Below are 115,343 nucleotides of genomic sequence, written 5' to 3' on the forward strand. Positions count from 1 at the left end.
GCCAAGACCGGTGGCCAGCAACGCCTCGGCAATACCCGGGGCCACAACGGCGAGGTTTGTGTTCTGCTGCTCGGCAATCTCGATAAAGGCATTCATGATGCCCCAAACGGTGCCGAACAGGCCGATAAACGGCGCAGTCGATCCGACAGTGGCCAGTATCGGCAACCCTTTCTGCAGCCCCTCAGCCTCTTTCGCGATCGCCACATCCATCGAGCGATCGATCCGCGCCGTTGCCCCCGCGATCAAGCCGCCATCGGTGCGGTGCGAGCGTCGCCACTCGATCATCCCCGCCGCGAAAATCTTCTCGGAACTGCCATCGGGTTGGGTTCCGATCTGCTCGAACAGCTCATCTAGCGGATTGCCAGACCAGAAGCTTTCATCGAATACCTGCGCCTCGCGCCGCGCGGCTCGGTAGTTGATCAGTTTCTGAATGATAATGCCCCAGGACCAGATGGATGCACCGATCAGCATCAACATCACCAGTTTGACGATAAAGGTCGCGCGGGCATACAGCCCCCACATGGAGAAATCGATCTCCTGCGCCAGCGCCAGCGTTTCAGCTTCCATGAACCTGCTCTTTGTTTTGCCTGATGGCCATTTGGCCTTGTTTTGCCAAACGCTAACGCAGATGGAGATGAAAAGCCAACAGAACCACCCCGGAGGCTGAAAATGTTACATCAATGCGCGAATCTCTGCCGGAAGACGAACGGGCTTACCCTGCGCATTCATGCAGACAGCCGTTACCTCGGCGCGGAAAATCTCGGTCTCGCCACGCTTGACCAATTGCGACATTGTCAACCGAGCGCCCGATAGCGAAACCATCTCGGTCTCGACCATCAGCTCGTCTTCAAACCTAGCGGCGGCGAGATAATCCGCCTCGATCCGCCGCACGACCCAGACAATGCCTGCGTCTCGCATCGCGTTCTGATCATTACCCAGTTTACGCACCCAGTCCGACCGGGCGCGTTCGATGAATCTCAGATAATTTGCGTGATAGACCACGCCTCCCATGTCGGTGTCTTCGTAATAAACACGGACCGGGTAGTGATGCTTCATTGCGACGGCTCCAATCTGGCGAACAAGCGCAACGCATGAGAGGGGTCCTGCGCGGCACCGGGCAGAACAGGATCGTAGGCGGCGCGGATCAAGGCCGCAATATCAGGCCGCAAGATCGTCGCGTCACCAGCAATCGCCAGAGGTGAGGCGCTGCGAAAAGCTGTGTCGGACCAAAGCAGGATCGTTTGTACAACCTGGCTTAACGCCAGCGTTTCTGCCGGCACTTTCGACAGCTCTTTGTCCATGCGCAAAAACACAAATGCCGCGCGGATAGCGCCGTCATCCTCGAACCGAAATATGCGATACTGATTGGCATCGGCAGCCACCAGCCGGTCAACCAGTGGGGCCAGATCCGGGATCAGGCGATCCAGATCGGGCACGTCCAACAATTCCTGCCACTCACGGAAGAAGAACACCATGCAATTGGCACCCAGTTCGGGATCCGTCTCGGCCATCTTGTGATTTGCCAGAGTGACAACCGCCTCGAACGCACCTTTTACGGTCGACAGCGTTTCATCCTCGACACCAAACACGATGGGCACGATGGGTCTGCCCCAGCGCGCAAACAGAAACTCACCGCTATCGCGTGTGAACAGCGCCTCAATCTCATCGGGTGTCACGCCCCAGTCCTTCTTCTCGATTTAGATACGACTGCCTGAGGCTTAAAATCTAATGCGCCCCACTTCAACCAAACAGATCGCTCTGTCCTTTGGGTGCAGCCATCCCCAGATGCGTCCATGCCTTTTGCGCCAGCATCCGTCCGCGCGGAGTGCGCTGGATCAGGCCTTGCTGCAGGAGATAAGGCTCGATCACCTCTTCCAGCGAATCCCGGCTTTCGGACAACGCCGCCGAGAGTGTTTCAATCCCCACTGGCCCGCCCGCATAGTTCTCGGCAATCAGCTTCAAATACCGGCGGTCGGCCCCGTCCAGACCAAGGTTATCGACCCCCAGCCGGGTCAGTGACCCATCCGCCAAGTCGCGCGTAATCCGCCCATCGCCTTCGACGATGGCAAAATCCACCACGCGTCTTAGCAGACGACCGGCGATCCGTGGTGTTCCACGAGACCTGCGCGCGATCTCACGCGCGCCTTCGTCATCCGCAGGTGCGCCCAGTTTGCGGGCATTGCGGGTGACGATCTCGTGCAACTCGTCGACCGTATAGAACTGCAGCCGGGTCGGGATGCCAAACCGATCGCGCAACGGCGTGGTCAGCAACCCCATCCGCGTTGTCGCCCCGACCAGCGTAAATGGCTGCAGCTCGATCCGTACAGTCCGCGCCGCCGGACCTTCACCAATGACAAGATCCAGCTCGAAATCCTCCATCGCGGGGTACAACACCTCTTCGACCGCCGGGTTCAGACGGTGAATCTCGTCGATGAACAAGACATCCCGCGATTCCAGATTGGTTAGAATTGCCGCCAAATCCCCCGCCTTGGCCAGAACCGGCCCCGAGGTCATGCGGAAGTTCACTCCCAACTCGCGCGCCATGATCTGCGCCAGCGTGGTCTTACCCAATCCAGGTGGACCATGGAACAGCGTGTGATCCATCGCCTCACCGCGTTGGCGGGCCGACTGGATGAAGATGCGCAGGTTGGCCCGCGCCTCGGCCTGACCAATGAATTCATCCAGCCCCTGCGGGCGCAGGGCGCGGTCATTGTCCTCGGGCATCGGCTCGGGTCGCAGGGCGGGATCAGCGTCTACCATTCATTTACCCTTTCGCTCAGCCTTTGGGGGCCAGTAGCTTCAGCGCGGCGCGTATCAGATCGGCCTCGCCCGCATCTGGCATATTAGCCGCTGCCTCGGCCACGGCCGATGCCGCCTCGGACGGTCCATAGCCCAGATTGCCCAACGCCGACAGCGCATCCGCAGAAGCAGCGGCAGCGCCCGAGGCCGGTTTGGCCACCCGTTTCGGAACAGGCGCAGGCTCGGTCGTCTCAACCACTTCAAGTGCCGGGCCATCCATCGCTTCGGTCACCGTGCCGCCCATCGCCATCACACCCGGGGCCTTGTCCTTGAGGTCAAGAACGATCCGTTGCGCGGTCTTGGGGCCGACACCCTTTGCGGCCTTCACGGCCCCCCAATCACCCAAGGCAATCGCGCGGCTGACACCATCAGGCCCCAGCGCACTAAGAATGGCCAGCGATACCTTCGCACCCACACCCTGAACCGAGCACAGCAGACGGTGCCATTCCTTCTCGACCAAGGACAGAAAACCATAAAGCTGCATCAGGTCTTCGCGCACGACCATATCGGTGTAGATCGACATTGCCTCACCCACCCCCGGCAGGGCCGCCATGGTCCGGTCCGAGCAATAGACGATATAGCCGACCCCCCGCACGTCGATCAGAACGTGATCCGCCGCGCGGTAATCCAGCCGTCCAGTGAGCTTGCCGATCATGCGCGTACCTCTTTCATCCGTGCCTGCGGTGCGGCGCCATAGTAGGAATGGCAGATGGCAATCGCCAATGCATCCGCAGCATCCGCCCCTTTGGGGGAACAACCGGGCAGTTGGAGTTTGACCATATGCAGAACCTGCTCTTTTTCGGCGTGCCCGACGCCCACCACCGTTTTCTTGACGCGGTTGGGGGCGTACTCGCCAACCGGCAAACCCGCCTGCGCAAGCGTCAGAAGCGCAACACCACGCGCCTGACCCAGTTTCAGTGTTCCGGCCCCATCTTTGTTGACGAAGGTCTGTTCAATTGCCGCCTGATCTGGATTGTGCTCGGCGATGACTTCGACGATTTGATTGTGTAGCGACAGCAGCCTTTCCCCCAGATCATCACCATCGGATTTACACAATCCATTCGCAACGTGGCTCAGGCGGCTGCCATGCGATTCGATGACGCCCCATCCCAAGGTTCTAAGCCCTGGATCAATGCCCAGAATTCGCATGTTTTGTCTCGGCCTGCTCGGGTTTGTGTGATCTTTTTTTATCGACTAGCACGAAGCGTGAACATTTTCCAAGGAAATCAACTCAGGGTCCAAAACCGACATCCATGTCGCCTCTGGTTCCTCGCGGCCTGTTTGCGACCGGGTTAGGTTCGTTTTCGACGCTTTTCCGATCGAACTTTAACCAATGATTTAAGGGGTTTTCATCAATTTCGAGCGTTGCAAAAAATGCATAGGACACATGCAATTTCTGAGCTTGCGCACGGCGAAACTCATCACTAGATGCCGCTCAGATCGCAAGATCAGAGTTTAACACAAACCAGAAGGAAACAGGATATGGCTGCACTGGATACCACCCGCACCACCACTGGCTCATTCGGCCTCGTCGGCCGTATCGGCGCACTTTTTGCATCGGTTGTAAACGCCGTTGTTGAATGGAATGACGCCCGCGCAACCCGTAACGCGCTGAACGGTCTTTCTGACCGCGAACTGGACGATATCGGACTATGCCGCGGCGACATCGACGTTGTCGCCGAAGGCCGCCGTTACTGAGATAACGGACTACCGCATACGCCCCTTCCTCCTCCCTGTGGGGCAAACAGAAACACCGCACGCCGTGAGGCATGCGGTGTTTTTGTTAGGAGGGTGCAAGATATCCGGTTAGAACCATACCTTGTTCAGTTGGCTCGAGAAAAACGCGGTCACCTGATCGGCCTGCATGATCCAGGCGCCAGCTTTCTCAACCGGCGTGCCCTGATTCAGGCTTTCAACACGCGTTTCGTACGCAGTCGGGCCAAGATGAGACAGTAAAAAGGCCTTGAAGGCAAAGAAGCCAACCAAACACAGCAACAAAACCCTCGCTGGAACTGCTGAACGCATACGCTGTGGTTTCATCACCACCAGCCCGTCTGAGCGCAACGTGGCGCGATAGCCGCGGCTGAGTTTCTGGTGCTTTTTGTTCAAACGCGAGATGCGTTGATCGAATTCGAGTTGTTTTCCTGTCATGGCAGCCTCCGAAAACCGCCCCCCGAGTGCATTGAAAGACGGTAATTAGAGAATGCGACAAAAACGTGGCAAAAATCCACAAAACTCCCGTAAATGGCCTAAATTCAGCCCTGTTTGCTTAAGATTAGCGTCGTCCACTCACCAATCCGATCCTGGCGAACCAGATTGAAGCCGTTTTGGAGATAAACCGAGATCACGTCATCGGCCTGTTCATTGAGGATTCCCGATAGAATCGCTTGTCCACCCCCCCGCAGGTTCGCCGAAATTTCAGGCGAAAGGGCCACGAGCGGACCTTTTAGGATATTGGCGAATATCAGATCGTAAGGCGCACGCGCCTTCAGATCCGGGTGATCGAAACCTGCCGCTTCAACGCATTTAACCGCACCCGCCATACCGTTCGCCCGAAGGTTGGCCTCGGCCACGTCGACGGCAACCTCATCAATGTCGCTGGCGACAATATCGCCCTCCCAGACCCGCGCTGCGGCCATCGCCAATACGGCGGTGCCACAGCCGATGTCGGCAACCTTGCTGGCCGTAAACCCATCATCCAGAAGATGGTCCAAAGCCTTGAGGCAACCAAGCGTTGTCCCATGGTGCCCTGTGCCAAAGGCCATCGCAGCTTCGATCAGCAGCGGAATGCGGCCTTCGGGCAGTTTGTCGGCATCATGGCTTCCATAGACAAAAAACCGACCGGCCTCGACTGGGGCTAGTTCGCGGCGGACATGGGCGACCCAATCCGTTTCGGGCAGTTCCGAGACCACAAAGGGCTTGGCCTCGAACGCGGCGGCCAGAACCGCCAGCGCGGTTTCATCCGGGGTTTCGGTAAAATAGCCGCCGACTTCCCACAGGCCCGAGCCATCCTCGACCTCGAACACGCCGACGCCGGTTGGTTCCGGGTCCAGCCGTTCCATCGCCTCGCCCAATCCTTCGGCGGCTTTCTTGCCGTTCAAAGTGGTCAGAGCAGTGAATGTTGGCATGGGGGCCTCCTGTTTCGATCGAAACAGCGCCTAGGGGCACCGACCGCCAAGGTCAAGCGGAGTCGCTTATTCGGCGGGCGCGGGGGCGTATTTCGACAGGATGGTTTCGTTGCCCGGTTCCGGATGACGCGGGATCAGTAGTGACAGCAGAAGCGAGATGATCGCCATTGCAGCGGCCAAACCAAACACTGCGCCGGGCGAAACGACCCATAGCAGACCTAAAAGTGCTGGCAGGAAAACAGCGGCGATATGGTTTATGGTAAATGCCACCGCCGCAGTGGGCGCAATATCCGCCGGGTCGGCGATCTTCTGGAAATAAGTTTTCAAAGCCAACGCCAGAGCAAACAGCACATGGTCGATCACATAGAGAATCGCCGCCAGCAGCACGCCCCAGCTAAACCAGTAGATGCCGCCATAGGCTGCGAAAACGATCGCGAGCCCGGCATATTCAAAGATCAGCGTGCGGCGTTCGCCAAACCGCGCGACTGCCTTGCCCAGCAGCGGAGCCGCCATCATGTTGATCATCAGATTGATCAAGTACAGGCTGGTCAGTTCGTGCACTTCAAAGCCGAATTTCTCGACCATCATGAAACCGGCGAACACGACAAAAATCTGCCGCCGCGCGCCCGCCATGAACTGTAATGCATAATACAGCCAGTAGCGGCGGCGTAGGATCAGCTTCTTGGTCTGCGGCGTCGGCGCGTCGAATTGCGGGTAAGCGATCAGGCAAAACAATGCCAGCAAGGCCGTCACGCCGCCCGCCGCCATGAACACGAAGTTATAGGACAGGTCGAAGCGGTCCCATGTCAGAACGATCAACCCATAGACCACAGCCGTCGCAGCCGAGCCCATAGCCACCAGCCAGCCAAGCACCTGCGGCGCACGGTCTTTTGGCAGCCATTGCAGCTGCAGTGACTGGTTCACCGTCTCATAGTAGTGAAACCCGATCGAGCTGAACAGCGTCACAAACAGCAGCCCGCCAAGGCTGGGAAACCAGGCCGTCACCGCCGTCGCCACGCCCAACATCATCAATGAGATCATGGCCAGTACCTGTTCGCGGATGAAAATGATCACCGCAATCACGCCAACGGCCAGAAAGCCCGGAATCTCGCGTACCGTGTGCAAAAGCCCGATATCCGCCCCGTCGAAGTTCGCCGCCTCGATGACGAAATTGTTCAGCAATGCACTCCACGCGTTAAACGCGATCGGCATGGTCAACGCCATCACGAACAAGAGCGTCATAGGGCGGCGCCAGAGCGGAAGACTCTGCGCCTCAGACAAGGGCATAGGTTTCAGCATGAGGATGCTCTACGCCCATTTGTACTTTTTGGCGAGGGGAAAGCGGCCGGCGCACAGCTGCTCTGCACTGATGCAGGGGTCAGTAGAAGCTTTGTGGATCGATATCCACGGTCAGGCGGATATCGCCTTTCAACTTCAACGGGGCGATCCAGCGGGCGATGGCGTCCTGAATAGGCGCGCCTTTCGGGGCTTTGACCAACAGCCGGACGCGGTGACGCCCGCGTATGCGCGCGATCGGGGCTGGAGCCGGGCCAAATACCTGAGCACCAACATCGCGCAACGGCGCATCGTTTCGCGCCATGGCGTTGCCGATGTCGAAGACCGGCCCGACCTCGGGGCCAGACAGGACAATCCCGGCCATTCGACCATAAGGCGGCACCCCGGCGGCCTGACGCCCGGCGGCTTCAGCCTTCCAGAACCCTTCTTCATCGCCCGATAGAATCGCCCGGATCACCGGATGTTCCGGCTGGAATGTCTGCAACAACGCCTGCCCCGGTTTTTCCGCACGACCTGCCCGGCCCGCTACCTGCCGCATCAATTGAAAAGTTCGTTCCGCCGCGCGCAGGTCAGCCCCATGCAGGCTAAGGTCCGCATCGATCACCCCTACAAGTGTCAGCTTTGGAAAGTTATGTCCTTTGGCCACCAGCTGCGTCCCGATAACGATATCCGCATCGCCTTCGGCAATCTCTTCGATCTTGGCCTTCAGGGCACGAGCCGAACCAAACAGATCAGAGCTGAGCATAGCGATCTTGGCTTCGGGGAACGCCGCCTCGGCTTCTTCTGCCAGCCGTTCAATCCCGGGTCCGACCGGTGCCAGTTTACCCTCGACCCCGCAGGATGGGCAGGCCTCTGGCATTGGCTTGGTCTCACCACATTGATGGCACATCAGACGCTTGAGGAACCGGTGTTCAACCATTCGCGCGTCGCAATGATCGCAGGCAATCTGCTCCCCGCACGCCCGGCATAGTGTCACGGGCGCATAGCCACGGCGGTTGATGAACAGCAGTGACTGCTCTTCGCGTTCGATACGCTGTTGCACCGCCTGCCGCAGCGAGGGGGAAATCCAAGTCCCGGCCTGCATCTGCTCGGCGCGCATGTCGATCGGCTTCATTTCGGGCAGGACTGCTGCACCAAAACGCGAGTTCAGGTCCAGCCGCTCGTATTTACCCGCCTCGGCATTGGCCCAGCTTTCCAGTGAAGGCGTCGCGCTGGCCAGAATCACCCGCGCTCCGCAGATGGCCGAACGCAGAACGGCCATATCCCGCGCACTATAATGCACCCCATCTTCTTGTTTGTACGAGGTGTCGTGTTCTTCATCGACAACTACGAGACCAAGATCGCGAAATGGAAGAAACAGTGCTGACCGGGCCCCAACGACCAGTTGCGCATCACCCTGACCGACCATCCGCCAAACCCGGCGACGTTCGGTCATGGTCGCGCCCGAATGCCACTCAGCCGGACGCGCACCAAATCGCGCCTCGACACGGGTCAGAAATTCAGCCGTCAGCGCGATCTCGGGCAGCAAGACCAGTGCTTGCCGCCCCACGCGCAGGGCCTCGGCGACCGCCTCAAGATAAACCTCGGTCTTGCCCGAACCCGTCACTCCCTTCAGAAGAGTCGTTCCATAATCTCCCGTCCGTTGCCCGGTCTGAAGCCGCATCACGGCCTCCGCCTGATCCTCGGTCAGGTCCTTTCCCGGCAATTCAGGATCAAGATGAGGATAGGGAAGATCACGCGGGCTGTCCTCTTCACGCACAGCGTTCTGTTTGACCAACCCCTTGATGACCGAAGATGTGACCCCCGCTTGCTCGGCCAGTTCCTTCAGCGTAAAGGCCAAGCCGCCATAGTCTCGCAAAACTTCAAGTACCCGCATTCGTGCGTCGGTCATTCGGTCCGGTTGACCACCGCCCAAACGATAAACCTTGCGCATCGAGGGCGGATCGCCCAACCCCGGCGCGCGCGTTGCTAGCCGCAGCATCGCAGGCATCGGCGTCAGGGTGTAGTCAGCCACTTTCCCCAGAAACACCCGCATTTCTTCACGCATCGGCGCGACCTCAAGCACCCGGTTCACCGATCGCGCCTTGGCCAGATCAAAACCACCCTGCCCCGGCCCCCAAACCACACCCAAGACTTTGCGCGGGCCCAAGGGCACCTCGACAAACGCCCCAAGAAAGCACCCGCCCTCGGGCGCTTTGTAATCCAACGTCCGGTCCAGCGGCTGTGTGGTCAGCACCGCAACCAGCTCTCCTTCGTCGAAAAATCCGTTAGCGCTCACGGTATATCCTTCGCAGGGGGTTCCAGCATGGGTCTCTTTGAGGTAAAGCCATCCGCGACCAAGGCCAACCCATCAAAGGACTGCCCTCATGAAATTCTTCGTAGACACCGCCGAAATCGACGCCATCGCCGAACTGAACGATCTGGGCATGGTGGACGGCGTAACCACTAACCCCTCGCTGATCCTAAAATCGGGCCGCGACATTCTGGAGGTCACCAAAGAGATCTGTGATCTGGTCGACGGCCCCGTCTCGGCCGAAGTTGTCGCCACCGAGGCCGACGACATGATCGCCGAAGGCCGTAAGCTGGCCAAGATCGCGCCCAACATCGCAGTCAAAGTACCGCTGACATGGGCTGGTTTGAAAACCTGTAAAACACTGACCGACGAAGGCCAGATGGTCAACGTGACCCTGTGCTTCTCGACCAATCAGGCCATTCTGGCCGCCAAGGCGGGCGCGACCTTCATCTCGCCCTTCATCGGACGTCTGGATGATATCAACCTCGATGGCATGGACCTGATCGCAGATATTCGCCAAGTTTATGACAATTACGGGTTCGAGACCGAAATCCTCGCCGCCTCGATCCGCACCGTAAACCACGTGACCGACAGTGCCCGCATCGGGGCTGACGTGATTACAGCACCTCCGGGCGTGATCAAAAAACTGGCCGACCACCCGCTGACCGACAAAGGCCTTGAAACTTTCCTGGCCGACTGGGCCAAGACAGGTCAGAAAATCCTCTGATCCCAAGCATTGCCGCGCGGTGCCATCAGGCACCGCGCCCGGCCCAACGGCAAAAGCTGATCTTTGATCAGCGCCGGGCAGGCGGGAGCGCCCGCCACAGCAACGACGAAATTCGCCTTTCGCGTGCATTTTTCCCAAGGCAAATCCAGCAACCCATGTTATAAGCCCGCCAAACAAAAAAACGACCGGACGGGACATGAGCAGCGATCCTAAACTCAAGGACAATCTCCGCGCCGCAATTCTGGCTGAGCCTGACGCCGTGCTGGATGACAAAGACCTGATGCAGGCCTTGGTGGCTGCAAATGAGCAGGCGCGTGGTGACAACGTTATCGACCTGCGCGGTATCGCCATGCAGCGGCTTGAGGCGCGTCTTGACCGCCTTGAGGACACTCATCGCTCAGTCATCGCGGCGGCGTATGAGAACTTGGCGGGCACAAATCAGGTGCATCGCGCCATTCTTCGCCTGTTGGAGCCAACCGTGTTCGAGGATTTCCTGCGCGCGCTAGGCAATGACGTGGCCGAAATCCTGCGAGTCGATCACATCACTCTGGTCCTCGAAACAACCGTCGTACGCGATGATCCGGTAGTGAACCAGCTCGGCGGCGTGCTGACTGTGGCTGAGCCCGGCTTTATCGATAGCTATCTAACCGCTGACCGCAACGGTCAGCCGCGCGAGGTTACCTTGCGCGAAATCCGCCATCCCAATCCGCAAGTTTACGGTAAACAAGCCGATCAGCTACGATCCGAGGCCTGCCTGAAACTCGATCTTGGCACTGGCCGCCTACCCGGCATGATTGTCATGGGCGCGCGCGACCCGAGGCATTTCTCACCTCAGCTTGGCACTGATCTTCTTGCCTTCTTTGCCGGCGTGTTCGAACGCTCTATGCGCCACTGGCTGTCGTGAGCCTGATTTCCCCAGCCTGCCGCGATGCTCTGCAGCATTGGCTGGACAGTCTGGGGGCGCTGGCGGGGCGGTCTGAAAATACGCTCAACGCCTATCGCGGCGACGTGACAGAATTCCTGTCCTTCATGACCTTGCATCACAGCGAGCGCCAAGGGCTGGCCGCGCTGGAACGCATCGGCGTTTCTGACATGCGGGCCTGGATGGCAGAGCAGCGCAATTCTGATGTCGGCGCGCGATCTCTGGCGCGCAAGCTTTCTGCCGTCAAAACCTTCTATCGCTGGTTGGCCGAACGCGAGGGGTTCGAACCTACTGCGGTGCTGTCCACCCGAGCGCCCAAATTTACCAAGAAACTGCCCCGACCTCTGGCCGAAGATGCCGCGCGCGCAATGATCGACACGGTCGAGCTACAATCCTCATCGGACTGGGTCGCTGCACGGGATGTTGCAGTTGTGACGCTCCTCTACGGGTGCGGGTTGCGGATTTCCGAGGCGTTGTCTTTGACCGGTGTGGACGCTCCTCTGCCAGAAACGCTGCGCATATCGGGTAAGGGCGATAAGGAAAGAATCGTACCGGTCTTGCCTGCCGCTCGGGCTTCGGTGGATCGCTATCTTCACCTCTGCCCACATCCGCAATCCCCTGATAAGGCGTTGTTCCGAGGTGTCAGGGGCGGCCCGCTCAACCCCGGAATCATTCAGGCTGTGGTCGCCAAGGCACGGATGCAACTTGGCCTTCCCGCAACAGCCACCCCGCACGCGATGCGCCACAGCTTTGCCACCCATCTGCTGTCTGCGGGCGGCGACCTGCGCGCGATCCAAGAGCTTTTGGGTCACGCCTCGCTTTCAACCACGCAGACCTATACCGCAGTCGATACGGCCCGGTTGATGGAAGTCTATAACCGCACGCACCCAAAAGCCTGAAGCAAAGACCCTTTTTGCTTTGCATCTGCGCCTTGCTTCCGTCATGACACCACCATGACACTCAGATTCAAAGCGCTTTCCGTTCATCTCTTCACCGCCACAGGTGCCGTTTTCGCAATGCTCGCCATGTTGGCAGCAGTCGAAGAGAAATGGAGCCTGATGTATCTCTGGCTCGTTGTTTCGTTCATCGTCGATGGCATCGATGGCCCGCTGGCGCGGCACTATCACGTTAAGAAGAACGCACCCGAGTTTGACGGAGTCTTGCTGGACCTGATCATCGACTATTTGACCTATGTTTTCATCCCTGCCTTTGCCCTGTTCAAATCGGGTCTGATGGACGGTTGGACCGGCTGGTTCGCAATCATCGTCATCACCTTTGCAAGTGCGATGTACTTTGCGGATACACGTATGAAAACCAAGGATAATTCCTTCTCTGGCTTTCCAGGTTGCTGGAACATGTTCGTCATTGTGATCTTCGCCCTGGAGCCCAACTTCTGGGTCATCCTGCTGCTGGTCACCTTGCTGTCTGTCGCAATGTTCCTGCCGCTGAAATTCATTCACCCAGTCCGGACCGAGCGTTGGCGCACCCTGTCATTGCCTATGGCTTTTGCGTGGACATTCTTTGCAGGCTGGGCCGCCTGGGTCGACTTTCACCCCGAAAGCTGGGCCCATTGGGGGCTGGTGATCACCAGCTTGTATTTGGTCTCGGCCGGTATTGCGCAGCAGATCATTCCGCCGCGCAAGGCCCGGGATTACAAGACTTCCTGAACCTCGAACTCAGTCCCGTTATGGGTGAACACGTCACCCTCTTGCAGGCCAACCATAGCCAGATAGATCGGGCTTTGGGTCGAAATTCCCATGTAGGTTTTGCCGTCCACTTCAAATCGAGTCGTTGAGACACATACGACGAAGCGGCGATTGTTGAACTTGATTACGGCGCCGGGCTGCACCGTATCCGTGAGGCCAAAATCGGTGTTCTCGATCACGTCAATCTTGGCGTGATGCGCATGAACAGGCGCATCAAAGGCGGCCGCCAGATCTGCATTCTCGCGCGAGGCAGCGATGTCGTCCTTGTCATGCCCTTCTCGGTCATCCAACTGCGAGTCCTTAAGGAAGGCATCATAATGTGCCTGTGCGGTTGCCAGTTCCTGTTCTTCCAAAGACATCAGATGATCGATGATGGCTTTCTTGCGTGCGGCGGGGTCTGTCTGGCCGGTCATTCAATTCGGTCCTTCAAATTCACTATTCGATATAGGTTGGGGCCGTGCCGCTCCGATTGCAACAGATAAGTACCGATCAGATCAACAGGCTGGCAGCACCTTCGTGACGCAGCAGAGCCACTTTGGTCTCAACACCGCCGTGGCCTGAAAACCCAACCATCTTCCCATCTGCACCCAGAACCCGGTGACAGGGAATAATGATGGGGATGGGATTTCCCCCGCATCCGCGCCCAACCGCCTGCGCCGAGTAGCCAAGGTCGTTAGCCAACTCGCCATAGGTGCGCGTATCACCAAATGGGATAGCATACATTGCATCGCACACCTGACGCTGAAATTCCGATCCCTTGATCCGGTAGGGCAGTTCGAACTGCTGCAAACGCCCTTCGTCATAGGCACGCAACTGCGCCGCCGCTTCTCGCAGAACCGGGGTGGCTAGACCTTCGTCACGGCCATTCCAGACAAGACGCGTGATGGCGCCGCTGGTCTCTTCGACACCAAGGCAACCAAACTGAGTTTCTACGGCGATCATCGGCATAAGAGAACGGTTGCAGATGTTTCACCTCACCTGCAACCCGAATCCTGACGATCCGCCTCTTCATCTGGCCAAAAATACCTCGGAGCGCGAGGCAGAGCCTCGCATCAGCGATCTCTCTCTCGCGCTCCGTTCGAATGTCAGCTCAGCGCCTCGTTACAGCGCCCGCATACGCCCGGATGGGCGTGCAGCCCAACATCAGGAAGGATTTTCCAGCAGCGCTGGCATTTGTCACCTTGGGCTTTTTCGAACACTACAGCTACGCCCTCGATTTCCGGCACTCGGAACGCCTCGGCCGGGGCCGGATCGCCTGTGACGGCCAGACCAGAAGTGATGCACATGTCATCCACGTCGAAGGTCGCAAGCAGATCGCGGGTTTCCTGATCTTCGACATGCACGATCGGTGCGGCCTCAAGGCTGGATCCGATCACCTTGTCCTGACGTTGAATTTCCAGCGCAGCGGTCACGGCGCGGCGCACGCGGCGGACTTTGGCCATGCTGGCTTCCAGTTCTTCATGGCGCCAATCAGCGGGCGTTTCAGGGAAATCCATTAAATGGATCGAACTATCATCGGCCGGGAACCGTTCCAGCCAGACCTCTTCCATAGTGAAGACCAGAACTGGGGCCAGCCATGTGGTCAGACGGTGGAATAGGATATCCAGCACAGTCCGCGCGGCACGGCGGCGTAGGCTGTCACCGTCGCAATAAAGCGCGTCTTTGCGGACATCGAAATAGAACGATGACAGGTCAACCGTGGCGAATGTGAATACGGCGCTGAATACACCCTGGAAGTCAAATGCTGCATAACCTTTGCGCACTTGCTCATCCAAATCGGCCATTCGGCTTAACACCCAGCGTTCCAGGCGCGGCATATCTTCAGGCGCAACCCGATCCGCTTTGGTGAAGTCCGCCAGCGAGCCCAGCATGAACCGCATGGTATTGCGCAGGCGGCGATAGCTGTCGGCTGTCCCTTTCAGGATCTCCGGTCCGATCCGCTGGTCGGCGGTGTAATCGGTCTGAGCCACCCACAAGCGCAGGATATCGGCGCCGTATTGTTTAACGACCTCTTCCGGCACGATGGTGTTGCCCAGCGATTTGGACATCTTGTTGCCCTTGGAATCCAGCGTAAATCCGTGGGTCACTACGTTGCGGTATGGTGCACGCCCCTTGGTGCCGCAAGCCTGCAGCATCGACGAATGGAACCACCCGCGGTGCTGGTCGGTGCCTTCCATATAGACGTCAGCGATGCCGTCCGCGGTCCCGTCCTCACGATCACGCAGCACAAAGGCATGGGTCGAGCCAGAGTCGAACCACACATCCAGCACGTCAAAAACCTGATCGTAGTCGTCGGGGTTCGCGATACCGTCGAGGATCTTCTCCTTGAACCCGTCCGTGTACCAGACGTCTGCGCCATCCTTCTCAAACGCGGCTTTGATGCGGGCATTGAGTTCGTCATTGCGCAGCAGGTAGTCCGCGTCGGTCGGCAATGCCCCCTTCTTGGTGAAGCAGGTCAGCGGCACGCCCCAGGCGCGTTGGCGCGACAGGACCCAGTCCGGGCGTGCTTCGATCATGGAATACAGACGGTTGCGGCCGGTCTGCGGCGTCCATTTCACCAGTTCATCAATCGAGCGCAGAGCACGTTCACGGATGGAGTCGCCCATCTCGCCCATGCCGTCCTCCAGCTTGCGATCGACCGAGGCAAACCACTGCGGCGTGTTGCGGTAGATGATCGGCGCCTTCGAGCGCCACGAATGCGGATAGCTGTGCTTGATCTTGCCGCGCGCCAGCAGCCCGCCGACCTCGGCCAGCTTGTCGATCACGGCCTTGTTGGCATCACCCTCACCGCCCTTTCGAGACAGGATGTATTTGCCACCAAAGAACGGCAGATCAGCGCGGAAGCTGCCATCATCCATCACGTTATAGGTGATGACCTGCTCCAGCATGCCCAGATCGCGATAAAGCTCGAATTCCTCCATCCCGTGCGAAGGTGCACAGTGGACGAAACCGGTCCCTTCGGTGTCGGTCACGAACTCAGCGGCGCGGAAATCGCGAATGTCGTCCCATTCGCCGTTGCCACCTTCGGCCCCGGCCAGCGGGTGGGTCAGCTGGATCTTGGCCAGATCTTCCTGCGTTACATCGCACAGACGGCGATACATCGTGTCATCCAGACGCGCGCGCGCAAACACATCTGCGGCGCGGTCATCGGCCAGCAAGTAACGCTCACCGATCCGCGCCCAGCACTCCTCGGGGCGTCCAGTGACTTCGTAGAGGCCATAGGAAATACCCTCGCCATAGACCACGGCCTTATTCGAGGGCATCGTCCATGGGGTCGTCGTCCAGATCACCACATAAGCGTTGTCCAGCGTCACATCGCCGGTGTTCACAACCTTGAACTTCACCCAGATGGTGAAGCTTTCCTTGTCGTGATACTCGACCTCGGCCTCGGCCAGAGCCGTCTTTTCGATGGGCGACCACATCACGGGTTTCGAGCCCTGATAAAGCGTACCGTTCATCAGGAACTTCATGAACTCGTCGGCGATCACGGCTTCGGCGTGATAGTCCATGGTGATGTAAGGATCGGGCCAGTTGCCGGTGATACCCAGACGCTTGAACTCTTCGCGTTGGATGTCGATCCAGCCTTCGGCGAACTTGCGGCACTCCTGACGGAAGTCGACGATGTTCACCTCGTCTTTGTTCTTGCCCTTCTTGCGGTACTGTTCCTCGATCTTCCATTCGATGGGCAGGCCATGGCAGTCCCAGCCGGGTACATAGCGTGAATCGTAGCCCATCATCTGATGGGACCGAACAATCATGTCCTTGATGGTCTTGTTCAGTGCGTGGCCGATATGCAGATGGCCGTTCGCGTAAGGAGGGCCGTCATGCAGGGTAAAAGGTTTGCGACCCTCTTTCTCGCGAAGGCGGTCATAGACGCCGATCTTTTCCCAGCGGTCCAGCCATGCTGGCTCGCGCTTGGGCAGGCCTGCACGCATGGGGAATTCGGTTTTCGGCAGGTTCAGCGTGTCTTTGTAGTCAGGTGTTTCGGCGCACATTTGCGGCGTCCTCAGGATGTTCTGGTCGTGTATGGATCGAAGCGGTCAGTGCGATAACTCAAGCACCTTTGCCCGGCGTCTCGCGATATCAGAGCGCCGGGGATATAATTCGAATAATGATGGCCAGCCGGTCAAACATGGCCGCGCTTATAGGACGCCTGCTCTCAATGGTCCAGAGGTTCCGGGTCTTGCGACGAATGGCGCAGCTTGGCCCAGCGATTGAGCCATGCAAGACCCGCCAGCGCGAGACCGAGCGCCAACAGCGAAAACACCCGGATCAGCCCGCCCAATCCGGCAATATCGATCAGAAACACCTTGGCCACCGCGAGGCCAATCACGGCCAAACCGGCCTTGCGCATCAAATCGGACCGGCGGGCCAGCGACTGGTAGAACAACCCTGCGCCGACCACCAACAAGGTGATGGTGTATGAATAAAGCTCGGGCTGGGTGACGCCGTTGCCTTCATACATGCCACCCGCCCCCTGCCAGACATGACGGATTGTAAGCCCCAGCCAAAAAGCGATCAGGGCACCGGCGACCCCATAACTGATCTGCTTCAGTAGCACGGGCTGCGTCACGACGCGCCAAGCCGAAAAGCCGATGGCCAGCGCAGGCAACAGATAGGCCACCGCCAACGTGTTCAGCACCGGCGGGCCGAACACGGGATCGGCAAATGGGTCGAGCAACGGGTTAGCCTCAGACAAAGCCTGAACCAGACGCATCATGCCGTGTGCCGCAAAGAACGCCGCGAGCGCGTAACGCGCGTAGTTCAGCTTACCGCCAAGCTCGAACCGCTGTATTTGTGCAAAAGCCAGCAGCAGCCAGATCACCGCCAGCAGCCCCAGCCCCCAATGGCTGTCTGTCGCGCCGCCTTCTCCGAAGCTTTCCAGCCAGCGCAGCAACAAGAGCGATAGCAGTATTCCCGCCGTTGCCCAGGCCGCGCTTTCAAGCAGCAATGAGGCAATCGGGCGGTCCAAGGACCTTAGCAACGCCCACCCCATGATGAACCCGGCAACCGCCACCGCATAGACCAAGGTCATTTCGATCAACGGCGCGGTTTCGGCCCAATCTAGCCCCGGGTCGAGCACCAGCCGTACGGTCACCGTGAACACACCCGCCCAAATGAACCAACTCATCGGAGCCAGAACAAATCGCCGGTCCAGCGCCGCGGCCACAACGATCATGGCGACAAGTGCTACGGTCAAAGCGGCAGAGCTGAGTACGATGATGCAGGCAAAGCTAAGGCACGATAGCGCAGACAGAGTTGCCAGGGCAGGCCGCATCCGTTTCTCACCATCGGCCCGCGCAAACCGTTCGGCCAAAACCACCATCATCGCGCCTAATGCGATTGCGTGTAAGGCCCACGCATAAGCTCCGATCACGTTTGCAGGCTGCCAACCGACTTCAAGCGCGATCGCCAGCGTCGGAGCATATAGGGCTGCACCCCCGGCCCAGACCACAGCGTAGCGCCCGGCGTGGAAGGACCGCCACGCAGCGAGCACGCTGATCAAGGCCCCGAGGGCAACCAATAGCGTGACTACCCAAGGATAATCGGCCTCGGCCGTTTCCACGTATGTGTCGGCAAAGCCGCGCCACGCGGAGCCACCGTCCAACCCGTGCAGCAGAACAAACCAGATCAGACCCAACGCAGGCAGCACCGTCACATCCTGCAACGCACGCGCAGCTTTTGTCCAAAGGATCAGCGCCAGTATCAAAGCGGTAAACAGTGCAACGCCCAGCCAAAACTCACCGCTTGAATCCGACCAATGCAGCGACAGGATGATGGAACTGGTGAGAACCGCACCAAAGGCAATTCGGGTTGGAAACACGGGCCATGGAATCCCTTTCCGTCGCCGGATGACTTCAGCAATCATCGGGCCGGTGTGGTCGGGCCAGATACTGCGTACGGGTATCGCCATCGCAATCAGCGCCAGTGCTGTCACACAGGTCAGATACCCCGGTTCCGTAGAGGGGGAAGACAGCACCAGCAAAAACGCCGCCCCGTATGCACCCACTAGCGTCAGAATAGAAATCCATGCCCAACGCCTGACGGTATCGATACCCAAGCCCAAAATGGCGATGATAAAGAAATAACCATAAAGCCAACTGGGATCGTCCGATGCGCCTCCAACCATAAAGGGCGCGGCAAAGGCTCCGATTAGGCCTACGGCGGCGAGCAGCGGCCCGTGGAACCATCCCAAGACCAACGCAAACAGAGCGATGATAACGAGACCGGCCAGAGCGGCCTCGGGGCCGATCAGATCATAAAGCTGGCGCGCGGCCAGAACCCCACCGAACAGGGTCACCAGACCTGCGCCCGAGAAGACCGATGGTAGATAAGCGGTCGACGCGTCCTCGTCATCGCCGAAACGGCGGCGGATCACTTCACCTGACCCAATCAGCAGAAGGCCAAAGATCAGGGCTGCGGCGACCCGCGCGGTGGGTGGCAACAGCCCGTTCTCAACCCCGTACTGAACCAGAAAAATCCCTGCCAACGCCAGTGACAACGCCGAAACCGCATAGAACCAGTTCTCACGCAACCACGCGCCCAGCGCGGCGATCTTTTCCTCACGAAAAACGATGGTGGCAGGAGGATCGGCGGCCTCAACGGCCTGCGGCGCATCCGATGGGCTTTCGTAATTGGTAGATGAGGTTTTCGCCGCGGCCCAGGGATCATGCTTGGTTTGCGTCGTCGTCGGCTCCGGCCTTGATGTCTTGGAGGCTTCGGCGCCGCTTTCCGGTATTTGCCTGGCCAATTGCCGCTCAAGCTGTTCGACGCGCTTACGCAACCGCGATTGACCAATCAGCAAAGCGATGATCGAAACAGGAATGGCCAGAACGATCAGACCAACGAGGACAAGCAAGGATTCCAACCGAGACCTCCGGGATGCGATGCGCCAAACGTACCGTGCAGACAGGCTGGTTTATAGTCTGGAAATCCACATGGATACCGCCTGCTGCACAGGTAATCGGCCTAGAAAAGCAGAATGTGAGGGCGTGCCAACATCAGCCAAGGGATCGCCAGCACTGCGGCAAAGGCCGGAATACCGCAAACGAACCATGTGCGGAACAGTTTGTAGTACTTGCTTGGCAAGGTCGCACCAGCCAGATCAGCCTTCCTTGCATAATCCCTCAGCCGAATCTGAATCCAAACCACCGGTAGCCAGAACAGGCCAGTCAGTACGTAAAGCAGCAGTGATATCGCGATCCACCCCTCCGACAGCGACCAGCCCAGTCGCCGGGCCAGCAACACGATTCCCGCCGTATGAGCAATCACCCGTGCATCTGCCGTGCGGTGCGCCATCAGCATGAAAAAGGCGATCCCCGCGCAAGTGCCCAATAGAACGCATGCTCCGATCACGTGAAGCCAACGCAGGATCAGGTCCGGGTTCATCAGCGGCTCTCCAACATGGGTCGCGCGATCAGTGATAGCATCAAAGCCGGCGCTATCTTGACCAACGGCCCCAAAGGGTCGAGCCACAGTTCAGGCACCGTCAACGTGGCGGCGATCAGATAGAAAGCGGCGATTGCAGCCTGCGCGAGGCAAGCGCGTGCGGCCCACGGAAGCCACAAGATTGCCAGCCCCAGCGCGATATTGATCATCGACCAAAACACCACGCTCGCGTTGGCAATCCCAACGGGCCAACCATTGCGCGAGAGTATCTCGGCTGCCCGCGATAGCCCCGTCAATCCGCCGCCGACTTGAAATCACGTAGATCCCCCGAGATCAGCGCAATATCCGGAAGGACCCTCTCAGCCGTCTTCTGGCTGCGCACAAGCCCCTTCACACAGGCGCCATCCGCATGCAGCGACCGAACGACCGCAGCACCGATGAAGCCATAAGCGCCCAGCACCAAAACAGTTTTTTCAGGACGATCCGTTGCCACGAGTTGCCTCGCATTGGTTTACAACACCCTAGCGGATCAGATTCTGAGGATCAGCCTGATCACCCCGTCCGCGACAACAGCACCATTCAGGGGTGAAACAACGAGCCAACCCAGAAGGCGATAGCTGCCGCCGCACCCCCGATCAGCAGGGTTTCTCCGCCTGATCGCCACCAGGGGGCAAGCGACCACCGGCTTTTCATCGCGCCAATGGCAAAGAATACGCCCGCAGTCATCCAGGCTGATACCGTGAACGCATTTGCAACGGATAAGAGGAACGGCAACAACGGAATCATCCCCGCGATCAGAAAGGCAAAGAACGTCGCCATCGCGGCTTTGAGGGGATGCGGGTCGACGCTGCCCAGCCCGTATTCGCCCTCGATCATAAGGTCGACCCAATTGTCGTGGTTCGAAGTGATTTCAGCCGTCGCGTCATCCAGAACGCTGCCTGAAAGGCCTTTTTGTGCGAGGATTTCGCGCACCTCCTTTCGCTCGCCATCCGGGTACAACTTGATATGCCGTTCCTCGATGGCTCGAATACGGTGGATGTTATCGAGCTCGGCCTTGGTTCCCGAGTAGTTGCCCGCCGCCATCGAAAAACCATCCGCCAGCACGTTGGCCAACCCAAGTGCCACGATGACAAAAGGCGATAAACCTGCCCCGGCAACCCCGGCAACGATCGCGAATGTCGTGACTGAGCCATCGATGCCGCCATAAACCACATCGCGCAGAACCCCACGCCCCGGAGGCGCATTGATCCGTTCGAAAATCTCTTGCTGGCTGTGGCCGTGTTCGGTCATGGCTGGCTCCGTCCTGTTTATGCAGGACAGGTTCAGGCACGGCCTTGCGCCAGATCAAGTCCTGGAGAACAACCCGCTGAGCGCGCGTTTGATCATGCCACGGGTCGAGGGCTGGTGGCGTTTCGAGAAAGGCAAAGGTCGACAGACCTCCATCGCAGCGACACCCACGCGGGCGGTGAGCGCGCCGTTGACCAGCCCCTCACCGAACCGGCGCGACAATTTGCTGAGAACCGAGCCGCCCAAAATCGGCTCCAGAAGATCATCCCCCACTGCCACCGCGCCAGTTGCAATCAGATGCACGAATACGGCGCGGGTTAGGCGCCAACTGCCCAAGAAACCTGCGCGACCGCCATAGATTTCCGCAATCCGCCGGATCATGCGCAATGAACTTGCCAGCGCCGTCGCTACATCCGCCAGAGCAAGCGGGACCAGAGCGGTCACGGTCGCGACCTGCCGCGCTGCGGCCTCGACCTCGCGGCTGGCGGCAGCATCCAGCGGGGCCAGAATCTCGTCTTCGGCCAAGGTCAGCAGGGTTGCCGCATCGAATTGTTCGCCCATCCGCTCCTTTAGGCGATCTCGACCCCAGCGCGTTTCGTCGCGTCCGTTGTAAAATGTGATCAGGCGATTGGTGACGGCGCGAGCTTGCGACAGGTCTTCATCCGCCAATGCGGCATCAGCGGCGCGACGCAACCCGTCTACGCGGGATAGGCGGCTGATTGCAGCCAGTTCACGCAACGCAATGATCAGCACGACCAGCAGCAGAGCGGCGATCAGGCCGGTAACAATCCAACCCAGAATTGGTGCGCGTTCCAGCAGAGAGATGGCAAAATCCCATGCGGCGACCGAGACCACCGCCCCCACAACGGCTAATGCCAGCCCCCAGAACCAACGCGCCAAAACCGAAGGTTTCCGCGCTACAAACCGTACCGCTGCCTGCATCGCCTGTCCCTGCGGAGGCGCGATGTCTGGAACAGGAGGCGCGGTCGAGACATCAACTGCCGAGGCATCGTCTTCCAGATCAATCAAAACGGGGCCTTTAGCCATCGACCAACTCCTCGCGCGTCCAAACATATCTGATGTCGGGCAGGTTTTCGTCGTTCTCGGACCCATCGCCGCGTGCGACCTCGACAAAGCCGTTACGCTCATAGAACCGGCATGCGGAAGGATTGGCCTGAAACGCATACAAGTTGAGCGTGGGACGCTGCGCTTTGGCGCGATCCAGCAATTGCTGCCCGATCCCCTGCCCGCGCGCCGAGGCCGCCAGATAGAGCGACTGCACTTCGTCCCCATTCAACGCCAGAAATCCGGCCACCTGCCCCTGCATTTCGGCCACCGTGACCCAGCCGAGATCAATCATCTTGCCGCAAAACGCAATGGTCTCGGCCTCAGAATGCAGTTCAGGCATCCAGTCGTTTTCGCGGGCGAACCCATGCAGAATAGCGCCTGTGGTTCCGGCATCGGTACTGCGAGCGGGGCGAAGGATCAGGTTCACAGCCGGTCTCCGATCAGAAACTGCGCAGCCCGGTCCAGCCGAATATGTGGCGGACCGTCACCGGGATTCAGGGTCAAATGTGCGGGTGCAAAGGCCATATTGCCATAGTCCTCGCCCAGCCATCCCTCGGCCCCATTGCGCGCGGGGCCCAGCAGATGTGCAGGGTCCTCGGGCAAATCACCGGGGTAAAAGGCCGCCTGCTTACCGCTATCTAGTAGAGTACCGCGCACGCAAGGCAATTCCACGCCGTTATGGCTGCGCATCTCTTCCGTCGTTGTCCGAAGTGAAGCCAACGATAAGGCCGCGGTTTCAGCCCCGGCAAAGCTGGCGCGGTCGCGGGCCTCACGGGTCAGGGCCTCAATGATCGCGGTCAGGCGCGGGTGCTGCAGATGGTGCAGATGGTCCGCTTTGGTAGCCGCAAACAGGATACGCTCGACCCGTTTGCCAAGCAGCAGCCTGTTGAGCCATGCGTTGCGACCGGGGCGGAAGGCCGACAGGATATCGGCCATCGCGCGGCGCATATCCTCGACCGCTTGCGGGCCTTTATGGATTGCCCCCAACGCATCTACCAGAACGATCTGCCGGTCGATCCGGGCAAAGTGATCGCGAAAGAAAGGTTTGACCACACGCGATTTGTACGCCTCGTACCGCCGCTCCATCTCGCGGTGTAGTGAACGCCGAATTGACGCCCCCGACACCGGGAGCGGCGCGAATGTCAGCACAGGAGACCCGGCCAGATCGCCCGGCAGAAGAAACCGTCCGGGAGTGCAGTCATAGAAACCGGCATCACGCGCGGCATTCAGGTAATCGGTGAAGCTGCGGGCGAGGTCCTGCGCCTGCGGCTCATCATGTGGCGCGGTTGGGTCGGTCGCCTGAACCTTTGCCAGAAATGCCCCTGCTTGTGGGCGACTGGATATGTGTTCGAGCGTGTCCCGCGACCAATCTTCATAGGATTTGTCCAGTAGGGCCAGATCCAGCAGCCACTCACCCGGATAGTCCACAATGTCCAGATGCAATGTTCGAGGGCCCTGCAATCCCGAAAGCAGACCTGCGGGCTGGACTTTGAAGGACAGGCGTAACTCGGAAACAGCACGCGTGCTGTCCGGCCAGTGCGGCGCTGGTCCGGTCAGCGCGGACAGATGGGATTCGAAATCGAACCGGGGCACGGTGTCGTCGGGTTGCGGCTGCAGATAGCTGGCGGTGACACGCCCCTCTTGCTGCGCCACAAGACCGGTCATGCGGCCCCGATCCAGCAGGTTGGCGACCAGTGATGTGATGAACACTGTCTTACCCGACCGCGCCAATCCCGTGACGCCCAGCCGGATGACCGGTTCGAAGAATGTCTCGGACACACGGTCACCCACGGATTCGACGCCGCGCACCAGACTGTCTGCCAATGATGAGATGACCAAGCTGTCGCCCCGCAATTATCGTTTTGCCCAAGATAGGTAGCGGTTGCGGCACTTGCCAGAGCTTTCGCCCCCTTGCCCGTCCGACCAAGGCGCGATACCAGCGCGCCATGCCCAGATACGCGCTGCAAGTCGAATACCAAGGGGAACCGTTTGCCGGATGGCAGCGGCAGAAAGAGCTGCCATCGGTTCAGGGCGCGATCGAACTGGCGCTGTCGCGGATCGAACCCGGAGACCATACTATCGCCGCCGCCGGTCGTACGGATGCGGGGGTGCACGCGCTGGGGCAAGTGGCGCATTGCGATTTGGTCAAGGACTGGGACCCGTTCCGCCTATCTGAGGCGTTGAATTATCATCTCAAGCCGCAGCCTGTCGCCATCGTGAAAGCCGCACGGGTAGATGATGACTGGCACGCGCGGTTTTCGGCGCTTGAGCGGCAATATCTGTTCCGCATCCTGATGCGCCGCGCGCCCGCTACCCATGACAAGGGGCAGGTCTGGCAGATCAATCGTTCCCTTGACGTCGCGGCGATGCAGGCCGGGGCGGATATGCTGATCGGGCGGCATGACTTCACCACCTTCCGCTCCTCCATCTGTCAGGCCGCCAGCCCGGTCAAAACACTAGATGAGTTGCGGGTGGAACAGGTCCAAGGCTTCTCTGGCCCCGAAATCCATTTCCACGTCCGCGCCCGATCGTTCCTGCACAATCAGGTACGTAGCTTTGTTGGCACGTTGGAGCGTGTGGGGGCTGGGGCATGGACGCCTGAGGACGTTCGCGATGCGCTTGAGGCGGTTGACCGTGCGGCCTGTGGGCCGGTATGCCCGCCGCAAGGATTGTATCTGGCACGGGTAGGATATCCCGAACCGGTGTTTGGCTAAGTCTACAAGGCCCGCAGTAGCAGCCCGCTTGCAATCACGGCGATGATAAGACCCGCAACCAGTTCGATGGTCGGGGCCAGTACCGATGCAAAGCGCGTAGCCGAGGCTGAGGCCAGCAACCCGCCGCGCAACCCAAAGGATGTCCAACCGACCAAAGTGGTGACGGTTGCGGTGCCTAAAGCCATGGCGAATGCGCCTGCGATGCCGACCATTGCGATACCCATCTGCCATGTCAGGATCAGCACAAACAACGCGCCCGTACAGGGGCGTGCGGCTATACCAGCGATCAGGATCAACGCCTCGCGAAAGCTGCCGACCTGAGCGACTTCTTCGGCCGTCGGGCCGTGGCGGTGGCCGCAGTCAGCGCAAACCTCGTGGTCGTGATGATGGTGGTCGTGATCATGCGCATGGTGATGGTGGTCGTGCATTTGAGAGGCTTGGTTTTTGTGACGCCGCGCAAAACTGCGGATGGCACGGAAAACCAGCCACAGGCCTATAGCGGCAATTGCGCCGTAGCTGATCGGTGCCATGACCTGTTCGGTCGTGCCTACAAGCGACTCGCGTGACATCTGGAATACCAATACCCCGGCATAAACCAGCACAACCGCCGTCACTGCTTGCCCTAGGCCCGACAGGACACTGATTGCAGAAAGTCGCCAAAACGCAACACGACGGCCAAGCCCATATCCTCCGATCAGAACCTTGCCATGGCCCGGTCCGATGGCATGGAAAAACCCATATGCAAAACAGACCGTCAGTAGCGTTGCCACAGCTTCGGGCTGCTCGGCGCGTGCTGCGCGAAGGGCGCGGGCGATCTGGTTCTGGAATTCGCGTTGCTCTCCGGCAGCCCAAGCGGCCAGATGGTCAAAACCACCGCTGCCCCAGAACCACAGCAGCACCCCGCAGGCGATGGCAACGGGAACGATCAGGTATTTGGACATGAAAGCCGAATCTCGGTTGCGAATTTCTCACCGACCAGAGGGATATCGTTTTCTTCAAGGTCATACTCGGCATCCAGCGTCAGCAAAAAAGCCTGCATCTGGGCCAGTTCGTTGTCGATATCCGGATCGCTGCGTTCGATATTACAGGTCGTGGGGCCTGAAACCAGAACCGGGCGGGTCACTTCGTATGCGGTATAAAAGCTCTCATCAAACGCTTTGATCGACAGCGCATCCGCGGGAACGGGGTCTCCTTCAATCGCGCGCAGATGTGTGGTCACGATGCGGGCATCCTCGGTCGTGGCCTGCGGTTCAAGCGGGCCGGATAGCGAGATCACGGTTTCGCCCAGGCGAATGACCAGATCGCCATTGTAACCTTCGACCCACTGCGCGTCGAAGCCGCTTAAAAACTGCTCTTCGGCCTCGGTCAGCACGCCATCAGCATCCTGATCCAGTCGCATGTCTTCGAGAACCAGCAATGAATAGAACTCATCATAGGCCCAGGTCACACGCACATGGGTCAGGTTGCCTGCGTCATCGACCATGAACTCTAGCCCCGTGTCGATAAAAACATGGGGATGGGCCAGTGCCGGTATCGGCAAAAGGCAGGTCAAGGAGAAGGCAAGCCAGCGCATGTTGCAAAGATAGAATGCGCAGCGGGTATCGGCAATCCGACTAAACACTAGGCTGCAGAATCCCGCCATTTACTCCGGCGGGAACAAGACCAATGTCTGCAAAGCCGTCCCAACTGGCCCCTGTGTATCAAAAAGAACTGACTGCGACATACCGATCCCCGAGGGTTGCCAGTGCGAGATCGAGTCAGAGGCCAGCCAGTCCGAGACAGGCTCGCGGTGGACTTGCACAGTCAGGTCGGTATTCATGAAACCCATCTCAGATGTGGGCGCGTTCCACGATATGCCATTGCCGCAATCTGCAAGCGGGCAGAGCGCTTGGATCGGCGATGGGTCCTCTCCTTCCAGCAAGGCAGGTGTGCGCATCCAGACGGTTTTCGGACCTGCCCCTTGGTTGCCATCAGCGGGATAGCCGATCTGGGAGTGATGGGCAAAACCGGGCAACTGATGGCGCATCTCACCGATCGGGAACGGGCCATCGACCATATCTTCGACCCTGGGCGCGGGCAGTTTGACATTAGGCACGGCCCCAAGGTCTTTGCGCACCATATGCATGGTTGTGGCGGTGGCGCAAAGCGTGTCGTCCAGATCATGTACGGTGACCCGTGTGGTCGCCAGCGTCTTGGTATGGCGTGTCGTCTCTGCCGCGACTCGCAAACCAGCCAGAGGCAATGGACGCAGCAGATCGACGGTCAACCGGGTCAACATCTTCTCAGGGCCGACTTCGGTTTCTGCCGCCCGCACGATCAATCCGCTGACTGGCCCAGCATGGCAATGATCGGCCGACCAAGGCCCGCGCGCGGGGTCATTTCCGACAAACACACCCTGCGCATTTTGGTGGAAATACGCCTGCCCCAACACATCCGATGTCATTGTGGTTCTGTCGCCTCAGACTTTTTCTTGCGTGTATTTCTTCAACTCGGCACGCGCGACCTGACGGCGATGCACTGCGTCCGGCCCATCCGCCAGACGCAGGGTGCGCACATGGGTCCATGCATTTGCCAAGGGCGTATCCTGACTGATCCCCTGTGCGCCGAACATTTGCACGGCCTCATCGATCACCTTCAGCGCGACCTTGGGGGCAACGACCTTGATCTGGCTGATCCATGGGGCCGCCGCCCTTGCATCGCCCTGATCCATGTACCAGGCGGCCTTGAGGCACAGCAAACGGGCCATTTCGATCTCCATCCGACATTCGGCGATGATGTCGTAGTTTGCCCCCAGCTGCGCCAGTTTCTTCCCAAACGCCTGGCGCTGTAGTGAACGCTTGCACATCTGCTCCAGCGCAGACTCGGCCTGACCAATCGCGCGCATGCAATGGTGAATACGGCCCGGCCCCAAGCGACCTTGCGCAATCTCGAACCCGCGCCCTTCACCCAGTAGAATGTTTTCGGCTGGGACCCGAACTTCTGTGAAACGGATGTGCATGTGTCCATGGGGCGCATCGTCGTGGCCATAGACCTCCATCGGGCGCAGCACTTCGATCCCGGGCGCGTCTGCTGGGACCACGATCATCGACTGGCGCTGGTGCTTTGGCAGATCGTCCCCGCCGGTTTTGACCATCACGATATAGACCTTGCAACGCGGATCGCCCGCCCCAGACGACCACCATTTCTCGCCGTTCAGAACATATTCGGCCCCGTCCCTCACGCAGGACATCGAAATGTTGGTGGCATCCGATGAGGCCACATCGGGTTCGGTCATCAGATAAGCCGAGCGAATCTGCCCCTCAAGCAACGGCTTCAACCATTGTTCTTTCATTGCGCCTGACCCGTAGCGTTCAAACACCTCCATATTCCCTGTATCGGGCGCGGAGCAGTTGAAAACTTCGGCCCCCAAGGGCGTCTTGCCCATCTCCTCGGCGAAATAGGCGTATTCAACTGTACTGAGGCCAAAACCTTTGTCGCTGTCTGTCAGCCAGAAGTTCCAAAGCCCCGCCGCCTTGGCCTTGGCTTTCAGCCCCTCGAGAATCTCGGCCTGTCGCTCGGTATATTTCCAACGATCGCCTTTATTGATTTCTGCCTGATACTCATCTTCAAGCGGCATGACCTCGTCGTGAATCATATCCCTCACCCGCTGTAACAGGGCGCGGTTTTCCTCACGCAATCCGAAAGTCATGGTCATGTCTATTCCTTCCCTGTGGCGCAATGCGGGTCTTTGGCTTTGGTCCGAGGATGGCTTAGTGGCCATGAGCGTGTCCAGCTAAGTGACGGAACGTCATTCACGCAAATTGAGCCCGGTCCAGCATCAATGCGATGCCCAGCAGGGGGCCTGCGGTAAAATTAGCTGGAGCAAATCACAAGGTTGCAGCTGTGCTAGTTCGGGTGCTGGCCAGTGCAACGGCCTTTAAGGTGTCAGGATCCAGTTCCCATCAGCGGTCTTGCAGCGGCGCGTTCTGATATCGCGGGCCTGTGCAGCACCTTCAGGCTGCACAAAGTGCTGAAGTATCACACAATTGCCCTGAACGCTTTGCACGCGGATTGTCCCCTTCGAGCCGGTGTCCTGATTGAGCCAAGCCCTCTCCTGCCCCACGGATGGAGTGCCCGTCGACAGCAACGCGTTTGAGGTGTCGTTCAACACCTCAAAGTCAGCGGGGCTCAACCCCATTTCCGCGATGATTCGGGAAAGTGGTTTAGCCTGTGCTATTCCACCCACCCCCAGAAAAAGTGCAGCAACCAGCGCTGTGTAAACAAAGGCTTTCATCAAAGGGCCTCGCCGATTTGAATGACTTTCACGTCCATAGATATACCTCTATGCGTGTGCGGCCAAGCCCCACTTGGCCACCTTCAAATTATCCCGAACAAACCTTTCGCAAGGCAGGCGCTAGGTCCGCCCGTGAGATCGCCTCATATTGTCCCCAGACGAAGCAGAGGCATTTGATGACACATCCTAAATATTATGCACCGACAGGCGGACATCCGGGGCAAGAGCAACTGTTGACCGACCGTGCCATGTTCACCGATGCCTATGCGGTAATCCCCAAAGGCACGATGCGCGACATCGTCACCAGCTTTCTGCCTTTCTGGGAGAATACACGTCTTTGGGTCTTATCCCGGCCTCTGAGTGGTTTTGCCGAGACATTCTCGCAATACATAATGGAGGTGCAGCCCGGCGGTGGCAGCGATACGCCCGAAACCGACCCAAATGCGCAAGGGGTGATCTTCGTGGTCGAGGGCAGCGTCACGCTGACCCTGAACGAAGCGGATCATGTTCTTGAGATCGGTGGATATGCTTATATCCCCCCGGGCAGCGACTGGACGCTGCACAACCATGGCGATTCAGCTGCCCGGTTCCATTGGGTGCGCAAGGCTTATGATGCAGTGCCCGGCCTGCCCGCCCCTGACCCGATCATCACCAATGAACGCGACGTGGTACCCAACGAAATGCCCGGCACCGAAGGCCGCTGGTCTACCACCCGCTTCACCGATCCGCAGGACCTGCGTCACGACATGCATGTCAACATCGTCAATTTCGAACCTGGTGGCGTGATTCCCTTTGCCGAAACCCATGTGATGGAACACGGCCTTTATGTGCTTGAGGGCAAGGCCGTTTATCGTCTCAATCAGGACTGGGTCGAGGTTGAGGCCGGCGACTACATGTGGCTGCGCGCTTTCTGCCCGCAGGCCTGTTACGCAGGCGGACCGGGACGGTTTCGCTATCTGTTGTACAAGGATGTGAATAGGCACATGCCGTTGTCTGTACCGTCTAGGTAGCTGACGATCGGGGCTTTACCGGGTCAAGTTCTGGTAAAGGGGTTCACAGAATCGCTGGAATCTGATGAAATCAAATGAGTTTTCAGCACTGGAGATTGTTCGATGTTACTGCGCGGTACGATGATTGCACTGGTTGCCACCCTTGGCCTTTCGGCGTTCAACGCCGCCCCGGTCGCAGCCAAGGAAGAAACCAAATCCGTTTTCGTCATGAGCCGCACATGGGCGGTGACGCAGGTCTCGGACGCGCCTGTGGTTTATCGGGCGACGCGGGATAATAACAATCTGAACCCCTTTGGCCCGCCGCCACGTCTTCGCACCATCCAGGCAATGGCCGCGATACAGAAGGCGACTGGCTGCAAGGCGATCTATTCCAGCATGTATCAGAACATTTCGGGCCAGTTCTTTTCGCAGGTCAGCTGCAACTGAAATTGGTACAATACTTTGATTGAGATCGCCTGATCTGCCTGCCATAGCTTGCGCATGAAACTCGCGATCAACGGATTCGGCCGTATCGGCCGCACCATTCTGCGTCAGGTCTTAAGCCTGCCGCAGCATTCGGATGTAGAACTGGTGCTGATCAACGATATCGCACCGCTGGAAACATGCGCATACCTGTTCAAATATGACAGCACGTTTGGCCCCTATCAGGGTTCGGTCACGACCGGAGGTGAAGCACTGAATATCGATGGCCGCGTTATTCTGATGTCTCACAGCGCCGATTTGGCACAGGTCGATCTGTCCGGCGTCGATGTCATGCTCGATTGCACCGGCATCGCGCGGACATCCGACGTGGCCAGCCGGGGCTTGACTGCTGGGGCGGATAAAGTGTTGATTTCCGGCCCTTCACCCGCTGCCGAAGTCACACTGGTGCTGGGGGCAAACGAAGATCAATTGGGCAGCGCACGGATCGTTTCAAATGCATCCTGCACCACCAATGGTCTGGCACCGCTCGTCAAGCTGATTGATGAAATCGGCGGGCTTGTGTCCGGGCACATGACCACCATCCACTGCTATACAAACAGCCAGCCGATGGTCGATGCGCCACGCGGGGATTTGGCCCGATCGCGCGCCGGGGCATTGTCGATGGTGCCCACGACCTCGAGCGCGACGCATTTGATTGATATCGTCTTGCCAGACCTGGCCGGTCGTATGTCGGGGGCCGCGGTGCGTGTTCCGACGGCCAGCGTATCTGCCGTTGATCTTGTCGCCTCGCTTGAACGTGGCATGAGCGCAGATCAATTCGAACAAGCGTTTCGCGACGCGGTCGCAGCTTCTGCCGTGCTGGGATGGACCGATCTGCCCTTGGTGTCATCTGATTTGCGGTCCCGCCCTGAGTCACTGGTAGTGGCGGGGCCCGAGACGCGCATGATTGGAGAGAGGCAGATCAGGGTCTTTGGCTGGTACGACAATGAATGGGGGTTTTCAGCCCGCATGCTGGATGTCGCACGCCTGATGGCGAAAGCAGGGTGATCCGCAGCGCTGAAGCACGCTGCGGATTACTTCAAGACTTCAATCGTGAGGTAGGCTACCCGCCCCGTGACCGGCCATACCCCTGAAACCTCTTCAGTCGATTCTTCGGCCAATTCTTCTGGCAGGACCAAATTCAGTACAATGGCGATCAGCGCTGCGGGCAGCAGGCCGCTGGTCATCAGGATACGAAGTGTATCAGGTAGGTGCTGAACCGCGCCGGGTTCCAGTTGCAACCCAAGACCGATCGACAGCGAAATCGCAAAGATCACCATGTTGCGACGGTTCCAATCCACGTCTGACAGCATCGAGATACCTGCCGCGACCACCATGCCGAACATGACGATCACACCACCGCCCAGCACTTCGATAGGCACGGTGCGGATAATTGCCCCGACTTTTGGCACAAGGCCACACAGGATCAGGAAGATAGCTCCACAGGTCACGACATGGCGGCTCATGACGCCCGTCATCGCAATCAAACCGACATTCTGGCTGAAGGACGTATTGGGAAACCCGCCAAACATACCGGCAATCGCTGTTCCGAAACCATCGGCATAGGTCGCGCCAGCGATTTCCTTGTCGGTTGCTTCGCGACCTGCACCACCTTTGGTGATACCCGATACGTCTCCGACGGTCTCGATGGCCGAGACAAAAGACATCAGACAAAAGCCGATCACGGCGGCCAGAGAGAACTCAAACCCATATTTGAACGGTACGGGCAGAGCAAAAGCTGAGGCGCGTGACCAACTTGTGCCAATGGCCTCGAACGTCACCATCCCGACCATCAGGGCATAGACGTAGCCGATGGCCAAACCAACCAGTACGGCAGACACCGACAGCATACCGCGTGCAAAGAACTTGAGGCCAAGCGTCACAACAACCACAACCAGTGCAGCCGACCAGTTGAGCAGCGATCCATACTCAGGAGTTCCAATCGCAGGCACACCACCAGCGGCGTATTGTATGCCGACCTTGACCAGCGCCAAACCGATCATTGTTACGACAAGTCCAGTGACCAGCGGCGGAAGCGCAAACCGTATCTTGCCTATGAAGAGGCCAAGAAAGGCATGAAACAAGCCGCCAACCAGGACACCGCAAAACAGCGCCCCTAAGGCATCCACGCCTTTTCCGGCGACCAGAGGGATCATGATGGGCAAAAACGCAAAGCTCGTTCCCTGTACAATCGGCAGAGCCGCTCCAACCGGGCCAATCGTGATAGTCTGCAGCAGTGTCGCCAGCCCTGCAAACAGCATCGACATCTGGATCAGGTACAGCAGTTCGGGAAAATCCGGGGAGTTCGACCCAAATCCAAACCCGGCAGCACCCGCCACGATTATGGCCGGTGTCACGTTCGAGACGAACATCGCCAAAACGTGCTGAATGCCCAGCGGTATCGCCTTGTGCAAGGCGGGTGTGAAGTTTGGGTCCCGAAGCTGTTCGGGCGTCCCTATCGAAGTTACAGCCATGATCTCATTGTCCTCCCTAAGATCCAATGGGGTTCTTACCGCTTCTCCGGCGGCTTCGGTTCTGGTTTCAGCGGTTGACCACCTCGTACGGTGTGCTGAACCAGTATTCCTCCAAGTTCGGGCCTTCCCCGATCCGATCAACGACTGCGAACAGACCGGGCCCATGCAAAGGTGTCAGAACTCCGTGCCATGTTCCCCGGTGATAGTTCACCGCCTGTCCTGGCTGTGTAATGAACGCGCGAGGACGACCCGGTTGCCCCTCCTCATCCGGGGCGACGATCACGAGAAAGGGCTGGTGAGTCATCGGAATGAACGCCTGGCTGCCGTCGGGATGGCGCTCGACCATGTCCAGCTGATAAGGCAGTTCGCGCGGGTTGGCGTTGAACAGGCTGATGCCCGCTTGGGCATCACCGAAATCCAGCCTTGCCCGATCATGATACCGCCCACACTGGCCCTGGTTGATGATCTTGTCGGCCTCACCTGACACATCAATCAGATCACCAAACGGTGCGAAAGCTTCGGCCGAGATCGGTTCAGCGACAATCCGTGTCATGAGGGCAGCACATCGCGAAGACGGAACTCGGCAATCCGCTCGACCTGTCGGCAGGCCTCGGCGAACTCGGTTTCGCGATCCTGTTCGATGCGCCGTTCGAACGCGTTTAGGATCGACGCTTTGTTGTGGTCCCGTACGGCAATGATGAACGGAAAGCCGAATTTTTCCGTATAGCACTGGTTCAGTTCGGTGAAGGTGGCGCGTTCCTCATCCGTCAGCGCATCAAGCCCTGCCGAGGCTTGCTCGGACGTGCTTTGCTGTGTCAGCCGCTTAGCCTGCGCCAGTTTGCCTGCCAGATCAGGGTGGGCCGTCAAAACGCCCAACCGTTCCTCGGTTGAGGCGGACCGGAACATGCGGGTCAAAGCATTGTGTAATCCGCCTGCCGTGTCATGCGCCGCGCCCAATTCCAGATCATAGGCGCGCTCAGCGATCCAAGCGGAATGCTCGAAGATACCTCCATACGCAGAGGCGAATTCTTCGCGGCCCATTTGCGAGGGTTGTGGACGCTCAGCCGCCGGGTGCTTTTCGGCCCAATGCTCGGCAATCTGCAATCGCGTCGCGAACCACACGTCCGAGAACCCGCGCGCGTAATCCAGAAACCGTTTCAGCGCCATGACGCGTCCCGGTCGCCCGATCAGGCGACAGTGCAAACCGATCGACAGCATCTTGGGTGCACCGGCCTCGCCTTCCGCATAAAGCGCGTCGAAACTGTCTTTCAGATACGAATAGAACTGATCCCCGGCGTTGAACCCCTGTGGCGTCGCAAAGCGCATGTCATTGCAATCCAGCGTGTAGGGAACAATCAACTGATCCCGACCACCGGTTTGCATCCAGTAGGGTAGATCGTCTGCATAGGTATCGGCAACATAAGCAAAGCCACCTTCCTCGGCGACCAGACGCACGGTGTTGTCCGAACAGCGCCCAGTGTACCAGCCGCGCGGGCGATCCCCTACAACTTCGGCATGCAGACGGATCGCTTCGGCGATCTGGGCCCGTTCTTCCGCCTCGGGCATATCCTTGTGCTCGACCCATTTCAGGCCATGGCTGGCAATCTCCCACCCGGCCGACTTCATCGCCGCAACCTGATCAGGCGAACGCGCTAACGCGGTAGCCACACCATAAACGGTAATCGGTAGGTCTTTCATCAAGCGATGCAGGCGCCAGAACCCCGACCGCGAGCCATATTCATAGATCGATTCCATGTTCCAATGACGCTGGTCCGGCCACTGCGCCGCCCCAACGATCTCGGACAAGAACGCCTCGGACGCAGCGTCCCCGTGCAGGACACAGTTCTCGCCGCCTTCTTCGTAGTTCAACACAATCTGCACAGCCAGTTTTGCACCGCCGGGCCATGCGGCGTCAGGTGGGTTGGCTCCGTATCCGATCATATCGCGGGGGTAACGAGGCGGCTGCATAGGGTCTTCCAGTCCGATTAGGTGTTTTGACAGCTTTACCGCAGAAACGGTCTATTGATTATCAAATCAATCCGAACACTGTTTCCAGTTCTTTCGGCATTTCAACCATTTTGCGGTTTGGCCCAGACTGTGGCACACCAAAAGAAACACATAGGAGAGACCCTTGGCTGGCTATCTGACAACCCACGTTCTCGACACGGCGCGCGGCTGCCCCGCTGAGGGATTGAAAATCGCGCTCTACAAAGTGTCAGGGAACTCGCACCGTAAACTGGTCGAGATGGAAACCAACGCGGATGGCCGAACCAATAGCCCGATCTTACCGCAGAACGACTTTAAAACCGGCACTTATGAGCTGATATTCTTCGCCGGAGATTACCTGCGCGCGACGGGTCAGGATGGCGATGATCCTCTGTTTCTGGATCAGGTGCCGATCCGCTTTGGCATGTCCGATGCGGACGCGCACTACCACGTTCCGCTGCTGTTGTCCCCCTACGGCTATTCGACTTACCGGGGCAGCTAGCCCTAGACTTCGGCGCTTCGAACCACTTTGCCGATCCGGTCAATCATGAAATCCATAAACAGCCGCGCCTTCGGGTCCTGATGGCGGCGATGCGTATACAGGCAGGCCATTTGCACGGGAACCGGAGGCGTCTTCATCGCCACCGGGATCAGCCTCCCCGCCTTCAAGTGCTCTGACACCTCAAAAACGGGTTTCATGGCAATACCTTGCCCGGACAACGCCCAATCGGTCAAAACATCACCATCGTCACATTCATACCTGCCCGAGACAGCAAATCGTTTCGGGCCATCGGGTGTTTCCAGCATCCACTGAAACTCTGCCGCGCCGGGGAAGCGCAGGTTCAAGCATTCATGCTTGCCTGAAATCAGATCGGATCCAGCTTCTGGCATCCCACATCGGCTCACGTAATCAGGGGCTGCACATAGCACACGCTGGCAATCCGCAATCTTGCGAATACGCAATGTGCTATCTTCGGGCTGACCGATGAAAAAAGCCAGATCCAAGCCTTCGGTGGTCAGATCAACCGAGCGGTCTGTCAGTCTTAGACGCACATCAATCTCAGGGTATTCTGACAGAAAATCAGGTACATGAGGCGCCAATAACCGGCGCCCGACACCTAAAGGCGCGGCAACAAACAGAGACCCGCGGGGGGCTTCGGTCAGATGCGTGACTTGGGCTTCTGCCTCATCAACTGCATCCAGAACCGCAACCGCGCCGGGGTAGAACGCCCGCCCCTGTTCCGTTGGTGTCAGGTTCCGGGTTGTGCGCTGAAACAGGCGCACTCCCAGATGATCCTCCAACTGCGATATTCGCGCCGACGTCACCGCAGGTGAAATTCTCATATCCCGCCCGGCGGCTGACATGCTGCCCAAGTCATAGACCCGGACAAAGGTTCGAATGTTGTCGAGATAGGACATCTTATCGTTTTTTTTGATACAGTTTGACAATATACGGGAATACCGAAGAAAAGCCCGTTTGCCTAGTGTGGCGCAACGCAATCGGAGACATAAGCATGTACGACTTCGCCGTGTTCTGGGATTGGATTGGTTTTGGCGTGCGTTGGTTGCACGTTATCACCGCGATTGCCTGGATCGGATCATCCTTCTACTTCATCGCGCTGGATCTTGGTTTGAACCGCGATATCCCCGGACCGGCGGACGGCGAGGAATGGCAAGTCCATGGCGGAGGATTCTATCACATCCAGAAATATCTCGTCGCTCCGGAGCGTATGCCCGACCACCTGACCTGGTTTAAATGGGAAAGCTACGCCACATGGCTCAGCGGTGCCGCGCTACTGATGATCGTCTACTGGGTAGGCGGAGAGCTCTATCTGATCGATGCCCAAAAGGCGGATCTGGCGCTATGGCAAGGCATATTGATCTCGGCTGCCTCGCTGACTGTCGGTTGGCTGGTCTACGATTTTCTTTGCAAGTCGGGATTGGGCGAGCGTCCGACATTGCTGATGGTTCTTCTGTTCGTGCTGCTGGTGATTATGGGCTGGGGTTATAACCAGATATTCACCGGTCGCGCGATGATGCTGCATCTGGGGGCCTTCACGGCCACAATCATGACCGCAAATGTGTTTTTCATCATCATGCCAAACCAGCGCATTGTGGTGGACGATCTAAAGAACGGGCGCACACCTGATCCGAAATACGGCAAGATCGCCAAGCTGCGTTCGACCCACAACAACTATCTGACATTGCCGGTCGTGTTTCTGATGTTGTCGAACCACTATCCGCTGGCATTTGCGACCGAGTACAATTGGATCATCGCCGCGCTGGTCTTCCTGATGGGTGTCACGATCCGGCACTATTTCAACACCCGCCATGCGCGCGCTGGAAACCCAACCTGGACCTGGTTGGTAACGGCTTTGCTGTTCATGACAATCATGTGGTTGTCGACCGCTTCGATGAACGACCCGTTGGAAGAGGCCGAAGCACGGCAACTAACGCCCTACGAACAGAAATTCGCATCAGCGGATGGCTTTGAAGAAGCACAGGACATAGTTCTGGGTCGCTGTTCTATGTGCCACGCGCGCGAGCCTGTCTGGGAAGGCATCCTGTGGGCCCCCAAAGGTGTCCTGCTGGAAACAAAAGCTGACATTGCTCAGAACGCGCAACAGATTTATCTGCAATCCGGCGTCACACATGCCATGCCTCCCGCGAACGTGACTTATATGGAACCTGAAGACCGGGATGCGATTGTTCGCTGGTTCCGAAATGCCGGTCTGTAGCGGATTGGCACACGAGTTTGCCAATAAAAACACCTGAACTTTGTTTAGTTCTTCCCCTAAGCGCCGTCAGATGCTCTAAATGAATTCAACACGCCGCATTCGTTTTGTTTCGCGGCCATAGCGATTTCGACTTGGGGCAGTTGGAGCCAGACAATGACAGGGAGCAGACCGCGCAGCGATCTGAGAGGCTGGCTTTTTGGTGCGTTTGTGGCCTTGTCCCCCAATCTTGCTACCGCGCTAGAAACGACCCTATCCGCCCCTGGTGCATCTGAAGATCTGGTCGACCGCTTGGAAGAGACTTCATCCATCTTCACCTCGGAATCGCGTGGTCTTGATACGTCACTGGAAATACTGTCGGCAGCTTTGTCCGACTACCGCACCATCGTTCAGATCATGTACGACGAAGGCTATTTCAGCCCCGTCGTCAGCATCAAGCTTGACGGGCAGGAAGCCGCCAAAATCAATTCGCTGAACGTTCCAGCCCAATTCAAACGGGCGACTATCCTTGTCACACCAGGGCGAAAGTTCAAGTTCGGAACGGCTGTCGTGCAACCGCTGGCACCGGGCTCGGAATTGCCCGAAGAGTTCGCCACGGGCAAGACCGCGACCACCGGAGCGATCCAACAGGCGGCCTCGGCGGGGGTGCAGGGCTGGCGCGATACAGGCCATGCCAAGGCGGAAGTGGAAGATCAAAAAGTGATAGCGCGCCATGCGCAGGCACGGCTGGACGCGACAATTGATCTGGCTCCGGGGCCAAGGCTGCGGTTCGGTAAAATGATCATTCAGGGCGATACAAATGTCCGCCATCGATCGATCGAGAAAGTCGCAGGCTTCCCGTCGGGTGAGGTTTATTCGCCTGAACAGGTCCAAAAGGTTGGCACCCGCCTGCGGCGCACCGGCACATTCGCTACGGTTTCGCTCAAGGAACATGAAGAACCCAACCCGGATGGCACGCTTGATTTCGACGCGACGTTTGAAGACCTGCCACCGCGCCGCCTGACCTTTGGAGCCGAGATTGCCTCGCGCGACGGGGTTGATCTTACCGCTACGTGGACCCATCGAAACGTTTTCCGGCGAGCCGAAAGGCTGCGGTTCGAGGCGGCAATCCGCAATATCGGCGGTGCCGAGGATATCGATGGACGCATTGGTCTGCGGCTGGATCAACCTGATCGTCTGGGCCCTGACGACAATACATTCTGGAGCGCACTGTTGGAGCGGCGCAATACCGAAAACTACAACGTCACCGTCGCCTCGCTTGCATATGGTGCACGCCGCACATTCTCTGACCGCCTCTACGCCGAAGCCTCGGCAGGTTTCCAATGGTCGGACGCAGATGACGCCTATGGCGATGGGCGCAAGTTTCGATACTTCATTCTTCCGTTCCGGTCAGAATGGGATGAACGCGACAGCAAGGTCAGCGCGACGCGCGGCTATTATCTGGACTCGCAAGTCATGCCCTTTGTCGGGTTCTCCGGATCGGATACCGGCCTGAGAATGTTCTTTGACGGTCGCGCCTATAACGATCTGGGCACCGCCGGTCGGCTGGTGTTGGCAGGCCGGGTGCAGTTGGGATCGGTCCTCGGACCTCCGGCAGATGGTGTGACTCCAGATTTCCTGTTCTTCTCGGGTGGTGCCGGTACAGTACGGGGTCAGCCATTTGAAAGCCTAGGTATCCCCGTCGGGGATGGTGTCGCCGGTGGCAAATCTTTTCTGGGGCTCTCAGCCGAGGTCCGAGGCAAAGTCACTGACGCAATCTCGTTGGTTGGGTTTTATGACTACGGTGTGGTCGACACGTCCTCATTCATCGGCAGCGGCGCGGAAGAGCATTCTGGCGCGGGCCTTGGGATCCGTTATGATCTGGGCGGCTTCGGGCCCTTGCGCTTTGACCTTGCGGTGCCGGTTCAGGGCGATACGGGTGACGGGCTGCAATTCTACCTCGGGATCGGGCAGGCCTTTTGATGCGTCGCGTTGTATATCCCCTGTTGCTAAGTTCAGCAGCGATCACCGTTCCCATCGCGGCGACCGCTCAGGACGAGGGCGGCAGCATGATCGAGCAGTTTCTGCAAGATACCCTGTCCGGTGATGATCAGAATGTGCGGGTGATCGGCCTTGAAGGTGCTCTGAGTTCGCGTGCGACTATTCAGGAAATCACAGTCGCCGATGACGACGGCGTCTGGCTCACCATTAAAAACGCTGAATTGGACTGGAACCGATTGGCACTGCTGCGCGGTCGGTTCTCGGTCAACACACTATCGGCGCAGGAAATCGATATCGCCCGCGCACCTGGTCCAACAACTAAGGACGCACCGCCCCCTTCAGCCGAAACCCAACCCTTCCAACTGCCTGAACTTCCGGTCTCGATCGAAATCGGAGAGCTGCGTGTCGATGACCTGTCTCTGGGTGAGCCGCTGATCGGCGTCGCTGCCGAACTTGCCGTGAACGGCAACCTATCGCTGGCTGATGGAACACTGGATACTACGCTGGATATCGACCGACTGGACCGCGCCGGGGACACGATTGATCTGAAAGCAGGCTTTCAGAACGACAGCCGCCAGATCGATCTGGACTTGACCGTAGCCGAAGCATCAGGCGGTCTGATCGCAACGGCCCTGTCCATCCCCGATGCCCCGCCGCTTGAGCTGACTGCAAAAGGCTCGGGGCCGATAACGGATTTTAATGCTGATATCGGTCTAAGCAGCGATCAGCAGCTTCGCGTGTCCGGTCAGGTACGACTGCGCACGGCCGAAGAGAGTGGCAACGCCTCCGATGGAATCGCGTTTACTGCCGATGTCGGAGGCGACCTGACGCCGTTTCTGGCCGAAGAGATGGACACGTTCTTCGGTACCGACACACGGCTGTTTGTAGATGGGCGCACCCATTCTGACGGGGCGCTGGATATATCGGATATCGAGATTACCTCGGAAGCGCTGGACCTCAAAAGCGAACTCAGCCTTGCTTCGGGTGGTGTTCTGAAACTGGTCGCCCTGCAAGGTCGTATTACACCGCCGGAAGGTGACAAGGTCGTTCTGCCCGTCAGCGGCGGCGATACGTCAATCGGCGCGGCTCAGATTTCGGCCTTGTACAATACCGAGAATGGCAATCTCTGGGACCTGAGCCTGACGACCAACAAGATTGAAACCCCCAACCTGAACCTCGATCATGCACGGATCAGCGGGCAAGGCACGCTAGATCAATCCAGCGGGCTGTCGGTCGATGGCGATCTGCAGGCTGTGCTCGATGGCATTGATCTGACAGATGTCGCACTGAATGCCGCCGTCGGAAATCAGATCACACTGGATGGACAGTTCGAGTACGGCAGCGACCAGACATTGCAATTGTCCGGGGTCGAACTGGTCGGCAGCGACTATACCCTAGACGCTGATGCGTTGATCAGCGGGCTTGCGACCGGGTTGCAGGTTGATGGCACGGCACTGCTGCAGGCGACCGACCTGTCGCGGTTCTCGGACCTGGCACAGCTTCAGCTTGGTGGCGAGGCTTCGGTCCAGGTGGCTGGAAAGGGCTCGCCACTGGAACGCAGCTTTGACGGCAAGGTCACGGTGAATGGGCGTGATCTGGTGACCGGGCGTGACGATATTGATCCAATGATCACGGGTGAAACCGAAATCGTTCTGGATGCCAAACGCGACACCGATGGGGTAACAATTCGCGATTTCACCGTGAATGGCGACGCTCTGACAGCGCAGGCCAGCGGCACGGTCACGACGCCAAATGGCAATCTGACGATTGACGGTCAGGCCAGCGTGAACGCCCCAAATCTGGCGGTGTTCTCAGGCATCGCACAGCGTGATCTGGCGGGCGCATTACAGGCCCGGCTGGATGGCAAAGGCACCGTACAGACGTTGGAATTCGACGGCCAAGCCAGCGTGATCGGAACAAATATCGAAACCGGGATGAGCGAGTTCGACCCGCTGTTGAAAGGCCGGACATCAATCAATCTGGACGGTGCGCATTCGGGCAACCAAATCGTTATTCGAAACGCCACGGTCAAAAGTGCTGCGATTACTGCTGAGGTAGGCGCAACCATCGATGACCCCACCGGAAACATCGCGGTGGATGGAAGCGCCAAGCTGAACGCCCCCGACCTGTCTTTGTTCTCCGGCCTCGCCGGGCTTGATCTGGCCGGGTCGATTGATGCCGACGTCACCGGTCGGGCCGCGCAAAGCAGCAAGGCCTTTGATATCAAAGGCAACCTGAGCGCAGACGACCTTGCCACGGGTATCCAAGCCGTAGATGCGTTGGTACAGGGACGAACCACGCTGAACGTGGATGCCGCCAACGATGATCAGGGGCTGAACATCCGCACTTTCAGTCTGAACGGAACCGCGCTGACCGCAGATGCATCGGGCCGATTGGATCGGGAGGCCGGTGGCCTCGATTTCTCGGCCATGCTGGACGACATCGGCCGTCTATCTTCGACATTGTCCGGGCCGCTCACGCTGGATGGCAACGTCGCCCCGACAGGGTCCGGTTTGGAAGGCAATGCGCGCCTGCAGGGACCTGATAGCTCGTACGCCAATTTAACCGGAACCGTAGAAACCGGTGGCACCGCGGATCTAAATTTTGACGCCCGCCTGAATCGGGTCGAACGTTTTGTGCCCGATTTCCCCGGAACCGTCGCCGCCAGTGGTACCGCCCGCCGCGACGCCGGGATGTGGACCATCGACGCAAAGGCTAATGGCCCCGCCGATATCAATACAACGGTTGCCGGGACCTTTAACGAAACCAGCGGCGAAGCGGACCTGAAGATGCAGGGCGGTGTCAACATCGGTATCGCCAATGCATTTATCTCTCCCAACAATCTGGCCGGTACTGCCCGGTTCGATCTGGCCTTGAAAGGGGCACCTGCGCTGGATGCGCTTAGCGGAACGATTTCAACATCCGGCGCGTCGATGGCCTTGCCCGATGTGGGACAGACAATCACTGGCATCGGGGGTTCCGTAAACATCGCGCAAAGCCGCGCCACGATTGCACTGCAGGGTGGGTTACGCGCGGGCGGAGGGTTTACCGTCAACGGCCCGATTGATCTGACGCCACCCTTCAACGCCCAGATAACCACAGCGCTCAACAATCTCGTGCTGACAGACAAGCTGCTCTATGAAACCACATTGAACGGTCAGATCGCCCTGACCGGGGCATTGGCCGGGAACAGTTCGCTGGCCGGGCAGATCAACTTTGGCGAAACCAACATCAATCTTGCAGCCGCCGCAGGAGCAGTCGGCGCAGCACCAATTCCGACGATCCAACACCTGAACGAAAGCCGTGCCGGTTTCGTAACGCGGGAACGCGCCAATCTGGTGGAAACCGAGGATGAGACTAAAAGCAACTCGCGCATGTCGCTCGACATCGGATTGCTTGCACCCAAGGCAGTCTTTGTCCGAGGACGCGGCGTGAACGCGGAACTGGGCGGTCGCATACAGATTGGTGGAACTACAACTTCTGTTGTGCCGTCAGGCCAGATTGAGCTTATCCGCGGTAATATCGATATCCTTGGTCGCCGCCTTGCGCTGACTAAGGGTGTGGTCACCCTGCAGGGTGACCTGACGCCATATATCGAGTTTGAATCGTCCTCCAGCACCTCGGACGGCACCGCAACGATCGAGATCGCCGGGCCGCTGGACTCACCCGAGGTCGACGTATTCTCAGATCCTGAACGCCCGACCGAGGAAGCGCTAGCAATGCTCTTGTTCGGCAACCGGTTCTCAGAACTGTCACCGTTTGTCATTGCGCAGATGGCGGCCTCATTGGCCCAACTCAGCGGCGCCGGCGGGGATACTACCAAAGGGGTGCGCGAGGCCACGGGCCTGGACACTATCGACCTTGGCGCGACTGAGGGCGGTGGGGGCAGCCTTGGTGCGGGCGCATATCTAAGCGACAATCTCTACACCGATTTCACCGTCAATACCGAAGGTGACACCGAGGTGAATTTGAACCTCGACGTCACCGACAGCTTCACGGTTCGCGGCACCGTGGATGGCCGAGGCGAGACGGGTTTGGGTATCTTTTTCGAACGCGACTACTGAAAATAAAGGCGACCCCAAAGGGCCGCCTTTTTTCAGTTGATTGAAGACTATTCCGCCGCGACGGCGTCTGCGATCTTTTCGACGCGAATTGCCGAGAACTTGAACTCGGGGATCTTGCCATAAGGATCGATGGCCGAGTTGGTCAGGATATTCGCCGCCGCCTCGACATAAGCGAACGGGATGAACACCATATCTTCGGCAATCGCCCGGTCGGCCCGCACCATGATTTCAATCGAACCGCGGCGAGTAGTCAGACGAATCATATCGCCCGGCTCAATCCCCATCAGTTTCAATGTACGCGGGTTCATCGAGCAGTTCGCTTCAGGTTCCACGGCATCCAGAACGTTGGACCGGCGCGTCATCGACCCGGTATGCCAATGCTCCAGCTGGCGGCCTGTAGTGGCGATCATCGGGTATTCATCATCCGGGGCCTCATCCGGTGGGATGACACTGGCTGGCGTGAACCGGGCGCGACCATCCGCACGTGGGAAACCATCGCCGAACACAATCGCCTGACCTGGGTCTGTCTCGGACAGTGACGGGTAAGTGATCGTCTCCGTCTCAAGCCGTTCCCACGTGATGTTGTCGAGCGAATTCATCGTCAGCTTCATCTCAGCAAAGACCTGAGAAACATCGGAATAATCCCAGTTCAAACCGATCCGCTGCGCCAGCTCAACGGTGATCTTCCAATCCTCGCGCGCCTCACCCGGAGGGGTCACGGCGGGCCGCACACGCTGTACCTGACGGTTGGTGTTCGACACGGTGCCGTTCTTCTCATAGAGCGCTGAGGCGGGCAGAATGATGTCGGCATAGTTCGCCGTTTCGGTCAGGAAGATATCCTGCACGATCATCAGTTCCAGCTTGGCCAGTGCGTCGCGCGCGTGATTCACATCGGGGTCGGACATAGCAGGGTTTTCCCCCTGGATGTACATACCCTTGATGTTGCCCGCATAAGCCTGATCGATGATCTCGGTGACGGTCAGCCCCTTCTCGTTCGAGAAGTCGCGGTCGTCATTCCAGACGTTGGTGAACTTGGCCCGAATGCCGTCGTCGGTAACGGACTGATAGTCCGGCAGGAACATCGGGATCAGGCCCGCGTCTGAGGCACCTTGCACGTTGTTCTGCCCGCGCAGAGGGTGAAGACCTGCACCGGGTTTACCAACATTGCCGGTCATCAGAGCCAACGAGATCAAGCAGCGCGAGTTGTCGGTGCCATGGATGTGCTGGCTGACACCCATACCCCAGAAAATCAGACCGGCCTTGGCTTGCGCAAAGGTGCGCGCCACTCGGCGCAGTTGATCCGGTTCGATGCCACAGATCGGCGACATAGCCTCAGGCGTGAACTGGCGCAGGTGTTCTTTTTCGGCTTCCCAGTTTTCGGTCCAGCGGTGGATGTACTGGCTGTCATAGAGCTCTTCTTCGACGATCACGTTCATGATCGCGTTCAGCATCGAAACATCCGCACCGGGACGGAATTGAAGCATCTCATCAGCAAACTTACGCATCCCAACGCCGCGCGGGTCCATAACTATCAGCTTGCCACCACGTTTGGTGAACTGCTTGAAGTAGGTCGCAGCGACAGGGTGGTTTTCAATCGGGTTGGCCCCGATGATGATCGCCACATCCGCGTTTTCGATCTCGTTGAAGGTCGCGGTCACAGCGCCCGAGCCCACATTCTCAATCAGGGCCGCAACAGATGACGCGTGGCACAGACGGGTGCAGTGGTCGACGTTGTTGTGGCGGAAGCCCTGACGGATGAACTTCTGGAACAGATAGGCTTCTTCGTTGGTGCACTTGGCCGAGCCGAAGCCTGCAACGCTGCGTGGGTCTTCGTCGCGCAAGTCCATCAGCTTGGTGGCGGCCAGATCCATCGCCTCTTCCCACGTTGCTTCACGGAAATGGGTATCCAGGTTGCCGGGATCGACGTTCAATCCCTTGGCTGGAGCATCCTCGCGACGGATCAGCGGCTTGGTCAGGCGATGCGGATGGTGAATGTAGTCAAAGCCAAAGCGGCCTTTGACGCACAGACGACCTTCGTTTGCAGGGCCGTTGATGCCCTCGACATACTTCACCTTACCGTCTTTGACCTTGAGCGAAACCTTACAGCCCACGCCGCAGAACGGGCAGACGCTTTCCGTTTCCGAGTCGTAGTCCTTGCTGTCGCCTCGCTGCTGGTCATCCAGTACGGTTGCTGGCATCAAAGCACCGGTCGGGCAGGCCTGCACGCATTCACCACAAGCCACACAGGTCGAAGCACCCATCGGGTCGTTCTGGTCGAACACCACCTGCGCTGTGTGGCCACGACCGGCCATACCAATCACGTCGTTGACCTGCACGTCGCGGCAGGCCCGGACGCAGAGGTTGCAGTTGATGCAGGCGTCCAGATTGACGCGCATCGCAACGTGGCTGTCATCCAACAGCGGGATTTTCTCGGCCTCTTTCGCCGGGAAACGGCTGTCGCTGACATCGTTCAGCTTGGCCATATCCCAGAAGTGGCTGGAGGTGTCGTGCGCTTCCTCAGGCTGATCCGCGACCAACAGCTCCATGACCATCGCGCGCGATTTCTCGGCCCGGTCGCTGTCGGTCTTAACCACCATGCCGTCGGCTGCCGGACGGATGCACGAGGCGACCAGCGTGCGCTCGCCTTCTACCTCGACCATGCAGGCACGGCAATTGCCGTCGGGTTTGTAACCGGGTTGCGGCTTGTGACACAGGTGAGGGATAGTGAACCCCTGCCCCTTTGCGGCTTCCCAGATGGTCCAGCCCTCGGGCACGGTGACATCTTCGCCATTCAGGTTGAAGGTGACGGTCTTGTTTGGGCTTGCATCAAGCATGGCTGTCTCCCTCAGATTTCGTCAGCGAAATGTTTCATGACCAGGCGGATCGGGTTCGGGGCCGCCTGCCCCAGACCGCAGATCGAGGCATCGCCCATGACCTGACACAGGTCTTCCAGCAGGTCCTGATCCCATTTGTCGGCTTGCATCAGCTTGACCGCCTTTTCGCAGCCTGCGCGGCAGGGCGTGCACTGGCCGCAGCTTTCGTCTTCGAAAAAGCGCAGCATGTTCAGTGCCGCATCGCGGGCGGTGTCCTGATCGGACAGAACCACAACCGCAGCGGACCCGATGAAGGTGCCATGTGGTTGCAACGTGTCGAAATCCAGCGGGATGTCATCCATCGATGCAGGCAACAGACCCGAGGATGGACCACCCGGCTGATAAGCCTTGAAGGTCTGGCCCCCGGCCATGCCTCCGGCAGCCTCGATCACGTCCAGAATGGTCGAGCCAGCGGGCAGAAGGTAAACGCCCGGCTTTGCGACACGACCCGAGACCGAATAGCTACGCAAACCCTTGCGACCGTTCTTTTCGGTGCTGTTAAGGCATTCAGGCCCTTCACGGCAAACTTTGGTCACCCAATAGAGCGTCTCGACATTGTGCACCAAGGTCGGACGGTTAAAGACCCCAACCTGCGCCACGAACGGAGGGCGGTGACGCGGCAGGCCTTTCTTACCTTCGATCGACTCGATCATCGCGGATTCTTCACCGCAGATGTAAGCGCCAGCACCACGGCGCAGGTCGATATAGCCTTCTTCGACGATCCCGGCTTGTTCGAGCGCGGCAATCTCACGACGCAGGATTTCCAGAACTGCCGGGTATTCGTCGCGCATATAGATAAAGCAGGTCTCTGCCTCGACGGCCCAAGCGGCGATCAGCATCCCTTCGAGGAAGACATGCGGCGTGCGCTCAAGATAGTAGCGGTCCTTGAATGTCCCAGGCTCGCCCTCATCGCCGTTGACAGCCAGATAACGCTGGCCTTCATTCATGCGAACAAAGCCCCATTTCTTGCCCGACGGGAAGCCAGCGCCGCCCAGACCACGCAGGCCCGAGGACAGAACGTCTTCCTGCACCTTCTCCCAATCGCCGCCCTCGCGCAGCTCTTTCAGTTTGGCGTAGCCGCCATTGGCTTCATAAACCGCAAAGGCTTCGTAATCGGGCAGATGGGCGTGGGTGTCATTCGCCGCAATCGCGGCCTGCACCTTTTCGGGGGTCGCGTGGTCGATGTGGTTGTGACCGATCTCCAGCACTGGAGCGGTGTCGCAGCGTCCCATGCAGGGCGCACGGACAACGCGGACCTGCGAGGCATCCAAACCCTCTTCCAGCGCTTTTTGCAGCTGCTGGGCACCGGCCATTTCGCAGGACAGCGAATCACACACGCGGATCGTCAACACCGGAGGGGGCGTCTCGCCTTCTTTCACCACATCGAAATGGGCGTAGAAGGTGGCGGTCTCGTAAATCTCGGCCTGCCCGATCCGCATCTCAACCGCTAGGGCGGCGATGTGGTCGGCGCTGATATGGCCGTGTGCGTCCTGAATCAAATGCAGAAATTCAATCAGCAGATCGCGACGTCGCGGACGGTCGCCCAGCAGACCTGCAATTTCTGCTTGTGCCTCGTCCGAGAATTGACGGCCTTTGGGCGTGTGCCGCCCCTTGCCTTTACCTGACTTCCAGACGCCCTTTGGCGCGCCTGATGGCTTGGTGTCTAATGGTGCCATGATGCCCTCCGATTGAGGCCCCGTGTCTCATCAGACTAGCATATCGTCAAATCGCATATTTCAATCGCACGATAACGACAATTTATCACCGCAAAGACGCCATCACTGTGCGCAAGGCCGCGACCGTGGGCAATTCCGGGTCACGAGTGAGTGTGGCCAGACAAATCGGCTTGCTCACCACGGGTTCGATCAGGGACAGCACCCTTGTGTCCTTCAGGTCGCCCAGCGCCCGCACCAGCACGCGTGGAATCACGGTGGCCGCTAGCCCCTCGCGTGCCATGACCATCGAGGCTGTGAATCCGCTTGTCTCGGCTACAATATCCGGGTGCAAGCCCTGTTCGGCGAATATCCGATCCAAAATCCGCCGGTTCTGCATCTGTGGTTCCAGCAGGCTCAGGGGAAACTCGGCCACGCGGGCCCATGGGATCGGGCCTGTCTCATCGGTCATATGCGACGGGACCAATAGGACATAAGTTTCTTCGTACAAGCGCTGCACTTGCCGTAGATCGGTACCGATACTGTCGCCATAAGTGATGCCAGCATCCAGACTTCCTTCGTCCAACCGGTGCTGAATGGCCGTTGCAGACATTGTTTCAATCCGGGTCACGATACGTGGATGCGCATCGCGCAACCGCTTCGTAAGACGCCCGGTGAAGGCAATCGCTGTAGGGATCACACCCAAAATAAGCGTGCCGGTGATCTCACCCTTTGCAGCGAGCACCTGTTGTTCCAAAGCCTTGGTGTCGTCGAGAATGCGCCGCGCGCGCTGAACAATCATCTCGCCCTCTTCGGTCAGCCCCTGAAATCGGTTTGCACGGCGAACGATGGAGACACCCAGCCGATCCTCCAGGTTTCGGATTCGCATCGAGAACGCAGGCTGTGAAATCCCGCATTCCTCAGCTGCCTTAGCGAAATGACGATGCCGCGCCAATGCGCTGAGCAATTGCAGGTCGCGGATTTCGATCATCTAGAGCTGTCTCAAGTATCAGGTCAAAATCCAAACTAACCACATTTCTGCACAAGAGAAATGTGCGAGTTGCGAGCATCGTCAATTTGTTGGCTGCCACAGGATCGGCGCTTCAGATACATGCAATACTCGGGTGGTTGAGCCTGCCGAACTGCTGTTCCAGCCCAAATGAAACTAACAGGATCGCATCTTGCCACCTGAGCGGTTTTGACACTTCGCCTTAACGCGCGATATGCCGGTTCAACAACAACATAGAACCGAATTATTCCATGAACCCTGCGAGAAACCAAATTGAGGACTTCTTGGTGCGTGAATGCGTCGATTTTGATCCTCTCAATTCCAAAGAAGGTGGTGAGGTTGTTCAATGCTGGCATCAGACATTCGCCGGGAACGTAAAGAAATCAACCGGTTCCTGGATTCACAATCGCTTCCGCTGGCATGGTTTCAGTTACGGGTTTCAAATCGCGCGGGCGGGCGATGACGCTTTAAATGCCTATAAGAACCAGTGGCCTGCCGCGTATGTTATCTTTGATGAAGATATCAAATGGTCGTATCGCTGCGTCTCAGAAACATATCCAGATTTCACATCTTTTGGCGCGGATATCTACGTAGCCCACCACAACATGAAGTGGACAATGGCATTCACGCACGAGCAACCCGATATCGGCCCGTTCTTCGCAGAAAATCCGAGGTTATAAGCTGAGCAGTGACTGCTTTGGTGGCTTCTCAGGTGTTGAACAAAAAGTGCATCACATCGCCATCCTTGACGATGTAGCCCTTCCCTTCGGCCCGCATCTTACCCGCCTCTTTGGCACCTTGTTCGCCATTGGCAGCGATGTAGTCGTTATAGGCGATAGTCTCGGCGCGGATGAAGCCCTTCTCAAAGTCTCCGTGGATGACACCTGCGGCCTGTGGTGCGGCGGTGCCGGTGCGGATGGTCCAGGCCCGGGCCTCTTTCGGGCCGACGGTGAAATAGGTTTCCAGCTTAAGCAAGTCGTAGCCCGCGCGGATCAGACGGTCGAGGCCGGGCTCTTCCAGACCCATTTCCTCTAAGAACATCTGTGCCTCGCCGTCTTCCAGAAGGCTGATCTCTTCCTCGATCTTGGCACTGATAATGACATGAGCATTACCTTGCGCGGCAGCCATCTCAGCGACTTTGGCAGAGTACTCGTTGCCTTCGGCGGCCTCTTCTTCGGACACGTTGCAGACATAAAGCACCGGCTTGGTGGTCAGAAGTTGCAGCATTTTCCATGCCTTGGCGTCTTCATCAGACACTTCAACCAGACGCGCTGGCTTGCCGTTTTCCAGCATCTCCTGCGCCTCGGCCAGCAGGCGGTCCTGCTGTTGCGCTTCTTTGTCATTGCCCTTCAGCTTGCGCACCAGATTGGCGCGACGCTTTTCGATGCTTTCCAGATCGGCCAGCATCAGCTCGGTTTCGATCGTATCGGCATCGGCCACCGGATCAACGCGGCCATCCACATGGGTCACGTCACCATCTTCGAAACAACGCAGCACATGGGCGATTGCGTCGGTCTCGCGGATGTTTGCCAGGAACTGGTTGCCCAGCCCCTCGCCTTTCGAGGCCCCTTTCACCAACCCCGCGATATCCACAAAGGTCATGCGGGTTGGAATAATCTGTTTCGAGGACGCAATCGCCGCCAGTTTATCCAGCCGGTCATCAGGAACGGCGACATCCCCCACATTGGGTTCGATGGTGCAGAACGGGAAATTCGCCGCCTGAGCTGCCGCAGTTTTGGTCAGTGCGTTGAAGAGAGTCGACTTGCCAACATTCGGCAAACCCACGATTCCCATTTTAAAGCCCATGACGGCCTCCTGATACCATTCGAGCGCCGCTTCTAGGCAGGTCCAGTGCAATGCGCAAGGCAAAGTGCCTGAACACAGCCGCGAGTCTATTCTGCCACATCAAAAAATCGACATCGATTTGTGTTCTTGCGTCCATTGAAAACATGCACCTACATTCCTCAATAAAACCAATACCAACGAACGACGGACATAGTAGGTAAAAATGAAATCCCTTGTTATTCTGGCTTTTGCGCTGACAGCCGCTACTGCAGCACAGGCCCAATCCATCATTTTCGGAGCAGGCTACGCAGATTATTCCAGCGCTGAGAGCGAAGATCAGGCGATTGTTTCGCTGGAATACCAGCATCGCTCTTTCTACGAAGCGACCCGTTTCAGCGCCACCTGGGGTGCGTCCCTGTCTGTTGATACCGACGGTGACACGCATGTTGGCGCGGGCCTGATCGGGCTTTACACTTTTGCGGACCGTTGGTTCATCGAGGGCAGTGTCATGCCGGGATACTATAGTGAATCCAACGAACTGAATGATCTGGGCGGCAGTTTTCAGATACGCAGCTTACTGGGCCTTGGCTATACGCTGGAAAGCGGCAACAAACTGTCTGCCGCTATCACTCATATATCCAACGCCAGCACGCAGGAAGACAACCCAGGTGTAAACGCACTTTTGCTGAGATACCATTACGCCTTCTGATCGCAAGCCCACCAAGCGGGATTGATTTTCAGCGAAAGTTTCTGCACATCAGATCCAAACCCGAGTGCAAGGATTTCCGATGACCCGTATCGACGCCAAATTCGCCGCCCTGAAGGAACAGGGTAAAAAGGCATTTGTAGCTTATGTCATGGCCGGGGATCCCGACTACGACACATCGCTGGAGGTCGTGAAGGGTTTGCCCGGCGCAGGTGTCGACGTCATCGAGTTGGGCCTGCCCTTTACCGATCCGATGGCCGATGGCCCGACCATTCAGGCTGCTGGCCAACGGGCGTTGGATGGTGGAATGACATTGCAACGCACTCTGGATTTGGCCCGCGCCTTTCGTGAATCCGATGACACCACACCGATCGTGCTGATGGGATATTACAATCCGATCTACAGCCGAGGTGTCGAGAAATTCCTGGCAGATGCAAAATCAGCGGGGATCGACGGGCTGATCGTCGTCGACCTGCCCCCCGAAGAGGACGAAGAGCTTTGTCTGCCCGCGCAAGCTGCCGGGCTGAACTTCATCCGCTTGGCGACGCCGACGACCGATGACCAACGCCTGCCTCGCGTACTGCAAAACACATCCGGCTTTGTGTATTATGTATCGATTACCGGCATAACCGGTGCCGCCGAAGCGCAGGCAACCGATGTTGGGCCCGAGGTCGCTCGGATCAAAGCTGCAACTGATTTGCCCGTGATCGTCGGTTTCGGCATCAATACGCCAGAAAAGTCTCGCAACATCGCGAGTGTATCCGATGGCGCGGTAGTTGGATCTGCCATTGTCAGCCAGATCGGTTCCGGAAAACCGGTGACCGAGGTTCTGGATTTTGTCAAAACACTGTCAGATGGCGCGCACTCCGCCTAACAATTTCTTTCCATTTTCAGATGGTTCTTCACCGCAGCAGGCGCGCCGCCTACTGCGGTGTTTTTTGTTTTGACCACGCGGCAACCAACCGCAGCAAGCGGGCATTGCAGTGTTTCAAAATAATTGGTAAAGAAACTTAACCAATCCTGCGAGAGCCTGATCAATGCCAGTCATTACCAATATCGAAGACCTCAAACGGATCTATGAGCGTCGCGTTCCGCGCATGTTTTTTGACTATGCAGAAAGCGGCAGCTGGACCGAACAAACCTTCCGCGAGAATACGTCGGATTTCGAAGATATCCGCCTGCGCCAACGGGTCGCCGTAGACATGACAGGGCGCTCGACCGCATCGCAGATGATCGGGCAAGATGTATCCATGCCCGTTGCATTGGCTCCGGTAGGTCTGACAGGAATGCAACACGCGGATGGTGAGATCAAAGCGGCCAAAGCCGCCGAAGCCTTTGGTGTACCCTTCACACTGTCGACCATGTCGATCAATTCGATCGAAGATGTTGCTGAAAACACTTCGGCCCCTTTCTGGTTTCAGCTCTACACTATGAAAGATCAGGACTATGTCGGGCGACTTATCCAGCGCGCGAAGGATGCGAAGTGCTCGGCCCTTGTCATTACGCTTGATCTGCAAATCCTTGGCCAACGACACAAGGACCTGAAGAATGGCCTATCTGCGCCGCCAAAGCTGACCCCCAAGACCATCGCCAACCTGATGACGAAATGGGCCTGGGGCATCGAGATGCTAGGTGCCAAGCGCCGAGAATTCGGGAATATCGTCGGTCATGTCGATAGCATCACAGATACGCGCTCGCTGGGCACATGGACCGCCGAGCAATTCGATCCCAGCCTCGACTGGGGCAAAGTCGAGAAACTGATGGAACAATGGGGCGGCAAGGTGATCCTCAAGGGCATACTCGATGCCGAGGATGCCAAAATGGCTGCCAAGCTGGGCGCAGATGCAATTGTTGTCTCAAACCATGGTGGACGGCAGCTGGATGGTGCGCTCAGTTCGATCCGGGTTCTGCCCGAGATCATGGATGCCGTCGGCAGTGATGTCGAAGTGCATCTGGATAGCGGCATCCGTTCAGGGCAAGACGTGCTGAAAGCTCTGGCGCTTGGGGCCAAGGGCACCTTTATTGGTCGCGCCTTTGTCTATGGGCTGGGTGCAATGGGTCAGAAAGGCGTGACAACAGCATTGGAAGTGATCCAGAAAGAGCTCGATACAACGATGGCACTTTGCGGTGAACGCAACGTAGCCGATCTTGGGCGCCACAATCTTCTAGTCCCCGAAGACTTTGGCGGTCGCTGGCAGGCTTGATCCTACGCCTCCCACGTAGATGGAGACGCCGCATGGCCGCCCATTGAGCCTCTCGTTCAAGGTACTTGCAGACAGATGAAGCAGAGGATCCGTCCTTCATCTGGCCGTAAATACCTCGGAGCGCGAGGCAGAGCCTCGCAAAATTCCTCGGGCTACAAAAAGCCCTTTCCAAACCAACTGAATCAAGCTAAGGACGCGGCTTCACGCGGGCATACAGCCTTGGAGGATGCCCGCCCTAACATTGGAGAATTATCATGGCTGGAGAGATTCCTGATCTCGTAGCTCTGGAACGGACGGGGACAGGCAAGGGCGCCGCTCGTCAAGCACGCCGCGATGGCATGGTTCCGGGCATTGTTTTTGGTGGCGACAAAGAGCCGCTGCCGATCCAGATCCCGTTCAACGTACTGTTCAAGCGCCTGAAAGCAGGCCGGTTCAAGTCGACCCTGTGGAACCTGAAAGTCGAAGGTCACGAAGACGTGCGCGTCATCTGCCGCGATGTCCAGCGTGACGTTGTCAAAGACCTGCCGACCCACCTGGACCTGATGCGCCTGCGTCGGACCACCAAGATCGCGCTGTTCATCCCCGTTGAATTCATCAACGAAGAAGAAGCCCCCGGTATCAAAAAAGGTGGCGTTCTGACCGTTGTCCGCCCCGAGGTTGAACTGCTCTGCACAGCCGGTGACATTCCTGAGAAGATCACTGTTGATCTTACTGGCATGGAAATCAACGACGTTGTCACCATCTCTTCGGTTGTGCTGCCCGAAGGCACCAAGCCCACCATCGATCGTGACTTCGTGATCGCCAACGTCTCGGCACCCACCGGTCTGTCGACCAGCGACGACGAAGAGGGTGATGAGGAAGAAGTGGCTGCAGATGAAGTTGAAGTCATCGGCCAGGAAGAAGAATAAATCCGGATCAAATCCAGATTTGAAACGGGGCGCCTTCTGGGGCCCCGTTTTCTTTTGCGTGTACGGGGCTGGAAAACATCCCCTGATCCATGCAATGAGATAACGACGCGAGACTGTAAGGGACAAAGCGATGAAACTGTTTGTCGGTTTGGGAAATCCGGGATCAAAATACGCTCGGAACCGGCACAATATCGGCTTCATGGCGTTAGAGCGAATTGCCCAAGATCACGGGTTTGGTCCATGGAAGTCCAAGTTCCAGGCGGAAATTGCCGAAGGTCGTTTAGGCGGTCAGAAAGTGCTGCTGGTCAAGCCGCAAACCTTCATGAACCGCTCAGGCCAATCGGTGGGGGAAGCCATGCGCTTCTACAAGCTCGACTCGACTGACGTGACTATCTTCCATGATGAGCTGGACCTGGCCCCGGGAAAAGTGCGCGTTAAGGCAGGTGGCGGCCACGCCGGCCACAACGGGTTGCGGTCAATCCACGAACATATCAGCCCGGCCTATGATCGCGTACGGCTGGGCATCGGTCATCCGGGCCGCAAGGAAATGGTCTCGCCTTATGTTCTAAGCGACTTTGCAAAGGCGGATGCGGATTGGTTGGATGACGTGCTGCGCGGCGTCTCGGACGGGGCCCCCTATCTTGCCGAAGACGAAGGCGGGAAATTCATGAATGCCGTTGCCCTGCGCACTGCCCCACCCAGATCATCGAAGCAGGCCGTTAAACCTGAAACGCCCCCCAAAGCCGCTGCCGAGGCCGTTTCTGCACCCGATCAGCGTTCGGCCATGCAAAAGCTGCTGGATAAATTCAAGTAGTCATTCCGTAACGTCGCGCTTGTACAAAAGCGTCAGGTTCATTTCCAATGTCAGGGGCAAAGGGAGGTGTCGAATGAAAACAGCGCTCAGATGGCTGCTGCGGATCGTGTTGGCTTTGGCATTGGCAGCGGCCGTTGTCGGCTTTTGGAAACGCGAGGAAATCCAACGCCTGATGGCGGTGAACTCGTTGTTTTCAGAAGAGAAGATCGTCCACAACTTTTCGCATATGGATGAGGCTTTTCTGACGGTCACTCTGCCGCGCGGTGATAGTCCGACCTGGGAGCTGCCGTATGGGCCTGGCTTCGATCTTCCCGATGGAACAGACCGGTGGATCGAAGATCGTGCAGTGACATCCCTGTTGGTGATGCAGGACGGAGAAATCCGCTTCGAAGAATATTATCTGGGCACCGGGCCGGATGATCGCAGAATCTCATGGTCAGTTGCTAAAAGCTATCTGTCTGCCTTGTTCGGCATTTTACTGGACGAAGGCGCGATCAACTCGCTGGACGATCCGGTTGTGCAATACGCGCCTGAACTCAAGGGCAGCGCCTATGAAACCGCCACGATCCGCAACGTGTTGAACATGGCCAGCGGCGTGACTTTTGATGAGGATTATCTGGACTACAACTCCGACATCAATCGAATGGGCCGGGTCGTGGCGCTGGGGGGCGAGTTGGATGACTTCGCAGCCTCATTGCAGGATAGTTTCACCACGCCGGGTGAAACGTGGCAATATGTTTCGATTGATACTCATGTGATCGGAATGGTCATCCGGGGGGCAACAGGACGCAGCGTTGCAGAGTTGCTGACCGAGAAAGTGATCGAGCCGCTGGGGTTGGAGCGGGACGGCTACTACATCACCGATGGCGCAGGCGTTGCATTTGTTTTGGGCGGTCTCAACTTCACAACGCGCGATTTTGCACGGTTTGGGCAGTTGATATTGCAGGGTGGCGAACGCGATGGCCGGAAGATTGTACCCGCGGATTGGATCGACACATCTACTTGGCCTAGCGCCCCGACAGACCCCGGCGAAATCGGTTATGGCTATCAGTGGTGGATACCTGTTGGGGCGCATGAGGGTGAATTCATGGCGCGCGGCATCTATGGCCAGTATATCTATTTCGACCAGCCACGCGGGGTTTTAATCGTGACAACTGGCGCTGACCGAAAGTTCCGCGATCCCGGCGTCAACGAGCTGAATGTCGAAATGTTCCGAAACATTGCGCAAAGCCTGTAAGATACCCCTATGCAGAAGCAAGAAAGCATCAATGTTCTGGGCGGTGTGCTTGCCCCCTGCTCGCGCAAACCGTTAACCGGTTTCTTTCGCGATGGTGCCTGCAACACCTGCCCCGAGGATCAAGGAAGCCATACGGTTTGCGCCGTGATGACGGCCGAATTTCTGGCCTATTCAAAATATGTCGGAAACGACCTGAGCACGCCCCGACCCGAATTCGATTTTCCTGGGCTCAAACCCGGTGATCGCTGGTGTTTGTGTGCAGGGCGCTTTTTGCAGGCCCATGACGAGGGATGCGCGCCCAAGGTGCATCTTGAAGCCACACATCAGAGGGCATTGGATATCGTACCTCTCCATATTCTAAAAATGCAGCGCGCTGAAGACGAGCACTAGATGGCGATCGCCCGATATCCGCGAGACGTGCGCGACGGCGGCCCGGTTGGAAAGCCATGCTCGGCCTGCAGATCCCAGCCCGAACGCGCGAGCATCTCCGCCACCATATCCGGGCGATAGGTTCGGTGCCGCCACTGGAACCAGATAATCGCATTGCACCAATGCGGCTTGCTGACGACCAGCCAAAGCGTTGCACCCGGTTCAGCCAGATCGCGCATGCGGCGCAAAGCGTCCACCGGATCAGCGCAGTGCTCCAGAACATGCGCCGCCAGCAGGCAGTCAAAACGGGATTCCGGATGGAACTCTTCCAAGCGCGATTGAACAGTTTCGGCGTGACCACCGCGCCTTTTCAACGCTGACCCTGCCAATAACAGCATGCGAGTCGAAGGTTCCAGCAGCGTCACCTGCCCTTCGGGCCGGATAACGGCACGTGCTTCGGCAAAGGCGCCCGTACCGCATCCGATATCCAGTGCATTGCGGCCCAAGTCAGTCTGCGGATCCGAGGACAGGAACCCCAGATAAGCATCGAAGTACCCCAGCAGACGCATCTTGTCTGCCCAGCCCGGAGCGGCCTGATCGTATTTCTGGTCAAGCCGGTCGGGCCCGGCCTTTGAAGAAACACTGCACATGCAATGCAAACTGGCACAGTTCCTCAAAGGCGCAAAGCCTGTTGGGCCTGATCAGTCAGCAGCGCGACCTTCGGTATCTGACATATCGAAGTTCAGGTACCGCGCCACGGTCTGCACATCCTTGTCGCCCCGTCCGCACATATTCATGCAGATCAGATGATCTTCGGGCAGCTCCGGCGCGATCTTCATGACATGTGCCAGCGCGTGGCAGGGTTCCAGCGCAGGGATGATGCCTTCGGTGGCACAGCATAGCTGGAACGCCTCAAGCGCCTCTTTGTCCGTGATCGAGACATAGTTGGCGCGACCGATGTCGTGCAGCCAGGAATGTTCGGGGCCGATGCCCGGATAGTCGAGACCCGCCGAGATGGAATAGCCTTCTAGGATCTGGCCGTCGTCGTCCTGCAACAGATAAGTGCGGTTGCCGTGCAACACGCCGGGGCGGCCACCGGTCAGCGAGGCGCAGTGTTCCATCTTTTCATTCACGCCCTTGCCGCCTGCTTCGACGCCAATGATGTTGACCGATTTATCGTCGAGGAACGGGTAGAACAGGCCCATCGCGTTCGAACCGCCGCCAATGGCCGCGATGATCGTGTCGGGCAGACGGCCTTCGGCCTTGTGCATCTGTTCCTTGGCTTCTTTGCCGATGATCGACTGGAAATCACGCACCATCGCCGGATAGGGGTGCGGGCCAGCCACGGTGCCGATGCAGTAGAACGTGTCACGCACATTGGTCACCCAATCGCGCAGCGCGTCGTTCATGGCGTCTTTCAGGGTGCCTCTGCCGCTTGTCACCGGTATCACCTCGGCCCCCAGCAGGCGCATGCGGAACACGTTCGGGGCCTGACGCTGCACGTCATGCGCACCCATATAGACAATGCACTTCAGGCCGAACTTGGCGCAGACGGTGGCGGTGGCCACGCCGTGCTGCCCTGCCCCGGTCTCGGCAATGATCCGGGTCTTTCCCATGCGCCGCGCCAGAATGATCTGGCCCAGCACATTGTTGATCTTGTGTGCGCCGGTGTGGTTCAGTTCGTCACGTTTCAAGTATATCTTTGCGCCGCCCAGATGTTCGGTCAGGCGTTCCGCGTAGTAGAGTGGCGAAGGGCGGCCCACGTAGTTTGCCCATAGATCGTCCATCTCGGCCCAAAATGTGGGGTCATCCTTGGCTTTGTCATATTCCTCTTCCAGTGACAGGATCAGCGGCATCAGCGTTTCGCTGACAAAGCGCCCGCCGAAGATGCCAAAGCGGCCTTGTTCATCGGGGCCGGACATGAAGGAATTAAAAAGATCGTTGGCCATGGAAGTCTCCCTCGTCGTACCCGATGTTCATAGGAGGTGACGGAGTGATTTGCCATCGCAAAACGTATCATTCCGCCGCCTGAGCGCGCTGTTCCCACACCTGAAGTGCCTGAACTCGACTTGGAACAGCAATGCAGGGAAATTGACAGAACACATTGATATCGGCCAGACGGGTCGACGCGCGTACTACACGGCGATGAGGGCCGGAATGTGCGAATGTCAGCATAGCTTCGACATCATGCCAGACTGTGTATGAAAAATAACAGCCTTGACGCACAAATACCTCGGCATGCAGGCACAGCGCGTCACCGCGTGCCTGCCGCAAGGATTGATGAGCGCGCCAGAAGAACTCGGGCCCGTGATACCATCGTTTAAGTGAAACTCCGCCGATCACTGCCAGCATGCTCTCCCCCATTTTGAGGAGATACGCAGTTTCGTGCTTATCAGATCAACTTGCCGCGTCGATAAAGGCGCGGATCAGCCCGGCATCCTTGACACCCGGAGAGCTTTCGACGCCGGATGAGACATCCACCTGCTGTGCGCCGGTCATTCGCACCGCTTCTGCGACATTGTCAGGGGTCAGACCTCCGGCCAGCATCCATGGCCTACGCCAGTATTTACGACCTGCCAGCAGGCGCCAATCAAAAGACAAACCGTTACCACCAGGCAGCTCCGCGTTTCGCGGTGGCTTTGCGTCGATCAACAGCTGATCCGCCACATCTGAATAGAGATCGATGGCCGCGAGGTCTTCGGCCTCGGCCACACCAATGGCCTTCATTACTGGCAGGCCGAAGTGGTCTCGCACTTGCTGCACACGCTCAGGACTTTCTTTGCCATGCAGTTGCAACATATCCAGAGGCACGATCGAAAGAATGTGATCCAAATCCTCGTCCGTCGCATTCACTGTCAGCGCCACCTTGGCGACGCCCGCAGGCACCTGCTGTGCCAATGTCGCAGCTGTCTGGGGTTCAACATGCCGCGGGGATTTGGGGAAAAACACAAAGCCAACATATCCCGCACCCGCATCCACAGCAGCGCGCACGTGGTCAGGGGCGGTCAGGCCGCAGATTTTAACTCGGATATCAGCGGGCATCGTAGGGCCTCAGCTTGCCTCATCCAGAATGGCCAGCACATCATCCTGACCTTCATTCTGCTTTTTCTTGAGCTTCTTAACTTCACGCTCAAGCTTGCGCACTTCGCCTTGCTTCACGGTCACATCCTTGCGGTGTTTATGCTCGCGCAGCCATTCCCACAGGAAGCCGATGACCAGGCCGGCAACAACCCCACCCAGCACGACCAGAAACAGCGGCAAGGAGGTTGACAGGTTGAACCCCAGCAACTCGGACAAAGCATCCGGCATAAGCTTAAGTTCAACAATTTGGCGATTGGCCAGCGAAACCGAGACCAGAACGATCCCCAATGCAGCCAGAAAAGCATAACGAATGTAGCGCATCATGAGGCTAGGCTTTACCGTTCAAACGGTCCCTTAGCAACTTGCCAGTTTTGAAAAATGGAACACATTTTTCTTCAACCTGCACAGTCTCACCAGTGCGAGGATTGCGGCCTACACGTGCGTCACGCTTTTTCACCGAAAACGCGCCGAAACCGCGCAGCTCTACGCGGTCGCCGCGTGCCATGGCGTCGGTCACTTCTTCAAAAACGGTATTCACGATCCGCTCGACGTCGCGTTGATAGAGATGCGGGTTTTCGTCGGCAATTTTCTGAATCAATTCTGAACGGATCATACGCAATACCCTCCCAGGCGGACGATGTGACAAGCCTATTGTTCTGACAGTATAGGAAAAAACCCGGATCGGGGGAACGGATACTCTGCCAGCAAAGGCGGCATTTTGCGACAATCTCACGCGAATTTTTGCCTGTTGGCCTGATTTCCACACTTCATGCGCGAACGATAGGCAAATTAAGCCGACTATTTGGAAGATATTGATTCGCAACAAAAACGGCCCCGCACCATGGTGCGAGGCCGAATTTCATGTTTGGGATAAGCCCCGGACTTAGTCGCCCGACTTCAGTGCTGCACCCAGGATATCGCCCAGCGACGCGCCCGAGTCGGAAGAACCGTACTGTTCCACGGCCTCTTTCTCTTCGGCGATCTCGCGTGCCTTGATCGACAGGCCCAGACGGCGGGTCTTGCTGTCGACGTTGGTGACGCGGACGTCGACCTTGTCACCGACCGAGAAACGCTCGGGGCGCTGCTCAGCACGGTCACGCGACAGGTCCGAACGACGGATGAACGACTTCATGCCTTCGTACTCGACCTCAATGCCGCCATCTTCGATCGCGGTCACTTCGACGGTGATGACCGAACCACGCTTCACGCCGCCCACGGCTTCGGCGAACTTGTCACCGCCCAGGGCTTTGATCGACAGCGAGATACGCTCTTTCTCAACGTCAACTTCCGAGACGACGGCCGAAACCATGTCGCCTTTGCGGTAGTTCTGGATCGCATCTTCGCCACGCTCGTCCCAGGACAGGTCGGACAGGTGAACCATGCCGTCGATGTCGCCTTCGAGGCCAATGAACAGACCGAATTCGGTGATGTTCTTGACTTCGCCTTCGACCTCGGTGCCCTCGGGGTGTGTTTCTGCAAACACTTCCCATGGGTTGCGCTGAGTCTGCTTCAGGCCTAGAGACACGCGACGCTTGGCGCCGTCGATTTCCAGAACCATGACGTCGACTTCCTGGCTGGTCGAAACGATCTTGCCGGGGTGGACGTTTTTCTTGGTCCAGGACATCTCGGACACGTGCACCAGACCTTCGACACCGGCTTCCAGCTCGACGAACGCGCCGTAGTCGGTGATGTTGGTGACGCGACCCTGATGGACCGAGCCCAGCGGGTATTTCGCAGCAACCAGATCCCACGGATCTTCCTGCAGCTGCTTCATGCCCAGGCTGATGCGGTGGGTCTCTTTGTTGATCTTGATGACCTGAACCTTGATGGTTTCGCCGATCGTCAGGATCTCGGACGGGTGGTTCACACGGCGCCATGCCATGTCGGTGACGTGCAGCAGGCCGTCAACGCCGCCCAGGTCAACAAATGCACCGTATTCGGTGATGTTTTTGACAACACCCTCGACGGTCTGACCTTCGGACAGGTTGCCGATGACTTCGGCACGCTGTTCGGCACGCGATTCTTCCAGGATAGCGCGACGCGAAACAACGATGTTGCCACGGCGGCGGTCCATTTTCAGAATCTGGAACGGCTGCTTCAGACCCATCAGCGGGCCAGCGTCGCGCACGGGGCGAACGTCAACCTGCGAGCCGGGCAGGAACGCAACTGCGCCACCCAGATCGACGGTGAAGCCACCTTTGACGCGACCAAAGATTGCACCTTCGACGCGCTGGTCGTCGGCATATGCTTTTTCCAGACGGTCCCATGCCTCTTCACGGCGGGCCATCTCGCGCGAGATGACAGCTTCGCCACGGGCGTTTTCTGCGGCGCGCAGGTACACTTCGACCTCGTCGCCTACAGCGATTTCAGGGGCTTCGCCGGGATTTGCGAATTCTTTCAGATCAACGCGGCCTTCCATTTTGTAGCCTACGTCGATGATGGCTTGGCCGGCTTCGATCGCCAGAACCTTGCCTTTGACAACAGAACCCTCTTCGGGCGTGTCCATTTCGAAGCTTTCATTCAGGAGGGCTTCGAATTCCTCCATGGATGCGTTAGCCATGTGGCGTTGTTTTCCTTTACATAACGTTTTTGCTGGCCGAGCGGTTGTCTCCGCCGGTCTTGTTTCATGATGCCTGAATGCGTGATCCAGAACGCGCCCGAGCTAACAAACACAAAGGGCCGAGGTAACCCGGCCCTGCTCAGATACGTCATCCGGACGTTAACCGCCCTTGTTCAGACAGCGCGCGTATAGGCGGATTCCGTGTCATGTGCAAGAGCAAAGCCCTTAAACACTGGCCAATCCCACAAAATCCGAACATCAGGTCCGGGCATCAAAGCAAAAGCGATCCGATCCCCGGCCTTCTTTGTCAGTTCTGCCGAATGATACCATGCGGCGCTAGAACAGTTGCAGATCCTTCTTGCCGCTTTGAATCTCAGCGAGGTTTGGCATGTTCTCGATCACCACGGGTGCCGGTTTCGCGCCCGGCATTGCGACAGTCGGCTGCCCCATTGCCGCCTTGCCAAAGGCAGGCTTCTCCAACTCGCCCCGGATATCTCGCAGCAGGGTTTTGTGATCCGGCATGGTCTTGAGGATCTGCGCAAGGTCCATTTTTGCCCCCTTCCACCACTGGAACCAAATCGGTTTCTTCAGCGGTCGCAGACGATCACGGATACCTTCGCCATACCCCGTATCATACACCTGTTTGCCCAGAAGAACCGTCTGATAGACGCGGAAATTGAACAGCGTCGCAAACTCGATATCGTGTTCCATCGGCAGACGATGCTGCCACAGCTCAAGGTTCTCGGCCAACCGATCCGGAATCTTCATCTCGGTGCGGGCGTCGATCCAATATTGATCATCGGTGCGGTTACCCAATCGGTAGTGCAGGCAGATAAAATCCAATACCTCGTCATAAAGCTTGTTCATCTGCCGGTTATATCGGTTGCGCAGCGCGGGCTCGATATCGCGGGTCGGCAGATGCTCGGCAAACCAGCGGATCGCGTGATCGATCATGTGGATCGCGGTACTTTCAAGCGGTTCGATAAATCCACCGGACAAACCAATCGCCAAGCAGTTTTTAACCCAGGCATTGCGCACACGACCAACACGCATGGGGATCACGCGCGGTGTCAGCCCCTTGCCGCTGTCGCCCAACCACTCAAGATATTCGTCCGCCGCCTGATCATCGGTCCGATGCGCGGATGAATACACATATCCCGTACCTACACGATTGTAGAGCGGCACACGCCACGTCCAACCCGCACCAAGCGCGGTCGAGCGTGTAACGCTTTCGATCTTTTCGGGGTTAGGGTGCTCGATCTGCAAGGCCATGGCGCGGTCGTTGGGCAGATAGTCCGAATAGTCCATGAACGGCTCGCCCAACGCTTGATTGATGATCAACCCCCGGAAACCGGTGCAATCTATGACCATCTCAATGTAATGGCGTCCCTTGCGCTCTAACATCAGGTGGCTGACATTGCCCTGCTCGTCCAGTTCGACCGATTGCACCTCATCCTGAATATGCTCGACGCCGCGCTTGGCGCAGACCTTTGTCAGCATGCCCGCAAATTTCACGGCATCCAGATGATAGGCATAGCCAAACCGCTGTTCGAACTCAGGTGCACCCAACGGGCGCGCACCCTTGCACAACCGGGCCAGATCATCATGCGGTGAGATTGACTGCGTGAAATCCCGATCCCCGTTACCAAAACGCAGAAAATACTCGGCAGCCTCCAATCCCTCCAGCAATTGACCATGGGCAAACGGGTTTACGTAGTCGATCCGATTGCCCTTGGCGTCGTTGTTCCAATTGCAGAACTTAACTCCCAACTTGAACGATGCGTTGGTTTCGCGGAAGAAATCCCGCTCTGATATGCCCGCCTGACGGAGCGTGACCGGCATACGCGGCACCGTCGCTTCACCGACACCCACAGTCGAGATGTTGGGGCTTTCGATCAAGCAAATGCGTGGGCGATCCTTGGGTGCTGACGTGCGGGAGAACACCATGTCCAGGATGAGCGCAGTCATCCAACCCGCCGTACCACCACCCACGATGGTGATCTTACGCAAACGATTATTCATATTTTTTGTCCCTGTTGGCTTGGGATTTTGTAGCTGCCTCCCCTTTTTTTTGAGTGATGGGGATTTAACAGCAGCTTTCCCTTATTTAGCTGTGGGAAGACTATAACAGCTTTCAAGCATCCAGCTAGAGCCTATGACACCCATGGTCGCAGGCACATTCGTCATCAGAATTCAGGCTATGCGCCAACTTTGGACAAGTGTCAGATTTCCTCACCCTTCTTCAGAAGTTCTTCGATCAGCTCACGCTGCAGATCATGGCTGTCGCCCCCTCCGAATTCCGCCGCACCACCGGTGTACAATGTGCCATAGGTGTTGGCGATATTCACAGTCTGGGCCAGCCCCGAGATCAACTGATCCCTTTGCAACAGCGAAAGCGGGTGAATGAACGCAGCCCATAAGGTGCCATTTGCAATCGCATAGCGCGCATCCAGCGTGCTGTCGAAATTTGCCTGCATCATCCGTTGCAAATCGGCTGGCGACAAATCCGCAGCACTGCCAATCGCGACCATCGCCCGCATGCGATCAGCATTGGTATCGGTGACAACCAGCACCGTCACATCAGATATCGTCAACTCAAACCCCGGCCCGATCGGTTGCGCCTCGGGATCTAGCGCAAAGATGATTTTTCCCAGACGCTCGTAAGTCATCGGAGGTTCGGCCTCGGGCACCGGCGTATCTGATTGCTGCGCAGCTACGCTACCTGCAAGAAAGAACAAAAACAGGGCTAGTCTGATCATGGGCCACTCCTACGGTTGTCCAACAAGCTTAGGCGGCCATCGGAGAGGTGGCCAAACAAAGCTATGTGAACAGTTTTTGCAAAACGCACTGATCTTTGGACGATCTGCAAAATCTCATGACCTATCTGCGATTACCCGTCCGAATAACCTTTTCTAACTTAGTTACATCGGCTTGGGGCGGACCCGAGCCTTGAACCAAAAAGGGAAAGGACCCCTACTATGAAATCGCTCGCACTTACTGCATTAGCCGCAACTCTGGCCCTGGCAGCTCCGGCTTTTGCCGCAGACGAAATCAACGTCTCCAAAGGCCTGTCGGCGGCTGGTGCACCCCTGGCAGCCCATGGCGTCGATCTGGTCGCGCTTGTCAACAATGGCAATCCGGTCGAAGGCTTCGCCAATCATTCGGCGACTTATGACGGCGCATCCTATTACTTCACCAGCGCGGAAAACCTTGAAGCGTTCGAGGCCAATCCGGCGGCTTACTTGCCCCAGCACGGTGGCTATTGTTCGTTCGGGGTGTCGGTTGGCAAAAAGTTCGACGGCGACCCGGATCAGTACCTGATCGCAGACGGCAAGCTGTATCTGTTCCTGAATGCTGATACCCGCGCTGCTTTCCTGAAAGACGTCACCGGCACCGCTAAAACCGCAGATGACCAGTGGACCAACATCAAGAGCATCGCAGTTGGTGAATTGTAGTTAACGGACACCTGTCCGCATCCACTTCAGGCTGCGGGCAGGTTCTGTTCAATTGTTTCGAGCGCCCGTGCCAGCGCGGCCTCAATGCTCAGGTTTGACGTATCAAGCTGCACGGCGTCATCTGCAGGTTTCATCGGTGCGGTGCTGCGATCCGCGTCACGTTCGTCACGCTCTTTGACATCCGCGAGCACCTGTTCGCGTGACACGTCCAAACCTTTGGCCGAAAGCTCAAGATATCGCCGTTCCGCCCGGACTTCGGGGCTGGCGGTGACAAACAGTTTGACCTCAGCGTGTGGGCAAATCACGGTTCCAATATCGCGCCCGTCCAGCACGGCGCCTCCGGCGCGACGGGCAAACCCCCGCTGAAAATCGACGAGTGCGCTTCGGACTTCAGGAATGACCGCAACTTTCGAGGCCGCCTGTGCGATCTCAGCCGTACGCAGATCACCCTGCTGCAATTCTTCTGCTGTCAGGGACCCTGCCGCTGCAACCGGTTCGTCACCTTGCAGCATACGACGCCCCACCGCGCGATAGAGAAGACCGGTATCCAGATGCGCAAACCCGAAGTGCGCGGCAACGCCCTTGGAAATCGTCCCCTTGCCCGCAGCCGCAGGGCCGTCGATAGCTACGGTGAATCTCATGTACGCTCGACCTTGGCACCGAGCGCGGCCATCAAAGGCTCAAAAATCGGGAACGACGTTGCGATCGGTCCGCCGTCATCCACCGAAACCGCCTTTTTAGCTCCCATCCCCATGACCATGAACGACATGGCAATGCGGTGGTCCAAGAAGCTTTCGCAGGTCCCACCACCGGGCACACCGCCGATGCCGAGACCGTCGACTGACCACCATTCGTCACCCTCGTTCACGGTCACACCGTTGGCGCGCAGGCCACGGGCCATTGCGTCGATCCGGTCACTTTCCTTGACGCGCAGCTCTTTCACGCCGCCCATCATTGTTGTGCCGGTCGCATTTGCGGCCACAACAGACAGCACCGGGTATTCATCGATCATCGACGCCGCGCGCGCGGGCGGGACATTGATCCCCTTCATGTTGGGCGAGTATTTTGCACGCAGATCGGCAACCGGCTCACCCCCTTCTTCGCGCTCGTTTTCGTAGGTCAGATCGGCACCCATTTCGCGCAGCGTGGTGAACAGGCCTGCGCGGGTCGGGTTCAGGCCGATACCGGGGACCAACACGTCCGAGCCCGGTGTGATCAGTGCGGCACAGACCGGGAAGGCCGCACTGGACGGGTCGCGCGGCACGGCGATGACTTGTGGCTTCAGCTCGGGCCGACCGGTCAGCGTAATGACGCGCCCTTCATCCGTGTCCTCGACCGTGATTTCGGCACCAAAGCCCGCAAGCATCCGTTCGGAATGATCGCGGGTCGCTTCCTTCTCGATCACGATGGTCTTGCCGGGAGCGTTCAGCCCTGCCAGCAGAACGGCGGATTTCACCTGCGCCGACGGCACAGGCACCTCATAGCGCACCGGGGTGGGGTCCGCAGCCCCGACAATGGTCATCGGTAGTCGCCCACCGTCTCGACCAACAGATTGCGTGCCGAACAGCGCCAGCGGATCGGTGACCCGCGCCATCGGACGTTTGTTCAGGCTCGCATCTCCGGTGAAGGTCGCTGTGATCGGAGAAGTCGCCATCGCCCCCATGATCAGGCGCACGCCAGTGCCCGAATTGCCACAATCGATTACCTGATCTGGTTCGGAAAAACCACCAACGCCTACGCCATGCACCGACCATTCGCCACCGCCATGATCCGTTACTTCGGCCCCAAAGGCACGCATGGCCTTAGCGGTGTCCAATACGTCCTCGCCTTCCAGCAGGCCCGATATCTTGGTTTCTCCCACAGCCATTGCCCCCAGGATCAGGGACCGGTGCGAGATCGACTTGTCCCCGGGCACCTCTGCGGTGCCTGTCAGCGGGCCGCAAGGCTGCGAAGTCATCGGGATGGGCGTGCCGTGTCCAGACATGGGGGCTCCTGTTTTCGCTATCAGTCCTCAGGCCGATTAGCGAATTGGGGCCGGTTGGTCCAGCGACAATCAGTCTTTGCGGCGGAAGGTCAGGTAATGGGGTGTACGGCCTTCGCGCAGCGCCTTCTGTTCGTAGCGCGTGGAAATCCAGTCATCCCACGGCTCACGCCAGTCGGCGGGGCGCTCGGCCAGCCATTCGAAGCCCGCCCGCGGCACCTCTTCCAGCGTTTGGCGCACATAGTCAGGGATGTCTGTTGCAACGCGAAAAATTGCGCCCGGCTTTAACGCGCGCGCCAAAGGCTCCAGATGTTCAGGTGTGACAAACCGACGGCGGTGATGCCGTGTTTTGGGCCATGGATCGGGATAGAGCAGAAAAGCGCGCGATATGCTGGCTTCAGGCAAAACGTCGAACAAGTCTCGCGCGTCCCCGGGATGTACGGCAAGGTTTTCAACACCGGCCTGACGGATTTTACCCAACAGCATCGCGACACCATTGATATAGGGTTCGGCTCCGATGATGCCGATATCCGGGTTTTGCTGAGCCTGATGCACCAAATGCTCACCGCCGCCAAAGCCGACCTCAAGCCAGACAGGCTTGCCTCTGAATAGACCGTCGAGATCAAGCGGATCGCGTTCAGGATTACCGTCCCAATCCACCGCACCGGGGGACAAGGCAGCAAGGTCTTCCGACAGATAAGTCTTTTGACTGGGCTTCAGGGTTTTGCCCTTAAAGCGGCCATAAAAATTTCTGCGCGGGCGTTGTGGGGTCTTTGTACTCATGGCGCAGCCCTTACTGCGGGGCTGAAATTGTTGCAAGTGGTCGCCGACTTGCAAAAAACGCGCCGAAACCGGCGCGTTTTTCTAATTGTTGATCAGACCGCCTGTTTCAACGCGTCCACCAGATCGGTGCGCTCCCAGCTAAATCCGCCGTCCGCATCGGGTTCACGACCAAAGTGGCCATAAGCAGCGGTCCTCTGATAAATCGGCTTGTTGAGTTGCAGATGTTGGCGAATTCCGCGCGGTGTCAGGTCCATCACCTGCCCAACTGCTTTTTCGATCACTGCATCGGCAATCTGGCCAGTTCCATGCGTGTCGGCATAGATCGATAGGGGCTTTGACACCCCAATCGCATAGCTCAACTGAATGGTGCAGCGCTCTGCCATCCCTGCAGCAACGACATTCTTGGCCAGATAACGCGCCGCATAAGCCGCCGAGCGGTCCACCTTGGTTGGATCTTTGCCCGAGAATGCGCCACCACCGTGAGGTGCTGCACCGCCATAGGTGTCGACGATTATCTTGCGACCGGTCAGACCCGCATCACCATCCGGACCGCCGATGACGAACTTGCCGGTGGGATTCACGTGCCATTCGGTTTCGGCGGTCAGCCAGCCGTCGGGGAGGGTTTCACGGATGTAGGGCTCGACAATGGCGCGAATATCACCAGAGGTCAGCGCCTCATCCATGTGCTGCGTCGATAGCACGATTGAGCTGACACCGACTGGCGTGCCGTCGCGATAGATAACAGACAACTGTGATTTTGCATCCGGGCCAAGGGCGGGTTCACTGCCATTTTTGCGAACTTCAGCGAGACGGCGAAGGATAGCATGCGAGTATTGGATCGGCGCAGGCATAAGCGCTGGCGTCTCGGTCGTGGCATAGCCGAACATGATGCCCTGATCGCCTGCACCTTCGTCTTTGTTATCGGCAGCATCCACGCCTTGCGCGATATGGGCCGACTGCTCGTGCAACAGGTTCGTCACTTCGACGGTTTCGTGGTGAAACTTGTCCTGCTCGTAGCCGATATCTTTGATACATGCCCGCGCGATATCGTCGATATGCGCCATATAATCATGCAACTTGTCCTGATCCGACAGACCCACTTCACCGCCGATTACCACGCGATCCGTGGTGGCAAAAGTTTCGCAGGCAACGCGGGCCTCGGGTTCTTCGCGCAGGAATGCGTCTAGTACTGCATCGGAAATACGATCGCAGACCTTATCCGGGTGTCCTTCGGAAACGGATTCCGAAGTAAAAGTATAATTCTGTCGGGACATGAATGTGCTCCATTAAGTTTACCCCACCACGTCAGGAAGCCGTTGTGACAGGCGTGCGACCGAATACGATTAGCGTTTGACAGGGTCAATCGGAATTTGGTCGTTTACGCGCCGGGTGTGTCGCCATAGCAGCGCGAATAGCACCAATAGAGCTACTAATACCGGACTATCACCAATTCGGGAATAAACGGTCGGAGTTTGTGGGCGCGGCAATTCGGCGTCGATAAACCCCGCCTGCCCAAGCACCAGCGCCTCGGTGATCTGCCCCGCTGGGTCAATCATTGCCGAAACTCCGGTATTGGCCGAGCGCAACATCGGCAGGCCTTGTTCGATTGCACGCATCTGCGCCTGGGCGAGGTGCTGATACGGGCCGGAACGCGTTCCGAACCAAGCGTCGTTTGTAATCTGCAAAAGAAAATCCGCACGATCCGGCGCGGATAAAATATCCTGCGTGAATACCGCCTCGTAGCAGATCAGCGGCAGCGCCTTGCCAAGCACGCCTACATCCATCAATGCGGCACCTGGCCCCGCGCTAAAGCCATTCCCTGTGGTTGCGGCCATCCCGTAGATACCGAACCGTGCCATCACTTCACCAAATGGCACGTATTCCCCAAAGGGCACCAGGTGATGTTTATCGTATAGCCCGTCTTGCTGACCCTCCGCATTTAGATAGATCATCGAGTTATAGATCTGCTGCCCATCGGCACGCTGAATGCCCAGGACTACCGGGGTGCCCTGTGCAGCTTCGCCAATTGCTGAAAGATAGGGCTGCGCGCTGCCCAACCATGCCGGGACCGAGGTTTCCGGCCAGACGATCAGGTCCGGGCGGGGCTCGGCCGCTGTGAATTCAAGTTGGCGTGCGAAAAACACTGACGCATAGGCAGGATCCCATTTCTGGTCCTGGGGTGCATTGGGTTGAATCAGCCGCACGATATGACCAGAGGGCATGACAGGAGGTCGGTTCGCTGCATAGATCAAAGCCAATACCGCACAGCCTGCGGTCAACGCGATCGGTACAACGATGCCGCTTCGGGTACGATTGCTGAACAAGGCTGCGCCCAATGGCACTGTGGCAAGCAGTGTCAGCGCTCCCAATCCATAAGGGCCGACAAGTGACAGAGTCTGGGCAAATGGCGTATCCACCCAAATCTGCGCGATGCCTGCCCAAGGAAATCCGGTCAGAATGTAGCCACGCGCAAACTCGACCAGCGTCAGCGTGACAGACAGCAAAGCCCCCTGCAAGACGGGCGCTCCACCGATGCGTTTCGAAACTCCGAAGGCCAACGCCCAGAACAAGGCCAACCCGCCCGACAAGAAGATCAGAGCAAAAGGGGCCATCCACGCATGGCGTTGGACATCAACCAGAAACGGCTCGATTATCCAGCTTAATGCGTGCGCAAAATAGCCCGTTGCGAAGACCCAACCCAGCAAACCCGCTCGACGATTTGTCTCAGTGCTCAGATACAACGGCGCTATCAGCACCAGCGACAGCAAGCTTATTGGCCAATATCCCAATGGTGCCTGACCACTGGCCGCTGCGACACCCAACAGCGCCGCCAGCACCAATCGCAGCCAAAAGGGCCACCCCTCGGCAGGGTTCATGCAACAATATCCGGCAGCATGACACGCAACCGTTTTATGCGGCGCGGGTCTGCGTCAATGACCTCGAACTCGGGCCCTTCGGGGTGGCATACAACCTCACCACGCGCCGGAACCCGCCCCGAGAGCATGAAGACCAAACCGCCCAATGTGTCGATCTCTTCTTCGTCTACATCTTCGTGGCTGGTCAGAGAGCGGCCAATCTCGGCCTCGAACTCTTCAAGTGGTACACGCGCCTGAACCACGTAGCAGCCGGGTTTCTCTTGTATCCATAGCTGATCTTCGTCGGCATCATGTTCGTCGGCGATTTCTCCGACAACCTGTTCAATCAGATCTTCGATAGTCAGCAAACCATCGACTCCACCGTATTCATCAATCACCAGAGCCATATGGCGACGCTCTGTCTGCATCTTGGTCAGCAAAACGCCAATTGGCATCGATGGTGGCACGAACAGCAATGTCCGCAGCATCGACCTCAGATCGAACTCGGAGGAGTTGCCGTTAAAGCCATGAGTCAGCGCAAAGTCCCTGAGATGCACAAACCCCAAGGGCGTATCCAAAGTGCCATCGTAAACCGGAATGCGTGACAAGCCGCTGTCGCGGAAAATCTGGACAAGTTCGTCTTTCGGGGTTGTCGAGGGGACCGATACGATTTCGGCTGTTGGGATCGCAACATCTTCGACCCGCATTCTGCGCAGGTTGATCATGCCCCTTGGCTGAGCGCTGACGACCTCTGCCCCGTTTAGCTGGCTGGTCTCTTCGCCCTGAGAAGAAAATACGTCGATGAGTCGAGAAAAAAGCCCGCCTCTTTCGTCGCTGTCATTGCTGCTGTTCTGAGAATGCGCGCCATGCGCCGCCCTAGAACTGCCGTCTGTTTCGCCCATTATCCTGTTCCAAATGATCGGGCAAAGGTGCCCATGTCATACATTATATGGGTCATCTATACCCAGTTTGCCAAGTATCTCGACCTCGACCCTTTCCATCAAAGTGGCGTCGAGGTCACGAATGTGATCATACCCCAGCAAATGTAGTGTACCGTGAACGATCAGATGCGTCACGTGATCGTCGGTGCTTTTGCCGGCTTCAGCTGCTTCGCGCGCGCAGGTGTCATAAGAGATCGCAATGTCGCCCAGCACGATTTCGCCAGTAAAGTCAGGTTGCGGAGCCGGCGGAGTGTCTCCCGCCCGATCCGGGGCCAGCTCTTCGGCAGGCCAGCTGAGGACGTTGGTCGGCGTGGATTTTTCACGAAATTCAGCATTCAATTCAGCGATCCGTGCATCATCGCAGCCCAGCAAGCTGATTTCGCATTGATCCGCCTCAAGATCGCAATACTCCAGAACAGCAGCAATTGCGCGCGTGGCCAAAGGCTCCAGCCCGCGCCAGCGATCATCCTCAAGCGTGATTTCCAGATTCATACCTTTGGCTCCGAGCCCAGCTTCAATCGGCGCCTTGAAAGTTAACCGGTTTCGCGCCCCGCATCGGCCTCATACGCCTCGATAATGGCGGCGACAAGCGGATGGCGGACGACATCTTTCGAGGTGAAATAGTTGAAGCTGATATTCGGGATCGTTTTCAGCAACCGTTCGGCATCCTTGAGACCCGACTGCACACCGCGCGGCAGATCAACCTGAGACCGGTCGCCGGTGATAACCATCCGGCTACCTTCACCAAGCCGAGTCAGGAACATCTTCATCTGCATCGTTGTGGCATTCTGCGCCTCGTCCAGCACCACAAATGCATTTGCCAGCGTACGACCGCGCATGAAGGCAAGCGGAGCAATCTCGATCCGCTTTTCTTCGATCAGCTTGGCAAGTTGTTTTCCGGGCAGGAAATCATTCAGCGCGTCATAAAGCGGCTGCATGTAGGGATCGACCTTATCCTTCATGTCACCGGGCAGGTAACCGAGCTTTTCACCGGCCTCGACCGCCGGACGGCTGAGAATGATGCGGTCAACGTGCCCGCCAATGAACATGGACACCCCGACCGCAACGGCCAGATAGGTTTTGCCGGTGCCAGCGGGACCAATGCCAAAGGCCAGTTCGTTGTTGAACAGCGACTGCACATAGGCCTTCTGGGCGTCGGTGCGCGGCTCGACCAGTTTTTTGCGTGTCTTGATCTCGACCGTGCCACCCTTGAACATCTCAAGCTGGTCACCATCGCGCGTGCCAGTTCCGACCTCGGAATTGCCCATGCGCAACTCGCGGTCGACATCTGCGGCTTCCACATCACGCCCACCTTCGAGCCGTGTATAGAGGGCCTGTAGAACCTCAATCGCCTGCTTTTGCGAATCCTCGTCACCCAGCACGACAAGCTGATTGCCGCGTCGCACAATCTGCACCGAGAGCTTCTGTTCGATATCGGTCAGGTTGCGGTCATATTCACCGCATAAATCGATCAATAATCTGTTGTCGGGGAATTCAACAAGCGCCTCACGCTGGGGCATGTCATCTTGCGGTGGGGTCAGGGCACCGATGGCCAATCCGTTCTCCTGTCTTGGCGTTTCATCTTGAGCGTAGACAAACTGTAGAGGTAGACGCAAGCGGCAGTTTCAAAATTTGCACACCGCATGACAAATGCGCCGATGAACGCTGAAACAGCCATCTATGAACGCCAATCGCACGGGTATCAGAATGTATAGTTCAACCCGATCCGTAGTCCGCGATAGCTTGGCGTCGATTTGGTCGAGAATGACGGACCCAGTTCGACCGTTTTTGATTCGAACTGCAGATACTCGATCTCGCCGGTGATCGACCAATTTTCGTTCAGTTTGTGTTCAGCGCCCAAGCTGGCCGAGAAACCTTGTCGGCGGTCCTCGCTCTCAAATCGGCTTGTCCCGCTTGCATCAGTTAGTGAACCTGACGTGGTGATATCGCCGCGGACATAACCCACAGTCACGAAATAGAGGACACTGCCGCTGCGGTTCGTCAGCCCGTTCCGCAGGCGGATGGACAATACATCCGATATCGCGGACCTGCCACTGACCTCTGCCCCACCGGACCGGGAGGACGTGCTGTCATCGAGCGTGCCAAAGTCATAACCGACTTCCAGGCCATACACATAGTCGCGCCCACCTCTGGCTGGCAGAATACCGCGCCAGCCACCGCGAAAACCTGCGAAATTTCCGCTTGGCTTAAGGTCGCCCGCAGCAAACGTGTCTCCGTCGTTCACGCGCAGGCCAAACTCGTCCGAACCGCCCGAGGCATGTCCGGCGCTGACCCCCAGATAGAACGCATTGACGTCGCGCGCGAAACGCTGAGACGAGATTACGTCGGGCTCAGTGACTTCCCCGACGACATCGCCGGCCAAAGTCGGGGCAGCGCAAGATAGCAACACGACAGTCGCCGACAAAACACGGGAAAGGTTTACACTCGGAAAACGTATCCAGCTCACTACTCGTACCCTCCGCAAAGGCGGGCCGTCAGGCGGGGTCGGTGCGTTTGTCGACACCCAAAATTCGGCCCAGAAAAATCTAGCCTTCCTCGGAACATAGTTCCAAGCCATAAATCAAGGGTTAAATTTCAAGGCGAAAACCCTTTGCGGGCAAGCCACAAGGGATCAGACCAACTCACCACCCAGCGAGTTCGCGCCAGACGACTTTATCCTTACCTTACGTAAGTCGCCGCTCGCGATATCAGCGTCCGCGACGTGAACCGCATGCAGATACTCGGATTTTCCAACCATCTGGCCCGGTTGCCGCCCAGGCTTTTCAAACAGGACATTAACTGTCTTTCCGACCATCGAGTCCTGAATCTGGCGCTGGTGGCGCGTGATCAACCCTTGCAAGCGCTGCAGGCGTTCATCCGCCACTTCGGCCTCGACCTGTGGCCGTTCTGCTGCAGGTGTGCCGGGTCGCGTCGAGTATTTGAAGGAATAGGCGTAGCCGTATTTGACCTCTTCGACCAAATCCAGAGTAGCCTGAAAATCCTCTTCCGTTTCTTCCGGGAAGCCCACGATGAAATCGCCGGACATCAGAATATCGGGGCGCGCTTCTCGGATACGCTCGATCAATCGCAGATAGCTTTCAGCAGTATGGCTGCGGTTCATCCGCTTCAGAATTTTGTCCGACCCCGACTGCACCGGCAAATGCAGATATGGCATCAACTTCTCACAGGTGCCATGCGCTTCGATCAGCGCATCATCCATGTCGTTCGGGTGCGAGGTGGTAAAGCGTATGCGCTCTAGCCCGTCGACCTTGTTCAATTCCCAGATCAGACCGGCAAGGGTCATGTCTCCGTCCGGTCCAGCCCCGTGATAGGCATTTACGTTCTGCCCCAGCAGCGTGATCTCACGCACACCGCGTTCAACCAGATCGCGGGCCTCACGCAGGATGCGATCTGCCGGGCGGCTGACCTCGGCCCCGCGTGTATAGGGCACAACGCAGAAGGCACAGAACTTGTCACACCCCTCCTGCACGGTCAGAAATGCCGTCGGTCCGCGCTTGGCCTTGGGGCGGTTCTTGAGCTTTTCGAATTTGTCTTCTTCGGGGAACTCGGTATCCAGCGCCTTTTCACCCGCGCGCGTCTTCGCCTCCATCTCGGGCAGGCGATGATAGCTTTGCGGCCCCACCACCAGATCGACAAGCGGCTGGCGGCGGATGATTTCCTCGCCTTCGGCCTGAGCGACGCAACCTGCGACACCGATTTTAAGGTCCGGCTTTTCCGCCTTGAGGCCCTTGAAACGGCCCAGTTCGGAATAGACTTTCTCAGCTGCCTTTTCTCGAATGTGGCAGGTATTGAGCAGGATCATATCCGCATCATCGGGCGATTTGGTCTCGACATAGCCCTGTCCGCCCAGCGCTTCGGCCATGCGTTCGCTGTCATAGACGTTCATCTGACAGCCATAGGTCTTGATAAACAGCTTTTTCGGTTCAGACATGGGTTGGCCTTTGCAGTCGCTGGGTCGGCGTCGTCTATACGTATCGAACGCCGCTTGCAATGCTGGCGCAATTACCCGAATTTGGCGGGAATTTCCAGCAAGGCGGCAACGAAACCAATGATGCAGTACGAATCCCTTGATCACCTTCTGAAATCCGATCGGTCGATCCTGAGCAAGGGACCCGTGGCACTGATATTTGCCGAAGATGATGTCGAGCTAGAAGGGACGCTGCACCATCATTTGAAGCTGGGGTTCAAATCCGTGATCACATTCCTGCCCCAGGAATTCACGCTGGATGAAGCGCTGGGGGAAAGGGTTCATCGAGTGACGATGACCTGCGCGCCCAGAACCGTCGTATTTGAGGCCGTCAATCGGATCATTCAGGCGGCTCAAGGCACGTGGGTATACTACTGCTACAACTCTGAATATCTGTTCTACCCTTTCTGCGAGACCCGCTCGGTCGGAGAGTTACTGGCCTTCCATTCTGAAGAGCGGCGCCAGGCCATGCTGACCCATGTGATCGATCTTTATGCGAATGATCTGACGGCCTATCCAAACGGAGTGGCCCCCGATCACGCAATGCTGGACAAGACCGGATACTACGCCCACACGCGGCATGACGCATCTGGCAAGCCGCTAGAGCGGCAACTGGATATGTCTGGTGGTCTGCGCTGGCGGTTCGAAGATCATATCCCGTATGAACGGCGCCGTATCGATCGGATTTCGCTGTTCAAAGCAAAACCCGATCTGAAACTTCTGCCGGATCACACGTTCAGCGAGGCAGAATACAACACCTATGCCTGCCCGTGGCACAACAACCTGACCGCCGCGATCTGTTCGTTCCGGGCGGCCAAAGCATTGAAGACGAACGCCGGATCGACGTTTGATATCTCCAACTTCTGCTGGAACCATTCAACTCCGTTCGAGTGGGACTCGCGCCAATTGCTGGATCTGGGCCTGATCGAATCGGGCCAGTGGTTCTAGGTTCTAACGCTGTAGCAGAACTGGGAACCAGTCCTCGCGCAGCCGCTGCCCCGGCACCATTTCATGTCCCGGAAATGGTGGCGAAGTCCGGCCTGGACGCTCGACATAACGTGCATCATCACCAACCAATCGCAGCGAAAATGCCCTGCGTCGGCTATCGGAAGTATTGCCTCGGGCCCCGTGTAGCGTGCGATAGTTGAAGGCCACTGCATCACCGGGCTCCATTTCAAATTCTACAATCTTCATCCCTTCGGCATCTGGGTCCGGAATCGGCATGTACTGCCCCTCGTCGGGGAAGAAACCTTCTTCCGAGACCCAGCGGGTAGGTAGCACTTCTTTTTCCCAGCGGTGCGAACCGGCAACGCAGCGCAAGGTCGCTTGTTTCACCGGATCCAACGGTGACCAGAAGCTGATATTCTGTTGACCATCCACAAAATAGTATGGCCCATCCTGATGCCACGGCGTTGCCATCGAGGTTCCGGGTTCCTTCACCAGAACATGGTCATGGAACATCTGCACAGATTGCGACTGCATGAGGTCGGCCGCTACTTCAGCAGCAGGAGATTTTTCGATCACTTCACGAAACTGCGGGATACGGGACCAGTTGCAATAGTCGTCAAAAAAACGGCCGGTTTCGCCATCTTTCCTGTTCTCCGAAGCATAAGGACCCGGCTCGGCCATATTCGCGGCAACCCCGGCCCGTAGGGTTTCAATATGATCGGCGAACAGGCCTTTAACCAACACAACGCCGTCCGTCTGGAAGTTGTCGATCATGGCCTGAGAAACAAGAGGATGAGTCATTGCGGTCTCCTTAGATTTGTCGCCCGATCTGCGCATGAATAAGACATCTGTTCAAATCATATCTTTCAATTTAGGTATTAACTCTATGTTATACCTCACTCTGCGCCAATACGAATATGTTTGCGCCATCGGTCGGCATGGCAGCCTGTCTGCTGCGGCACAACGCCTAAATGTCTCGCAACCTGCCTTGTCCAATGCGCTGACCCGGGTCGAATCACGTTTGGGATATCCACTGTTTGCGCGAAGACGGGGTGCCGCGATGGCGCTGACCCCGCAGGGCCGCAAATTCATCGAAGAGGCCGAGGCCTTGTTGAAGCGAGCTGCGCTTTTGGAACAGTCAATGCAGCCGATAACCGGCGAGCGCCGATTACGCCTGGGATGCTTTGTCGATCTGGCACCCTTTCTTCTGGCCCAATCTCTGCACCGCCTGCAAGAAGCTTTGCCCGACGTCGTCCTGACACACGGGGTTGAAACGTTCGAAGGCCTGATTTCCGGCCTGATCGATGGCAGATACGATTTTGCACTCACCTATGACCTCGGCATGGATGCCGGTTTTTCCTGCAAGAAGTTGTTCGACAGCACCCCACACGCACTGCTTTCACCTGATCATACACTGGCGGCGGCCAAGCAGCTAACCCTGACCGAGCTAGCGTCATATCCACTGATTCTGTCTAAAGAGGGTTTGTCTGCACAGCATGTACTCGCGCTTTTCAGACGCAAAGGTCTGAACCCCACAATCTCGCACCGAGCGGAATCATTGGAGCTTTCGCGCAGTCTGGCCGCTCATGGGGAAGGCATCGGGATAAGCTATACCAGCCCTAAAAACGGCTTCAGTTATGATCAGGTCCGCGTGATAAGCCTGCCGATCACCGATCCAGATGCAACCGAATCTGTTGTATTGGCACGGCATGGCACGGGGCCGACAGATTCAATGATCATGCAGGCTGAGCATGCGTTGGTTACGTTGTTATGTAAAGATTAGAGGTTACTTCTTCCGCAGGCGGATCACCACATCGACCGATGCGATTTCGACGCCTTCAGGAGCTTCCGGCAATTGTTGGATCACCAATTGGTCGGATGGTGCATCGCTCAGACGGCTTTCGTCTTCCCAATAGAAATGCGGATGGTCATGCGTGTTGGTGTCGAAATAGCTTTTGGACCCGTCAACAGTGATCTCTTGAAGCACCCCGGCATCGCAAAACGCCCGCAATGTGTTGTATACGGTCGCCAGCGAAACCGCGTCACCTTTGGCTTTTGCGGATTCAAACAGGCTTTCCGCTGTCACATGACGATGCAGACCGTCGCCCACAAGCAATTCGGCCAAAGCAACCCTTTGGCGCGTGGGGCGCAAACCTGCGTCAACCAACCAATTTGCAGCGATCTCACGGCTCTGAGGTGTCATGAATCCGATACCTGTGTTTTGCTGCCCTTAATATAAGTGCGCCCTGCCTGCAATTTCAAATGAAATTCATTCGCAAAGAATATTGTAGTCACAACAAGATATGGAGTGCTGGTCTTGCAGGACCTTGCATACGGGTGATAGACGAGGCCAGATGTAATAAACGGACCCAGGCAGGAGAGGCGGCAGAATGGCCCAATTCCCGAGCAGTTTTGACAAGGACGATCTGCTGAAATGCGCCCGCGGCGAACTATTTGGCCCTGGCAACGCGCAGTTGCCGGCTCCGCCGATGTTGATGATGGACCGCATTACCGAGATTTCCGGCGACGGTGGAGCGCATGGCAAGGGTCATGTGCTGGCCGAATTTGATATCACACCTGACCTTTGGTTCTTTGACTGCCATTTCCCCGGCAATCCGATCATGCCCGGCTGTCTGGGCCTGGACGGTTTGTGGCAACTGACCGGCTTCAACCTCGGCTGGCGCGGCTGGCAAGGACGTGGCATGGCCGTTGGCGTCGGAGAGGTCAAGTTGACCGGCATGGTGCGCCCGGACCGGAAGATGCTGACCTATAAGATTGATTTCAAAAAGGCGATCCAGACGCGCCGCCTGACCATGGGTGTGGCAGATGGCATCGTCGAAGCCGATGGCGAATTGATATACGACGTCAAGGATATGAAGGTCGTTCTGTCAGACGCCTGAGCCTGACCGGCCGCAATAAGGAGTACGCACATGCGTCGAGTAGTCGTCACCGGTCTGGGGGTTGTGTCCTCGATCGGGAACAATGCCGAAGAGGTTCTCGCCTCGCTCAAAGCGGGCAAATCCGGCATCGTAGCAAGCGAACAAATGGTCGAGCACGGCTTTCGCAGCCAAATCGCCGGTTCGCTGAAAATCGATGTGGCCGATCACGTGGACAAGCGGACCCTGCGGTTCATGGGTCCGGGTGCTGCCTATGCCCATATCGCGATGAATCAGGCCATCGCGGACGCCGGGCTGACCGAAGATCAGGTGGTCAATCCGCGCACAGGTCTGGTGGCCGGTTCGGGTGGACCATCGACCAGCGCGATGTTGACCGCGCACCAAACCGTGCTGAAAACCGGCGCAACCAAACGGATCGGCCCGTTTGCAGTGCCAAAGTGCATGTGTTCCACGATTTCCGCGAACTTGGCGACCGCGTTCAAAATCAAAGGTATCAACTACTCGATCACCTCGGCCTGCTCGACCTCGCTGCACTGCATCGGCAATGCGGCTGAACAGATCATGCTGGGAAAGCAGGATGTGATGTTCGCAGGTGGAGGAGAAGAGTTGGACTGGACCCTGTCCTGCCTGTTCGACGCGATGGGTGCGATGTCGTCCAAGTACAACGACACACCTGATAAAGCCTCGCGCGCATTCGATCAGAACCGCGACGGATTTGTGATTTCCGGCGGAGGCGGCATCGTGGTTCTGGAAGACCTCGAGCATGCGCTGGCGCGCGGTGCGAAAATCTATGCCGAAGTAACCGGCTATGCCGCGACATCTGATGGGCACGACATGGTGGCACCATCCGGCGAAGGCGGCGAGCGCGCGATGCGTCTGGCGCTGTCGACCGTGCCCGAAGGCCGCAAGGTCGGCTACATCAATGCCCACGGCACCTCGACCCCAGTGGGCGACGTCGGAGAAGTCGAAGCCGTACGCCGTATCTTTGGTGAAGGCAGTGTGCCTCCGATTTCATCGACAAAATCGATGACCGGTCACGCGCAAGGCGCAGCGGGCGCGCTTGAGGCGATCTTCTGCCTGCTCATGCTGGAACATGATTTCATTACTCCGTCGATCAATGTCGACACACTTGCCGACGGCATCCTGCCCGGTGAAATTGCAACTCAAGTGGTTGAAAACGCAGGCTTGGACAGCGTGATGACCAATAGCTTCGGCTTTGGCGGCACCAACGGATCCATGGTTCTGTCGAAGTATAACGGGTGAACAAGATGTCAGATATTCTCAAGGGTAAACGCGGCCTGATCATGGGCGTGGCAAATGATCGCTCGATTGCATGGGGCATCGCCAAAGCCATGCACGAGGCGGGCGCTGAGCTGGCTTTCACCTATCAGGGAGAGGCGTTTGGCAAACGTCTGGAACCGCTGGCCCAGAGCTTGGGCAGCGACTTCATGGTCGATGCGGATGTCACCGATGACGAATCCCTGGATCGCGCGTTTGGTGAGTTGGGAGAGCGCTGGCCGACCATCGATTTTGTCGTCCACGCCATCGCTTATTCGGACAAAAATGAACTGACGGGCCGTTTCCTGAACACCACCCGCGCGAATTTCAAGCATTCGATGGATGTGTCGGCCTATTCGTTTATCGAGGTCGCGCGCCGCGCCTATCCGCTGATGAAAGACAATGGCGGCACGCTTCTGACCCTGACCTATCAGGGCTCGAACAAGGTGGTGCCGAACTACAACGTCATGGGCGTGGCCAAAGCGGCGCTGGAATCGGCGACGCGCTATCTGGCAAACGATCTGGGCCCCGACGGCATCCGCGTCAACGCCATCTCACCCGGCCCTATGAAAACACTGGCCGGCGCCGCCATCGGTGGCGCGCGCAAGACCTACAAGTTCTGCGACCAGAACGCGCCGATGCGTTCGAATGCCACGCTTGAAGCTGTTGGCGGCACCGCCGTTTATCTGGCGTCCGATGCGGGAAGCTACACCTCGGGTGAGATCATCCGCGTCGATGGTGGATATCACATTCTGGGCATGCCTCAGCCCGAGGCCATGTGACCATATCTTTCCCTGCGGGTGCCAAGATTTGACCATCTTTGCCCCGCAGGGATTACGATATGAGCAAACTTGAACAGATCCTTGCGAGCAACACGCGCTCGCCAGCTTTGAAACGCAAATCAGCAAGCGGACGTGCGCGTCTGTTGCTGCTGATCCTCACATCGCTGCTGATTGCCTTTGTGTTTCTGACCCAACCGCCCGTACGCGATGCGGTTGAGCCTCTGTTGTCACATATCCCCGGCCTTTGATCCAATCAGCGTCAGTTGATCGAAACGATTTCGATATCGAAGACCAGATCTTGCCCCGCTAGTGGATGATTTGCATCCAAGGTCACTGTCGCCTCATCTACCTCGACAACAGTCACTGGCAATGCCTGACCGTCAGGTGTTTGCATCTGCAATTGCGTACCAGGTTCCAGCGGAATGTCATCCGGGATGCCTTCACGCGGGATCTGCTGCCGCATGCCCGGATTGATTGGGCCATAGGCGTCAACGCAATCGATCTCGACACGCTTTTTCTCACCAATCTCCATGCCCGGCAGGGCTGCATCCAGGCCGGGTATGATCTGGCCGGAACCAACCGCAAACTCCAACGGATCGCGCCCCTCGGAACTGTCGAAGACTTTGCCGTCCAGCAGGGTTCCGGTGTAGTGGATGCGAACCGTGTCGCCTTGTTTGATTGCGGTCATGATGGCCTCCGGCCTGAAAAGAAATGAGCGGCGCAGCCTAGAGGCTGACACAGCATTGTAAACCCTGCCCTCTTTAACCCCGGATCCGGTTGTGTTTACCTGCGCCCGATCAGGGGAGGATCGGATGGCTATCACCACTTGTGTATTCGACGCGTATGGCACTCTGTTTGACGTGGCCGCCGCCGCCCGGCAGGCCGCAGCGGAACCGGGTTTCGAGGCGCTGGCAGATAAATGGCCTGAGTTGGCCAATCACTGGCGTCTGAAGCAACTGCAATACACTTGGCTGCGTGCCGTCGCTGATGCGCATTGTGACTTTTGGGACGTCACGCAAGATGGGCTGGATTGGGCGTTGGAAGAGGTTGGCCTGCAAGGGGATAACCCCCTTCGGCAGCGCCTGCTGGATTTGTATTGGGAGTTGCAGGCCTATCCCGAGGTCCCCGAGATGCTGAAGGCGCTGAAAGCCGGTGGGCTGCAGACCGCCATCCTGTCCAACGGTTCGCCCCCGATGCTGAACGGAGCGGTACAGTCTGCCGGGATCGGTGATGTGCTGGATGATGTTCTGTCGGTCGAAAGCGTGGGGGTCTTCAAACCCCATGCCAGCGTATACGATCTGGTGCAGAACCGCTTCGGCTGCGCGCGCGATGAAGTGCTGTTCGTCAGCTCAAACGGGTGGGATGCAGCTGGGGCCAGCGGTTACGGATTTGTCACAGCGTGGGTCAACCGCGCTGGCGAACCAATGGACCGTCTGCCGTGGAAACCTGCACATGTGCTGCCAGACCTGACGACGATCCCACAATTGGCAGGGCTTTGATGGCATATTTCACCACCTCGGACGGCAAACGCCTGTACTATGAAGATACCGGCACGGGCCATCTTCTGCTTTGCTTGGCTGGCTTGACGCGCAACTGCCGCGACTTTTCATTTCTTGCGCCACATATGAGTGATCTTCGTATGATTGCGATGGATTATCGCGGGCGCGGCAAGTCCGATTTTGATGCGAACTACATGAATTACAACATCCTGCGCGAGGGGCTGGATGCGATTGAACTGCTGGATCATCTGGGCTTGGAAAAGGTGACCCTGTTGGGCACGTCACGCGGAGGGCTGGTCGCGATGGCCTTGGCCGCCAGCCATCCTGACCGTCTGGCAGGTGTGATATTAAATGACGTTGGTCCGGTAATCGAACCCGCCGGCATTGCCAAGATCATGGACTATGTCGGCAATTCCCCAAGTTCACAATCCTATGATGAGGCTGCGCAGGTCCTGCACGCGATGATGGCACCTCAGTTCCCGGGCATCGCTCAGGACGTCTGGAAACAGCAGGTAGAACATCAATACATTCAAACCGATACCGGGCTACAGCTGCGTTATGACCCCGCATTGCGACAAGCGCTGATCGAGCAGGCCGCCATCACCCCGGCACCGGACCTGTGGCCTTTGTTCGACGCCCTGAGCACGATCCACACCGGCGTGATCCGCGGTGCAAATTCCGACTTGTTGAGCAAAGCCACGGTGCAGAAGATGCACGCACACCACCCCGAATTGATCTCGACCGAAGTGCCGGACCGAGGACATGTCCCGTTCCTGAACGAGCCTCAATCCCTAGACCTGATCCGCAAGATACTGGACGCCAAATGAGCAACATAGACATGATCGAAGCCGCCGCCGAGCGGCTGAAAGGTCACGTGCGCGAGACGCCGCTTCTGTCATCGCCTTTCCTGGATGAAATCGCGGGTCGCCGCGTGCTGATCAAACCCGAATGCCTGCAACACACCGGCAGTTTCAAATTTCGCGGCGCGTGGTCAGCTATTTCGGCATTGGATGAAGCGGCGCGCAACCGGGGCGTCATCGCCTATTCCTCGGGCAATCACGCACAGGGTGTTGCCTATGCAGCGGCTCAACATGGAGTCTCGTCCGTCATCGTCATGCCCTCGGATGCGCCGAAGCTGAAGATTGAAAACACCCGCGCGCTGGGTGGTGAGGTCGTCCTTTATAACCGCGCCAGCGAAAGCCGCGAAGACATCGGCGAGGCATTGGCTGCCGGGCGCGGTTTGACCTTGATCCGGCCTTATGACGAACCGCAAGTGATCGCTGGCCAGGGAACAACGGGACTGGAGCTGGCGCGTCAGGCACGGGCGCTGGGCGTGACCGAAGGTGACGTGCTGATCTGCTGTGGCGGCGGCGGGCTGACATCTGGTATAGCGCTGGCATTAGAGCGTCACGCGCCCGGTCTGCGCCCTCGTCCATGCGAGCCTGAAGGGTTCGAAGACGTGAAACGCTCGCTGGCAAGCGGGACGATCCAAAGCAACGACGCTACTTCGGGAAATATCTGCGACGCAATCCTGACGCCACAGCCGGGGCAGATTACCTTTCCCATCCTACAGCGGCTTTGCGGCCCTGGTCTGTCGGTATCTGAACAGGAATCACTACGCGCCATGGCCCTTGCGTTTCTGCGTCTGAAGATCGTGCTGGAACCGGGCGGAGCTGTTTCGCTGGCCTCTGCCCTGTTTCGCAAGGATCAGATTGATGGGGATGCGGTGATCGTAGTCGCCTCGGGCGGCAACGTGGATCCGCAGATCTTTGAACGGGCGTTGGAATTCCTTACCTGACAATCGCTTACAGCCGGTGCAAAATCCGGTCGTAGTCGTTTTAACCGACACCCTGAGCAGACGGGGACGCTAAACATGCATATCGCTGACCTCAAAGATATTCGGATACACTACCGAATTGATGGCGACGCCGCTGGCGCCCCCATCGTGTTTGCTAATTCACTGGGCACGGATATGCGGCTGTGGGACCCGATATTGCCGCTACTGCCCAAAGGCCTGCGCATCATTAGGTACGACAAACGCGGGCACGGATTGTCAACAGCACCCTCAGCGCCCTATTCCATGGGAAATCTGGTGCGCGACGCCGAGCAATTGCTGGATTATCTAGAGGTCAAGGATTGCGTATTCGTGGGTCTGTCCGTCGGTGGCATGATTGCGCAGGGTCTGGCGGTCAAGCGTATGGATCAGATCCGCGCGCTGGTGCTGTCGAATACGGCCGCCAAGATCGGCACTCCCAAGATGTGGCAGCAGCGTATGGATGCTGTCCGTAAAGGTGGGATCGAGGCACTGGCGGATGCCACCATGGATCGGTGGTTCTCGAAATCATTCCGGGCCAGCGCCGAGATGACGCTTTGGCGCAACATGATGGTCCGACAACCGGTCGATGGCTATCTGGGCTGCTGCGCTGCAATCTCTGGCACCGATTTCTATACGCCAACCAGCGGATTGCGCCTGCCGACCTTGGGGATTGCGGGCAGCGAAGACGGCTCAACCCCGCCCGATCTGGTGCGCGAAACGGTCGATCTGATCCCTGGTTCACGCTTTGCGCTGATCCGAAAGGCAGGCCACCTGCCCTGCGTCGAGCGCCCTCAGGACTTTGCCCAATTGATTGGTGATTTTCTGACCGAGATCGGACATATTTGAAGGAGGGATTGTTGGCAGATTTCTTGCTTGTACATGGCTCTTGGCACGGTGCCTGGTGCTGGCGCGATCTGATCCCGGAACTGACCACTTTCGGACATACCGCCCGCGCCATCGATATGCCAAGCCACGGCTCGGACCCGACGCCTATCCGCGATGTCACCCTTGGAACGTGCAGAGATGCCGTGCTGAAGGCTTCGACACCAAAGACCATCATCTTAGGGCACTCGTGGGGTGGATATCCCGTAAGTGCGGCTGCCGAGACCGACCCGAACGCCATGCGAGGTGTGATTTATCTAAGTGCCTATGTTCCGAAATCCGGGCTATCTATGGTCGAAATGCGCAAACGAGCCCCACGCCAACTGATCGGAAATGCCGTCGAAGTATCCGGCGACGGGTTGTCGTATTCGGTGGTACCGGATCAGGTGCACGACCTGCTTTATCACGACTGCGCGCGCGAGGTGGTTGCCTATGCATTCGCGCGCCTGTGCCCCCAGGCGATTGCACCGCAGACTACCCCCCTAGACGTCGGCGATAACTTCGCGCGCGTTCCAAAAGGGTACATCAGAACTACCGATGACCGAATCGTTCCGACCGAATATCAGGCCGAGATGGCGGGCTGCGCGGACCCTGATATGCACCTTACGATAGACAGCTCTCACTCGCCGTTTTTTTCGCATCCTGAGCATCTTGCCGGGTTGATGCACCAGATCTCGCAACGAATGTAGCCAGCCACCGTCGATGTCCCGACCCCGATACGCCGTGCGCCGATCTGTTTGGTTGTCGCACACTGAACCGATGACCCACACAATGCTTATCAATAGGTGGATTCTTTTGCGTCTACCCCACTTTGGCAGAACAACGACACATCCGTGACGGTTTCCACCTTGCAGGTCCCGCCGGGACGGGTAACCGTGATCCCGTTAGGGAGCGGGAAAACACATGCAAACCATCAAAGCAGCCGTATGCCGAGCCTTCGGCGAACCTCTGGTCATCGAAGACATCCTGATTGCACCGCCCGGCATGGGCGAGGTCGAGGTCACGCTGGATGCGGTCGCGATTTGTCATTCGGACATTTCCTTTGCAAGCGGCGCGTGGGGCGGCCACTTGCCCGCGGTTTATGGGCACGAGGCGGCAGGCTTCGTTTCTGCCGTTGGCGAGGGCGCAGGGGATTTCAAACTTGGTGATCCCGTCGTGGTCACGTTGATCCGCGCCTGCGGAAGTTGTCCGTCCTGTGCCGGTGGCAAGCCCACCATTTGTGAGACACCGTATGACACGGTCAAAGGCCCGCTGCAGACTGCCGAAGGTGATGCGCTGGAACAGGCCATGGCATGCGGGGCCTTTGCCGAAAAGGTAGTTGTCAGCCACCGACAAATCGTCCGCATTCCCGAAACGCTGCCCAAGGACCTTGCCAGCCTGCTGTCCTGCGGGGTTATCACCGGTGTTGGTGCAGCAGTCAACGCCGCCCAGCTTCGCCCCGGGCAGGACGTGGTTGTCATCGGCGCCGGGGGCGTCGGCTTGAACGCAATCCAAGGCGCACGTATTGCCGGAGCTCGCCGTATCGTTGCGGTCGATATGACACAGGATAAGCTGGATATCGCAATGGAGTTCGGCGCGACCCATGGTGTTTTGGCCAGCCAGAAAGAGCCGTGGAAAGCCGCCTACAAGGCGCTGGGCGGACGTGGCGCAGACGCCGTCTTGATTACTGTTGGTGCAATCCCCGCCTATGATCAGGCCCCGCGTTATCTTGGTCGGGGCGGTAAGGCGATCATGATCGGGATGCCCCATTCTGGTGACATGTCCAGCTACGAACCCGTCGTGCTGGCCGCGCTTGGCCAGGGCATGGTGGGCTCAAAAATGGGCGATGTAGTGATCCAGCGAGACATCCCGTGGATGATCGATCTGTATGAACAGGGGCGGCTGAAACTGGACGAGTTGATCTCGGGTCGCTGGACCCTGTCACAGATCAATGAGGCCATCGAAGACACCAAGTCCGGTGCGGCCAAACGCAATGTAATCTTGTTTGATCGCGACTGAACCCCGCAAAAGGAACACCCGATGAAACTGCAAGATCTCGATGTCATTGTCACCGCGCCTCCGGCACCGGGTTGGGGTGGGCGCTATTGGATTTTGGTCAAGGTCACCACGGATACGGGCGTGATCGGTTGGGGGGAATGCTACGCGTCCTCGGTTGGTCCCGAAGCCATGACCCATGTCATTCGCGATGTATTCGAACGGCACATGCAGGGCCAAAACCCCGAGAATATCGAGTTGATGTTCCGCCGCGCCTATTCCAGCGGCTTCACTCAGCGACCAGACCTGACCGTCATGGGTGCGTTCTCGGGGCTCGAAATCGCCTGCTGGGACATTTTGGGCAAGGATCGTGATCGTCCGGTCTATGCGCTGCTGGGTGGGCGGATGAACGACCGTATCCGGGCGTACACCTATCTCTACCCACTTCCTCAGCATAACCTGACGGACTTCTGGACTTCACCTGAGCAGGCCGGAGAAAGTGCTGCTGAAATGGTCCGGCGCGGCTATACCGCCGTCAAGTTTGATCCCGCCGGGCCTTATACAATCCGCGGCGGGCACATGCCCGCGATGTCCGATATCTCAATGTCGATAGCGTTTTGCAAAGCGATCCGTGAGGCAGTTGGAGCGAAGGCCGATCTGCTGTTCGGTACTCATGGCCAGTTCAACACAGCCGGAGCTATACGTCTGGGCCAAGCGCTGGAACCCTTTTCGCCGCTGTGGTTCGAAGAACCCACACCCCCCGACATGATCGAGGATATGGCCCGTGTGGCGCGCACTGTCCGTATCCCTGTCGCGACCGGTGAACGGATGACAACCAAAGCGGAATTTGGCACGGTCCTGCGCGCCGGGGCCGCCGAAATCCTGCAGCCTGCGTTGGGACGCGCTGGCGGTATATGGGAGATGAAGAAAGTCGCCGCAATGGCCGAGGTTTTCAACGCCCAGATGGCACCCCATCTGTATGCGGGACCGATCGAGTGGGCGGCGAATATTCATCTGGCGGCGTCGATCCCGAACCTGCTGCTGCTTGAAAGCATCGAGACCCCATTCCACGATCAACTGATAAAGGGAAGTATCCGCGTCGAGGAGGGGTTCGTCACTCCTCCGACCGAGCCCGGCCTTGGTATCGAGGTCGATGAAGGCCTTGCCCGAGCCCATCCCTACAAAGGTGACGGGCTGCACCTACAGATGCAGGAAACCCCATGTGACTATGCAAATGGGAATGCGTTTCAAGGCGGTGCACCCGCAACCGAAGGGTAACAATCGACAGGCGAGCAAGCCGATCAGTTCGAGACATACCCCGCGATGACCTGCAACAGTTTAAAGGCTGTGGCTGCATCGTTCTCGACGACCGCCAGAAATTCCTCTTCACCGATCCGTAGGCAGGACAGTTCCGTTTCAGCCACCATGCTCAACGCCCGAGGCTCTTTTCGGATCAACCCCAGCTCTCCCACCAACGCGCCCGCACCAACCGTTGTGATCAGTTGATCGGCCTCGCCCGAACGCGGCAGGTACAATCCTGCCTCGCCCTCAAGGATGACATAGGCGCCATCGGTTGGCTGATCATCCTTCAGAAACACCACCTGGCCAGGTTTCGCTTCGAACCAGCGCGCACCAAAGGCCAGCAGTCGAAGCTGGCGACGGTCGAGCCCAGAGAACAACGGGGTCTGCTCAAGCGCACGCAATTTGCGTACCAGATCGGCAGACGCCGCACCGTCGCCGTCGACGTCGGTTGGGCCTTCACCCGTCACGACCCGGCCCTGACGAATTTCAACATACATGTCGAAAACATCTGGATTTTCGAACGCATCATTTAGATAGATTACAGTAGTTTCGGGCAGCAATTCACGCAGATTTTTATAAACTGCGACCTGTGTCTCCATATCATAGCTGGCAAGCGCGGTTTCCAGGATCAGAATATCCGGCTTTTTGATCGCAGCGCGGGTAAAGGCCAGCGGTTCGGCAAATACCGCAGGCAAGTTCTGGCCGCCAATCGAGACCGGAACATCATAGATCAGTTCCACCACCATCGGTCGCGCCCCGTTCTCGGCCAGAACATCGACGATCAGTTTGCGCGCCTCGTCGGTCCGCGCACCGCCGATCTGGCTGACCTTGCCAAACAGTGCGTTTTCCATGACCGTCAAACCGGGTGCAAAGGCATCTTCATCCAACGGGACGAATACATCGTGCAACGGTTCCAGCAATTTGGCCGAGTGGCTGTGGCGAAGCTCAAGAATGCGGTTCTTCAGCTCATCCGAAAACGCCGGGCCAATCTGCTCGGCCGAGATCACAAATGGCACCGAAAGCAAGCTAGCCAATTGTTCGTCATCCAACCCGTTTGCGCCTTCTTTGCGGGTTTGCTCGACCAATTCAACCGCGGCCTCGTAGGTCTGGGCCTCAAGCCCCAGCTTGCGAAACAAAGGATGATCTGTTCCATCAAGCCCAAATATCTGGCGCAGCATCTCAATTACGTCGCGTGTCAGGCTGATCAGGGTTTCATCCAACCCCAACTCGCGCAACTGGCCCAGAAACACGGTCTGCTGTGCCAGCAATTGCCGTGTCACTGGAACACAAGGGGTGGCAAACAACAGGTTCTCAGCAACGGGTAGCGCAGGGTTATACGCGCAGCGATCGAAAATCAGCGCCTGCTGATCAAGCCCGGCCTCGCGCACCGCCTTCTGAACCCGAGGGCGCAATTCGACCAGTTTTGCTGCCAGTTCCGGGCGTTCATTCGCATCAAACACCTGCTCGGCACCGCGCTGAAACAACGCAGCGCCCGAGCCCATGCCATCGATCAGTTTCAGCCACCAATCGCGCAGCCGCGCCGTATCGTCAAAACCCGCCATTCCGGGGTCAAGCCATTCGGCGTTGAATGGATCAGCACTATTGCCTGCCCTCAGCGTCTCGGGGAAATGCGGATCCTCGGTGGACTTGGACAATGGATGTGACCGCATCGGCATCATCACATTTTCACCCAACGTGCCCTGAAACATTATGGGGCGCGAGGTTGCTAGACCTATTCGTTGGGCAACAACGCTTTGATGCAGGCCAGCCATATTGATGCCGCCGATTTCAATACGGCCAGAGGTTGGCAGTATCTCGCGGGTCAGCAACTCGGTCAGCGCATGGCGATCTTCCTCGCTAGTGGCCGAAATGCCGACCGTTTTACCTGCTGGGAACGTCAGGTCCAGATCATCCAAAACTTGATTGCCGTCGATATCACGAACCGAGACCTGATTCAGTACGATATCGCCATTCAGATGCGGACGATCCGCTGGCTCTCCGTCAAACAGGGCTTCATCAATCATTCCATCCGGTGCGAAACGATCAATCACAACATCCCATCGCAGCGACATGTCCTGCGTTTGATTATAATAGGTCAGCAGTTCTTTCCAGGGTGAGCTCAAGTCTTTGTAAGCCGCCAGCGCAGCCACCAGAGCACCCAGCGAAACAGACCCCTGCAACACCAGCAGGCCACCGACAAGGTAGAACATGAATGGCGTCAGCTGCGATATGAAGTTGTTGATGAACTTCATAAAGAACTTCTTCTGATAGATCTCAAAGCGGATGGCGAACAGCCGCCCCAGCTGATCCGAGATCATCGCCCGCCGATATCGCCAACCGCCATTGGCGCGCAGGGTCGAAGCACCGGCAGCGTTCTCGCCGATCTGGGCAGCCAAAACGCGGACCTCTTGAATGCGCTTCTTGTTCAGAAGATTGATCTGGCGTTGCAATCGCGGGATCAGCCAGGCCTGCAGCGGGATCAACGCCACCGCGGCCAGTCCGAACCAAACGCTTTGGAGGAACAGAAAGGACAGGATCGTGATCATTTGTCCGGCCTGCAGCACGGGCTGACTGATCGCATCCCCCATCAGCCCACCCATCGGTTCGCTTTCAGCGGTTATCATCGAGACCATTTCGCCCTGACTGACCCGCTCAAAATATGGTTGTGGGAAGCGAAGCGCGCGGTTGATCAACTGATAGCGAAAGCGACGCAGCATACGCTCGCTCAGAACACCCTTCATGGTGTTGATACGCATCTTCATCAGCCCGTGCGCCAGCACCGCAGCCAGAAAGGCAAAGCACAGGATCATCAGAAAAGTGGTCTGCGTCAGGCTATAACCCCAGACATCGACAATCTGACTTGTCGCGCCGATTGCGTCATTGATGATGCGCTTGGGCAGCTCCAACGTCAGGTAAAGCAAAGGAAACAAGGTCGACGTCACGGCCAGCAAAATCAACTGGTCGCGCTTCGAGTATTTCCAGATGAACTGAAAGATCGATCGTTCTATTGAACCCGCCCCTACTAACGATCCGCCGCTCAAATCACTGATTTTGGCGTGAATACAACGGGCCGAATTTACCGCAATCGTATCCTCGGAAGCAAATGAATTTCCGATTTGCGCCTAATTTGCGTTGTGTGAACAAGTTCATTTGCGCGTTTCGCGTTTACCCCCTAATCTCCTGATTCAGGACGATATCGGGAGGATTCATTTGCCTGCCAGCTTTGGCGCTGTGTTTCTGTTGCTGTGCCTGCTTCAGATCAAACACATGTTCGCCGACTATTATTTACAGACGCCCAAGATGCTTTCCGGGCGAGGCACGTATTTCCACATGGGGCGCGCGCAACATGCTGCTGTGCATGTTGTGGGTTCGGTCGTGATTTTCGCGCTCTTTCGCGCCCCGATTGAATTCATACTGATCATCGCTGCGTTGGAATGGATCGTGCATTTCCACATCGACTTTGCCAAAGCCAACTATTCTGACCGCAAACAGTTGCAACCCAATCAGGCCGCTTTTTGGCGTGCCGCTGGTCTGGATCAGTTGTTTCACAACCTTACTTATATTGGCATGGCCTGGGCTTGGGTGGCTTTCGCGGCTTAAGCTTCAGGGTACCACCGGTCGGTTCCGCTTGATCGTCCGCAGCACGACATTCGTTTGCGCGCTGGCGACGGCGGGCAATCGAAACAAGAAATCTTCCAGAAACGTGTTGTAAGCAGACAGATTCCTGCACAAGACACGCAGATGATAATCGGCCTGACCAGTCGTGGCGTAGCATTCCTGCACTTCGGGGCTGATCTCGACGGCCCGGATGAAGTCGACAATCTTGTCCGGGTCATGCCGGGTCAGGTGAACATGCACGATTGCTTCGAACGTCAACCCCATCTCGGCAGGGTTCACCAAAGCGCCGTACCGTTCGATCACCCCAGCCTCTTCCAGCGCGCGCACCCTGCGCCACAGGGCTGAGGCTGACATGCCGACAGCATCTGCCAATTCGGCGTTTGAAACCCGGCTGTCATTTTGAAGCAGCGTCAGAATGCGGCGGTCCCGATCATCAAGTATGGCCATCTTAGGAAGATTAATCCGTAATTTTAACTAAATCTGGTGAATTCTATCATAATTTGTAGAACTCGCACAAACTCTGAAACAGAAATTCACCTGCGGGGGGTTAAAATAACCGAACACCAAAGACAAAAACCCATGGACGCGTAGCAATGAGCCACCACGAACCCTCCCCCCGCACCTATCGGCTTGAAGACCGCTATACCCTGACGCAGGGCCGGGTTTTTCTAACAGGCACGCAAGCCTTGGCGCGGATTATGATGGACCAGGCCCGACGCGATCGTCAGGCCGGGCTGAACACGGCGGGGTTTGTCTCGGGCTATCGCGGATCGCCACTGGGCGGGCTGGATCTTGAGCTATGGCGCGCAAAGGACCGGCTGAAGACGGATCGCATCACGTTCATGCCCGCCGTAAACGAAGACCTCGGCGCAACGGCGGTTCTGGGTGCGCAACAGGCCATTTTGGACCCGCATTGCGAGGTCGAGGGCATCTTTTCGATGTGGTACGGTAAAGGCCCCGGTGTCGACCGATCAGGCGATGCATTGAAACATGGGAATGCATATGGGTCTGCGCCAAAAGGTGGCGTGCTGGTCGTGGCAGGCGATGATCATGGTTGCGTCAGTTCTTCGATGCCCCATCAGTCGGATGTGGCCTTCATGTCGTGGTTCATGCCGACATTGAACCCAGCCTCGGTCGAGGAATATTTGGAATTCGGCGAGTACGGGTTCGCTCTGTCCCGATTCTCAGGCACCTGGGTCGGGTTCAAGGCGGTCTCGGAAACGGTCGAAAGCGCACGGTCCGTCGATCTGCCCCCGGATCGCAGCTTTTCCCTGCCGCAGATCGACTTGCCCGAACGCGGCTTGCACGTACGCACCGCCGATTTGCCCTCGCCCGAGATCGAGACCCGCATCCAACACAAGTTGCGCGCCGTTCGGGCCTTTGCCGAAGAAAACCCCATCGACCGGCGTATTTATGACATCGACAACGCGAAGTTCGGCTTCGTGACCACCGGCAAGGGGCACCTCGATCTGATGGAGGCGCTGCGTTTGCTGGACCTTGATGAAGCCGCTTGCCGCCGCTTGGGGATCGACATCTACAAGGTTGGCATGGTCTGGCCGCTGGCCCGTCGCAACGCGTTGCGCTTTGTGAAAGGCAAGGCCGAGGTTCTGGTCGTCGAGGAAAAGCGCGGCATCATCGAAAGCCAGTTCAAAGAATATTTCTATGACTGGCCCGGAGACAAACCCCATAAGATGGTAGGTAAATATGACAGCCATGGCGAACCGCTGATCCCATGGACCGGGGAACTCAGCCCTTTGATGCTGGCCCCTATTGTTGCCGCCCGACTTAACACGTTCTTCCCTGAAGAAAACCTGCCTGCCAAAGCGCGTGCACTGACTGAGACAGAACCGCCCGTGATCAACGTCCCGGGCGCAACACGGACACCCTATTTCTGCTCGGGCTGTCCGCACAATACATCAACCAAAGTTCCAGAAGGCTCTACCGCTGCCAGCGGCATTGGTTGCCACGTAATGGCATCTTGGATGGATCGCGAGACGGTCGGGTATGCACAGATGGGAGGCGAAGGCGTACCCCATGTGGTGGCCTCACAATTCAATGGCGGAAAGCATATCTTCCAGAACCTTGGCGAAGGGACGTGGTACCATTCTGGATCACTCGCGATCCGTCAGGCGGTCGCGGCAGGGACAAATATCACCTATAAAATCCTCTACAATGATGCGGTCGCAATGACCGGAGGGCAACCAGTGGATGGACCTGTCAGCGTTGCAGGCATCGCCCAAACCTGCCGGGCTGAAGGCGTTGCGCGGATCGCACTGGTCTCGGACAACATTGCCAAGTTTCACCGATCCGATTTCCCGGCTGGCACTACGTTCCACGACCGGGCAAAGATGGACAGCCTGCAACGCGAATTGCGCGACATTCCCGGTGTTACGGTCCTGATCTACGAACAGACCTGCGCCACCGAGAAACGCCGCCGCCGCAAGCGCGGTACGATGGAGGACCCCTCGACCTTCGTCTGGATCAATGATCTTGTCTGCGAAGGCTGCGGCGATTGTTCGGTCGCATCGAATTGCCTGAGCGTTGAGCCGCGAGAAACCCAGCTGGGGCGCAAGCGCAAGATCAACTTAAGTTCGTGCAACAAGGATTTTTCGTGCCTGAATGGATTCTGCCCAAGTTTCGTGACCGTTGCAGGCGCAACCCGGCGAAAGCGGGCCATAGATCTGGACCTCGACGCGCTTGAGGCAGACCTGCCAGACCCAAAGCTTCCGTCTTTGGACACACCGTTTGATCTGCTTGTGACAGGCGTGGGTGGCACTGGGGTCGTCACGGTTGGGGCCCTGATCACTATGGCCGCGCACCTGGAAGGCAAAGGTGCCTCGGTCCTGGATTTCACCGGATTTGCGCAGAAATTCGGCACGGTACTCAGTTACATCCGCCTTGGCGCAGCTCCGGATGCGCTTAACCAAGTACGCATAGATCAAGGCGCTGCGGACGCAGTGATTGGCTGTGATGTGGTGGTGAGTTCGGCCCCCAAAGCCTCAGCTCATTATGCCCGCGGGACACGCGTTGTGCTGAACAGGGCTGAGATGCCTACCGGCGATCTTGTCCTGCGCCGCGATGCCCAATTGCGGGTCGATAAGCGGGAACAGGCGATTGCAGATGTGGTTGGGGTGGACAATCTCGCCAGCCTTGACGCAAATGCAATAGCAGAGGCGCTACTGGGGGATGCCGTCTTCGCCAACGTCATTTTGCTGGGTTATGCATGGCAAAACGAGCTGGTTCCGGTATCGCATCTTGCATTGGCTCAGGCCATCTTACTGAACGGTGTAGCCGTCGAAAAAAACCGGCTGGCCTTTGCTCTTGGGCGTTGTCTGGCGGCTGACCCCGACCGCATTCACGGGCTGGCACTACCCGAAGAGGCAAACGGCACCTTGGATCAGGTGATTGCGCGTCGGGTGGCGTTTTTGACAGATTATCAGGATGCCGCATATGCGGATCGCTATGCGCAACAGCTTGAAGCGATCCGCGCGTCGAACCCGAAAATATCCGACGATATTCTAGAATCCGTAGCCCGCAACTTGTTCCGTTTCATGGCCTATAAGGACGAGTTCGAAGTAGCCAGGCTGCAAACGACCCAAAACTTCGACAACGAACTGAAGCAACAGTTCGAGGGAGATTTCAAAACCAGTTACCATTTCGCCCCGCCAATGCTGAGCTGGCGCAAGGACGAACGGGGCCGCCCCCTCAAGTTTGCACTGGGTCCATGGATGCGCCCGGTTCTGCGGGGACTGTCCCGTCTACGTGGTTTGCGTGGCTCGGTCCTGAACCCCTTCGGCTATCACTCCGAAGCGCGACTGCATCGAGATATCCTAATCTGGTACCAATCGCTGTTGGACATGTATCTGACAAACCCCTCCGCCCATTCCGAGACCGAGTGGCTGGACGTGCTGTCAGCTGCGGACCTGATACGCGGTTTCGGTCCAGTACGGGAAGAAAGCTATGAGAACGCGCGCGCGATGGCGCGTTAACCAAGCACCGAGAAACTGCTATCGGTATTGACCGGTCGCTTGCGGGAATAGAAACCGGTGTCGATTGTGCGCCCGATGTAAGGCAGTTCAAACTGCATCGGCTTGTCGTCATGATCCGCACCGCCTTCGACGTAGTCGATCAGCGTAGCCATCATTTTGCCCGCAATCGGCGCGTTCTTGTATTGGTTACCGCTGGTGCCGCAGGCCATGTAAAACCCCGGCAGGCTGGACTTGTCATAGATCGGAATCCAGTCAGTCGAGGCATCATACAAATCCACCACCCCACGGGTTCTGGAGGGTATCCCCAAGCTAGGGACCCGTTGGGCATAACGCATGGCCTGCGTGGTCCATTGATCCGTAAAATCGTGGTTATAGCTTACATCATTTTCGCACCATTGATGCGGATCACAAGCCGGATCCTCGGAACCGATCAGAATATGATTGCCATGTTCTGGACGGCAATACAGCGCGATATCACTATCCGAGACAATTGTTCCTTGCGTTTCGAAATCAAATCCTTCGGGCGCGGGTACATGCACCACCTCCTGCCGCAGCGGGCGGGTTTGAATGGTCATGTCACCCAGAACCCCGGCCATTTCGTTGACAAACGCTGACCCGGGACCGGCAACATTCACCACCACTTTGGCGTGGATTTCTTCACCAGAGGCAAGTCTGACACCTGCGACGCGCCCCTGCTGCGACAGGATTTCGCGTACGTCTGCGCCTGTTCGCACTTCGGCACCATGCAGCTTGGCGGCATCCATCAGGTTTTGCGCCGACAAGGCCGGATCGGTCACATAACCTGCTTTCGGCCAGAATACTGCGCCCTGAATCCGATCTCCGTTCGGTTGGCCGAACTCCGGATCATCCATGCGCCGCGCCGGGGCAAAGCTGTCCAGAGAATAGATCGGCAGACGTTCGGTAATCCGCTCAGGCGTCCATTCTTCAAACGGACAATCCAGTTCGGCGCTGTACTTCTTATGTTTCTCAAGAAACCCATTGGCCTCGGTCTTGACGACCAAACACCCGGTCTCACGAAACTGCGCCAAATCGGCTGTGTCGGGCAAGCCCAGATAGTTCGCCCAATCACGCCAATAGTGATAGCCTTCCCAGGCGAACGCGGTTCCATCGAGGGTCGAATAATGCATCCGAATTATCGCGCAAGAGCCTGCGGTCGAGCCATGCCCAACCTGCGCATTGCGATCCAACGACAGAATTTTCCAACCGGCCTTGGACATCTCGAACGCGATGGCGGCTCCGATCACACCGGTGCCAATGATGATTGCGTCAGGTTGGTTCATGTCCTGCCCCTTCCCAGAAACGTTTCGCATACGCGCTGAATTCGGTGATTTCCTCGGGTCGCGGTTCGACCCCTGTAAAAACATAAAGGTAGTGTGGAACCATCGACAGCCTGATCGCCAATGGTTCGTTTAACTGCGCCAGATCATATCCGATCTGCATATAATATAGCACCCGCGCCCGCGTCTCTGCCTCGGTCTCATCATAGTTGAACCGGATGAACATCGCGCGCAGCGCGGCCAGGCGACGGGCATCGGACTGGTCCAGCATACGCCGCACCTTTCCCGATCTTCGTGCCCAATCCCGCACAGCAAAATCAAGCGCCGTATCAAATAGTTCGGTATTCACAACGCAGCGCTGAACATTGCACACCGCAGCCGTGATCGTTTCAGCAGGCAATTCGGATTGAGCGATCAAGGCCGCGGTATTTGTCGCCTGCCACCGCGCCAGCAGAGCATCCAGCAATTCCTGCCGCGACTTGAAATACCAGTAGAATGATGAGCGCGAGACCGCCATCCGCTCGGCAAGGTTCATGACTTTCACCTGCTCGACCCCGTCCGAAATCAGGACGTCCATGGCCACGTTCAGCCAATCATCGCGCGTGACCTTGACGTTACCAATCAGTGGCTCAGCTTCGGGATCGTCCCTGTGCAGGATGGGTTTGGTGTTCATTCAACTCTCCGGCGGTGCGCCGCCCTCTTCTGTACGGCGCGCTATGAAATCCTTCAACGCACCAAGGCGATCCGTATCTGATGCCGGTGCTTTGAAATTTGCCAGGATTTCCTTCCAAACACCGGTCGCGCGGTGGTTGGCGTCGATCGCACCACGCTCGGTCCAGGTGCCGAAATTGGCGTAGTCATGCAGGTGCGGTTCATAAAACGCGGTATTATAGCGCTCCATTGTCTGGCTCGTGGCGAAGAAATGTCCGCTGGGTTCAACCTCGCTCAGCGCTGAGTCAAAGCCGATCTCAGCCCCACAGGCCTGTGCCCCTGCACAAAGCTCGGCCACCATGTTCAACACTTCGGCATCGCAGATCATCTTCTCGAAAGATACGGTCAGGCCACCTTCGAGCCATCCGGCCGAATGAATGATCACCGTAGCCCCGGCCATCAGGCAGCCCCACAGGCCGAACTGGTTTTCATTGGCGGCCTGAACGTCGTTGATATTTGCCGCAGACCCCGCCGCAGACCGCCAGGGCAGGCCCAGATACCGGGCCAACTGGCCCGCTGCCAAAGACGCCTGAAAATGCGAGGGTGTCCCGAATGCAGGCGCCCCTGATTTCATGTCGACATTGCTGGTAAAGGTCCCATAGCACACCGGCGCACCGGGGTTGGTAAGCTGGGTCAGCGTCAAGGCCGCAAGCGCCTCGGCATGGGACAGCGTGATGGCCCCGGCCACCGTGATCGGAGCCATTGCGCCCATCAGGGTAAAGGGTGTGATGATCGACATCTGACCATGGCGCGCAAAGTCGATCAGCCCCTGAGCCATTGGAATATCCAGCGTCCGCGGGCTGTTGGTGTTGATAATCGTGTAACAATGGGCGTTAGCGCGGAACTCCTTGTCAGACAGACCTCGCGCCGTCGAGAGCATCTCGAAGCAGTCCATCACTTGCGGCGTGCCTCGCGAGAAGAAGAACGGGAACTTATCCGTCAGCTCCATCTGCGCTTGTGTGGTGAAATAGTGCCGCACATTGGTTGGCACGTCCTGCGGTTCGACCTGCGGTGAGATCATCTGGAAGACATCAAAGTGATGAGTGAGCTTTAGGAACTCCAGATAATCCTGCCCACTCGCTGGCCGCCGACCGCGTTCCAGATCGGTCGCGTTTGGAGCGCCAGCCCCGGGTTGGAACACCAAAGAGCCCAGCTCCAAAGTGAAATCCCGGTGCCGCGCGCCCGCCCGGCAGCCGATGGATTTCGGAGCTGAGGCCACCGCAGCCTCAACCATATCCCGCCCGATGAAGACCATTTCGCTGTCTTCATCCACGCGGGCGCCACCCTGCGCGTAGATTCGCCGCGCTTCGGGCAATAGAACTTTCACGCCCAACTCTTCCAGCGTGCGCAATGCGGTGTCGTGCATATCTGCAATCTGATCCGTCGGGAACACTTCCATCTGTGGAAACGGATTGCGCAACTGGCGATAATTCACCTCGCGACTAGATTGCGGGGCGGCATCGGTCCCGCGCCCGCGCCGTCGGCGTCTTTGGCCCAAGTCCGACATGGTCAACCTCGCATCGCTTTGCCAAGCGGGTCATAGGGCGACGGCGCAATCACGCGGGCCGGGCGTTCGACACCGACCACATGCACCGACAACTCGGTGCCTGGTTCAGCCTTGTCGCGGTCGACCAAAGCCATGGCCAGCGACTTGCCCGTGTAGTGGCCATAGCCACCCGAAGTCACAAATCCAACGCGCTCTTCCCCGGCCCAAATCGGTTCATACCCACTGGCATCTGCGTCCAGCGCATCAACCTCAAGCGTCACTTGAACTTGCGCCGGACCGTTGCCATCGCGTTCAGCCAGCGCAGCCTCTTTGCCAACGAAATCCTTGTTCCAGTCGATCCAGCGATCCATTCCGGTCATGCCTGGCGTGTAAAGCTGAGTGAATTCTGCAGACCAGATACCAAAGCTCTTCTCAAGCCGCGTCGACAGCATCGCGTTGAATCCGCATTCGCGGATACCGTCCCCGGCCCCAGCCTCAAGCAGCATCCGGCGCAGTTTGATGTGGTCGCCATAGCGGCAGTTTATCTCATACCCTTTTTCGCCCGTCACCGACATACGCGCCACACGGGCACGCACCAGACCGATATCAAAGTCGCCGCAGCCCATAAATTTCAGGCCTGAGATATCCTGTTCTGCCAGTTTCTCGACCACAGCCTGCGATTTCGGCCCAACCACGGCAAAACCGCAATATTCCTCGCCCAGATCGCGGATATTCACGGCGTCCATCATGTGATCATTGAACCAGCGCATATGCCATGCGCGCAGATAATAGCTACCCATGATCCACCAGGTCCCGTCGCCCCAGTTCAGCACGGTCAGATCACCCTTGAGGCGACCGTTTTCACCCAGCATTGGAGCCAGTTTGGCACGCCCCGGTGCAGGCAGTTTCGACGCCATGATCCTGTCCAGCCAAGCCTCGGCATTTGGCCCAGTGACCTCAAAGCGCGAAAAGCCCGAGATATCCAGTAGTCCCACGCCTTCGCGGATGGTTTTGCACTCCTCAGCCACGATGTCGTGCGCATTCGAGCGTTTCAGCGTCGGCGTCTCTTCAAAGCCTTCGGGCGCAAAGTAAAGCGGCACTTCCAGATCCCAACTGACGCCCCATTTGCACCCTGCCTCGGTCATTGCATCATGGGCTGGGGCCATCTTCAGCGGGCGACCTGCGGGCAGTTGCTCGTTCGGGTAAGTCATCACGAAACGACGGGAATAGAACTGACCGGTTGTTTCGCGGATGTAGCGTTTGTTCTGAGCGAAATCGCCATAGCGCGCCACGTCCATAGGCCATGCGTCGGCCTCAGGCTCGCCATGAATCATCCACTCGGCCAGCGTCTTACCGACGCCGCCACCCTGCAGGAATCCGGCCATCACCGCACAGGCTGACCAATAACCGCGCTTGCCTGGGACCGGACCGACCAGCGGGTTACCATCGGGTGAGAAGGTGAACGCGCCGTTCACCCATGTTTTGATGCCAACATTCTGGATCGACGGGTACCGTTCAAAGCCCAGCGTCAGCTCGTTCTCGATCCGGTCGAGCTGTTCCTGGAACAATTCTTCACCGTAGTTCCACGGCGCACCGTCCATAGCCCAGTGCTCGTGATCGACCTCGTAGATGCCCACCAGAACGCCCTTCTGGTCCTGTCGCATATAGGTGAAGCCTTCAAGATCAACCGTCATCGGCATCTCGAAATCCGCCTCGGCCACCTCAGGCACCGTATCGGTGATCAGATAGTGGTGTTTCAGCGGCGAAACCGGCAGCTCCACTCCGGCCATGCGCCCCACCTGTTTGGCCCAGAGGCCAGCAGCGTTGACCACATGTTCACAAGTGATAGTGCCTTTGTCGGTCACAACTTCCCAACCATCCGCAGTCTGCGTCAGGCTTTCGACCTTGGTTTCTTCGTAGTATTCCGCGCCGCGTTTCTTGGCCGCTGTTGCATAAGCCTGAACCGTACCGGTTGTATCGATGTAACCTTCGCGATCCGCCCACATTGCGCCCAGCACGCCGTCGGTGGACATGATCGGGCAGCGTTTCTGCGCCTCCTCTGGCGACAACAACTCACAGTCGTCAATGCCGATGGACTGAAAAATGCGGTAGTTGGCCTGCAGCCACTCCCACCGTTCGGGCGTGCCCGCCAGCGTCAGGCCGCCGGTCATGTGCAGGCCGATATTTTGGCCCGATTCTTTTTCGATCTCGCTGAGCAGATCAATCGTATAGGCCTGCAGCGACGCCATGTTCGGATCTGCGTTCAGCGCATGGATACCGCCCGCCGCGTGCCACGAAGACCCCGAGGCCAAACGCCGCCTCTCCAGCATGACCACATCTGACCAGCCAAACTTGGCGAGATGGTACAGAACCGAGGCGCCGACAACGCCGCCACCGATGACTACGACACGATACTGAGATTTCATCCTGCGCTCCCCTGCATGACTCGCAGAGGACGCTAGAGGCACTGTTCACTTCTGTCTAGACATTTCTGTACAGTTCGAGGGACAGCACCCGGATCAGCTTAAAGCCGGGCGCTCGGACGTGTCTGAACGGCATCAAACCAGGCGCGTGTGGCCGTGTTCTCTTCTGGGATACGCATCTTGATGACACGTGCGAAATCGACAAACACAAATGTGGTGATATCGGCCAGAGAGAACATATCACCCGCAACGAAACCGCTCACTTGCAGACGGGCCTCAAGCAAATCGAAGAAGGCACGCACCCGCTCAGCCCCCCGCTGCGCTAGTTCAGGGATTTGCGCGTGGTTTGCAGGCCCGGTGATCGCGCGGTCTTTGAACGAAGGATGGGTGTTGCGCAATGTTTCCGCGATTGGTGCGCCACATTGTTGTTCGGCGATGGCATTCCACATCAGAATTTCGCCTTTTTCATCCGGCGTTTGCCCCATCAAGGCAGGTTCCGGAAAGCGCGCCTCGAGATAGGCGGCGATGCCAAGATTTTCTGTGAGCGTGGTACCTTGATCCGTAACAAGCACAGGAATCGTTGCACCAGGGTTCACAGCCCGGAAAGCATCGCTAAGCTGTTCACCCTTGGCGATTGAGATATCGCGGGTGTCAATCTTCAGCCCCTTTTCCGCGATAAACATCCGGGCACGGCGCGGGCTTGGCGCGGTCGAGCAATCGTAGAACAGCATTTTGACGGTCCCCTCCAAAGCTTCACGCCTCAGACGTTAGACCGGCCCGGTACTACAGCGCGAGTCGGATCACACAGTGACCCTACGGCAGATCAACGCCGGTAGATGAAACAACGTCCCTCCACCGCGCCTGCAGGCAGCGGCACTTCGGTCAGTGTTTCGAAATACATACGATCGCTGGAAACCATCAGTCCATCCCGCGCCAGAAGCGGTTCGATCAAAGGTGAGACGAGGCGGGCAAAAGCATCATTCTTTTGCCGGTTGTGTCCCCCAAGATCGGCATGGATCAGACTGGCTGACGCGCCAAATCGCGTAACCGAAGCAGGCAATGTTTCGCGCACATCACCGAGAATCACCAGATCATCGGGCGGTGTCGAATCGGGATGAGACGCAACGGCCCGTTCAAAAACATAAACAGGACGGTCCTGAATGTGCTTAACCATGTGGTGATATGTGCGCCCATTTCCCAATCCCAGCTCAAAAACCGGACCGGGCTGCCCCGTGGTCTGCGCGATGGCAAAGTCCAGACAAGCACGTTGCGAGACCATTCGGTCAATGAACAGATCCAATCGGCTTTGTTGCTCGGACACGGGGCACCTCTTTCAAAATCATTCGACACCAGTCGGGGGGCGATTGCGCCTTTGATGGCAAAAACTCAAGACTTTGTGTAGCCATACGGCCCGAGTTTCACGATTCCGCGACAATTCGGGTGAAGAAGGTGTTTGACTACGCCGCCCCAACCGCGCGAAACTGCTCAAAAAAGACAGGGAGTTCACAAAGCCGATGTTTTCTAGCGGCCAGACGGGTGGAAAACCCGCATGAGTGCGTTGTTGTCCGTTCGGGATCTCAGCATCGGCTTTGGCACGGGTCCATCCGTTGTCCAAGATGTCAGCTTCGAGGTCGAACCCGGGCAGACACTTGCATTGGTTGGAGAATCCGGTTCGGGCAAAACGATTTCCTGTCGCGCTGCACTGCGTATTCTGCCGCGTACCGCCCAGATCCGTAGCGGAACGATCACGCTGAACGATTCCAAAGGCACCGCTAATCTGATCGAACTGAGTGAAAGACAGATGCGTGGTATTCGCGGCAATCGGGTTTCTATGATTTTTCAGGAACCGATGCGATCTCTGTCACCGCTTCACAAAATCGGAAATCAGGTCAGCGAAGTTCTTTGGTTGCATCGCGGCGCATCCGATGCACAGGCCCGCAAAGAAGTTCTGACCCAGTTTGAGAGGGTTGGTTTCCCCGACCCTGCCCGCGCCTACGACAGCTATCCGTTCGAGCTGTCCGGCGGCATGCGCCAGCGCGCCATGATTGCCATGGCCATGGTGTCCAAGCCTGAATTGCTCATCGCGGACGAGCCGACAACAGCGCTGGATGTTACCACCCAAGCGCAGGTTCTTGGGCTGATCAAAGAGCTGCAGCGCGAGACCGGTATGGCGCTGATCCTTGTCACCCATGACCTGGGTGTAGTTGCTAACATGGCCGAGCGGGTGGTCGTCATGCACAAAGGCCGCGTGATGGAAGCTGGCCCGGCAGCACCAATTCTGAATGATCCGGCGCACCCCTATACGCAGCAGCTGTTCGACGCTGCGCCTGAGATACCCGATCAGGATGCCGTCGGCATACCGATGCCCGACGAGGACCTAATTCTGCAGATGACCGGGGTCTCAAAGACCTACACGATGCGATCGAGCAAAGGTTGGAAAGCCGACAAACTGATCCATGCCTGCCGGGGCGTAGATATGAAGCTGGCGCGCGGCAAGACGCTTGCAATCGTTGGCGAAAGCGGGTCTGGCAAGACAACCGCCGCCAGAATCGCTCTGGGCGCTGAACTGCCCGACCCGGGCGGCGAAGTTCTGTTCAGAACAACAAGGGATTCCGAACCGATAACGGTTCACAGTATGACACGGACCGAACGCACCGCGTTTCAGCGCAAGGCGCAAATGGTGTTTCAGGATCCCTATAGCTCTCTTAGCCCCCGTATGCGCATTCAGGATGCCATGACCGAGCCGTTGGAGATACACCGCCTCGGCACCGTGGCAGAGCAGCGCGACAAAGCGGCCGCGATGTTGCAGCGGGTCGGGCTGAATGCCGATATGCTCAAACGCTATCCGCATGCGTTTTCTGGTGGACAACGACAGCGCCTGTCTATCGCCCGCGCAATGATGCTGGACCCGGCGCTGATTGTTTGTGACGAGCCAACCTCGGCACTGGATGTATCCGTTCAAGAGCAAATTTTGACCCTGCTCGAAGAACTGCAGGACAGTCTGAACCTGTCTTACCTGTTCATCTCACATGATCTGGCCGTCGTCGCGCGCATTGCCGACGAAGTCGCCGTCATGCGCCGAGGTCTTGTGGTGGAACAAGCCCCACCCGAAACTCTGTTCTACAATCCACGTCATCCCTATACCAAGGCACTGATTGCCGCCCAGCCGGAACCAGATATCAATCGCCCGATTGATCTGAAACTGGTTGCGTTAGGTGCCGGTTCTCCCGACAGTTGGGATGACGCCTTTCGATTTTCCGACTCCGTGATACCTTCTTTGGTAGAGTTGGAGCCCGGCCATAAGGTACGTTGCCATGTTTAAGACCACTCACCGATTGATTCTGGCCGCGTCGCTGGCCATCGCAGGAATGCTGCCCGCTGTGGCAGAAATTCCGTCTAATCTTCAGGAAAACGCGTTCTGGCAAACCGAGGTTGAAAGCGGCGACCTGCCACCGGTTGCTGAACGTATTCCGCAAGATCCGCTGATCGTGGACTTAGCCGCCAAAGGTCGCGAATTCGGCGTACCCGGCGGTACACTGCGCACGATGGTCACCCGGTCCAAAGATATTCGGCAAATGGTGGTCTATGGCTACGCAAGGCTTGTGGGCTTCGATCAGGATTACAACATCGTCCCGGATTTGCTGGCTTCTTTCGAAAACGAAGACAATCGCAAATTTACTTTGAACCTGCGACCCGGCCACAAATGGTCAAACGGATCCGCGTTCACATCCGAAGACTTCCGGTATTGGTGGGAGGATGTGGCCAACAACGAATTGCTCAGCCCTTCAGGCCCACCAGATTTCCTGCTGGTTGAAGGCAAAACACCCACCGTCACCTTCCCCGACGAAACAACAGTTGTATTCGAATGGGATGACCCCAACCCGAATTTCCTGCAATCACTTGCTCAGGCGCGGCCGCCCTTTATCTATCGACCGTCTGAGTTCCTTAAGCAGTATCACGAGAAGTTTGCAGACCCCGAAGAACTGGCATTCAAGGTCGAAGATGCGCGGGTAAAAAGCTGGGCGGCGCTGCATAACAAGTTGGACAATCTATATAAGTACGACAATCATGAACTGCCGACGTTGCAGCCATGGCTCAACGCAAGTTCGGGCAAGAAAATCCGGCACAACTTTGTCCGTAACCCTTATTACCATCGGGTGGATTCAAATGGGGTTCAGCTGCCCTATATCGACGTAGTCGAAATGGAAATCGTCGCACCGGGTTTGGTTGCGGCCAAAGCAAATGCGGGTGAAACTGACTTGCAAGGTCGCGGATTGGCATTCCGCGATGCCTCGATCTTGAAAAAGGGCGAGGCTGAAGGTGGATACAAGACGCTTCTGTGGAAAACAGGCGTCGCGTCGCAGATCGCGATTTATCCCAATTTGAATTACACTGACGATGCATGGCGCGAGGTTCTGCGCGATGTACGTGTACGCAGGGCACTGTCGCTCGCCATTGATCGCAAGACGATCAATCAGGCGCTCTATTTCAAGCTGGCCCAACCCGGCGCGATGTCGGTTCTGCCCGCATCGCCCTTCTACGACGAAGCGAATGCGCAGGCTTGGGCACAGTATGACATCGACAAGGCGAATGCTCTGCTTGATGAGGCTGGGCTGACCGAGCGTGACAAAGATGGTATCCGATTGTTGCCCGACGGGCGTCCGATGGAGCTGATCATCGAAACCGCAGGTGAGCGGCAAGAGGTTGAAAATGCCCTGCAGATCGTCACGGATACCTGGCGTGAGATAGGAGTCGAACTGGTCATGCGACCATTGGATCGAGACATTCTGCGCAACCGGGTCTTCTCGGGCAATACAATGGCGTCGGTCTGGTTCGGCTGGGATGACGGCATTCCGCAAAGCCACACATCGCCGGCCTATCTCGCCCCGACCGATCAGGTCTTTCTGGCATGGCCTAAATGGGGCCAATACTATCAGACAAATGGAGGGTCGGGCGAACCACCAGACATGCCCGAGGCCGAACTTCTCATGAAGCTTGCCCACGATTGGGAAATCGCCTCCACGGATGAAGAACGCGGCGCAGTCTGGTCTGAGATGCTGAAAATTCACGCCGACCAGCTTTATGCGATCGGCATCCTGAACGGCGCACCGCAGCCTATTGTCGTGTCGAACCGCCTGCGCAATGTGCCTGAGCAGGCCATGTGGGCATGGGAACCCGGCGCACATTTCGGCATTCACCGTCCCGACGAGTTCTTCTTCGCCGACTAATTCAGGAGCAGCTAAATGGTCATGCTGCGCTACGCGGTGTATCGCTTTTTCACGATGCTGCTGACATTGCTGGTGGTGTCGGTTCTGATTTTCGTGATCATCAACCTGCCCCCCGGCGACTATCTCAGCAACCAGATCGCCGAACTGCAGGCTTCAGGACAGTCCGCCGGTGTCGCCAAGGCCGAGTTTCTGCGCAAGGAATACTCATTGGACCGGTCGTTGCCCGAGCAGTACCTGATCTGGATGGGCTTCTGGCCCGGACCGCATGGGTTCGAGGGCCTGTTACAGGGCAATTATGGCTGGTCCTTCGAATTCGACCGCCCCGTGCGCGAGATCGTGGGCGATACGCTCTGGTTGACGGTTGTGGTCAATCTGGCCGCCATTTTATTCGTCTATGCCGTTGCTCTACCATTGGGGGTCATCGCTGCGGCCAGATCACGGACGTGGATCGACTATACCTCGGCCTTTGTAGGCTATCTGGGTCTTGCGACCCCGAACTTCCTGTTGGCGCTGATCCTGTTCTACTATGGCCATCGCTATTTCAACCTGCCCATCGGCGGCCTGATGGACCCTTCCTTTGAGGGACAACCGATGAGTTGGGACAAGTTGAAATCCATCCTTGTCCACCTGATCGTTCCAACCTTCGTCATCGGAACCTCGGGTGCTTCGGCCATGATGCAGCGCCTGCGCGCCAATATGCTGGATGAACTAGGGAAACCTTATGTCGAAACAGCAATCGCCAAGGGCATGTCCCCATCGCGGATGCTGACGAAATACCCATTGCGCGTGGCCTTCAACCCGTTTGTCGCCGACATTGGCAACCTGCTGCCCTCGATGGTTTCAGGGTCGGTTTTGGTCTCGGTAGTTCTGGGTCTGCAAACAATCGGCCCGACCCTGCTGACTGCCTTGAAAACGCAGGACCAGTTCCTGTCGGCCTTCATTCTTATGTTCGTGGCTCTGCTGACGCTGATCGGCACCATGATTTCCGATATCCTTCTGGTCATGCTTGATCCGCGCATTCGTTATGAGGGGCGCGAAGCATGACCGACAAACCAGATGATCGCTATGTCGACGACGCACCATTTGACCCGCAGGCCTCTATTCAGCAGCTTGAGCGCGCAGATCTCGATGCCCCTAATTGGGTGCTGGTCTGGCGCAAGTTCAGGACCCACAAGCTGGGTCTGATTTCTGGCCTCTTCTTGCTGCTCTGTTACTTGATGCTGCCTTTTGCGGGCTTTATCGCCCCCTACGGCCCCAATGACCGGAACGGAGAGCACCTGTATGCTCCACCCCAGTCGGTCAACTGGTTTCATGAGGGGAAGTTCATCGGCCCCTACGTTTATCCAATAGTTGCAGAGGCGGACCTTGAAACTTTCCAGTGGAAATTCGTCGCTGACACGGAAGACCCGCGCCCAATCCGGTTCTTCTGCGAAGGGTCAGAATACAAACTCGCAGGGCTGATCAAATCCGATACGCATCTGTTCTGCGCACCCGAAGGGGCCACGCTGTTTCTGTGGGGCTCGGACCGTCTGGGCCGTGATGTATTCAGCCGCATCCTATATGGCGCGCAACTGTCGCTGACAGTGGGCCTGATCGGCATTTCGGTATCCTTCTTCCTCGGCATCCTGTTCGGATCAATGGCCGGGTATTTCGGAGGGCGCATCGACTGGACCATCAACCGTGTGATCGAAATCCTGCGCTCGCTGCCGGAACTTCCCCTCTGGCTGGCCTTATCCGCCGCGGTGCCATCAAATTGGAGCCCGGTCGCGGTATTCTTCATCATCTCGATCATCCTCGGCATTCTCGATTGGCCAGGCCTTGCCCGATCTGTCCGCGCAAAATTCCTGTCTCTCAGAGAAGAGGAATACGTACGTGCGGCCGAGATGATGGGCGCAAGTTCCGGTCGTGTGATCCGAAAGCACCTGCTACCCAATTTCATGTCGCATCTGATTGCCTCGGCCACGCTATCAATCCCTGCGATGATCTTGGGCGAAACCGCCCTCAGCTTCCTTGGCCTTGGGCTGCGCGCCCCGGCGGTCAGTTGGGGCGTGATGTTGAACGACGCGCAGAACCTCGCCTCAATCGAAATCTATCCATGGACCGCGATCCCGATGCTACCGATCATCGTCGTGGTGCTGGCCTTCAACTTCCTTGGCGATGGGCTGCGCGACAGTCTTGACCCCTATCAGCAATGAGCTTGCTGTCCGCCCTCCCCTCAACTGACACCTACAGGGTCAATGGGGCGGGTGCGCGGCCCAGCGCCTTCGCGGTTTCGGAGCTGGCGACGGCCAGTTTTGCGGCAGTCGGGCAGGAGCTGTCGCGCCTTGTGACAGCCTTGAACCTGACGCATACGCCTCCGGAGGTGGCCGTAGATCATCGACTGGCCTCCTTGTGGTATGGCTTTTCCTTCAAACCCGAAGGGTGGGATATGCCCAGCCTTTGGGACGCGATTGCTGGCGACTATCAGGCCTCTGATGGGTGGATCAGGCTGCACACCAACCTGCCCAGTCATCGTGCCGCCGCCCTGAACGTTTTGCAAGTCGCGTCGGACCGTGCGCTGGTATCGCGCGCGGTTCGGGATTGGAGCATCTCTGAACTGGAAGCCGCGATTGTCGCCGAGGGCGGCGTCGCTGCCGCAATGCGCAGCCGCTCTGAGTGGCATGACCATCCGCAAGGACGCATATTGGCCCGCGAGCCGTTGATCGGATGGCAGGGGCCACGCAATATTCAGCTACGTGATCGGCCTCAGGCGACTGCCGCGCGACCTCTTGCTGGGCTGCGTGTGCTCGATCTGACCCGCATTCTGGCCGGGCCCGTCTCGACACGAACACTCGCGGGATTCGGCGCCGAGGTCCTGAGGATCGATCCACCCGGCTGGGATGAACCTGGCGTCATTCCTGACATTTCTCTCGGCAAGCACTGCGCCTATCTGAACCTGAAATCACCCGATGGAAAAGCAAAACTGCAAGAGCTGCTGGCCCAAGCGGACATATTTGTCCACGGGTATCGGCCCGGCGCTTTGGACGCACTCGGTCTGGGCAAAAACATGCGGGATCAGCTTGCCCCCAACAGGGTTGAAGTCACGCTCGACGCCTATGGCTGGCAAGGACCATGGGCAGCGCGCCGCGGTTTTGACAGCCTTGTACAGATGAGTTCCGGAATCGCACATGCAGGGATGGGTTGGGCGGGGGCCGACAAGCCAACTCCGTTGCCCGTTCAGGCACTGGATCACGCAACTGGTTACTTGATGGCAGCCGCCCTGCTCTCGGCGCTCGCCGAAGCCGCATCTGGACACGCTGTTATGGATGCCAGGCTCTCGCTGGCGCGCACCGCCGAATTGCTGGCCACCCTCGCCAAGAGCGAGCCCGGTGACGAAATTACCGAGGCGCTGCCTGTCGATTATGCGGATGCGTTTGAACCTTCCGGGTGGGGGCCCGGCTATCGATTGAAGCCGGCGCTAACTGTTGGATCCGCAGAGATGCACTGGGCTTTGCCTGCGTCCAAACTGGGAACTTCGCAGCCCACTTGGACGTCACTTACCGCTTAAAGCTGCCCCCGCGCGGGACGCGCGGCCCGGCCCAACGCTTTGGTTGACGTCTCGCCAGAGACGCAAACCAAAGGGGCGGGAGCCCTCCTAGCGATCATCACCACCGCCGGGGCCGATATCGTCCAGATAGTCTTCGTCAATCGCGGCCTGAACGGCCCCTGTGACAGCCTCGCGTTGTTTGGGGGTCAGGTCCTCGGCCTCTTTGTCATCCGCCAGTCGCACGGTGACTTCCCGATGCGCAAACCGGATGCCTTCACGGGCAAACAGCTCACGAATATCCTGATAGACTTTCTTGCGCACCAGCCACTGATCGCCCGGCTTGGTCATAAACTTGACCCGGATAATCATCGCAGAATCCTGCATTTCGATCACACCCTGCGATTTCAGCGGCTGGATGAAGTTATCACCAATCACCGGATCGCTCAGCAGCTCTTGACCCAGCTTCTTGATCAGCTTCCGCACCTTTTCGACATCGGTGTCATAGGTCACCCGCAACGGCAGCTTCATGATTACCCAGTCGCGGGAATAGTTTGTCAGAACCTTGATCTCTCCAAATGGGATCGTGTTGAGCGCACCAAGGTGGTGGCGCAGTTGGAAGGACCGGACCGATATCTTTTCGACCGTCCCCTTTACATCACCGATGTCTATGTATTCTCCCTTGCGGAAAGCATCATCCATCAGGAAGAACGCACCCGAGAAGATGTCGCGGACCAAGGTTTGCGACCCGAAACCAACGGCCAGACCCACAACACCTGCACCGGCAAACAGCGGGCTGACATTGATCCCCAGTTCCATCAATACAATCAGCGCGATGGTCACAACGACCACAGCCAGAATGGCCCCGCGGAACAGAGGCAACAAAGTTGCAAGACGGCTCTGCCCGCCTTCGCCTCCTTCGTCGCCCAGCTCGGCTTCAGCACCGCCGTCATCCGTCTCTTCCGCGATCTTGCTATCGATCCAGACGCGGAAGAAGTGAAACAGAATGTAACCCATAAACAGGATCACCATCACATCCAGCGCCCGCTCGATAGGCAAGTCATCCGACCAATTGGCCTGCGGGTTCCAGATCACTACCAGCGCATAGAGACCCACCACAAAGGCCAGAATGCCTGCCACACGACGGGCAAGGTCTTCGTACGTCAGAATGGCGTGTTTGCGCTTTTCGGCCTGCGGCGTATCAGCCACCAGCTCATCCTCGATCTGCTCAGCCGCTTCTGCGTCGGCATTCATCACCTCAATTCTGCGATTGCGATCAAAATACCTTTCAAGCAGATAGTTCATCGCGCCGTAGGCCACGACGACGGACATAAAGATGGCATAGCTGCTGGCCACGATCGGGATCGAATCCTGAACCTCGAGCACCAGATCAACGGCCAGTTTGAACCAGCTGAACACCATATAAAGCACCAGAACCGGTGCCCAGGCGAAAGAGATGAACTTCAGTATCCAAGACACCTGATCCGGAGCACGCCCGCCACGAATGGCGTTCGAAATCGCGCGTGCATTGAACAGGATCATCAGTATGTTGCCCAGCGCCCCGATCAGCGTCAGGCTACCATAGACCATGGCATAGACGTTATAGTTCAGCCCAAAATCCGCGACCCATGTCGAGAACAGAACAACCGAGATGTCATAGGTCGCCAGTGCTGACGCCCAAACATACAGGCGCTTGGCGTCCCGGTCTGAAAAAGGCGGCAAGCGATACTGGCTGAGGTAAGGCGACAGAACCATCCGCCACAAGTCCGAGACGGTGCGCGAGAGGAAGAATGCGGTAAAGATTGCCGTAACGGTAAACTGGATTGATATGTCTTCCGCTTCACCAAAGAACAGATAGCCAACGATCAGCGCCATGAGCATGGCAAAGATCGTTCCACCAATGCCCATCACGAAACGATACACAAGGAAAGGCATCTTCTCACGATAGCCAACCGGGTTTTCCTTGATGCGCGCAACCACCAAACGCTTCGCGATGCGCTTGCCGTAGATTTCGATCGACAACCATCGCCCCAGCAAAAGGAACAACACGTTCAGGACCAACACCTCGACATAGGTCTGGATCCGCCCGTCCGGACTGGTCTGTCTGAGGATGTATTGGACCTCAAAGACCGAATAGGGCAGCGCCTCCATCCGCGAGCGTACGGAATCCCGGAA

General features: G+C 57.7%; 106 protein-coding genes, 1 pseudogene and 1 riboswitch (2 of these 108 running past the window's edge). Of the genes and pseudogenes, 42 read left to right on the top strand and 65 right to left on the bottom strand.

The window, feature by feature from the left end:
• The 6 genes from tolQ to ruvC form a co-directional block, all read right to left on the bottom strand.
• Window positions 1-567: the 5' portion of a protein TolQ gene (gene tolQ, locus ACR0L9_RS13355; protein WP_170397391.1), read on the bottom strand. The gene continues 129 nt to the left of window position 1, outside the view; the window shows 567 of its 696 coding nt (coding positions 1-567); the start codon lies at window positions 565-567; its stop codon lies off the left edge, out of view.
• Between the two features lie 105 nt (window positions 568-672).
• Window positions 673-1,056 (bottom strand): tol-pal system-associated acyl-CoA thioesterase, encoded by a 384-nt coding sequence (ybgC, locus tag ACR0L9_RS13360; protein WP_170404386.1) that lies wholly within the window; start codon window positions 1,054-1,056, stop codon window positions 673-675.
• Entirely contained in the window at window positions 1,053-1,676 is a 624-nt protein-coding gene (locus ACR0L9_RS13365; RefSeq protein WP_170818159.1) for a hypothetical protein, read from the bottom strand. Before ACR0L9_RS13365 ends, ybgC begins: the two co-directional genes overlap by 4 nt.
• A gap of 64 nt (window positions 1,677-1,740) precedes the next feature.
• On the bottom strand, window positions 1,741-2,760 hold the full coding sequence (gene ruvB, locus ACR0L9_RS13370; protein ID WP_170397397.1) for a Holliday junction branch migration DNA helicase RuvB: 1,020 nt from the start codon (window positions 2,758-2,760) through the stop codon (window positions 1,741-1,743).
• Between the two features lie 16 nt (window positions 2,761-2,776).
• Window positions 2,777-3,454 carry a Holliday junction branch migration protein RuvA gene (ruvA, locus tag ACR0L9_RS13375; protein ID WP_170424326.1) on the bottom strand — a complete coding sequence of 226 codons (678 nt, stop codon included), beginning with the start codon at window positions 3,452-3,454 and terminating at the stop codon, window positions 2,777-2,779.
• A complete protein-coding gene (ruvC, locus tag ACR0L9_RS13380) occupies window positions 3,451-3,948 on the bottom strand; it encodes a crossover junction endodeoxyribonuclease RuvC (protein WP_170404395.1) in 498 nt (165 codons plus the stop codon). Before ruvC ends, ruvA begins: the two co-directional genes overlap by 4 nt.
• A 333-nt stretch (window positions 3,949-4,281) precedes the next feature.
• On the opposite strand from ruvC, the gene ACR0L9_RS13385 reads away from it, so the two are divergent.
• Window positions 4,282-4,497 (top strand): DUF1127 domain-containing protein, encoded by a 216-nt coding sequence (locus tag ACR0L9_RS13385; RefSeq protein ID WP_170397404.1) that lies wholly within the window; start codon window positions 4,282-4,284, stop codon window positions 4,495-4,497.
• Between the two features lie 108 nt (window positions 4,498-4,605).
• On the opposite strand, the gene ACR0L9_RS13390 is transcribed toward ACR0L9_RS13385, so the two are convergent.
• The 4 genes from ACR0L9_RS13390 to ACR0L9_RS13405 form a co-directional block, all read right to left on the bottom strand.
• Entirely contained in the window at window positions 4,606-4,950 is a 345-nt protein-coding gene (locus tag ACR0L9_RS13390; protein WP_480895843.1) for a hypothetical protein, read from the bottom strand.
• A 104-nt stretch (window positions 4,951-5,054) separates the two neighbouring features.
• Window positions 5,055-5,927: a 50S ribosomal protein L11 methyltransferase gene (locus ACR0L9_RS13395; RefSeq protein ID WP_480895844.1), complete on the bottom strand. Its 873-nt coding sequence runs from the start codon at window positions 5,925-5,927 to the stop codon at window positions 5,055-5,057.
• A gap of 66 nt (window positions 5,928-5,993) precedes the next feature.
• Window positions 5,994-7,226, bottom strand: a complete 1,233-nt coding sequence (locus ACR0L9_RS13400) for an MFS transporter (RefSeq protein ID WP_170511419.1) — start codon at window positions 7,224-7,226, stop codon at window positions 5,994-5,996.
• 79 nt (window positions 7,227-7,305) lie between these two features.
• Complete coding sequence (locus ACR0L9_RS13405; RefSeq protein ID WP_480895845.1) at window positions 7,306-9,501, bottom strand: primosomal protein N'; 2,196 nt, start codon at window positions 9,499-9,501, stop codon at window positions 7,306-7,308.
• An 88-nt stretch (window positions 9,502-9,589) separates the two neighbouring features.
• Here ACR0L9_RS13405 and fsa point away from each other — a divergent pair, with 88 nt between their 5' ends.
• The 4 genes from fsa to ACR0L9_RS13425 all read left to right on the top strand — a co-directional run bounded on the left by fsa (window position 9,590) and on the right by ACR0L9_RS13425 (window position 12,832).
• Complete coding sequence (gene fsa / locus ACR0L9_RS13410; RefSeq protein ID WP_170397415.1) at window positions 9,590-10,243, top strand: fructose-6-phosphate aldolase; 654 nt, start codon at window positions 9,590-9,592, stop codon at window positions 10,241-10,243.
• A gap of 196 nt (window positions 10,244-10,439) precedes the next feature.
• Entirely contained in the window at window positions 10,440-11,147 is a 708-nt protein-coding gene (locus ACR0L9_RS13415; protein ID WP_170397417.1) for a DUF484 family protein, read from the top strand.
• Window positions 11,144-12,064 carry a tyrosine recombinase XerC gene (locus ACR0L9_RS13420; RefSeq protein ID WP_480570924.1) on the top strand — a complete coding sequence of 307 codons (921 nt, stop codon included), beginning with the start codon at window positions 11,144-11,146 and terminating at the stop codon, window positions 12,062-12,064. The genes ACR0L9_RS13415 and ACR0L9_RS13420 overlap by 4 nt, the downstream gene beginning before the upstream one ends.
• Before the next feature lie 54 nt (window positions 12,065-12,118).
• On the top strand, window positions 12,119-12,832 hold the full coding sequence (locus tag ACR0L9_RS13425; protein WP_170397421.1) for a CDP-alcohol phosphatidyltransferase family protein: 714 nt from the start codon (window positions 12,119-12,121) through the stop codon (window positions 12,830-12,832).
• On the opposite strand, the gene ACR0L9_RS13430 is transcribed toward ACR0L9_RS13425, so the two are convergent.
• The 11 genes from ACR0L9_RS13430 to ACR0L9_RS13480 all read right to left on the bottom strand — a co-directional run bounded on the left by ACR0L9_RS13430 (window position 12,817) and on the right by ACR0L9_RS13480 (window position 24,454).
• On the bottom strand, window positions 12,817-13,284 hold the full coding sequence (locus ACR0L9_RS13430; RefSeq protein ID WP_170397423.1) for a hypothetical protein: 468 nt from the start codon (window positions 13,282-13,284) through the stop codon (window positions 12,817-12,819). The genes ACR0L9_RS13425 and ACR0L9_RS13430 overlap by 16 nt on opposite strands.
• Before the next feature lie 76 nt (window positions 13,285-13,360).
• A complete protein-coding gene (locus tag ACR0L9_RS13435) occupies window positions 13,361-13,819 on the bottom strand; it encodes a methylated-DNA--[protein]-cysteine S-methyltransferase (protein WP_170397424.1) in 459 nt (152 codons plus the stop codon).
• 137 nt (window positions 13,820-13,956) lie between these two features.
• On the bottom strand, window positions 13,957-16,866 hold the full coding sequence (gene ileS / locus ACR0L9_RS13440; RefSeq protein ID WP_170733274.1) for an isoleucine--tRNA ligase: 2,910 nt from the start codon (window positions 16,864-16,866) through the stop codon (window positions 13,957-13,959).
• A 164-nt stretch (window positions 16,867-17,030) separates the two neighbouring features.
• A complete protein-coding gene (locus tag ACR0L9_RS13445; RefSeq protein WP_480895846.1) occupies window positions 17,031-19,739 on the bottom strand; it encodes a DUF2339 domain-containing protein in 2,709 nt (902 codons plus the stop codon).
• A gap of 101 nt (window positions 19,740-19,840) precedes the next feature.
• Window positions 19,841-20,260: a DUF2269 family protein gene (locus tag ACR0L9_RS13450; RefSeq protein WP_480895848.1), complete on the bottom strand. Its 420-nt coding sequence runs from the start codon at window positions 20,258-20,260 to the stop codon at window positions 19,841-19,843.
• Window positions 20,260-20,556: a DoxX-like family protein gene (locus tag ACR0L9_RS13455; RefSeq protein WP_480503830.1), complete on the bottom strand. Its 297-nt coding sequence runs from the start codon at window positions 20,554-20,556 to the stop codon at window positions 20,260-20,262. The genes ACR0L9_RS13450 and ACR0L9_RS13455 overlap by 1 nt, the downstream gene beginning before the upstream one ends.
• Window positions 20,553-20,753, bottom strand: coding sequence for an NAD-dependent epimerase/dehydratase family protein (locus tag ACR0L9_RS13460; protein WP_170397433.1), 201 nt, complete (start codon window positions 20,751-20,753; stop codon window positions 20,553-20,555). Before ACR0L9_RS13460 ends, ACR0L9_RS13455 begins: the two co-directional genes overlap by 4 nt.
• A gap of 86 nt (window positions 20,754-20,839) precedes the next feature.
• Entirely contained in the window at window positions 20,840-21,550 is a 711-nt protein-coding gene (locus ACR0L9_RS13465) for a VIT1/CCC1 transporter family protein (protein ID WP_170404431.1), read from the bottom strand.
• A gap of 54 nt (window positions 21,551-21,604) precedes the next feature.
• Window positions 21,605-22,594: a YcjF family protein gene (locus tag ACR0L9_RS13470; RefSeq protein WP_170397437.1), complete on the bottom strand. Its 990-nt coding sequence runs from the start codon at window positions 22,592-22,594 to the stop codon at window positions 21,605-21,607.
• On the bottom strand, window positions 22,587-23,042 hold the full coding sequence (locus ACR0L9_RS13475) for a GNAT family N-acetyltransferase (protein WP_170818091.1): 456 nt from the start codon (window positions 23,040-23,042) through the stop codon (window positions 22,587-22,589). The genes ACR0L9_RS13470 and ACR0L9_RS13475 overlap by 8 nt, the downstream gene beginning before the upstream one ends.
• Window positions 23,039-24,454, bottom strand: coding sequence for a YcjX family GTP-binding protein (locus ACR0L9_RS13480; RefSeq protein WP_480895849.1), 1,416 nt, complete (start codon window positions 24,452-24,454; stop codon window positions 23,039-23,041). Before ACR0L9_RS13480 ends, ACR0L9_RS13475 begins: the two co-directional genes overlap by 4 nt.
• A 107-nt stretch (window positions 24,455-24,561) precedes the next feature.
• On the opposite strand from ACR0L9_RS13480, the gene truA reads away from it, so the two are divergent.
• Window positions 24,562-25,329, top strand: coding sequence for a tRNA pseudouridine(38-40) synthase TruA (gene truA, locus ACR0L9_RS13485; RefSeq protein WP_480895850.1), 768 nt, complete (start codon window positions 24,562-24,564; stop codon window positions 25,327-25,329).
• 2 nt (window positions 25,330-25,331) lie between these two features.
• Here truA and ACR0L9_RS13490 read toward each other — a convergent pair whose 3' ends face one another.
• The 5 genes from ACR0L9_RS13490 to ACR0L9_RS13510 form a co-directional block, all read right to left on the bottom strand.
• The gene (locus ACR0L9_RS13490; RefSeq protein ID WP_480895851.1) at window positions 25,332-26,270 is read right to left on the bottom strand and encodes a nickel/cobalt transporter; all 939 of its coding nucleotides are present in this window, start codon (window positions 26,268-26,270) and stop codon (window positions 25,332-25,334) included.
• Entirely contained in the window at window positions 26,255-26,902 is a 648-nt protein-coding gene (locus tag ACR0L9_RS13495; protein ID WP_480791100.1) for a DUF1007 family protein, read from the bottom strand. The genes ACR0L9_RS13490 and ACR0L9_RS13495 overlap by 16 nt, the downstream gene beginning before the upstream one ends.
• A 69-nt stretch (window positions 26,903-26,971) precedes the next feature.
• A complete protein-coding gene (locus ACR0L9_RS13500) occupies window positions 26,972-27,772 on the bottom strand; it encodes a thioesterase family protein (RefSeq protein WP_170404452.1) in 801 nt (266 codons plus the stop codon).
• Window positions 27,773-27,787: 15 nt separating this feature from the next.
• Window positions 27,788-29,023, bottom strand: coding sequence for an acyl-CoA dehydrogenase family protein (locus tag ACR0L9_RS13505; protein ID WP_170736530.1), 1,236 nt, complete (start codon window positions 29,021-29,023; stop codon window positions 27,788-27,790).
• A 222-nt stretch (window positions 29,024-29,245) separates the two neighbouring features.
• A complete protein-coding gene (locus ACR0L9_RS13510) occupies window positions 29,246-29,602 on the bottom strand; it encodes a hypothetical protein (RefSeq protein WP_170404458.1) in 357 nt (118 codons plus the stop codon).
• Window positions 29,603-29,778: 176 nt separating this feature from the next.
• Between ACR0L9_RS13510 and ACR0L9_RS13515 the strand changes: the two genes are divergently transcribed.
• From ACR0L9_RS13515 to ACR0L9_RS13525, 3 genes are all read left to right on the top strand, one after another.
• Window positions 29,779-30,612, top strand: a complete 834-nt coding sequence (locus ACR0L9_RS13515) for a bifunctional allantoicase/(S)-ureidoglycine aminohydrolase (RefSeq protein ID WP_170647477.1) — start codon at window positions 29,779-29,781, stop codon at window positions 30,610-30,612.
• Between the two features lie 102 nt (window positions 30,613-30,714).
• Window positions 30,715-31,038 carry a hypothetical protein gene (locus ACR0L9_RS13520; RefSeq protein ID WP_170397457.1) on the top strand — a complete coding sequence of 108 codons (324 nt, stop codon included), beginning with the start codon at window positions 30,715-30,717 and terminating at the stop codon, window positions 31,036-31,038.
• A 54-nt stretch (window positions 31,039-31,092) separates the two neighbouring features.
• Window positions 31,093-32,082 carry a type I glyceraldehyde-3-phosphate dehydrogenase gene (locus tag ACR0L9_RS13525; RefSeq protein ID WP_480895852.1) on the top strand — a complete coding sequence of 330 codons (990 nt, stop codon included), beginning with the start codon at window positions 31,093-31,095 and terminating at the stop codon, window positions 32,080-32,082.
• A gap of 39 nt (window positions 32,083-32,121) precedes the next feature.
• Here ACR0L9_RS13525 and ACR0L9_RS13530 read toward each other — a convergent pair.
• From ACR0L9_RS13530 to puuE, 3 genes and pseudogenes are all read right to left on the bottom strand, one after another.
• A pseudogene (locus ACR0L9_RS13530) lies at window positions 32,122-33,548 on the bottom strand (nucleobase:cation symporter-2 family protein).
• Between the two features lie 67 nt (window positions 33,549-33,615).
• Window positions 33,616-34,101: an ureidoglycolate lyase gene (locus tag ACR0L9_RS13535; protein WP_170511445.1), complete on the bottom strand. Its 486-nt coding sequence runs from the start codon at window positions 34,099-34,101 to the stop codon at window positions 33,616-33,618.
• On the bottom strand, window positions 34,098-35,516 hold the full coding sequence (gene puuE, locus ACR0L9_RS13540; RefSeq protein ID WP_480895853.1) for an allantoinase PuuE: 1,419 nt from the start codon (window positions 35,514-35,516) through the stop codon (window positions 34,098-34,100). The genes ACR0L9_RS13535 and puuE overlap by 4 nt, the downstream gene beginning before the upstream one ends.
• A 163-nt stretch (window positions 35,517-35,679) precedes the next feature.
• Here puuE and uraH point away from each other — a divergent pair, with 163 nt between their 5' ends.
• Window positions 35,680-36,036, top strand: coding sequence for a hydroxyisourate hydrolase (gene uraH, locus ACR0L9_RS13545; RefSeq protein ID WP_480612704.1), 357 nt, complete (start codon window positions 35,680-35,682; stop codon window positions 36,034-36,036).
• A gap of 2 nt (window positions 36,037-36,038) precedes the next feature.
• On the opposite strand, the gene ACR0L9_RS13550 is transcribed toward uraH, so the two are convergent.
• Complete coding sequence (locus ACR0L9_RS13550; protein ID WP_170511345.1) at window positions 36,039-36,953, bottom strand: LysR family transcriptional regulator; 915 nt, start codon at window positions 36,951-36,953, stop codon at window positions 36,039-36,041.
• 95 nt (window positions 36,954-37,048) lie between these two features.
• Here ACR0L9_RS13550 and ACR0L9_RS13555 point away from each other — a divergent pair, with 95 nt between their 5' ends.
• The 3 genes from ACR0L9_RS13555 (at window position 37,049) to ACR0L9_RS13565 (ending at window position 44,313) form a co-directional block, all read left to right on the top strand.
• Window positions 37,049-38,272: a urate hydroxylase PuuD gene (locus ACR0L9_RS13555; protein WP_170397471.1), complete on the top strand. Its 1,224-nt coding sequence runs from the start codon at window positions 37,049-37,051 to the stop codon at window positions 38,270-38,272.
• 153 nt (window positions 38,273-38,425) lie between these two features.
• The gene (locus ACR0L9_RS13560) at window positions 38,426-40,231 is read left to right on the top strand and encodes an autotransporter assembly complex protein TamA (protein ID WP_480895854.1); all 1,806 of its coding nucleotides are present in this window, start codon (window positions 38,426-38,428) and stop codon (window positions 40,229-40,231) included.
• Window positions 40,231-44,313, top strand: a complete 4,083-nt coding sequence (locus ACR0L9_RS13565) for a translocation/assembly module TamB domain-containing protein (RefSeq protein ID WP_480895855.1) — start codon at window positions 40,231-40,233, stop codon at window positions 44,311-44,313. Before ACR0L9_RS13560 ends, ACR0L9_RS13565 begins: the two co-directional genes overlap by 1 nt.
• Before the next feature lie 47 nt (window positions 44,314-44,360).
• Here ACR0L9_RS13565 and fdhF read toward each other — a convergent pair whose 3' ends face one another.
• The 3 genes from fdhF to ACR0L9_RS13580 form a co-directional block, all read right to left on the bottom strand.
• The gene (gene fdhF, locus ACR0L9_RS13570; RefSeq protein WP_480895856.1) at window positions 44,361-47,147 is read right to left on the bottom strand and encodes a formate dehydrogenase subunit alpha; all 2,787 of its coding nucleotides are present in this window, start codon (window positions 47,145-47,147) and stop codon (window positions 44,361-44,363) included.
• Window positions 47,148-47,158: 11 nt separating this feature from the next.
• Window positions 47,159-48,862, bottom strand: a complete 1,704-nt coding sequence (locus tag ACR0L9_RS13575; RefSeq protein ID WP_480895857.1) for an NAD(P)H-dependent oxidoreductase subunit E — start codon at window positions 48,860-48,862, stop codon at window positions 47,159-47,161.
• Between the two features lie 85 nt (window positions 48,863-48,947).
• Entirely contained in the window at window positions 48,948-49,829 is an 882-nt protein-coding gene (locus ACR0L9_RS13580; RefSeq protein WP_170404498.1) for a LysR family transcriptional regulator, read from the bottom strand.
• Between the two features lie 269 nt (window positions 49,830-50,098).
• Between ACR0L9_RS13580 and ACR0L9_RS13585 the strand changes: the two genes are divergently transcribed.
• A complete protein-coding gene (locus ACR0L9_RS13585) occupies window positions 50,099-50,527 on the top strand; it encodes a DUF4275 family protein (RefSeq protein WP_480895858.1) in 429 nt (142 codons plus the stop codon).
• Window positions 50,528-50,555: 28 nt separating this feature from the next.
• Here ACR0L9_RS13585 and ychF read toward each other — a convergent pair whose 3' ends face one another.
• Complete coding sequence (gene ychF, locus ACR0L9_RS13590) at window positions 50,556-51,653, bottom strand: redox-regulated ATPase YchF (protein WP_480895859.1); 1,098 nt, start codon at window positions 51,651-51,653, stop codon at window positions 50,556-50,558.
• Between the two features lie 202 nt (window positions 51,654-51,855).
• On the opposite strand from ychF, the gene ACR0L9_RS13595 reads away from it, so the two are divergent.
• From ACR0L9_RS13595 to ACR0L9_RS13625, 7 genes are all read left to right on the top strand, one after another.
• Window positions 51,856-52,341, top strand: coding sequence for an acyloxyacyl hydrolase (locus ACR0L9_RS13595; protein WP_170404502.1), 486 nt, complete (start codon window positions 51,856-51,858; stop codon window positions 52,339-52,341).
• Between the two features lie 79 nt (window positions 52,342-52,420).
• Window positions 52,421-53,212 carry a tryptophan synthase subunit alpha gene (gene trpA, locus ACR0L9_RS13600; RefSeq protein ID WP_170511464.1) on the top strand — a complete coding sequence of 264 codons (792 nt, stop codon included), beginning with the start codon at window positions 52,421-52,423 and terminating at the stop codon, window positions 53,210-53,212.
• Window positions 53,213-53,375: 163 nt separating this feature from the next.
• Window positions 53,376-54,542 carry an alpha-hydroxy acid oxidase gene (locus ACR0L9_RS13605; protein ID WP_170397492.1) on the top strand — a complete coding sequence of 389 codons (1,167 nt, stop codon included), beginning with the start codon at window positions 53,376-53,378 and terminating at the stop codon, window positions 54,540-54,542.
• Between the two features lie 254 nt (window positions 54,543-54,796).
• Complete coding sequence (locus ACR0L9_RS13610) at window positions 54,797-55,450, top strand: 50S ribosomal protein L25/general stress protein Ctc (protein WP_170397494.1); 654 nt, start codon at window positions 54,797-54,799, stop codon at window positions 55,448-55,450.
• 130 nt (window positions 55,451-55,580) lie between these two features.
• Window positions 55,581-56,264, top strand: a complete 684-nt coding sequence (gene pth, locus ACR0L9_RS13615) for an aminoacyl-tRNA hydrolase (RefSeq protein ID WP_480895861.1) — start codon at window positions 55,581-55,583, stop codon at window positions 56,262-56,264.
• A 73-nt stretch (window positions 56,265-56,337) separates the two neighbouring features.
• On the top strand, window positions 56,338-57,501 hold the full coding sequence (locus ACR0L9_RS13620; protein ID WP_480895862.1) for a serine hydrolase domain-containing protein: 1,164 nt from the start codon (window positions 56,338-56,340) through the stop codon (window positions 57,499-57,501).
• A gap of 9 nt (window positions 57,502-57,510) precedes the next feature.
• Entirely contained in the window at window positions 57,511-57,891 is a 381-nt protein-coding gene (locus ACR0L9_RS13625) for a DUF2237 family protein (RefSeq protein WP_480895864.1), read from the top strand.
• Here ACR0L9_RS13625 and ACR0L9_RS13630 read toward each other — a convergent pair.
• The 9 genes from ACR0L9_RS13630 to ACR0L9_RS13670 all read right to left on the bottom strand — a co-directional run bounded on the left by ACR0L9_RS13630 (window position 57,888) and on the right by ACR0L9_RS13670 (window position 66,270).
• Window positions 57,888-58,520, bottom strand: coding sequence for a class I SAM-dependent methyltransferase (locus ACR0L9_RS13630; RefSeq protein ID WP_480895865.1), 633 nt, complete (start codon window positions 58,518-58,520; stop codon window positions 57,888-57,890). The genes ACR0L9_RS13625 and ACR0L9_RS13630 overlap by 4 nt on opposite strands.
• Before the next feature lie 51 nt (window positions 58,521-58,571).
• A complete protein-coding gene (gene trpB / locus ACR0L9_RS13635) occupies window positions 58,572-59,819 on the bottom strand; it encodes a tryptophan synthase subunit beta (protein WP_480895866.1) in 1,248 nt (415 codons plus the stop codon).
• A 67-nt stretch (window positions 59,820-59,886) separates the two neighbouring features.
• Window positions 59,887-60,222, bottom strand: coding sequence for a hypothetical protein (locus ACR0L9_RS13640; RefSeq protein ID WP_170397511.1), 336 nt, complete (start codon window positions 60,220-60,222; stop codon window positions 59,887-59,889).
• A 45-nt stretch (window positions 60,223-60,267) separates the two neighbouring features.
• Complete coding sequence (locus ACR0L9_RS13645) at window positions 60,268-60,912, bottom strand: phosphoribosylanthranilate isomerase (RefSeq protein ID WP_480895867.1); 645 nt, start codon at window positions 60,910-60,912, stop codon at window positions 60,268-60,270.
• A gap of 9 nt (window positions 60,913-60,921) precedes the next feature.
• The gene (locus ACR0L9_RS13650; RefSeq protein WP_170397774.1) at window positions 60,922-61,272 is read right to left on the bottom strand and encodes a LapA family protein; all 351 of its coding nucleotides are present in this window, start codon (window positions 61,270-61,272) and stop codon (window positions 60,922-60,924) included.
• A gap of 7 nt (window positions 61,273-61,279) precedes the next feature.
• Window positions 61,280-61,564: an integration host factor subunit beta gene (gene ihfB / locus ACR0L9_RS13655; RefSeq protein ID WP_050603110.1), complete on the bottom strand. Its 285-nt coding sequence runs from the start codon at window positions 61,562-61,564 to the stop codon at window positions 61,280-61,282.
• Window positions 61,565-61,834: 270 nt separating this feature from the next.
• The gene (gene rpsA / locus ACR0L9_RS13660; RefSeq protein WP_039532111.1) at window positions 61,835-63,511 is read right to left on the bottom strand and encodes a 30S ribosomal protein S1; all 1,677 of its coding nucleotides are present in this window, start codon (window positions 63,509-63,511) and stop codon (window positions 61,835-61,837) included.
• A 336-nt stretch (window positions 63,512-63,847) separates the two neighbouring features.
• Window positions 63,848-65,533 carry a tryptophan halogenase family protein gene (locus tag ACR0L9_RS13665; protein ID WP_480895868.1) on the bottom strand — a complete coding sequence of 562 codons (1,686 nt, stop codon included), beginning with the start codon at window positions 65,531-65,533 and terminating at the stop codon, window positions 63,848-63,850.
• A gap of 200 nt (window positions 65,534-65,733) precedes the next feature.
• Window positions 65,734-66,270, bottom strand: coding sequence for a hypothetical protein (locus tag ACR0L9_RS13670; protein ID WP_170404529.1), 537 nt, complete (start codon window positions 66,268-66,270; stop codon window positions 65,734-65,736).
• A 219-nt stretch (window positions 66,271-66,489) separates the two neighbouring features.
• On the opposite strand from ACR0L9_RS13670, the gene ACR0L9_RS13675 reads away from it, so the two are divergent.
• Window positions 66,490-66,966 carry a YHS domain-containing (seleno)protein gene (locus tag ACR0L9_RS13675; RefSeq protein WP_170424393.1) on the top strand — a complete coding sequence of 159 codons (477 nt, stop codon included), beginning with the start codon at window positions 66,490-66,492 and terminating at the stop codon, window positions 66,964-66,966.
• A 26-nt stretch (window positions 66,967-66,992) separates the two neighbouring features.
• On the opposite strand, the gene cmk is transcribed toward ACR0L9_RS13675, so the two are convergent.
• The 10 genes from cmk to miaB form a co-directional block, all read right to left on the bottom strand.
• Entirely contained in the window at window positions 66,993-67,607 is a 615-nt protein-coding gene (gene cmk / locus ACR0L9_RS13680) for a (d)CMP kinase (protein WP_480895869.1), read from the bottom strand.
• A complete protein-coding gene (gene aroA / locus ACR0L9_RS13685) occupies window positions 67,604-68,950 on the bottom strand; it encodes a 3-phosphoshikimate 1-carboxyvinyltransferase (RefSeq protein WP_480895870.1) in 1,347 nt (448 codons plus the stop codon). The genes cmk and aroA overlap by 4 nt, the downstream gene beginning before the upstream one ends.
• Window positions 68,951-69,019: 69 nt before the next feature.
• Window positions 69,020-69,730: a tRNA (guanosine(46)-N7)-methyltransferase TrmB gene (gene trmB / locus ACR0L9_RS13690; RefSeq protein ID WP_170511316.1), complete on the bottom strand. Its 711-nt coding sequence runs from the start codon at window positions 69,728-69,730 to the stop codon at window positions 69,020-69,022.
• A 92-nt stretch (window positions 69,731-69,822) separates the two neighbouring features.
• Window positions 69,823-71,004 (bottom strand): methionine adenosyltransferase, encoded by a 1,182-nt coding sequence (gene metK / locus ACR0L9_RS13695; RefSeq protein ID WP_170511314.1) that lies wholly within the window; start codon window positions 71,002-71,004, stop codon window positions 69,823-69,825.
• Window positions 71,005-71,009: 5 nt separating this feature from the next.
• A riboswitch (SAM-SAH riboswitch) is annotated at window positions 71,010-71,058 on the bottom strand.
• A 15-nt stretch (window positions 71,059-71,073) separates the two neighbouring features.
• Window positions 71,074-72,606: an apolipoprotein N-acyltransferase gene (lnt, locus tag ACR0L9_RS13700; RefSeq protein WP_480895871.1), complete on the bottom strand. Its 1,533-nt coding sequence runs from the start codon at window positions 72,604-72,606 to the stop codon at window positions 71,074-71,076.
• Window positions 72,603-73,487 (bottom strand): hemolysin family protein, encoded by an 885-nt coding sequence (locus ACR0L9_RS13705; protein WP_170397541.1) that lies wholly within the window; start codon window positions 73,485-73,487, stop codon window positions 72,603-72,605. The genes lnt and ACR0L9_RS13705 overlap by 4 nt, the downstream gene beginning before the upstream one ends.
• A gap of 36 nt (window positions 73,488-73,523) precedes the next feature.
• Window positions 73,524-74,018, bottom strand: coding sequence for an rRNA maturation RNase YbeY (gene ybeY / locus ACR0L9_RS13710; protein WP_170404552.1), 495 nt, complete (start codon window positions 74,016-74,018; stop codon window positions 73,524-73,526).
• Window positions 74,019-74,059: 41 nt separating this feature from the next.
• The gene (locus ACR0L9_RS13715) at window positions 74,060-75,082 is read right to left on the bottom strand and encodes a PhoH family protein (protein WP_170404555.1); all 1,023 of its coding nucleotides are present in this window, start codon (window positions 75,080-75,082) and stop codon (window positions 74,060-74,062) included.
• A gap of 146 nt (window positions 75,083-75,228) precedes the next feature.
• The gene (locus tag ACR0L9_RS13720) at window positions 75,229-75,993 is read right to left on the bottom strand and encodes an outer membrane beta-barrel protein (RefSeq protein WP_170564561.1); all 765 of its coding nucleotides are present in this window, start codon (window positions 75,991-75,993) and stop codon (window positions 75,229-75,231) included.
• 165 nt (window positions 75,994-76,158) lie between these two features.
• A complete protein-coding gene (miaB, locus tag ACR0L9_RS13725) occupies window positions 76,159-77,478 on the bottom strand; it encodes a tRNA (N6-isopentenyl adenosine(37)-C2)-methylthiotransferase MiaB (RefSeq protein ID WP_480895873.1) in 1,320 nt (439 codons plus the stop codon).
• A gap of 120 nt (window positions 77,479-77,598) precedes the next feature.
• Here miaB and ACR0L9_RS13730 point away from each other — a divergent pair, with 120 nt between their 5' ends.
• Entirely contained in the window at window positions 77,599-78,462 is an 864-nt protein-coding gene (locus tag ACR0L9_RS13730; protein ID WP_480895874.1) for a hypothetical protein, read from the top strand.
• Window positions 78,463-78,465: 3 nt separating this feature from the next.
• Here the strand turns inward: ACR0L9_RS13730 and ACR0L9_RS13735 are convergent, their stop codons facing one another.
• Entirely contained in the window at window positions 78,466-79,263 is a 798-nt protein-coding gene (locus tag ACR0L9_RS13735; RefSeq protein WP_170397571.1) for a phytanoyl-CoA dioxygenase family protein, read from the bottom strand.
• A gap of 85 nt (window positions 79,264-79,348) precedes the next feature.
• Between ACR0L9_RS13735 and ACR0L9_RS13740 the strand changes: the two genes are divergently transcribed.
• A complete protein-coding gene (locus ACR0L9_RS13740) occupies window positions 79,349-80,245 on the top strand; it encodes a LysR family transcriptional regulator (RefSeq protein ID WP_480895875.1) in 897 nt (298 codons plus the stop codon).
• A 3-nt stretch (window positions 80,246-80,248) separates the two neighbouring features.
• Here the strand turns inward: ACR0L9_RS13740 and irrA are convergent, their stop codons facing one another.
• Window positions 80,249-80,665: an iron response transcriptional regulator IrrA gene (gene irrA, locus ACR0L9_RS13745; protein ID WP_170397577.1), complete on the bottom strand. Its 417-nt coding sequence runs from the start codon at window positions 80,663-80,665 to the stop codon at window positions 80,249-80,251.
• A gap of 187 nt (window positions 80,666-80,852) precedes the next feature.
• Here irrA and fabA point away from each other — a divergent pair, with 187 nt between their 5' ends.
• From fabA to ACR0L9_RS13765, 4 genes are read left to right on the top strand one after another with little or no spacing between them, the layout of a single operon-like run.
• A complete protein-coding gene (gene fabA / locus ACR0L9_RS13750; RefSeq protein ID WP_039538618.1) occupies window positions 80,853-81,362 on the top strand; it encodes a bifunctional 3-hydroxydecanoyl-ACP dehydratase/trans-2-decenoyl-ACP isomerase in 510 nt (169 codons plus the stop codon).
• Window positions 81,363-81,392: 30 nt separating this feature from the next.
• Entirely contained in the window at window positions 81,393-82,622 is a 1,230-nt protein-coding gene (gene fabB / locus ACR0L9_RS13755; protein WP_170397584.1) for a beta-ketoacyl-ACP synthase I, read from the top strand.
• A gap of 5 nt (window positions 82,623-82,627) precedes the next feature.
• Window positions 82,628-83,419 carry an enoyl-ACP reductase FabI gene (locus tag ACR0L9_RS13760; RefSeq protein ID WP_170589016.1) on the top strand — a complete coding sequence of 264 codons (792 nt, stop codon included), beginning with the start codon at window positions 82,628-82,630 and terminating at the stop codon, window positions 83,417-83,419.
• A 59-nt stretch (window positions 83,420-83,478) separates the two neighbouring features.
• Window positions 83,479-83,667: a hypothetical protein gene (locus tag ACR0L9_RS13765; RefSeq protein ID WP_480895876.1), complete on the top strand. Its 189-nt coding sequence runs from the start codon at window positions 83,479-83,481 to the stop codon at window positions 83,665-83,667.
• A gap of 11 nt (window positions 83,668-83,678) precedes the next feature.
• Here the strand turns inward: ACR0L9_RS13765 and ACR0L9_RS13770 are convergent, their stop codons facing one another.
• Window positions 83,679-84,107, bottom strand: coding sequence for an FKBP-type peptidyl-prolyl cis-trans isomerase (locus tag ACR0L9_RS13770; protein WP_170397592.1), 429 nt, complete (start codon window positions 84,105-84,107; stop codon window positions 83,679-83,681).
• A 124-nt stretch (window positions 84,108-84,231) separates the two neighbouring features.
• Here ACR0L9_RS13770 and ACR0L9_RS13775 point away from each other — a divergent pair, with 124 nt between their 5' ends.
• The 7 genes from ACR0L9_RS13775 to ACR0L9_RS13805 all read left to right on the top strand — a co-directional run bounded on the left by ACR0L9_RS13775 (window position 84,232) and on the right by ACR0L9_RS13805 (window position 90,868).
• The gene (locus ACR0L9_RS13775) at window positions 84,232-84,918 is read left to right on the top strand and encodes a haloacid dehalogenase type II (RefSeq protein WP_480895877.1); all 687 of its coding nucleotides are present in this window, start codon (window positions 84,232-84,234) and stop codon (window positions 84,916-84,918) included.
• Window positions 84,918-85,745, top strand: coding sequence for an alpha/beta fold hydrolase (locus ACR0L9_RS13780; RefSeq protein WP_480895878.1), 828 nt, complete (start codon window positions 84,918-84,920; stop codon window positions 85,743-85,745). The genes ACR0L9_RS13775 and ACR0L9_RS13780 overlap by 1 nt, the downstream gene beginning before the upstream one ends.
• Window positions 85,742-86,716, top strand: coding sequence for a threonine ammonia-lyase (locus ACR0L9_RS13785; protein WP_480895879.1), 975 nt, complete (start codon window positions 85,742-85,744; stop codon window positions 86,714-86,716). Before ACR0L9_RS13780 ends, ACR0L9_RS13785 begins: the two co-directional genes overlap by 4 nt.
• 75 nt (window positions 86,717-86,791) lie before the next feature.
• Entirely contained in the window at window positions 86,792-87,580 is a 789-nt protein-coding gene (gene pcaD, locus ACR0L9_RS13790; RefSeq protein ID WP_170626514.1) for a 3-oxoadipate enol-lactonase, read from the top strand.
• Between the two features lie 11 nt (window positions 87,581-87,591).
• Entirely contained in the window at window positions 87,592-88,305 is a 714-nt protein-coding gene (locus ACR0L9_RS13795) for an alpha/beta fold hydrolase (RefSeq protein WP_170397608.1), read from the top strand.
• Between the two features lie 214 nt (window positions 88,306-88,519).
• Entirely contained in the window at window positions 88,520-89,614 is a 1,095-nt protein-coding gene (locus ACR0L9_RS13800; protein WP_480705666.1) for a Zn-dependent alcohol dehydrogenase, read from the top strand.
• Between the two features lie 21 nt (window positions 89,615-89,635).
• Window positions 89,636-90,868, top strand: a complete 1,233-nt coding sequence (locus tag ACR0L9_RS13805; RefSeq protein ID WP_170612023.1) for a mandelate racemase/muconate lactonizing enzyme family protein — start codon at window positions 89,636-89,638, stop codon at window positions 90,866-90,868.
• Between the two features lie 23 nt (window positions 90,869-90,891).
• Here ACR0L9_RS13805 and ACR0L9_RS13810 read toward each other — a convergent pair whose 3' ends face one another.
• Window positions 90,892-93,933, bottom strand: a complete 3,042-nt coding sequence (locus ACR0L9_RS13810; protein WP_480895880.1) for an ABC transporter transmembrane domain-containing protein — start codon at window positions 93,931-93,933, stop codon at window positions 90,892-90,894.
• 169 nt (window positions 93,934-94,102) lie between these two features.
• On the opposite strand from ACR0L9_RS13810, the gene ACR0L9_RS13815 reads away from it, so the two are divergent.
• Window positions 94,103-94,492, top strand: coding sequence for a DUF3307 domain-containing protein (locus ACR0L9_RS13815; RefSeq protein WP_170397621.1), 390 nt, complete (start codon window positions 94,103-94,105; stop codon window positions 94,490-94,492).
• Window positions 94,493-94,495: 3 nt separating this feature from the next.
• Here ACR0L9_RS13815 and ACR0L9_RS13820 read toward each other — a convergent pair whose 3' ends face one another.
• Window positions 94,496-94,957: an Lrp/AsnC family transcriptional regulator gene (locus ACR0L9_RS13820; protein ID WP_170564520.1), complete on the bottom strand. Its 462-nt coding sequence runs from the start codon at window positions 94,955-94,957 to the stop codon at window positions 94,496-94,498.
• A gap of 146 nt (window positions 94,958-95,103) precedes the next feature.
• On the opposite strand from ACR0L9_RS13820, the gene ACR0L9_RS13825 reads away from it, so the two are divergent.
• Window positions 95,104-98,499 (top strand): indolepyruvate ferredoxin oxidoreductase family protein, encoded by a 3,396-nt coding sequence (locus ACR0L9_RS13825; RefSeq protein WP_480895881.1) that lies wholly within the window; start codon window positions 95,104-95,106, stop codon window positions 98,497-98,499.
• Here the strand turns inward: ACR0L9_RS13825 and ACR0L9_RS13830 are convergent.
• The 6 genes from ACR0L9_RS13830 to ACR0L9_RS13855 form a co-directional block, all read right to left on the bottom strand.
• Window positions 98,496-99,800 (bottom strand): NAD(P)/FAD-dependent oxidoreductase, encoded by a 1,305-nt coding sequence (locus ACR0L9_RS13830; RefSeq protein ID WP_480895882.1) that lies wholly within the window; start codon window positions 99,798-99,800, stop codon window positions 98,496-98,498. The two genes, ACR0L9_RS13825 and ACR0L9_RS13830, sit on opposite strands and share 4 nt — an antisense overlap.
• On the bottom strand, window positions 99,787-100,470 hold the full coding sequence (locus ACR0L9_RS13835; protein ID WP_170397633.1) for a TetR/AcrR family transcriptional regulator: 684 nt from the start codon (window positions 100,468-100,470) through the stop codon (window positions 99,787-99,789). Before ACR0L9_RS13835 ends, ACR0L9_RS13830 begins: the two co-directional genes overlap by 14 nt.
• Window positions 100,471-102,015 (bottom strand): trimethylamine methyltransferase family protein, encoded by a 1,545-nt coding sequence (locus ACR0L9_RS13840; RefSeq protein ID WP_480895883.1) that lies wholly within the window; start codon window positions 102,013-102,015, stop codon window positions 100,471-100,473.
• Between the two features lie 2 nt (window positions 102,016-102,017).
• Window positions 102,018-104,420: a GcvT family protein gene (locus tag ACR0L9_RS13845; protein WP_170733310.1), complete on the bottom strand. Its 2,403-nt coding sequence runs from the start codon at window positions 104,418-104,420 to the stop codon at window positions 102,018-102,020.
• 98 nt (window positions 104,421-104,518) lie between these two features.
• On the bottom strand, window positions 104,519-105,148 hold the full coding sequence (locus ACR0L9_RS13850; protein ID WP_170511268.1) for a glutathione S-transferase: 630 nt from the start codon (window positions 105,146-105,148) through the stop codon (window positions 104,519-104,521).
• Window positions 105,149-105,240: 92 nt separating this feature from the next.
• Complete coding sequence (locus ACR0L9_RS13855; RefSeq protein ID WP_170397645.1) at window positions 105,241-105,738, bottom strand: class I SAM-dependent methyltransferase; 498 nt, start codon at window positions 105,736-105,738, stop codon at window positions 105,241-105,243.
• Between the two features lie 228 nt (window positions 105,739-105,966).
• Between ACR0L9_RS13855 and ACR0L9_RS13860 the strand changes: the two genes are divergently transcribed.
• The 5 genes from ACR0L9_RS13860 to ACR0L9_RS13880 are packed head-to-tail and all read left to right on the top strand — an operon-like array spanning window position 105,967 to window position 113,192.
• Window positions 105,967-107,739 carry an ABC transporter ATP-binding protein gene (locus ACR0L9_RS13860; protein ID WP_170397648.1) on the top strand — a complete coding sequence of 591 codons (1,773 nt, stop codon included), beginning with the start codon at window positions 105,967-105,969 and terminating at the stop codon, window positions 107,737-107,739.
• Window positions 107,732-109,645 (top strand): ABC transporter substrate-binding protein, encoded by a 1,914-nt coding sequence (locus ACR0L9_RS13865; RefSeq protein WP_170818128.1) that lies wholly within the window; start codon window positions 107,732-107,734, stop codon window positions 109,643-109,645. The genes ACR0L9_RS13860 and ACR0L9_RS13865 overlap by 8 nt, the downstream gene beginning before the upstream one ends.
• 15 nt (window positions 109,646-109,660) lie before the next feature.
• Window positions 109,661-110,689 (top strand): ABC transporter permease, encoded by a 1,029-nt coding sequence (locus ACR0L9_RS13870; RefSeq protein ID WP_170397654.1) that lies wholly within the window; start codon window positions 109,661-109,663, stop codon window positions 110,687-110,689.
• On the top strand, window positions 110,686-111,840 hold the full coding sequence (locus ACR0L9_RS13875) for an ABC transporter permease (RefSeq protein WP_480737160.1): 1,155 nt from the start codon (window positions 110,686-110,688) through the stop codon (window positions 111,838-111,840). The genes ACR0L9_RS13870 and ACR0L9_RS13875 overlap by 4 nt, the downstream gene beginning before the upstream one ends.
• Entirely contained in the window at window positions 111,837-113,192 is a 1,356-nt protein-coding gene (locus ACR0L9_RS13880; RefSeq protein ID WP_480895884.1) for a CoA transferase, read from the top strand. Before ACR0L9_RS13875 ends, ACR0L9_RS13880 begins: the two co-directional genes overlap by 4 nt.
• Before the next feature lie 87 nt (window positions 113,193-113,279).
• Here the strand turns inward: ACR0L9_RS13880 and ACR0L9_RS13885 are convergent, their stop codons facing one another.
• On the bottom strand, window positions 113,280-115,343 hold the 3' portion of the coding sequence (locus ACR0L9_RS13885) for a mechanosensitive ion channel family protein (RefSeq protein ID WP_170397663.1). The gene runs 333 nt beyond the window's last position; 2,064 of the gene's 2,397 nt are visible here — the last part of the coding sequence; its start codon lies beyond the right edge, outside the window; its stop codon occupies window positions 113,280-113,282.

Source organism: Ruegeria sp. I3, assembly GCF_056532525.1.

Bases quoted from the DNA above. Each gene is read 5' to 3' on its own strand.
- ybgC (WP_170404386.1), bottom strand. From the start codon at position 1,056: ATGAAGCATCACTACCCGGTCCGTGTTTATTACGAAGACACCGACATG.
- ruvB (WP_170397397.1), bottom strand. From the start codon at position 2,760: ATGGTAGACGCTGATCCCGCCCTGCGACCCGAGCCGATGCCCGAGGAC.
- ruvA (WP_170424326.1), bottom strand. From the start codon at position 3,454: ATGATCGGCAAGCTCACTGGACGGCTGGATTACCGCGCGGCGGATCAC.
- ruvC (WP_170404395.1), bottom strand. From the start codon at position 3,948: ATGCGAATTCTGGGCATTGATCCAGGGCTTAGAACCTTGGGATGGGGC.
- ACR0L9_RS13385 (WP_170397404.1), top strand. From the start codon at position 4,282: ATGGCTGCACTGGATACCACCCGCACCACCACTGGCTCATTCGGCCTC.
- ACR0L9_RS13390 (WP_480895843.1), bottom strand. From the start codon at position 4,950: ATGACAGGAAAACAACTCGAATTCGATCAACGCATCTCGCGTTTGAAC.
- ACR0L9_RS13395 (WP_480895844.1), bottom strand. From the start codon at position 5,927: ATGCCAACATTCACTGCTCTGACCACTTTGAACGGCAAGAAAGCCGCC.
- ACR0L9_RS13400 (WP_170511419.1), bottom strand. From the start codon at position 7,226: ATGCTGAAACCTATGCCCTTGTCTGAGGCGCAGAGTCTTCCGCTCTGG.
- fsa (WP_170397415.1), top strand. From the start codon at position 9,590: ATGAAATTCTTCGTAGACACCGCCGAAATCGACGCCATCGCCGAACTG.
- ACR0L9_RS13415 (WP_170397417.1), top strand. From the start codon at position 10,440: ATGAGCAGCGATCCTAAACTCAAGGACAATCTCCGCGCCGCAATTCTG.
- ACR0L9_RS13425 (WP_170397421.1), top strand. From the start codon at position 12,119: ATGACACTCAGATTCAAAGCGCTTTCCGTTCATCTCTTCACCGCCACA.
- ACR0L9_RS13430 (WP_170397423.1), bottom strand. From the start codon at position 13,284: ATGACCGGCCAGACAGACCCCGCCGCACGCAAGAAAGCCATCATCGAT.
- ACR0L9_RS13435 (WP_170397424.1), bottom strand. From the start codon at position 13,819: ATGCCGATGATCGCCGTAGAAACTCAGTTTGGTTGCCTTGGTGTCGAA.
- ileS (WP_170733274.1), bottom strand. From the start codon at position 16,866: ATGTGCGCCGAAACACCTGACTACAAAGACACGCTGAACCTGCCGAAA.
- ACR0L9_RS13450 (WP_480895848.1), bottom strand. From the start codon at position 20,260: ATGAACCCGGACCTGATCCTGCGTTGGCTTCACGTGATCGGAGCATGC.
- ACR0L9_RS13465 (WP_170404431.1), bottom strand. From the start codon at position 21,550: ATGACCGAACACGGCCACAGCCAGCAAGAGATTTTCGAACGGATCAAT.
- ACR0L9_RS13470 (WP_170397437.1), bottom strand. From the start codon at position 22,594: ATGGCTAAAGGCCCCGTTTTGATTGATCTGGAAGACGATGCCTCGGCA.
- truA (WP_480895850.1), top strand. From the start codon at position 24,562: ATGCCCAGATACGCGCTGCAAGTCGAATACCAAGGGGAACCGTTTGCC.
- ACR0L9_RS13490 (WP_480895851.1), bottom strand. From the start codon at position 26,270: ATGTCCAAATACCTGATCGTTCCCGTTGCCATCGCCTGCGGGGTGCTG.
- ACR0L9_RS13495 (WP_480791100.1), bottom strand. From the start codon at position 26,902: ATGCGCTGGCTTGCCTTCTCCTTGACCTGCCTTTTGCCGATACCGGCA.
- ACR0L9_RS13500 (WP_170404452.1), bottom strand. From the start codon at position 27,772: ATGACATCGGATGTGTTGGGGCAGGCGTATTTCCACCAAAATGCGCAG.
- ACR0L9_RS13505 (WP_170736530.1), bottom strand. From the start codon at position 29,023: ATGACCATGACTTTCGGATTGCGTGAGGAAAACCGCGCCCTGTTACAG.
- ACR0L9_RS13510 (WP_170404458.1), bottom strand. From the start codon at position 29,602: ATGAAAGCCTTTGTTTACACAGCGCTGGTTGCTGCACTTTTTCTGGGG.
- ACR0L9_RS13515 (WP_170647477.1), top strand. From the start codon at position 29,779: ATGACACATCCTAAATATTATGCACCGACAGGCGGACATCCGGGGCAA.
- ACR0L9_RS13520 (WP_170397457.1), top strand. From the start codon at position 30,715: ATGTTACTGCGCGGTACGATGATTGCACTGGTTGCCACCCTTGGCCTT.
- ACR0L9_RS13525 (WP_480895852.1), top strand. From the start codon at position 31,093: ATGAAACTCGCGATCAACGGATTCGGCCGTATCGGCCGCACCATTCTG.
- ACR0L9_RS13535 (WP_170511445.1), bottom strand. From the start codon at position 34,101: ATGACACGGATTGTCGCTGAACCGATCTCGGCCGAAGCTTTCGCACCG.
- puuE (WP_480895853.1), bottom strand. From the start codon at position 35,516: ATGCAGCCGCCTCGTTACCCCCGCGATATGATCGGATACGGAGCCAAC.
- ACR0L9_RS13550 (WP_170511345.1), bottom strand. From the start codon at position 36,953: ATGTCCTATCTCGACAACATTCGAACCTTTGTCCGGGTCTATGACTTG.
- ACR0L9_RS13555 (WP_170397471.1), top strand. From the start codon at position 37,049: ATGTACGACTTCGCCGTGTTCTGGGATTGGATTGGTTTTGGCGTGCGT.
- ACR0L9_RS13560 (WP_480895854.1), top strand. From the start codon at position 38,426: ATGACAGGGAGCAGACCGCGCAGCGATCTGAGAGGCTGGCTTTTTGGT.
- ACR0L9_RS13565 (WP_480895855.1), top strand. From the start codon at position 40,231: ATGCGTCGCGTTGTATATCCCCTGTTGCTAAGTTCAGCAGCGATCACC.
- fdhF (WP_480895856.1), bottom strand. From the start codon at position 47,147: ATGCTTGATGCAAGCCCAAACAAGACCGTCACCTTCAACCTGAATGGC.
- ACR0L9_RS13575 (WP_480895857.1), bottom strand. From the start codon at position 48,862: ATGGCACCATTAGACACCAAGCCATCAGGCGCGCCAAAGGGCGTCTGG.
- ACR0L9_RS13580 (WP_170404498.1), bottom strand. From the start codon at position 49,829: ATGATCGAAATCCGCGACCTGCAATTGCTCAGCGCATTGGCGCGGCAT.
- ACR0L9_RS13585 (WP_480895858.1), top strand. From the start codon at position 50,099: ATGAACCCTGCGAGAAACCAAATTGAGGACTTCTTGGTGCGTGAATGC.
- ychF (WP_480895859.1), bottom strand. From the start codon at position 51,653: ATGGGCTTTAAAATGGGAATCGTGGGTTTGCCGAATGTTGGCAAGTCG.
- ACR0L9_RS13595 (WP_170404502.1), top strand. From the start codon at position 51,856: ATGAAATCCCTTGTTATTCTGGCTTTTGCGCTGACAGCCGCTACTGCA.
- trpA (WP_170511464.1), top strand. From the start codon at position 52,421: ATGACCCGTATCGACGCCAAATTCGCCGCCCTGAAGGAACAGGGTAAA.
- ACR0L9_RS13605 (WP_170397492.1), top strand. From the start codon at position 53,376: ATGCCAGTCATTACCAATATCGAAGACCTCAAACGGATCTATGAGCGT.
- ACR0L9_RS13610 (WP_170397494.1), top strand. From the start codon at position 54,797: ATGGCTGGAGAGATTCCTGATCTCGTAGCTCTGGAACGGACGGGGACA.
- pth (WP_480895861.1), top strand. From the start codon at position 55,581: ATGAAACTGTTTGTCGGTTTGGGAAATCCGGGATCAAAATACGCTCGG.
- ACR0L9_RS13620 (WP_480895862.1), top strand. From the start codon at position 56,338: ATGAAAACAGCGCTCAGATGGCTGCTGCGGATCGTGTTGGCTTTGGCA.
- ACR0L9_RS13625 (WP_480895864.1), top strand. From the start codon at position 57,511: ATGCAGAAGCAAGAAAGCATCAATGTTCTGGGCGGTGTGCTTGCCCCC.
- ACR0L9_RS13630 (WP_480895865.1), bottom strand. From the start codon at position 58,520: ATGTGCAGTGTTTCTTCAAAGGCCGGGCCCGACCGGCTTGACCAGAAA.
- trpB (WP_480895866.1), bottom strand. From the start codon at position 59,819: ATGGCCAACGATCTTTTTAATTCCTTCATGTCCGGCCCCGATGAACAA.
- ACR0L9_RS13640 (WP_170397511.1), bottom strand. From the start codon at position 60,222: ATGCTGGCAGTGATCGGCGGAGTTTCACTTAAACGATGGTATCACGGG.
- ACR0L9_RS13645 (WP_480895867.1), bottom strand. From the start codon at position 60,912: ATGCCCGCTGATATCCGAGTTAAAATCTGCGGCCTGACCGCCCCTGAC.
- ACR0L9_RS13650 (WP_170397774.1), bottom strand. From the start codon at position 61,272: ATGCGCTACATTCGTTATGCTTTTCTGGCTGCATTGGGGATCGTTCTG.
- ihfB (WP_050603110.1), bottom strand. From the start codon at position 61,564: ATGATCCGTTCAGAATTGATTCAGAAAATTGCCGACGAAAACCCGCAT.
- rpsA (WP_039532111.1), bottom strand. From the start codon at position 63,511: ATGGCTAACGCATCCATGGAGGAATTCGAAGCCCTCCTGAATGAAAGC.
- ACR0L9_RS13665 (WP_480895868.1), bottom strand. From the start codon at position 65,533: ATGAATAATCGTTTGCGTAAGATCACCATCGTGGGTGGTGGTACGGCG.
- ACR0L9_RS13670 (WP_170404529.1), bottom strand. From the start codon at position 66,270: ATGATCAGACTAGCCCTGTTTTTGTTCTTTCTTGCAGGTAGCGTAGCT.
- ACR0L9_RS13675 (WP_170424393.1), top strand. From the start codon at position 66,490: ATGAAATCGCTCGCACTTACTGCATTAGCCGCAACTCTGGCCCTGGCA.
- cmk (WP_480895869.1), bottom strand. From the start codon at position 67,607: ATGAGATTCACCGTAGCTATCGACGGCCCTGCGGCTGCGGGCAAGGGG.
- aroA (WP_480895870.1), bottom strand. From the start codon at position 68,950: ATGTCTGGACACGGCACGCCCATCCCGATGACTTCGCAGCCTTGCGGC.
- trmB (WP_170511316.1), bottom strand. From the start codon at position 69,730: ATGAGTACAAAGACCCCACAACGCCCGCGCAGAAATTTTTATGGCCGC.
- metK (WP_170511314.1), bottom strand. From the start codon at position 71,004: ATGTCCCGACAGAATTATACTTTTACTTCGGAATCCGTTTCCGAAGGA.
- lnt (WP_480895871.1), bottom strand. From the start codon at position 72,606: ATGAACCCTGCCGAGGGGTGGCCCTTTTGGCTGCGATTGGTGCTGGCG.
- ACR0L9_RS13705 (WP_170397541.1), bottom strand. From the start codon at position 73,487: ATGGGCGAAACAGACGGCAGTTCTAGGGCGGCGCATGGCGCGCATTCT.
- ybeY (WP_170404552.1), bottom strand. From the start codon at position 74,018: ATGAATCTGGAAATCACGCTTGAGGATGATCGCTGGCGCGGGCTGGAG.
- miaB (WP_480895873.1), bottom strand. From the start codon at position 77,478: ATGTCTGAACCGAAAAAGCTGTTTATCAAGACCTATGGCTGTCAGATG.
- ACR0L9_RS13730 (WP_480895874.1), top strand. From the start codon at position 77,599: ATGCAGTACGAATCCCTTGATCACCTTCTGAAATCCGATCGGTCGATC.
- ACR0L9_RS13735 (WP_170397571.1), bottom strand. From the start codon at position 79,263: ATGACTCATCCTCTTGTTTCTCAGGCCATGATCGACAACTTCCAGACG.
- ACR0L9_RS13740 (WP_480895875.1), top strand. From the start codon at position 79,349: ATGTTATACCTCACTCTGCGCCAATACGAATATGTTTGCGCCATCGGT.
- irrA (WP_170397577.1), bottom strand. From the start codon at position 80,665: ATGACACCTCAGAGCCGTGAGATCGCTGCAAATTGGTTGGTTGACGCA.
- fabA (WP_039538618.1), top strand. From the start codon at position 80,853: ATGGCCCAATTCCCGAGCAGTTTTGACAAGGACGATCTGCTGAAATGC.
- fabB (WP_170397584.1), top strand. From the start codon at position 81,393: ATGCGTCGAGTAGTCGTCACCGGTCTGGGGGTTGTGTCCTCGATCGGG.
- ACR0L9_RS13760 (WP_170589016.1), top strand. From the start codon at position 82,628: ATGTCAGATATTCTCAAGGGTAAACGCGGCCTGATCATGGGCGTGGCA.
- ACR0L9_RS13765 (WP_480895876.1), top strand. From the start codon at position 83,479: ATGAGCAAACTTGAACAGATCCTTGCGAGCAACACGCGCTCGCCAGCT.
- ACR0L9_RS13770 (WP_170397592.1), bottom strand. From the start codon at position 84,107: ATGACCGCAATCAAACAAGGCGACACGGTTCGCATCCACTACACCGGA.
- ACR0L9_RS13775 (WP_480895877.1), top strand. From the start codon at position 84,232: ATGGCTATCACCACTTGTGTATTCGACGCGTATGGCACTCTGTTTGAC.
- ACR0L9_RS13780 (WP_480895878.1), top strand. From the start codon at position 84,918: ATGGCATATTTCACCACCTCGGACGGCAAACGCCTGTACTATGAAGAT.
- ACR0L9_RS13785 (WP_480895879.1), top strand. From the start codon at position 85,742: ATGAGCAACATAGACATGATCGAAGCCGCCGCCGAGCGGCTGAAAGGT.
- pcaD (WP_170626514.1), top strand. From the start codon at position 86,792: ATGCATATCGCTGACCTCAAAGATATTCGGATACACTACCGAATTGAT.
- ACR0L9_RS13800 (WP_480705666.1), top strand. From the start codon at position 88,520: ATGCAAACCATCAAAGCAGCCGTATGCCGAGCCTTCGGCGAACCTCTG.
- ACR0L9_RS13805 (WP_170612023.1), top strand. From the start codon at position 89,636: ATGAAACTGCAAGATCTCGATGTCATTGTCACCGCGCCTCCGGCACCG.
- ACR0L9_RS13820 (WP_170564520.1), bottom strand. From the start codon at position 94,957: ATGGCCATACTTGATGATCGGGACCGCCGCATTCTGACGCTGCTTCAA.
- ACR0L9_RS13825 (WP_480895881.1), top strand. From the start codon at position 95,104: ATGAGCCACCACGAACCCTCCCCCCGCACCTATCGGCTTGAAGACCGC.
- ACR0L9_RS13830 (WP_480895882.1), bottom strand. From the start codon at position 99,800: ATGAACCAACCTGACGCAATCATCATTGGCACCGGTGTGATCGGAGCC.
- ACR0L9_RS13835 (WP_170397633.1), bottom strand. From the start codon at position 100,470: ATGAACACCAAACCCATCCTGCACAGGGACGATCCCGAAGCTGAGCCA.
- ACR0L9_RS13840 (WP_480895883.1), bottom strand. From the start codon at position 102,015: ATGTCGGACTTGGGCCAAAGACGCCGACGGCGCGGGCGCGGGACCGAT.
- ACR0L9_RS13845 (WP_170733310.1), bottom strand. From the start codon at position 104,420: ATGAAATCTCAGTATCGTGTCGTAGTCATCGGTGGCGGCGTTGTCGGC.
- ACR0L9_RS13850 (WP_170511268.1), bottom strand. From the start codon at position 105,148: ATGCTGTTCTACGATTGCTCGACCGCGCCAAGCCCGCGCCGTGCCCGG.
- ACR0L9_RS13860 (WP_170397648.1), top strand. From the start codon at position 105,967: ATGAGTGCGTTGTTGTCCGTTCGGGATCTCAGCATCGGCTTTGGCACG.
- ACR0L9_RS13865 (WP_170818128.1), top strand. From the start codon at position 107,732: ATGTTTAAGACCACTCACCGATTGATTCTGGCCGCGTCGCTGGCCATC.
- ACR0L9_RS13870 (WP_170397654.1), top strand. From the start codon at position 109,661: ATGGTCATGCTGCGCTACGCGGTGTATCGCTTTTTCACGATGCTGCTG.
- ACR0L9_RS13875 (WP_480737160.1), top strand. From the start codon at position 110,686: ATGACCGACAAACCAGATGATCGCTATGTCGACGACGCACCATTTGAC.
- ACR0L9_RS13880 (WP_480895884.1), top strand. From the start codon at position 111,837: ATGAGCTTGCTGTCCGCCCTCCCCTCAACTGACACCTACAGGGTCAAT.